Here is a 115,343-nt window from a genome sequence, read left to right on the forward strand (position 1 = left end):
AATTCTACTATATATTAAGCATCTTACTACAGGCAGTTCCATTTGTGTCAAACATAACCGGAACATACGGTGCCTATTTAAAACATTGGGATAAACGATCCTTTAAAAAAATTGAGTTAATTCCTACGCCAATAATTAATAATCACCACAAAAATAAAGCACTTAATATGGACGCAGTCATATTGAGTAAACAAATAAGTGGCGATATTTTATATATTGACACGCCATATAATAATCGTCAATATGCACCAAATTACCATATTTTAGAAACAATCGCACTAAACGACCATCCTACTGTACACGGTGTAACCGGACAACGTGACAATCGGGAAAAGCGTTCTGATTTTGCAATGAAATCACGTGCAAAACAAGCAATGATAAAATTACTAACCAATTTAAATTTTTCTCACGTTGTGGTCAGTTATTCAACTGATGGTATCATCCCTGAAGATGAGTTAAAACAACTTATTACAGACATTGCATTAGATGGACATGTGATTGAAAAGCGAATTCCTTATCGGAAATATAAATCTAAAATAATCAACCCTGATGATGAACTGTATGAACTACTTTTTTATTTTCAACCAGCACATGCCCTACTAAAGAAAAAAAGGGCTATTGTAAAATCAACCAATATACAAACCAGCCTATTTAAAGATACCGCAACCATTAGTACAGTACCTAGTAGTGGATTCATTAAAAGTCCGTTAAACTATATTGGTGGAAAATACAAACTACTGCCACAACTATTTCAATATCTACCTAAACACGCGGATAAGTTTATTGATCTTTTTAGCGGTGGTGGGAATGTCGGCATTAACGTCAATGCCGACACAGTTTTTTTCAATGATTTAAATAGTAAAATTAATGAGCTTTTTCGGTATTTTCAAGGTCAAGACCCAAATACTTTAATCACAAAAATACAAAAACGTATAACTGATTATGATCTATCTAAAACGAATGAAAAAAATTTTTTGAAATTTCGTGCTGATTATAATGCACATCAAAATCCATTAGACCTATATGTACTTGCGGCTTATAGCTTTAACTATCAATTCCGCTTTAATAACAGCATGGAATATAATAATCCATTTGGTCGAAATCGTAGTCATTTTTCAGAAAGCATGGCAAATCACTTGATCCGATTCGTATCCAAACTAAATATTCTTGATGCACATTTCACGGATTATTACTTTACGGACTTTGACATGAGTACTCTTACAAAGAAGTCGTTTGTTTATGCTGATCCGCCATATTTAATTACTACAGGTTCATACAATGATGGCAATCGTGGATTTAAAAATTGGACATCCACGCAAGAAAAAGAACTATATCAATTATTAGACGACATTAATGATCGCGGTATACATTTTGCATTAAGCAACGTTACTGATCATAAAGGTAAATCAAATGATATTTTGAAAGAATGGATTAAAAAATATCACGTACACGTTCTAAATTATAATTACAAAAATTCATCACACAATACCACAGCACTTGATAGTCGTGAAATACTAGTTACAAATTATTAAGAATAAAAAAGTTAACAATACTTCAGTCTGATATAATTAGTTTATTAACTCATAGGATTGAAGGCCTTTTAATGACTATTACTATAAATTATTATCCTAAAAAAACAAAACGTTTTTCCATCGGTTTAGGGCAAGATGTCGGTAGTTTACGCAGTATGGTAAATATGTTACAAGTATTTGTAATTAATTCCCCTATCCAGAAGAAATTAATTAAGCGTCTTTCTTGGCGTATGAGCGATCAAACTCTGCATAAAAAATATTTAAAAATATTATCATCTAGCCCTGTTCGAGCGACAGTAAAAGATTTAAGCATAGAATATAAAAAACTAAAGCATACTAATGCATCACCAAATATACGTGGAATTCTACAAGGTATTATGGATGGCCAGAAATATGCCAGAGATCGTAACAACAACTTATTATTAGATCCGGAAGGAAAACCTTATAAACTCTCTATGCGTAGTTGGGCAATTCGTAATTTCATATCATTGGCCATTTCACTTGGCTTTTTAAACTGGAATCGAGTTAACGGTGATATTACATTAACAGCTTTTGGCTACCAACTAGCAACAGCAAAACATTTTTCAACAGAAGAATTAACAAACGACGAAACTAAGTTATTTACGCGAGCATTTATTTCGCTTCCTTATGCTGTTGGATTTATGCGTACACTTAAAAATACACCAAATGGATTGAATAAATTCGAACTAGGTGAGAAATTTGGCTTTGCTGGTGAAGAAGGATTCGTCAGTTTTGGCTCAAAAATATTTATAGACGCACTGAAAGAAGCTTATCGTAAAAATGATGAAAAATTGGCTAAGACAATAAATTCTAATTGGGAAAGTACTAGTGATAAATATATTCGGAGTCTTGCCTCTTTATTGGGCAAACTTAACTTTGTCCATACCTCTAAACAAAAAATTAAATATAAAGATGAAGAACAAAAAGACAGATCTTTTAAAATCAGTATATATTCTCTAACCGGGCTTGGAAGACAAGCTCTTGGATACGCTCTAGGACTGTCTAGTCATCCACGTTCAAAAAAAAACATTATATGGGATATGTTAGCTACCAAAGGTAGTCAACAAACGTACATCCGTACAGTCAGGGCCTTAATTCTAAAAGAGTTAAGTGAATCAAGATATCTAACTGCAGAATTATTAGCAACTCGTATTAATAATAATCGTATTAATAGCAAGAGAGTTTTAAACGGTGAGTTAGTAACTGCTGATGAAATTATTGATCACATTACTGGTCTCAATGGCATTGGTTTAGAAATCACAAGTAGCCATCGTGGTTTTATACTTAAAGATAAAATCAGTGATTTTGAAATTCCAGTTTTGGCAACTGACTTGCCACATAAGGACAATGTAATAAAGCAACAAGACGAGTTACGGCCAATGCTCAAACATGTAAATCATAAATATTTACAACTTGTTGAGCTTGCATTCGAATCATCTCGAAATAGTGAATATTCACAGTTTGAAACACTTACTATGGAATTAGTATTAAAATACCTTGACTTTTCAGGTAAGTCATTAGGTGGTGCAAATAAACCGGATGGCATTGCTTGGGATCCTCTCGGTAACTTTTTAATCTTTGATACTAAGGCCTATAAACATGGATATACCTTATCTAACAATACTGATAGGGTTGCACGTTATATTAACGATGTGCGCGATAAAGATATACAAAGAATATCTCGTTGGTGGCAAAGTATTCCAACATATATTGATGTAAAAAATAAATTACAATTCGTATATATTTCTGGCAGCTTTACAGGTCACTATTTACGACTTCTAAATGACTTACGATCTCGTACTAGAGCAAAAGGTGGTTTGGTGACTGTCGAAAAATTACTATTAACGACTGAGCGCTACTTAGCCGAAGCTGATTACACTCATAAAGAACTATTTGACGATTGGATGGATGATAATATTGAACATGAAGAGTATTTTTATTCCCTACAGGATGCACTAAAATAGCACTGGAATTAATAAAAAAGATCATTAATCAAATGCTGAACTTACTTAATATAATCGAGGTCCCCCACATGACTAATTTCACCGTCAACCTAACACCTGGCAACACCTATACCAACAAAGAACTGTCTGCCGCTTTCAACGTCAGTAATATGGGCGGTATGCGTTACTCAAAAAAAAATAACGCGCTAGTTCTGATCTCCGACCACACCAAAGGTTACGACGACCACCGCGAGCACGATATTCTCTACTATACTGGTATGGGTAAATATGGCGATCAATCGCTGGACTTCGGTCAAAACAAACGACTGCAAAGTGTTTCAATTGCTACTGCCACCAATATTTATCTGTTTGAAGTGTTGAAGAAGACGGAATACATTTATCGCGGGCCAGTCACTCTTTGTCAGGAACCCTTTCAAGAACAACAGCTTGATTTTGACGAAAAACCGCGCAAAGTTTGGATTTTCCCGTTAAAAGTTAATCAGTAAGAGCAGCAAAAGACACGTAGAAGCTAAATTCCACGCGTCTTTTTAACTGCATTTCTTTCCACCAACTCACGCCACACCCTAATTCAGAATCGTCTGCTTAAAAATTGCCTCATTTTGCGTCATGGCCATTTTAAATTCACCATAATCTTCAATATCATAGGGAATTTTTAGCCCACATTTAATCAGCAGAATATCAGAACGCGCCACGACATTATCATCATAAGTCGAACCACTATTCAAGAACAGCTTCAAATCGTTAGTCTCGCTACTTTCTGGATACAGATAGAACCCCTTCTTAGCATCAAATCTGAACATATAAGCTAGAACTTGCAAGTAGTCTTTATTACCAATATTATTCTGGGGTTTATATTTCGTATCAGCGATAACCCGTGACGTCGAATTTTGGCTAATAAAATCGGGATAGATCAAACCAATTTGCCCACCATCATCCTTATTAAATAGTTCTTGGGCACCCTCGCCACCTTTATTTCGTGGATGGTGGAACGAATCGCCGATTAACAAATTAACGTATTCTTCCCATAACCAGGCACCATCAAACAAAATACCTTGAACCTGATGAACGCCCAAACCGATTTGGTATTTATCATGCTGTAAAATCATAAGACAGAGTTTTTGCAGCATACCATATTCGTGATAATAAGCATGACGCACCGGATTTTTTTTATTTATAGCAATCACTTTAGTACGCGCATAGAATTCATACTTATTCGTTGCAGCAATAATTGCCCCAACTTCCATTTTAACCGATCGTAACAGCCGTTGACCATAGGGCTTAGCTTTTATAAATTCAATGGTGTGCCGAATCAATTCAGTTAACTGATTATCATACGCAAATTCCCTTTGATTATAGGCAACTTTACCTATAAATGGTGTATTCGTTCTAACATGGCGAGCAACGTCGATAACGCCTTTAACATGATTATCATTATATTGGTGTCGTACATAAGTTTTAAAAACACCTTTACGCATCGCCTTTTTCAAAAAATACGGCAACAAAAGTGCTGACCAATCAAATAAGTGGTACTCCTGACTGGCATTCGTATTTAGATTGACCACATTAGGCAGAGCAAGCACCTTTTCAAGTAGATACTGAAAAAAATTATCTCGTCTACCAGTTGAAAAGCGTGATTCGATTATTAAATGTTCCTGACCATAACCAAGGAACCCCATTACATTACAGGTGCAGTAACAATTATTCTTACTTCTTAGCACCATCTGTTCATTAGTGATATCGGCAGCGGATGTAATTGTTTCTGGAAATACGAAGATACCTTCTCGTTCTAGTTGTCCTAATGTTTGATCAGCAATTTTCTTTGTCACTGACTGCACAGTCGTAAAAGTGTCTTTTGCATAGGTCGTATTATCTTTAATTCTCAATACCATGATCAGTACTACCTACCTTAGAATGGTCATATGCTTGCGCAAGTCGCACCATGATTTTAGTTTCATCTTGCATTCCATGAATATAGTCTTGTAACAGCGGTTCTAAATAGTCAGTCCATAATTGATCAAAGGTCAATGTTTTTAATTTCAAAAAATAAGCGGCCCCAATTTGATAATTTTCATTAAGTTCCTCAACCATAGCAATCGCATTGTTCAATGCATTCATGCGCTGTTTTGCTTCAGCTGCATTTTCGAGTGAATCCAACATCTCGATTCGTTCACCTGCTTTGATTTCAATGAAGCGGAAACGACGGCGCATGGCAAAGTCAAACGTATCAACTGAACGGTCAATATCATTCATTGTACCAACAATATAGACATTTTCCGGGATAAAGAATTTTTCTTCGTGGTCGTCGTGCAAACTGGCATATTGAGTAGTAACTTCACCAGCAGGACCACGATAACCTGGGTCAATTGAAAAGAAAAGTTCACCGAAGATTTTAGCAATCTCGCCACGATTGATTTCATCGATGATAAAGATATAGGGTTTTAATTTTTCCGGTTGTACTGTCGGTTTAGCCAACGATGTTTGGGTTGCTTTAATTGCCTTAAAAATAGCCAGATCATAAGAATAGCTTTGCGTACCATTTAATTTTCCAAAGAATCCGGTAACGTCTGTAACCTGTTTAAATTTTCGCCCAGATGTCAGCATTTGCTTGATAGTATCGACACTTAAACTAAGCTTATCAGCTATTGCATTTTCTGGTATGGAAACATTGATATGATTTTCATCAACATCAGTAATGTAAAATTTCGTACCGCGAGTCGTGGTTAATTCATCGACGCCTAATTCAATATTGGCAAAATAATCGGTTATCATTTCTTGCACGGAGACTTCTTTTTCGATCGCTGACTTCGATTTTTTTGAATTAATAAGGTTCTTTTGCGCGCGGCCAACAAATTTTTTAAAAATACCATCTTGCAATTCAAAACCCATTGAGCCATCCGCATTGGTTCTTGGACGTAAGCCTTCGACAAAATCGGTGTAATCATAACTCGGGTGGAACTGAACGAATTCAATTTGCTGTTTTTGTTCTGCAGTTAATTGTGTGTAATCAGTAAACTGACCTGCACTGATGATATCCGTTGCAATTTCTTTAGCCAGATAAGATTTACCCGTTCCTGGGGCACCGTGAAAGATAATGTTCTTGCTTGTTAATAAAGCTGATGTGTACTTATTTTTAAAATCGGTTTTAGCCTTCAAATTCACGACCTCCTTTTCTTGCGCATTAACATCTAGACTCGCATTCCGATACCACCATAGTAATGAGCTAAGCAAGGCGCCATCAAGTTGCGGATACTTTTCCGAAATTAAGCGCGTCAGCTCATAATTTTGTTTATAAACGCCGCCTTGCGCTTCAAGCGAGAGCATGGGTCCCCAAACCGTTTTCTGATCTTTATTCAGGTTAATACCCGAAAAAACCGGCGTCGCTGAATAAGCACACAATAGCTTAGTTACCATTGCCGAACGGCCAAAGAAAGAATTAGTTGATTGCCTGCTCTGGAAAACCGGATCAGAAAACTCAGCATTAATTCCCTTAGTGACGATTGCAACTAGATCTGCCTTTAATCGAGAAAACTGCTGGTTGAGCTCATTTTCAGCAATTACTTGGTTGTTCTGATCACAATAGGCGTGATACTTTTTACTCCAGTAAATTCCAAATTTGCCGGCCGTACCACCGCGAATTCCTAGATACAGATCACGATATTTGCCACTCTCAATTTCATAACAAAAGGACTTATTTTGTGGGCCTTTACCAGTAACATACTCATCCAATGCCAATGATTTTAAGCGTTCCAGCGGCCAATCGATTAAGAATTTTGCGCCAAGCCGCTTATTTTTCTCCTTATCCTGCTCTGCTTGAGCGAGTAGCTCCTTTTGATTTTGTTCATACCATTGTGTAAATTGTGTTAAGTTGGCACCCATTAGTTCACCCCTACTTACTCTATCCTATAAGATTTTACAATTATCTCATAAGAATTGTAGCATAGACAAATCACTAAATATTAATTAATCATAAATTAAAGTCATTGTTACGTCATTTGATTGAATCACAAAAAGCCGCGCAGAAAATCAATTTCCGCGCGGCTTTTCCTATATCCTAGCATCTACCCGACCCTACTTTGACCGCACTACCGATTTAACCTCATAGGCGCAAAAATCAACAGCCAAACAATAAAACACCGTGTTGACCACGTTCAGCCGGGCACCGCCGTAGAAAAATAGCGAGCAAAAGCCAATTGTGATCACAACCACACCGAACGCCAGCATTCCATTATGATAGTAATGGACCCATTTGGCTTCCTGGCCATGGCCACTGATTCGCTGATTGCGCCGATATAACAGCCAAAAAATCACCGCTTGCCCCAGTAGGAAAAGCGTCATAATAATTGTCACTAATAAATTCATTTATTTGTTCACTCACTTTGTTAGTTTTTAAGCTGATTTTTCCATTATAAAAATCCTGTCTAACAAAAGCAAGCAATCATAATCATAACTTATCGATTGATTTACAGACACTTTCATGAAAGTAGATAACCGATTACTTAAAATGCAGGTAGCAATTAAAAATCCTGCTCACTGGCACAAACAGGAGATCGCAGATAACTAAACATCATCATTGGCTTTGATCGCCTTCCTCATATTTAAATGACATAAAATTCCAATCTATTTTTCGTCCCAATAAAAAAACGAGCCACACCCCGATCAGATGTGGCTCGTCCTACAAATTATAGTTCTGCGCCATTACTGCGAATCACCCGCTGATACCAGCCAAATGATTTCTTTGGATAACGATTGAGTGTCCCTTGACCATTATCGTCTAGATCAACGTAAATGAAGCCGTAACGCTTGGACATTTGGCCGGTGGAAGCACTGACTAAGTCGATGCAGCCCCACGGTGTGTAGCCCATTAAGTCAACGCCGTCAGCCACTGCACCAGCCATTGCTTCGATATGTTGGCGTAGGTAGTCGATGCGGTAATCGTCATCAACGTGGTGTTGGGCGTCGATCTCGTCTTTGGCGCCGAGGCCATTTTCAACGACGAAAAGTGGTTTTTGGTAACGTTGGTACATTTCATTTAGCGCGATCCGTAGACCAGTGGGATCGATCTGCCAGCCCCAATCACTGGCTTTAAGATAAGGATTTTTCACACCGCCGATCAAGTTGCCGCTGGCGGTGTCTTTCGTTTCACCGGTGACGTCCACGGTGGCCGACATGTAATAACTGAAGCCGATGTAATCAACTGGGTTGGCTTTAAGCAATGCCAGCTCGGCCGCGGTGGTATCTAAGTCGCTAAAGCTAAAGCCGTATTCTTGCAGCAAACTGTCGGTGTAGCTCGGATAAGCGCCCCGAACTTGAACATCGCCACAGAATTGATTGAACGCCTGATTTTGTTTCAACGTCGCTAATTGGTTGACTGGGTTGGCATTGTAGCTATACGTCGTCGCGTACAGCAACATGCAACCGACTTTTAAGTCCGGGTCCAACTGATGGCCGATTGCAACAGCCTTAGCACCAGCCACAAACTGATTATGCCACGCTTGATAAATATTTTGCATATCGTTGGCGCCATTGCTAGCCACCAAACCTTGGCCCATCACTGGAAAATGTAGCGCACTGTTGATCTCGTTAAACGTCATCCAATACTTGACCTGCTTGTAGTAGCGTGTCAACACTGTGCGGGCGAAGCGTTCATAAAAAGCGATCAGCTGCTTATTCTTCCAGCCACCATAAGTCGTCACCAAATTCAATGGCATTTCATAATGAGAAATGGTGATCACCGGTTGGATGTTGTGTTTCAGGCATTCAGCGATGATTTGATCATAGAAGGCTAAGCCAGCTTCATTAGGTTCAGTTTCGTCGCCTTGCGGGAAGATCCGTGACCAGGCGATCGAGAAGCGATAACATTTAAAGCCCATTTCGGCGAACAACGCGATATCCTCACGGAAACGGTGGTAATGATCAATACCTTCATGGTTGGGATAAGTGTACTGCGTTGGCTTGATCTGCCAGTCAAAATCTGGCTGGTTAGCGATCGTAAATCGTTCAGGACCCCCAGGCAATGCATCGGCGATCGATAACCCTTTGCCGCCTTCACGATAGCCGCCTTCTAATTGATTAGCGGCGGTAGCGCCGCCCCATAAGAAATTATCGGGAAATTTTTGCATGTTTAGTCTTCCTTTCTTGATGCTGTGTTTTTGTTTAAATAACTGAACTGGCGTAAACGTGATTAAAAAAGCAGATTTCTGCGCCTAGCTACGTAAGTCAAACGTATCACTGCGTGCTACTTATTGCCTTACTAGGCTAGTGCTCAAAATCTAACCGCTTTTTCAATCACTCTCTAGATCACATACAGTGCAACGTCATCTTTGGTCACCACCGTTTTATCGGTAGCTTCGACCGCGACAAAGTCTTTGGTATTGGTGACAACAAGTGGTGTGGTGGTGTCGTAACCAGCCTGTTTGATCTGTTCTAGATCAGCTTCCATTAATAGCTCACCTTGGGCCACACGTTGGTCCGTTTGTACGTGCTGGGTGAATGGTGCCCCTTTTAAGTTTACCGTATCCAAGCCGCAATGAATCAACAATTCGACGCCGGAATCGCTTTTCAGGCCGATCGCGTGTTTTGTTGGGAAAACAGTCATCACAGTGCCAGCAAATGGCGCGTAGATTTTGCCGTCTTGAGGGATGATTGCCACGCCATCACCGAGCATTTTTTGGGCAAACGTAGCATCAGCCACGCTGTCCAAGTTGATCACTTCACCGGCCATGGGGCTGTAAATTTTTGTCGTTGTTTGGCTACCAGAAGCCACGTTATCGTCTGGTGTCTCAGCAACAGGTGCGGCTGTAGCAGCAACGGGTTCAGGTTCTTCATCGATGCCGAAAAGCCAAGTTAAGACAAAGGTGATGACAAATGATACCACTAAGACAATCAGCGCGTTGATAAAGTTAGCACTAGCGGCTTTATTGATAAATTGTGGAATCGAGATCAACGATGGTACGGCAAAGGCAAATGATTTCAAATTGACGATGCCCATGAACAAACCAGTGACGCCACCGGCGATCATTGCAGCATATAATGGTTTTTTGTATTTCAAAGTCACACCGTACAATGCAGGTTCAGTTACACCGGCTAATAATGCGGAAATACTTGCAGCACCGGCAATTTGTTTAGTATTTTTATTTTTAGCTTTGAACATCACCGCCAAACTAGCAGCACCTTGGGCAACGTTAGCGGCTAACATAGCAGGCAAGATCAAGGAATCGGGATGGGCGATCGATGCCGCCAAGAAAATTGGTGAAAAGGCCCAGTGCATCCCAGTCATGACGATCAATGGCATGAAGGCCGCCATTAACGGCATCGCCAACCAACTAGCTTTGCCTTGAATGAATAAAATGATTGCGGACAATAAATCGCCGGCGTAAGTGCCTAAAGGTCCCACGACAACTAACGCCAAAGTGCCGGAAATGAAGATCACCAATAATGGTTTCAGAATACTTTTAAGCGAGGTTGGGCAAACTTTTTCCACACCTTTTTCAATATATTTCATCAACCAAACCATGATCAGGATCGGAATAACCGATGACGAATAGTTGGCTAAAGTTACCGGCAAGCCCATAAACGAAACACTTTTGCCGGCGGTGACCATTGCAGTGAAGTTCGGATGGATCATGATCGCCCCGATCGTAACTGCTAACATTGGCGTAACTTTAAAGTATTGCGCCGCTGTGTACGCTAACATGATCGGTAAGAAATAAAATGGTGCATCACCGAAAATGCTTAAGATCGCGTAGGTCTGGCCTTTGGTACTCAACCAACCTAATAAAGGCAGTAAGATCAGGATAACTTTGATCATCCCACCACCGATCAAGGCGGGAATCAAGGGTGACATACAAGAAGAAATAAAGCTGGCGAAACGGCTGAACCAATTAACTTTTTCACCTGTTTTTTCTGGTTCGGCATCGTCATTATCATCAGTAAAGTTACCTAACTTAGCCAGTTCATTATAATAATTAGCCACGTCATTACCGATGATCACTTGATATTGCCCTGATTGATGATTAACGCCAACGACGCCAGGAATTTGTTTGACCGCCGCATCATCAACGCTACTTTCATCGCGTAATTTAAAGCGCAAGCGCGTCATACAGTGGATCAACGATACGATATTTTTTTCTGTGCCCACCGCGTCATAGATTGCCTGGGCAGATTCTTTGTAATTCATATAAATAGCCTCCAATAATAAAAATGAGCATGGCCTTAAACTGCCGTTATTTCACGGTAGCTTTAGGTCATGCTCAATTAAGATCACATTCCTATAGATTTTTAATTAAACGATTGATATGAACCGTTAGATACAATAATTCAGTCCCACTGATCGCATAGTTATAATTAGTTTTGACAAAGGCTTGCACTTGCTGGGCACAGGCAAAGGCGCGGGTGTAACGCTGCTTGATTACCACTAGTAAGTCATCATCATCGTCTTCATAGTGCTTGCCCGCCAATAATCGTTGCGCGAAAAACTTCAAATGCGTGATGAACCGGTAATAATTCAATGACGTTTCGTCAAATTCAGTGTGAAAATAGTTTTTGACCGTATCTTCAACTTCCTTGACGATCCGCGTCACGTCATAAGCCAAATTCTGACCGTTACCGTTTTCAACTTCAGCGTTTACAAAATGTAAAGCGATAAAAGCCGCTTCGTCATCTTCTAATTCAGTTCCCAGATCATTTTTGACCACGGCCAACGCTTTTTGCCCCACCGCGTACTCATCAGGATAAAAGCGCGCGATATCCCATTTCAACGGATTCCGTAACGTGATACCCTCATGCGCCTGTGCAATCGCATTATGCATATGATCGGTCAAATTAACGTAGATAATTTCGTTGAACTGCTTACCGAGTTTTAGCTTAGCAAAATTGATCACCTTTTCCGCCACTAAAATTTCGGTCATCGGCACATCGATCACTAAATCAGTAAACTTATTCAAAGTCGCCTTATCCTTAATAATAAACGTTTTTTCGACTTTGTCTAAGCGCACATCCTGACCTTGCTTTTTGCCAAAAGCGATCCCCGGACCCATCAGCAAAACATCTAAGCCATTTTGATTAACTGAGATCGCAGTATTATTATTTAGTACTCGTTTTATTTTCACGCTTAGCTCCGCTCCAAAAAAAGACCTACCTGCCATTAGGCGCTCAAAAACGCCTAGCAACAAATAAGTCATGCTCAAAAATTTGATAACACCTTATAATATGCAATTAAGATCTAACTATGAATTTCGCTCGTGCTTACCATGACGTAATCACACTGCGACTATAAATAATATGCTATCAATTAATGTATGCGTTGTCAACCCTATTTATCGCTTTTTGATCTACACCAATAAAAAAAGCCCCCAGCCAACGCCAGAAACTCACCTAAAACACTCTTCAATTATGACTCGACTCTCGGCGTTGAACAATGATCATCGTCAGATTGTTGGCACTGTGTCTGCTTCAAATAAGCGAAATAACGTTCACGAACTAAGCGACGCCCACTAGCCGGGAGATCAGCGTAACAAACGGAAGCCCGATACAGATCACGATCACCCACAAATCTTTCAACCCGATACTCGGCCACCGCGGTGATCAATTTAGCGATCGCCGCCAGTGGATCTGTGTTATGCTGCGCGCATAAATAGTCGACCACGGTGTTGATTGCCAAGTAATCCAGTAATTCGTCATTTTCGTGCATATTATTTTCCACCCCTTCCCACAAATTGCCGTAATTAATATAGCACATTAATTGGGTGGGTCAATAGAAAATTTGAAATAACGGTTCCAAAATTACTGATTAGCCGCGAGTTTCATGAAAAAAGCGCTTATTTACTCTAAAACCAAACCGGCAGCAAAAAGGCCGCCGCAGCTGTCGCATCATATTTGACGGCTTCACCTTTTAATTGTTGATGTAAGCGACCGACTGCCGGCGGGAAGTCTTGTTGGTGCGTCCAATAATATAAGGCGATCGTTTTGCATAGTTTAGTTGCGGTCAATGCGTAGTCACCAGTTTTGTCCAATTCAGTCGCTGCTTTTAACAGCAACTGCCGCAATTCTGGCCGTGCTTTCACCGCCGCATCGCCGTAGGCCGCACTGATCTGATCCAGCATCTGTTCCACCTTTTCCTGCCGCTTTTTCATTAAACTCCCTCCTCACTGACCAAGGTACTGTCAAACGTACCCGATTTTGTCTAGTTTTAATTATTGTTTCTAATGGTTTTGTATTATCTAAGTGAAATTAAAAAACACCCGGACCAATTCTTCTGTTATCCTTGGTGTGCAACCAACAAGAATTCCAAGAAAGAAGGAGATCCGAGTGCTTACACCATTATTAACTTATTTAGTCCAAATAATCAAGTTCCAACGTGCATTGATCATCTTTTTGTTGGCCCAGCTGATTGATATTTTTGACCATTCGCGCTTGCCCAGCACCGATAAACCAACCTATAAACGCTTTAATCAATTTCAAGTTGACGATAAATTACCAATTTTAGCAGCCGATATTGGTCCAGAATCACTTAATTATGAGCAACTGATCATTGACTACATGACCAAAACCGGCAAAGATCTAAAACCAATTCGGCGCCGACAAGGCACCGTGATCACGTTCCAGAACCAACGTTGCCCACGCTGTAATGCCCCAAGCGACTATCTATACGCTAATAACGGTAAAGGTAATCAGCTTAAGTGTAAGATCTGCGCTTTTAGCTTCCAAAATGGTGATGCGCAGAAGAAGAAAGCGGTGGTACTTCGTTGCCCATACTGCCAACATCGATTGGAAGCTCATCACCACCGTAGTAACTTCGATGTGTTACGTTGTCCTAATGACCAATGTTCATTTCGTTTAAAACAAATCAAGCAGTTATCCGTAGCTGAAGCCAAACAATTCAAGGAACAGCCATCTAGCTTCAAAGTACGCTACACTTTCCGTAACTTTAAATTCGATCTCAAAGGCTTAGCGGCTAGTTCGCCAGTTCAAGCCAAGGTCGATTTGAGTAAGATCCAAGCCAGCCCTGAGGTTTTAGGGCTTGCCCTGACCTATCACATTAACTATGGCCTGTCGGCCCGTCGTACCGCAGCCATCATGTACGACGTTCACGGCGTTAAGATCTCCCACCAAACCATTCACAACTACGAAGAGGCGGTAGCGACCGTTATTCGACCATTCTGGGCTAACTATCCTTACGAACTTTCCAACCAATTAGTTGGTGATGAGACTTACGTCAAGGTCAAAGGTAAGTGGAACTATATCTTTTACTTTTACGACGCGGTTAAAAAGCTAATTCTAGCCGACTATATAACGCCCAACCGCACAACTGAATCAGCGGTCGTTGCCATCAATCAAGTCCTACAGAAGATGTCCGAACGTCCAGCCGACCTACAGTTCGTAGTCGACGCCAATCCCATTTATCAAGTAGCACAACTTTATTTTGCTCAACAAGGGATCAATTTTAAAATCAAGCAAGTAGTAGGGTTGACCAACAAAGATCCAATCAGTAAAGAGTATCGTTTCTTGAAACAAACAATTGAGCGTTTAAACCGTAGTTTTAAGGGCAATTATCGGTCGGCCACTGGTTTTAACTCACCAACCGGTTCAGCCAGTTATACCGCCTTATATTCAGCGGCTTATAACTTTTTACGCCCGCACGAAGCGCTAGATTATAAGGTGCCGGTACACCTACCAGAGCTGGACAATAAACCGCGCATGTACGATAAATGGTTGGCCTTGATTGATCTAGCACAAAGCCAATTACCAACTGCATAAGCAAGCATTAGTTTAGGACTAGAATCAAACTTGTCTAAGCTGACTTTGTGTTGCCTCGAAACGGGCGATTGGCCGGATTAATACTGTGCGCGTACAGAACTAACCAACTAGACCACTCAATCCTTAAGTCGATTTCTACAGTTGCATCTACACCACCTTCTGAACCACGGTTTTCATAGAACTTTTGACGTTACCCTGACCAAAGTATAACACACCCCGCTAGGTAGCTGCCATAGCGGGGTGCACAAGTCTACAACATTTTAGTCAAATAATTTTGCTGGCCGATCAATGTGATCAGATCAAGTTGTTGTTGCGTCCAATTCAAATCTTCCACTTCGTCTTCAATGTAAGCTTTGACCAAGTCATAACTGGTGATATCCAACAGTTGATGATCCAATAGCGGCGTCAATGCGGCGATGCCTTTTTGTGAAATGTCCGCTTCGGCTTGCATATAAGCCTTGATGTCGGTGAATACCTGCTGTGCGGGTTGGGCTTCGTGTTGCAACTGCCCATCCAGATCCAGGATCCGCGCCATAAATTGGCCGGCAAAATCACGTTCTTCGGTGGCGTGACCTGTGTATTTATCGCTTAACTTAGTAAAACCTTGACTGGCAAAAATCTGCGCCGCAATACCACGGTGCGTGGCTTGTCCCGTTGCACCTGTTGCTAATGTTTGTAGCGTTGCGACCACTTTTTCTGTTTGGCTCATTTTACCGCTCCTATCTTTTTAGTCTTCCCAAAAATTCTAGCAGTTGCGCCAAGAAAGCGCAGCCAAAGTTGCCCAGCAAAATAACTTGCCAAATTCATCAGTTTGTATTATAGTGTAATAGAAAGCTAATACACTATTAACGTATTAAACTAGATCAGGTTTAGTAAATTGTTCGGTTAGTTTTTAACGTGATTGAAAAAGCAGCTACTTCCGCGCCACTAGGCTGATACGCAGAAGCTAACCGCTTGTCCAAATACACACGACTAAGGAGGGTCAACATGCAATTCGATGATAAAGTGCCAATCTATTATCAAATCAAGCAATATATTTACCGTGAGCTGATCGTGGAACACCTACGCGCCGGCGATAAATTACCAGCGATCCGCGAATTAGCGGTCACACTGACCGTCAACGTCAACACGATCCAGCGCGCCCTCAGCGAACTGATCAGTGAAGGGGTGATCATCTCCCAGCGTGGCAAAGGTAATTTTGTCACCACGGACCTCAAAATCTTGGTGGCATTAAAGCAACGGGTCCTGACCGCCGAATTCAGTGAGCTTTACGATCATCTCACGGCGCTGAACATTAGCCCGACTGAGATGGTCCAGTACCTGGAAGACTACATTGCCCAACGAAAGGATGACGCAAAATGACTGACGTTTTAAATATCCAAAATGTAACTTATAAACTAAATCTCGCTAGTATTCTTGATGGCGTGACCTGCGTAGTACCTGAAGGCAAGATCGTCGGCCTGCTCGGCGCAAACGGTGCCGGTAAAACGACCCTGATGCGCTTGATCAGCGGCGTGGCCAAAGGTTATCACGGTGAGATCACCGTCAACGGCGCCACCGCCGCCGCCCAACGGAAACAATTTGTCAGCTTTAGCCACCAACTAGATGGCGTCAGCGACCGTGCCCGTTTGGACAAAATCGTCCGCGACTACCGCGTCTTGTACCCTGATTTTGCCAATGATGAATTCGAACAACTGGCCGCTTTTCTTGAATTGGACCTAACCAAGCGCCTCAACCAGTTATCCAAAGGTAACCGCAAGAAAATGATCGTTGCTCTGACCTTGTCCCGCCAAGTGCCACTATACCTACTAGACGAACCGTTTGACGGTATCGATGGCATGAGCCGCAAAAAGATCATCGCCAGTATTTTAAAGTGGAAGCCAGACGCAGCCACGATCCTGATCAGCGACCACCATGTCGACGACATCGCCAACCTGCTGGACAGCGTGATCGTGCTCAAAGACCAACGCGTGGCTGCCAGTGAACAAGCCGATACCATCCGCGAAAAATACGGCCAAAGCATCGAAGACTATTACGAAACTATTTATACCGGAGGCGAGCAACATGACTAAATTCTGGCCACTTGGCAGCACCTTATTCAAAAAGAAAAGCAACAGCGTTCACCTGATCGTCGGCCTACAACTGATCGCTGTGGTGATCACGGTCATCATGGCACTATGGAAACAACAATATGACAGTACGATCTTGTTAGGCAGCCTTTTAGGCTACGGCTTTTTCGGCGGCATGATCCTATTTATCTTATTGGCACGCCACACCGAACAAGTTTGGACCAACAATTTTTATCGTCTACTACCGACCACCGACCTGCAGTTGTACGTGGCTAATCTAGTGTCTACGTTATTAGGCTACGTTTACTTTATCGTGATCGAAGCAATTCTTAGTGGCCTCGCGCTATTGACCGTACCTAACGTCAGCATCCCCAGTGACAGTTACCGCTACGCTGGGTCCGGCATGCTCGCCTTTTTTGCCCTAGTATTGTACGGCTGGGTCTTCATCAGCTTAGTTCATCTGATTGGCCGCACCATCAGCAGTTGGCTACCAGAAATGCGTTCAAAATTCGTTTACTTCCTATTTTATGTGATCGTTGGTGTGATCTTGATCCGCATTTTAAACACCGTCGGCGACTTGTTGGGTAAACTGATCGCGCCACTAGTTACCGGTCAACTCGATCCCGATGTCCTCCCTGGGACCTTAGCCTTTAGCGGTGCGCTAGCCGTGATCATTCTGATTTTTTCAGCGATCAATATCTACCTCTTAAAATACCGCGTTGAAACCAAGCAAACAGCGTAAACCACAAGGAGTTGTGACAGCAATTATGTCCAGCTCCTTCTTTGTATGGTCCAACTTGCCACAAAAAAAAGATGCGCCCCTAACTGGCACATCCCCTTACTTTTCTAGCCCGCTAACGCTAAAGAATGAAATTGGTGTAACAACTGATAAGTTGCTTGGTAAGCCTCGCAACCATCGGCGGGAACCTCATAATTATTGGTGACGGCTGCTAATTGCGTTAATTCAGGTGTGAGATCAGCATTGGCAGTCGTCGCCACTTTTTCTTGCATCGTGACAAATAAATCACGCACGACCGCTAGTTCCGGATGATGAGCGCCATGGACTTTTAAGATCTGGCTCGTATAGAAATTTAACTTAGCAAATTCAGCGTCGATAAAAGTTTGTGTGGTCATAATGGCTTCCTTCTTTCATTTGATAGCCTTAGCATACCGGAAACCACCCTAACAAAACTTAACCGCGGTCAAGTTTTAGCTAAAAAAAGCGGCGTGACATAATGGATTTATGCCGCACCGCTTTTTTTGTACTTGCGAACGATCGATTCAAACCGTACGTCACCAGTCACCCGCTATTAAATTAGCAAATCTTGCCACCTAAAGCTTGCATTTCAGCCTTCAGTGCTTGTTCGTCTGCAGTTGGCGCCACATAATCAGCCACGCTAACGGCACCATCCAAAACACCACTGTCATCAGTTAATTTCAACAAGCCGTTGTTATAGTCCAAAGCCAAACCGCTGCCTAGGAAAGCCATTTCTGGTGTTGCACTGGTCAAATTCAACCCTGCTTTATTGTCCAAGACAACATCGTATTCTGCATCCGCCTGATCAGCGATAACTAATTGGAACTTATTGCCGATCGCACATGAACCACCTAATTTGGAAAACTTATTAGAACCGTCGTCTAGCGCTAAAAAAACGTGCTTGCCGGCGGGAATTTTATTTGCTAAATAAGTTGCTGCCGCTGCTTTAATATTAATGTTCATTATAATCGCTCCTTATCGAGATGCTTCAAGTTGTAAAACCGACTGCCGTAAATAATTAACGGCCTGTTCCAATGGCGCAATATCTTGGTGTACTTTGATCAACAAGATCGCCCCTTGTAATGTGGCGATGATCGTTTGTGCTTTGACCTGTGCTTCCTTGGCGGCAATCACTGGCGTTAATTGTTGTAATTTAACCGCCAATGCCGTTGTCCATGCCGTCATCAATTGATCTAGCAAAACACGAAAATCTTCATCCTTAGTCGACATTTCGCTGATCACCTTCCCGATCGGACAGCCATAATGCTCATCCTGCTGGCGATGAAAATCCAACACCCAAGCCAACATCGCTGTCAACGCCGGTGCCGTCGGCTGATCAGCCGCCAAAATACCGTGGACCAATTGCTGATCCCATTCGGCGACGATCTGCTGCAAAACGGCTAAGCCAATGTCTTTTTTCGACTTAAAATAATAATATAATTGGCCTTTACCGACCGCGGCCGCCGCCATAATGTCACTGATCGAGGTCGCTTCATAACCATTTTGGTAAATCAATTGCCGCGCTGCTGTAATAATTTTTGCCTTACTGTCCATTTACATCAGCCTCAAAATTTATTTAAAATAAAAACCTACCAGTTGGTACAATTAATAGTTTAGCACTTCGCTGAATTTAAGCAAGTGTTTAGCTCACAATTAAGTTGTATGCAATTAAAAGCATTTTTTTAAGAAACTACCCGCCACTCTAGGTCACCACCAACTGCTTGCAATAAGCGCCGTAACCGCGGCAAACTAACTTCAACTAACTGCAATTTTCATAAACGCCACACCTTCCCGTACTTTATGCGACCAAGCACAATTCCAGTATAAACTAAAAAGCCGCCCATTTCTGGACGACTTTTGTAAATAAAGCCTAGCGACGGATTTCTTTGATCCGAGCTGCTTTACCATGCAATGCACGTAAGTAGTACAATTTAGCACGACGTACCTTACCAAAGCGAATAACTTCGATTTTGGCAACACGTGGTGTGTGGATTGGGAATGTCCGTTCAACGCCGACACCGTTACTTACTTTGCGAACCGTGTAAGTTTCGCTGATGCCTTCGCCGCGACGTTTGATAACAACGCCTTCGAACAACTGGATACGTTCGCGAGTGCCTTCAACGACACGAGCGTGAACACGTACTGTATCACCAGGACGAAATGCTGGGATATCAGAACGTAATTGTTCTTTAGTGATTTCTGCAATTAATGGATTCATGAAAATTTCTCCTTTTCTACAGACACTCTTGCCGCAACCGCAGCAGCGGAATATCGTGATCAGTGACTCTTCATCACAAAGTTAAATTTTAGCACACTCAATTCAGCCTGTAAAGGGGAAATCCTTTACTTAGCGTCTTCCTCGGTTTTAACTTCGGCTAATAGTTTTTGTTGCTGCTCAGTTAAAGTAACTTTTTGCAACAGATCAGGCCGGCGTAAATAAGTCCGCCGTAGTGATTCTTTCTCCTGCCATTGGGCAATGAGCTGGTGGTTCCCGTTGGTCAGTACTGGTGGCACTTGCATACCGTTAAAATCAGCTGGCCGTGTGTACTGCGGGTGCTCGAGCAACCCATCAGAAAACGAGTCATTGTCGGCAGAACTTTCATTCCCCAGCACGCCTGGCAATAAACGAACCGTGGTATCGATCACCACCATCGCCCCCAGCTCACCGCCGGTCAACACGTAATCGCCGAGTGAAATTTCGTCGGTCACTAAATGACGGATCCGTTCATCGTAACCTTCATAATGACCGCAAATAAAGACCAAGTGATCACTAGCTGATAAATCTGCCGCGACACTTTGATCAAATTTTTTACCAGCGGGATCCAGTAAAATAACGCGCTTGGGCCCAGGCTGTTTCTGCTCTAAGTCAGCCATGGCTGCGAAAATCGGCTGAGGCTTCAGCAACATCCCCTCGCCACCGCCATAGGGATAATCATCAACGGTATGGTGCTTAACATCATCAGAGTAAGCACGAAAATCCGTCACTTCAATATCTAATAAATGCCGTTCCTGCGCCTTACCGATGATCGATTGTTCAAACACACCGGTAAACATACTAGGAAACAAACTGAGGACATCAATCCGCATCATCGATCAATCCTTCCGGTAAATCAACTATCGCCTTTTTAGCCGCTAAATTAACGTCTAAAACAACTTGTTTGATGTAAGGCAGCAGCCAATCTTTTTTGCCTGGCCGCGCCACGACCCAAACATCATTGGCACCAGGACTGAGAATCTCCTTAACCGTCCCTAAATCAGCGCCAGTGGTCTGATCAACGATTTTAAGACCAATGATATCACGATAGTAGAAACCTTCGTCAGCGGCCAATTGATGCTGATCTTCACCAGCAACATAAAGCATTTGCCCCTTCAAAGGTTCAACCGCCGTCAAATCAGGTAGCTCGGTAAATGATAGCAAATTGAAATTTTTATGCCGCCGATGTGTTTTCACCGTTAAAGCTTGCGTTTTACCTGCTGGTTTGACGTACAATTTCGCCCCAGGCTGAAAACGTTCCTCTGGAAAATCAGTTGTCGCCATTACTCGGACTTCCCCGCGGATACCGTGCGTATTGACGATTTTACCGACCGTATAATATTTTTCGCTCATGCTTGATCCTTTCTAAGACAATTATAAAAGGCAATCGTGCGTTTTATAACCCATTTTAGTCAAGTTGCTGGTGACCTCATTACATATTATTCAAACGGAAAGGTGCTCGAAAAAGCTTTTTCAACACACGCTTTCCAAAGAAAAACACCTCATAAAACATCACTGTCTTATTGAGGCGTTTAGCTGTTTTATTCAATAATGTTGAGACGCACCCGTTTGTTACCCGGTACTTTCACACTATAAACGATTGTTCGAATCGCCTGTGCCACACGACCTTGTTTACCAATGATGCGACCAATATCTTCATGGTTGACATGGAGATCATATTCGTGAAACCGTTCTGTTTCGTGAACAGTAACCTTAATGTCATCAGGATAGGTGACGAGTGGTTGAACAATCGTAATAATCAGTTCTTTCACATCTGTCATCATTTAATCCCTATTTCTTAGCAAATTTTGCTTCGTGCAATTTTTGCATAATGCCATGATTGGATAAAATGTTCCGTACTGTATCAGAAGGTTGCGCACCTTTTTGTAACCAATCAAGGATTGTTTCTTCTTCTAATTTAACTTCGGCGGGATTAACTAATGGGTTATATGTGCCGACTGTTTCGATGAAACGGCCATCACGAGGTGAACGTGAATCTGCCACAACGATACGGTAGAATGGGCGCTTCTTAGAACCCATCCGCTTTAAACGAATTTTAACTGCCATTTCTGCACCTCCTTAACTTATTCAACGCTAATAAATATACCAGTTATTTGCAGCGTTGTAAAGTGTTTTTTCTTTACACGATAAAATGCCTATCTTATCGCGTTTATGATCATAATCAACAGTTAAACCACTGTATTTCGTGTCAAACTAAGTAAATCTTTTTAAACTAAACCGTGAAAGTTCAAAACCCAGCTAAACCCTGATTGCACTAAGTTATTTTAGCCCAAAATTAAACACAAGCAGCTCCTTGAAGTATACTTGAGTCGTCTAAACCACGATACAAAGGAGTGCTTGTGCTATGGCTAGTATACCGCAAAATAAAATTGAAAAATCAAGTTTTAAAATAATTACCCAATTTTGTGCCTTGGCGCACCTACCAGCTTTGGTCCGCTTGCTCAATGATCACCGCCATTCTAACGTTTCACTAACTGCAATCTTGATTTGGTTACTCAAGGTTATTTTCCAGCGGCGGACACTTTACCGAGCAGAAGCACCAGGCATGTGTACCAAACGCACGGTCTACAATATCTTGAATGACGGTCGGATCAATTGGCAACGGCTTAGTTGTTTATTGGCACAACGGGTGATTACTGGCCTAGCACAGTGGCTCGACGCTCGCAAAAGTGGTGCGCTGATCATTGATGACACCCTGATCTCACGACTGAATGCGAAACAAACCGAGCTTTTAGCCAACACCTTCGATCATGATCGGCAACGCTACTTAAAAGGTTACCGTGGTTTGACCTTGGCTTGGAGTAACGGCCAGCTCGTGTTGCCAGTCACGACGGCAGTTTTGTCGTCACAGAAAGCACGTAATCGGGTGGGCACACCAGCTAAAACTTTAGATCAACGCACCTTAGCCGGACAACGGCGGGCCCAAGCGATGCGGCCAATGCCAGCGGTCGCACTAGAACTGATCAAGCAAGCGCGGGCAAATGGGCTCAAAGCTAAATATGTGCTATTCGATAGTTGGTTTACCTCGCCTAAAATGTTTGCGGCGTTAAACGACCAAAAGTTGATCGGTATTGGCATGCTTAAACGGACCAAGAAGATCTATTACCGCTATCGTGGCCGCCAATACACCGTCAAAACGCTCTATCAGTACTTACGTCAGTCGCATCGTCAACCACGAGCCGACTATTTATATAGTTGCGTGGTTCAGACCGCTACCGCAAAGTTACCGTTACGCTTAGTTTTTGTCGCTAAACGCCATTGCGCCAACGACTACCTGGTGTTAGCGACCACAAAAACCAATCTGACCCCGGCAGCGATCATTCAACTTTATAGTCGCCGTTGGCAGATTGAGAACTATTTTAAGGCCGCCAAACAATATTTACGCCTTGATCAGACTCAGATCCAGGATTATGACGGGCTTTGTGCGCATATGGCTGTGACCATGATGACCTATGATCTGTTGGCTTGGCAACAGCGGCGCCAACCAGGCGACCCAACGATTGGCGATATTTTCTATCAATTGGATACCTTACTGCCGATCATTGATCTGGCGACTGCAATCGGCCAGTTACTAGGTGAGTTGACTAACCTAAAGGTGACTAAATCACCTGCAAAAATGACTGCGCAGATCAAGACACTGATTGACCAATTTTTAAATGGCTTATCGATTCAAACTTCGGCGCTGATCACGCTGAGCATGAGCAATAGTTGAAGGTTAATTTTCAGGCTGTAAAGCTTGGTGGACTAAGGGATTACTCGAATTGGAACTTTCACGACTTAGTTTTTAAATTTGTCGTCAAATTAATTTGCTCACTTTAAAATATTCCGTACCTACCCCAAAACTTTCATCAGCCGCTTTTTCACTAGCATATTTCTCGCACTATTACCACTTTCTTGCGATAATTAAATTAGGAAAAGATCAGTCAGAACCACCGGTAAAGGAGGTTTGTCCATGAATAGTAAATTCGATAAGTTAAAAGGTAAAATCAAAGAGGCAACGGGCAAATTGGTCGACAATGACGAATTAGAAGCCAAAGGCCAACAGGAACAGGATCAGGCTAAAGCTAAGGAAGATGCTAAACACCATGCCGAAGGTAAAACCCAAGAAAAGCGTGAAGAAATTCAGCGTGATGCAATCGATGAAGACGAAACGAAGGAGTTGTGACATAATTTATGTCCAACTCCTTCGTTTTACTTCTGAACAATATAGCTAAAACGTATGCCATAAGGCAACCTTTTTCACTTGCTAGCGGTTTTCGCCTTGCTATGTCTCCTGCGGTATGATTTTTACCACAGAAATAGTCAGCGTCCGGAAAATCGACTGCTACTGTGAAGTAGTAGCTGGACACCTTATGTTACACTTGACTTTTATTTACGCCGTTTCCGTGCTTGCTTTAACCGTTTTTGTTTTTGCTTCTTTTGTTTACGGACCATGGAGCCCATAGCCATCTTGCCTAAACGACCCGAGATACCTTGGCCAAACATCTGATCCATCCCCGCAAAGTTCCCATTGGACATTTTGCTCATCATTTTCCGCGATTCTTTAAATTGCTTGATCATACGGTTGACTTCTTGGATCGGCCGGCCAGCACCAGCGGCGATCCGCCGCCGCCGACTTGGATTCAATAAATCCGGGTTGGTGCGTTCACTTGGCGTCATTGAATAAACGACTGCCTTCATGTGCCCCATTTCTTTCGGTCCCATTTGGATCTTATCTAGGCCGGGTACGTTGTTCATCCCTGGCATCATTTTCAAAATGTCTTGGATACCACCCATTTTTTGAACTTGATCAAGTTGATCGATGAAGTCATTAAAATCAAAGGTGTTCTCCTGCATTTTTTCGGCCAACTCGTTGGCCTTTTTCTCGTCATAATCAGTTTGTGCTTTTTCGATCAAGGTCAGCATATCACCCATGCCGAGAATCCGATCAGCCATACGATCTGGATGGAAAACATCCAAATCAGTTAGCTTTTCGCCCTGGCCGGTGAACTTAATTGGCTTACCGGTGACGGCACGAATCGATAATGCCGCCCCACCACGCGTATCGCCGTCTAATTTAGTTAAGACGACCCCGGTGATATCTAATTGCTGATTAAAACTTTCGGCAACGTTAACGGCATTTTGCCCGGTCATGGCATCGACCGTCAGCAAAATTTCGTTAGGCTGCGCGAGTTCCTTGATATCAGCAAGTTCTTGCATCAACTTTTCATCGATCTGTAACCGACCGGCGGTATCAATGATCACATAGTCATTTTTATTTTCGGCGGCCTGAGCTAACCCTTGACGCACGATCTCGCGCGGATCAACGTCAGTCCCTAATTGGAAAACGGGGGCGCCGACTTGTTGCGCAACGACTTGTAACTGATCGATTGCGGCGGGCCGATAAACGTCGGCGGCGATGAATAACGGCCGGCCGTGTTCATTTTCCTTTAACCGGTAAGCTAATTTACCCGCTGTCGTCGTTTTACCAGCCCCTTGCAGCCCGACCATCATGATGATCGTCGGAATGTGTGGTGCTTTATTTAACGGAACGGCCTCTTCACCCATGACCTTCGTCAATTCTTCATCAACGATCTTGACGATCTGTTGCGCTGGAGTCAAGCTTTCTAAAACTTCAGACCCAATTGCCCGCTCGCGCACCGTTTTAACGAAATCCTTGACCACGCCAAAGTTAACGTCGGCTTCTAATAATGCTAGCCGGATCTCGCGCATTGCATCACGGACATCAGATTCCGTGATCTTACCTTTACGCCGTAATTTACTCATTGCATTTTGTAAACGCTCAGTTAAGCCCTCAAATGCCATTTATTTCACCCTCTACTCCACAATAGTGGATAATTTTTGTATCAAAAGTTTCTAATGTTACGGACGACGTCCATTCTTGTGGCAAAGGTTAAAGGGCGTAGTTGCACAGTCCGCAACTGCGTTTCCTCAACTCAAACCGTTTCGGTCACCGCAAGAAACATGGCTCTAATTGTTTTTTGTTTAATTAATCTGCTTCGTCTTGCTCTAATTCACTGATCAATTGCATCAATTGCTGATCCTGGGCATAATGCTGCTGTACATAGGCTTGCAAGCGATCAGTGGCGTTGTTACGTACCTGAAAATTCCGATACAGTTGTAACTTCTGTTCATAGTCTTCCAGGATTTTTTCTGTCCGTTTTATATTATCATAAACTGCCTGCCGACTGACACTGAATTCTTCAGCAATTTCACCTAAGGAATAGTCGTCCGCGTAATACAACTGCAGGTAATGATATTGTTTTTTAGTCAATAACGGCGCATAAAATTCAAACAGCGAATTGACGCGATTATTTTTTTCAATTTCCATGTTAAAGTCCACCGTTTCATTTTCTGCATACTTGTTAAGCGTAACCTAACCGCACTATAAAATCAATTATCTTACGGGCGTTTTTTGTTCATGTGTAAACATTAACAATTTTAACTGCTTTTTCAGTCAAAATCTGCTAGAATAAAATTAATCAGGCTGTGTGATGCAGTCCACCTTTAGGGAGGTAATGATGATGGTACCTGTTATTATTTATTGGGGCGCCGTTCTAGTTTTAGCCGTTTGGTTGATCTGGAACGTCGGTTTTTCACTCAAGTATTTAGCCAACGGCGAACGCGGTAACTTATGGGCATTTATGTTGCTCAATGTTTTTGCATTGATTGCTGGCTTATTAGTCGTTTGGGCTTATGGCGACAACGGCTTTATTCAATGGGCTTTGGGTTCCGCATCTAGCAAAGTTCCCCAGACTGGTTGGTTAATGATCAACAACTGGATCAACGTTGTTTTGATCGTGGCACAATTCTTTCTTGGCCGCGTTCGTTCCCCACAAGCAGCTAAATAAATAGCTAACAAGAAAGTCTCAGTAAAATGGCACAGACCACTTTACTAAGACTTTTTTGTTACCCTAATTATTCTGTTTTATCTGTATCTTGGATCAAATCTTTAAACAGACCGTAGACAAAGGCGTTGGCATCAAATGGTTGTAGATCATTGATCTGTTCGCCTAAGCCAACTAATTTAACCGGCACCTTTAATTCACTGCGAATCGCCAGCACAATGCCGCCTTTAGCGGTGCCATCCAATTTAGTCAACACGATACCGCTAACCGCAGTCGTTTCTTTAAATTGTTTAGCCTGAATCAGCGCATTTTGGCCGGTCGTTGAGTCAAGCACCAACAACACTTCATGCGGTGCATCAGGAATTTCCCGAGCAATCACCCGCTTGATTTTTTCCAACTCGTTCATCAAGTTTACTTTATTTTGCAGGCGGCCGGCAGTATCAACCAATAAAACATCGTCATGATCACGTTTAGCCTTCTGCACGGCATCATAAACCACTGCCGCCGGATCACTTTGCGCCTTACCAGCAACCACTGGCACACCCGCACGTTCGCCCCAGACTTGCAACTGTTCGATCGCTCCAGCACGGAAAGTATCGGCAGCGGCCAAGACCACTTTTTTACCTTCTTCTTTATACTGATGGGCTAATTTACCAACGGTGGTCGTTTTACCAACACCGTTGACCCCGACGAACAAGATCACGGTTGGTCCTTCCGGCGCAAAATTGATCTCATTATTTTCGTCAGCACCTTCGGCTTCGTAAATATTGACTAACTTTTCAACAATCGTTTGCGCCACTTCTTGCTGGCTTTTGGCGTTACGTAGCTTCACTTCATCGCGTAACTCATCGCTAAGCTTGACCGCCATTTCATAGCCCACATCGGCGCCGATCAAGGTTTCCTCCAGATCATCAAAGAAATCTTCATCAACGGTCCGAAAATTAGCAAATAACGCATTTAAGCGATCGCCAAATGTTTTCCGACTTTTCTCTAAGCCTTTATCGTATTTTTCTTCCGCTGCCGTTTCTTCCGGCTTAGCCCCGCCGGTGAACGCCTGCTTGATTTTATCAAATAATCCCATTTGTACACCTCTCGTTTTATAACTTAAAATAGTCCTGCAAAAAGCGTGCGACCCCGTCATGCTCATTATCGACGCTAGTAATCTGATCAGCGGCTGCCTTGATTGCCGGTACGCCGTTTTGCATCGCTACGCCGACCCCCGCCGCTTGCAACATTGATAGATCGTTTAGCTGATCGCCAAACGCCATCAAATTGGCCCGCTGCCAACCAAATCGTTGTAACAATACATCCAACGCTGTCGCTTTCGTGACTGTTTTCGGACTAAATTCCAATAAATTATCCCGTGATGAAGCGATATTAAACGCGGTACTGAACGTAGCTGGTAATTGTTGTTGGCCTAAAACCAATAATTCATGATCAGCGGCAACGACCGCCTTACTATATTGTAGATCAACTGCCAAGTCGGCAAAAGTCTGCGGCACAAATTTTAATTTAGGATTCATTTGCTGATATAGTGAAGTGGGCAGTTCCGTCAGTGGATACACTTGTTCAAAGTCCAAAATATCCAGTGGCCATGCGACCGTGTGGGCAAAATCAACTAGTGGCGCCAAAGCAGCTTTAGTCAAGCTTTGCTGCGCCAAAATTTGCCGGCTCGCGACTTGTTGGACTAAGGCGCCATTAAAGGTCACCACATAATTATTTGCCCCAGTCAATTCTAGTTGGGCTAAATAAGGCCAGATCGCGTTGATCGGCCGCCCTGTACATAAGACTAATTGAATATCTTGATGCGCCAATTGTTGCAATGTTGCCACCGTCAGTGGCGTCAACGTTTTCTGATCATTCAACAAGGTGCCATCAAGATCAAAAGCAATCATTTGAATACTCATGCATGTGCCTCCGTTTTTACATCTTCCAGCGCAACCGAAACCATATGCGATACGCCTGATTCCTGCATGGCAACGCCGAACAATACATCCATCGCCATCATTGTACCTTTACGGTGGGTGATGACAACAAACTGGGTTTGCTGATCATAACGCTGTAGGAAGCGACCAAAGCGCTCAACGTTAGCTTCGTCTAACGCCGCTTCGACCTCATCCAAAATACATAATGGTACTGGACGTACATGAATGATGGCAAATAACAGCGTAATGGCTGTCAATGCGCGTTCACCGCCAGATAACAAGCTCAGTTGTTGCAGCTTCTTACCCGGTGGCTGCGCGGTAATTTCAATGCCGGTGGTTAAAAGGTTGGCTGGGTCAGTTAAACTCAAGCTAGCCTGACCACCACCAAACATTTGTGGAAAAATCGTTGCAAACGCTTTGGCAGTTGCTTCAAAAGTGGCCTTGAACCGTTGACTAACTTCCTGGTCCATTTCAGTCATTGTCGTTGTCAATTGTTCGCGGGCACTTAATAGATCTTCCCGCTGGGCCAATAAGAATTCATAGCGTTGACTGACCCGTTCGTATTCAGCAATCGCACCAATATTGACCTCACCCAGATCGGCTAGACCTAATTTAAGTAACTTTTGTTGCTGCTGTAATTCAGCTACGTCCGTTGGTAAAGCAGCTTGTTTTGCGGCTTCGAAGCTCAGGTTATAATCACTTTCTAACTGAGTCAAAGCGTGATTCAAACTATCATTAAGACTGGCTAAGGTTGCTTCGATTCGCTGTTGAGCTGCCGTTTGTTGCTGATAAACCGCTTGTGCATGTGCCAACTGCTGTTCCTGTTGTTGTAGCGTAGCGGCTAGCACTTCACGTTGTTCTTTGACCGTTTTGATCTGAACATCGATCTGTGCCAACTGTTCGGCCGCACGTTTTAAATCAGCTGCGTTACTGGCATGATCCTTAGTCTGCGTGTTAAGCCGTTGCGTCAATTGATCACATTGCTGCTGGTTTCTGACCATTGCTGCTTGCAAAATACTTTGTTGCTCAACATGCTCGCGGTTAGTCTGTTGTCGCTGTTTTTGTTGTTCTTGGGCTACAGCCAAGTCGGTTTGCGCCTGTTGTCGCTGACTGGCAGTTGCCGCCTGATTTTCTTGCCAACTGGCTAAGGCCGCTTGTTGCGCCGCTAGATCAGCCTGAATTTGCTCAATCGTAGCGGCAACTTTTTTAGCCTGTTGCTGATTTGCCAGATATTTTTGCTGCTGATCAGCCGTGGCATCATTTTGCTGTTGACTTGTATAAGCGACCGCTTGCTGCTGCCGGACTAACTGGGCTTGTTGCCGCGTTAGATCCTTCAAAATGGCTTGATTTTCCAGCTCTTGCCGTGCCAGCTGTTGCAGCTGTTCATCAGTGGTGGACAACTGTTGATTAGCAGCTTCGATCTGCGCCTTTAAGGCTTGCAGTGCTTGCTCTTTAGTTGCCAATTGTTGTTTCATTTTGGCTAATTGTGCCGTTAAGTCACGTTGCTCTTGTTCGCGCGCTAATAGGCCATTTTGTTTGGTGCGGCCGCCACCAGTCATGGCACCACCAGGGTTGAGAATGTCACCTTCTAGCGTAACGATGCGCACACGATGCTGTAGTAGCGCCGCTAACTTGATTGCCGCCGTTAAATCAGTAGCAATCACGATGCGGCCTAATAAATGGCGCATTACGTTAGCGTGCTCTGGCGCGAATTTAACCAAATCAGCTGCTACGCCAATAAAGCCAGGCTGCTGCGCAATTTGCTGCATTTGAGTACTATTCAATTGCTGCGGCTGCATCACCGATAACGGTAAAAAGGTGGCCCGACCTAAGTGCTGTTGTTTCAAATAATTGATACTGCGCTTACCCGCTGCCTCATCACTAACCACGACTGCCTGTAGTTGGCCACCTAAAATAGCTTCCAACGCTTGATTGTATTTCGCTGGCACCGTCAATAATTCAGCCACCGCACCGATCACACCGGTTAGCTGTGTCTTGTGCTGTAAAATACTGCGCACGCCTGCATAAAAGCCACTATAATCCTCTTTCATTTCAGCTAAACTGGCTTGTTTGGCTTCAACCTTTTGCATGATAGCTAAAGCCTGATACCACTGTTGCTGCTGTTGATCATATTGCTGCTGATCATGCTGAACCTGTGTCGTTAACTGCTGTTGCTGTTGCTGCTGTTGGGTCCGCTGTTTTTTCAGTTGAGTTGCGGTTTTTTCAGCCGTTTTGACTTGTGCCGCTAACTCAGCTGTTTGCTGCGCTAAGGCCGCTTGTTCTGCTTGTTGCTTCTCATCGCGCACTTTAGTCTGCTGCTGTTCCCGCGCCAAATAGGCAGCTTCATTGTGCAAAGTTGTTTGCTGCTGTAGTTGATCAATATACTGCTGCCGTAGTGCTTCCACCTTACGCTTGATCGTGGCTTCATCGACCTGCTGCGCCTGCGTATAGTTTTGCACCAATTGTTGTTTTTGTTTTAAGTCAGCGTCAGCTTGTTGTAACGCTGTTTTTTCAGTGGTTAAAACCTGCTGCAATTCAGCTAATTGCTGTTGCTGCGTTTTCAGTTCAGCCGTTAAATCAGCTAATTTATCTTGAGCAACCCGCCGCCGTTCGCCAGCTAACTCGGCCTGACCCGATAATTCTGCTTGTTGTTTGGTGATTCGCAGTTGATCCTGCTGCAAAATATCCAGTCGTTGCGTGTTCTTTTGCTGTTGCTCTTTTTGGGCAGTCACTTTAGTCTGAAAGTCAGTTTGGTTCCGTCGAGCCAAGATCACATTTTCTTGAGCAGTTTTTAGTGCCTGCTGCTGTTCTTTCTTGGCCGCAGCTCGTGACTCGATCTGACGGACTAATAAGGTTTTAGTGATCTGATCAAGTTGCTTTTTTTGCTGTAGATAATCTTTGGCCAAGCTACTTTGTTCTTTTAATGGCTCGACCTGCTGAGCTAATTCGGCGATAATGTCGGAAACCCGATGTAAATTATCGGCCGTGGCGCTTAGTTGACTATCCGCTTCTTTTTTACGTTGCTTATATTTGACCACGCCAGCGGCTTCTTCAATAATGCCGCGGCGGTCCTCTGGTTTACTATTAAAAATTGCCGCAATTTTTCCCTGTGAAATAATGGAAAAGGATTCTCGCCCCAGGCCAGAATCCATGAATAAATTAACGATATCCTTTAAGCGACAACTTTTTTGATTTAAATAAAAGGCAGAAGTGCCATCCCGATATAGAATCCGAGTCACGCTGACCTCATCATAATCTGACTTTAATTGATGATCAGAATTATCGAAAGTCAACGTGACTTCAGCACGGTTTAATGGTTTACGTTCACTGGAACCAGCAAAAATAATATCAGGCATTTTACCACCGCGAAGGCTCTTGGCTGATTGTTCACCCAGTGCCCAGCGAATCGCTTCTGTAATATTACTTTTACCACTACCATTAGGACCAACGATCCCCGTGATACCATGATCAAATTGGATCACGGTTTTATCGGCGAAGGACTTGAAGCCATTAATTTCTAACGTTTTAAGTTGCACACCGGTAAGCTCCTATTCCACAATTAAGGTGTTTTATCAGCAAAAAGCACTGATAAATATTGATGTTTCAGACAGTGCGACTTGGACTTAGCCGAGTTGCGGCTTTAGTCCAATCGACATCGACAAGTCAGCTCTGTTTCACGAATATGCTCAATACCAAATGCTGGCCAATTTGGTGTTGGCAAAAACGAGCGACAGTGTCCATTCAACTAAGGCAAATATCGCCAAGTTGAAACATGGCCCTATTCCACAATTAAGGTGTTTTATCCTGCTGAATGATGCTATTTCATTCGCATCAGCCTTATCTATACCAGCCTTAATCTTGTAATTTACGTAACGCCACTTCAGCTGCTGCTTGTTCAGCGGCTTTTTTCGTGTGGCCAGTGCCTTGACCTAAGACTTCGCCACGAGCGACGACTTGGACGGTAAATTGCGCATCGTTAGCCGGGCCAGCTTCAGCAACCAATGGATAGCTGATCTCAACTTCACCATCTTTTTGCAAAAATTCTTGTAAATTGGTTTTGTGATCCATGACGTAGGAAAAAGCACCTTGTTCAACTTTAGGAAAGACGACCTGCGCCACAAAACGTTGTACCGCTTCCTTACCTTGATCTAAGTACAAGGAACCGACAAAACTTTCAAAAATATCGCAAAGTAATGAATTACGATCACGCGCCCCATTTTTTTCTTCACCTTTACCGAGCTTAATGTATCGGTCAAAATGGCATTCACGCGCAAAAGCACTAAAACTATCCTCACAGACAATTGCCGCCCGTAATCGGGTCAATTTACCTTCAGGATAATTTGGGTACTTGGCATATAAATATTCAGATACGGTCAACTCCATCACCGCATCACCAAGAAATTCAATGCGCTGATAATCTTGCAACTTTAAGTTTGGGTGTTCATTAACGTATGAGGACTGCGTGAACGCTTCAGATAATAAATCGACATTCTGATACTCAATGCCAAAACGGTCACGTAACTCATTTAAAAATACTTGCTCCACAACTGAGCCCCTTTCTACTACAAAACAATTAAGGTCGATTACTAGCAGCATTCACTAGTAATTTTTAATGTCACTTACAAATGATACTGCCTAAAATTTACCACACGACACGTCAATATTAGGCAGCACTTCTAATAAAACTTGCTTTAATCACACCAGCGTATTATACAGGTTTTCCTAGGAAAAGACTAGCGCTTAGTCAGTTACTATATATTGTGTCAAAAATAGGCGCCAACAACAAAAAATGAGTTAACATTATTCGTCTGAATAACGCCAACTCACTCGCTTATTTATTGATGGTTTTTGATGTAAGTGACTGCGTCGCCCACTGTCGCTAATTTTTCTGCATCTTCATCCGAAATCTCAGCACCGAATGTATCTTCCAATTCCAAGATAAATTCGACAATGTCGATCGAATCAGCGTTTAAATCTTTCTTAAAATCAAGTGACTGACTAACTTTGTCAGCTGATAATTCAAACCGTTCTTCAATCAATTGTGCGATCTTATCGTAGATCTCTTGCTCAGACATCTAATCCCCCCTTGCTTGGTCAACACGCTGACCAATAGTTTTGCGCCGGACAAATCAAATTCGTCGCTGCTTATTTTTACTAACAACGCTTCAAATGTAGATCACTGGTAAAAATTAGCCTGTTGTATCGATTCACAAATACACATTCAGTGAATCTGACCGCACACTTTTCTTCACTAGTAGTCGATTTCAAGGTTCAAATAGTAGTGTAATGGTTTTAACCGCCATTGTCTAGCCCAATTTAATCGTTTTTTTCTGGGCGCCGTGCGAGTTCATTTCGGCTAAAATAATCAACTACATCTGCGACTACTTGCTTAGAAACCATGTCGTGAATTTGGCTGATCGTATAATAAACGGCGTCTGGACTAGCTGTACCATGCGTTTTGACTACTGGTGCCTTCAAGCCAAGTAAAACAGCGCCACCGTAACGTGAATAGTCAAAGTTATCACGTAATGTCCCTAAACTACCCTTTAGCAAAGCGCCACCGAGCTTGGCTTTAACGCCGCCATTCATGATGCTATCTTTCAATAAATGTAAGATGGAAATAGCCGTACCTTCAATTGATTTCAATGCAGCATTACCAGTAAAGCCATCCGTGACGACTACATCGGCGCGACCATTTAAAAGTTCACGCGCTTCGATATTACCAATAAAATTAAAATCTTTTTCTGCCGCGATCAGTTGGTAAGCCGCTTTATGTGTCAAGTCACCCTTATCCGGTTCAGTCCCATTATTTAGCAAGGCGATCCGCGGCCGTTCAATGCCCCGCATATTTTTGGCATAATAATTTCCTAGGACCGCAAATTGATACAAGTTTTCTGGTTTGCTATCGGCATTGGCACCAATATCTAAAATATTAAATTGGCTACCTGTCCGAAAATCAGGTAATGTCGGCATTAAGCCTGGGCGATCAATACCTTTGATTCGACCAATGATAAATAAACCTGCAGCTAACAACGCCCCAGTACTACCAGCAGAGAAAATTGCATCCGCTTCACCGTCTTTAACCGCATGGGCAGCAACGACCATCGAAGCATCTTTTTTGCGTCGAACTGCTTTAACTGGCTCTTCGTCAGCTAAAATCTCTTCACTAGTGGCAACGATCGTTAAGCGCTGATCATTTTTGATCTCAGCGCGAATTTTAGCTTCGTCTCCATAAAGTAAAAATTCAATATCGGGGAACTGATCACGGGCGCGCTCAACACCAGGAATGATCGTTGTTGGGCCATTATCGCCGCCCATTGCGTCTACTGCAATTTTCATGGCTGATTCCTCTTTCCTCACTCAATCTAAATTCTGATAATTTTGCTCTTGCTGAGCTAAATAATTGGCTAAAGGCCGATTTTCTGGTTGTTGCCAGGCACCAGTCGTCACTAATTCTTGTGCTTCGATCTGCGCCGTTTCCAATGCGCGGTAATCGGCTACTGGATCAGCGACTTTGAATTCAGGCATCCCTGACTGTTTTTCACCGAGCACATCCCCTGGGCCACGCAACTCCAGATCTTTTTGCGATACCTGAAAACCATCAGTAGTCGCCACCATTGTTTCCATTCGCTCAATACCATTTTGATTTTTAGGATCGGCCACTAGGATACAAAAGGATGCTTCTTGTCCCCGACCAATCCGTCCGCGCAGCTGGTGCAACTGGGATAAACCAAAACGATCGGCATCAAAAATCAGCATTGCGGTGGCATTAGGTACATCCACACCGACTTCGATCACTGTGGTTGCCACCAAGACTTGAAACTCGTTGGCTTTAAACGCCTGCATAATTTGATCTTTATCTTCATTTTTCAGCTGACCATGAAGCAAGCCAACCTGATAAGTCGGCGCAAAAGCTGCCTGCATTTTCGCAAAGACGGCTTGAGCATTTTTCAAGTCCATACTCTCTGATTCCTCAATCAACGGCGTGACCACGTAAGCTTGGCGGCCTTTAGCTAATTCTTTTTGAATAAAGCTTAACGCATTGGCCACTTGGTTACCCCGGATCCAACTTGTTTTGATTGGGATTCGGCCAGCCGGTAATTCATCGATGGTTGAGACATCCATTTCGCCAAATGCGGTGATTGCTAGCGTCCGTGGAATTGGTGTTGCCGTCATTGCTAAAATATCCGGCCGATAGCCTTTTTCACGCAAAACACGGCGCTGATTGACCCCAAAACGATGTTGTTCATCAGTAATCGCCAAACCTAATTTGGCAAAGTCAACGCCATCCTGGATCAACGCGTGTGTACCGATGATCAAGTCGATCTTACCAGCAGCCAAATCGCTGAGGATTGCTTGTCGCGCTTTGCCTTTGATTGAACCCGTTAATAAAGCTACTTGGACATCAAAATCAGCAAACAGCCGCTGTAAGTTCTTATAGTGCTGTTCCGCCAGAATTTCGGTTGGCGCCATCAGCGCTGCTTGATAACCAGCTGTAACTGCAGCATACATGACTAAGGCCGCAACGATCGTTTTACCACTACCAACATCACCTTGCAGCAATCGATTCATGTGCCGCGGGCTTTTTAAATCACGACAAATTTCATTGACAACTCTTTTTTGCGCTTTGGTCAACTCAAACGGCAAGGTTTGAATAAAGGCGCGTAATTTTTGATTATCGTAGTGTAACGCTAACCCTTGTTCTGGCGCTTGTTCACGCTTTTTCAGTAACTGGATCGCCATTTGAAATAAGAAAAATTCCTCAAAAATAGCTGTACGACGAGCCGCATTAGCTTCAGTTTGCGTCTTAGGGAAATGCATGCCATGGATTACTTGCCGCTCCGTCACCAATCGGTATTTGTCGATCAAGGCTTGCGGTAAAATATTGACGATCAGATCCGCATAGGCATCATAAGCAGTTCGAATCAGCTTGACCAATGTCGTTTGGCGAATACTTTTCGATGCGCTATAAATTGATGCAAATTCTGGGCTAGTATCATTCTTGATGGCAAGAACTTTCATTCCGGTCATGCTTTTACGCTTAGCATCCCATTTACCATAAACTGCAACTTCTGCACCGGTTTCAAACTTATCTTTCAACCATGGTTGGTTAAAAAAGGTCACCATGATCACAGCTTGATCAATCAAGAGCCGAACATTGAGCCGATTTTTGCCGCGGCCAAAGCGACTGACAACTGGCGGCCCGACAACGACCCCCTTCAAGGTTACTTTTTCTTGATCGATCACTTCATCCAATGACTTAACCTTTAGATCTTCATAGCGAAAGGGAAAATAATGCAGCAAGTCGTTGATCGTATTAATTTTTAATTCATGTAGCGCTTGGACTTTTTTAGGACCAACCCCTGGTAACACCGCCACCGGATCAAGTAAACTTTTACTGGTCATGTCAGACCACCACCTTTATTCTGACCAAATTCACCATACTAAACAAGCTGAGGCACCTACCTCAGCTTGCCTGGGTCACACTATTCACACTATTCAACGGAAACCAGATATGGATAAACTGGCTGACCGCCATCATGTAATTCAACTTCTAATTCATCATCAATTGCCATGACTGCATCGGCAATCGCTTGGGCTTCTTGGCGAGTTCCACCTTCGCCGATCAAAATCGTCACGATCTCACTATCATCATCAAGCATCGCTTTGATCATATCGACTGTCGCTGTTTGCCGCTCAGATGCCGTCACCTTGATCTTACCATCGATGATCCCCATGTAATCGTCCTTCTTGATTGCTAAACCATCAATGGTTGTATCACGGATTGATTGTGTCACTTGACCGCTAATAACATCCTTCAAGCCAGCCGTCATCTGCGCCTCATTATCAGCCAATGAGTTATCTGGATTAAATGAAAGTAATGACGTCATCCCTTGGGAGATCGTTTTACTTGGCACGATTGCTACTGGGATATCAGCCACTTTTGCTGCTTCTTGTGCGGCCAAAATAATGTTACCGTTGTTCGGTAAAATTAAGGCTTGCTTGGCATTAGCTGACTTGATCGCATCCAAAATATCTTGTGTACTTGGATTCATTGTTTGCCCACCATTTAAGATCGTTGTAGCGCCTAAACTCTTGAACAATGTCCCGACACCTTTACCAGAAGCAATCGCGATAATGCCAAAATCAATCGGTTCTTGAGCTTCAGCTTCGTTAGCTTGATCTTGTTCTAGAATGGTTTCATGTTGTAACCGCATATTATCGATCTTGATCTTCAACATCGAACCATATTCATGGCCATAGGCTAAAACCGTGCCCGGATGTTCCGTATGCACATGGACTTTGACCACTTCATCATCATTGACCACTAGTAATGAATCACCTAAACCATCTAAATGATTACGGAATTCTTCATAGTCAAATTTAGCCGTTGCACCATCTTGGCCTAACCCGACCATCATTTCTGTACAATAACCGAAAGTAATGTCTTCCGTGGCAATTTGGCTTTGGACACTTTGATGATGCATGGCATTAACCATCTCGTCCATTTCAGAACCATCTGGCTGATAAGTATCATCGTCAACCACTTCACCAGAAAGACCTTCTAAAAAGCCTTCATAAATGAAAACTAGTCCTTGACCACCAGAATCAACGACACCCACTTCTTTTAAAACGGGTAACAAATCAGGCGTTTTTGCCAACGCTTTTTTAGCAGCCGCAACAACGGCTTGTAAAATAACGACGGCGTCAGTTGTTTCTTTACTTTGCTTATTAGCAGCACGCGCCGCCTCACGGGCAACCGTTAAGATCGTACCTTCAACGGGTTTCATCACTGCCTTATAGGCCGTTTCTACACCGCTCATCAACGCTGCAGTTAGATCTTGAGCCGTCAGTGCTTCTTTACCAGCTACACTACTAGCAAAACCACGGAATAATTGTGAAGTGATCACCCCGGAATTACCGCGGGCACCCATCAATAATCCTTTAGCCAGTGACTGTGCTAATTCACCAACATTAGTGGCATTAGATTCGTTGACCGCTTTAGCACCACTACCAAAAGATAGCCCCATATTCGTTCCGGTATCACCGTCAGGGACAGGGAAAACATTTAATGAATTGACAAATTCAGCATTTTTGGTCAGCCGATGCGCGCCGATGCGCACCATATCTTGAAATTTTGCTGCCGTTATTTCTGTTACTTCCAAAATTATCCTCCTTGCTGTTTTGCCTGCTTTTAGCGCAAAACAAAACCAGCGGGACACATTCGTATCCGCATTATACGACTTTATTTTAGTTTAATTAGTCAGCTAATACTCGTACACCTTGTACGAAAACATTAACCGAATTGGCGGTAACGCCAAGCATTGTTTCTAAATTGTACTTTACTTTTGATTGTACATTCCGGCAAACTTCGGAAATTTTTGTTCCGTAGCCGACAATAATATAAACATCAATTGCCACGCCATTTTCTTCTTGGCGCACAACAACACCGCGCGCATAATTTTCTTTACGTAAAATATCATTTAAGTTATCACGAATTTGATTTTTACTTGCCATTCCGATGATGCCATAAACGTCAGTCGCCGCACCACCGACAACTGTGGCGATCACTGCGTTAGCAATATCGATTGTACCGTATTGGGTTTTAATGTGTACAGCCATTAAAAGAACCTCCTCTATTCCACAATAGTAGCTAATTTTTGTTCCAAAAACTTTTGCAGTTGCTGTTTGGACCATTAGACGGCCGCACACAGCCAGCAAAAATCTGGCTCATTTTCACTCTGCGTATCAAAATTGGTACGTTTTAAAAAAACTTCTACACGCCATTCTATCATAGCCTGAAAATATTGAAAAGTTATCTTCCATTAGATAACGCTAATTAAGCAGTAGATTTGCGTATTTATTGCGCATAATCAACCTATCCCCGTACACTAGAAGTAAACGGAGGTGCCCGCTATGACTACTATAACCATAATCGTTGGCGATAAAAAATACAAACCTACTGCTGATTATACCGCAAGCGACCAAATTGCTTACTATCCATTTAATACAGCCGCCTTTATTCCGACACCCCTGACTCCACAAACAAAATCATATCGCCGACTGATGGCCTTCTTACTTGGTCGTCCGCAAATCGAAGCTAAGTTACGCCATATTGAACGTAATTTCACCACAGGTCAATTACTACGGCATTTTAAACGCCAAAATATTTACTTTGCTCTGGCTAGTGACCGCGAACAAATCCACAACTTTTTAGCCCAGCATCCAGAAGATACGATCACCTTATTATTACTGGGTAAAAAAACTTGGTCCTGCGCCACTGAGTTTACGCATCCCCAATTAGAAACCTTATTATTTACCGCACCACACAAAAAAGATAGCTTTTGGTGCAGCCTAGATTATCAGGATCAATCCGGCATTGCCTCAACCAGCACGATGCAAAAATTGATTCAACCAAAAATTCGGTTATAGATGCACACCTATTTTTGATATTGCACTAGGCAAATAACTAATTAGGTTATAAACTAGATGATACCTAAGTGTTATTGAAGCGTTCGTTTTAGTCATTAAGTTAGTTCATATTTTGGGTGGACTGATTACGACCATGCGCGCAATGCAATTCAAATATAGTGAGGCGACTTTGATGGACCAATTACCTTTTTTAGATTACGATCGCACGCCAAAAGCGCTTTTAAATCCTGATCATGATCTACCCGCACTTAAAAACTTCCCGCAATTAGTTTTATTGGCTTTTTTAACCCGAGAAACGATCGATAAATTTGTGACCACACACAATGGTCAACAAATCGCGGTGATTGAAACCGTTGCGGCGACAACGCCAATTTTTCAAATTTCATGGGCAGGTACAACCAATTAGCACAGGTGATTCAAGCCCAACAATTAACGCCACAATTTGTTAAGACTTGGACGACTGACGGCTATTTTCGTGAGACACAACAATTGGTCCAGCAGCGCACGCAAGCTGGTTACACCGTTGTTGAAATGGAGTGCGCTGCACTAGCAGCTTGCGCGCAATTCAGGCAAGTTGCTTTCGGTCAGTTATTGTTCACCGCTGACACAATGACCGACTTAAACAATTGGCAACCACGCGATTTTGGCCGTTCTGCACACGCAAAAGTAGCTAAACACTTAAGTATTCAGTGTTTAGCTACTTTTGCTGAATCGATTTAAATACTGCTTTTTAAGCTAAATTTTTGGCGTTCACCTACCTCAATTTTACCCTGTCAAGCAAATTTACTTGAAAGAAAAGTATTGCAATCAAGGGGCTATTATGATAAATTAAATCAGGTAAGTGTTAACGAGCAGCATGTAAAAATGCTTAAGGGAGGACTAGACATGGCTAAAGATTTCATTACCGGCAAGGGTACAACCTTCGGTAACAAGCGTTCACACGCGTTAAACCATAGCCGTCGCAGCTGGAAAGCTAACTTGCAAAAAGTACGCATCCTAGTTGATGGCAAGCCAAAACGTGTATGGGTATCTGCACGGACATTAAAATCCGGTAAGGTTACTCGCGTTTAATTAAATTAGACGATTAAAAAAGAGCTTGGGGCAACCCAAGCTCTTTTTGTATCTAATCATGACTTTGGATCACCGCAACCACCCCAGTACGAAAGCTAAAGGTCGCACTTTTTTTAGTGAATTGATTGCTGGCAAACATGATTGGTTGTGCGTAATCTGCGTTAGTCAATTTATATTTAGTATCATACAACGTTAAGCCCGTCACCGCCGTCAACGGTGCAAAAGCTAAATACTGCTGCCTTGCCTCCTGCGTGATCGTATGCACGCCCGGTAAAAACAGACGCAAACTATTTTGACGATCTAATAACCGTACGCGTTGACAGTAAGGTAAAAAACGCGGCTGTAATAGCATGAATAAATTATCTAACAAATGATCTAAACGCCCACCAGTAGCACCATAAATAGTTACTCGTGTCGCTTGACCTTCCGTTAACGCAATATTTAAGGCCAATTCAGTATCCGTTTCATCCTTATCTGCTACCGCATAGCGAATATCCGCCACCTGCGTCTGCACCCGTTTCAGTTCAGCCGTGCTCAACGAATCAAAATCACCGACGGCAACCTGCGGCGTGATCCCTAACTCAAGTAAACGCAAGGCCCCACGATCAGCGGCAATCCACGGAACCGCCGTTTGCTGCGCAAGTTCGGCCGGCCACATCGCCGGAGGCCCCCCCACTAATAAATTAAACTCAGTCATTGGTTGCAGCAATATTACGCAAAGTCTGAATCTGTTGTGCTGGATCAGCCGTACCATAAACGTACGAACCAGCAACAAAGACGTCGGTCCCAGCATCAGCGCACGCTTTGACCGTTTGATCACTGACCCCGCCATCGACTTCAATATCAAAATGATAGTCATTGGTTTGCCGCAATTGATCTAGCCGTTTAACCTTGCTTAACATCGCCGGAATAAATTTCTGACCACCAAAGCCAGGATTGACCGTCATCACTAACACTTGATCGACTAATGGTAAAACATTTTTGATTTGTTCCAGTGGTGTGCCAGGATTTAATACAACCCCCGCTTTAACACCTGCATCTTTGACCATTTGTAGTGCCCGATAGATATGTGGCGTACTTTCGACGTGTAACGTCAAAATATCGGCCCCAGCCTTAGCAAAATCAGCAACAAAGCGTTCTGGCGCTTCGATCATCAAATGACAATCTAAGACTAACTTAGTCACTGGCCGCAACGCCGCCACCATACTCGGACCAAAAGTAATATTAGGAACAAACTGACCATCCATCACGTCCACGTGTAAGTAATCAGCGCCACCTAATTCAACTGTTTGAACATCTTGTGCCAAATTTGCAAAATCAGCACTTAAAATTGAAGGTGCAATTTTCATCATTTTTTGCCTCGCTTTCCATTATACTTCGGCTTTTCTGCCTTTTTCTCAGTTCGAAATTGTAAATAATTCGCGTAGCGGCTGGCGAGTATCTGCCCCGTTTCCACCTGTTGCTTAACGGCACAACCAGGCTCCTGATCATGTTGGCACGCCCGAAAACGGCATTCAGCAGACGCAGCGACAAATTCAGGAAAAAGTAATGGCAATTCAGTTAACTCAAATTCACTTAAATTTAATGAAGAAAAACCTGGCGTATCCGCCACTAAGCCACCAAACAATGGCAACAACTCCACATGTCGCGTGGTGTGTTTACCTCGACTTAAGCTTTCCGATACCGCGGCGGTTTTCAACTGTAATTCAGGGTCAATATGATTCAGCAAAGTTGATTTGCCAGCACCCGATTGCCCCATAAATACCGTCAACTGATCAGCAAAGTACGTCGTCAATTGCTTGACTTGCGCCGGTGCAAATGGTTCCGCATCAAAAAATGTCGGATAGCCCAACTGCTGATAGTACGCCACGATTGGTGCTAGCTTAGCCCGTGCTGCCTCATCCAAGAGATCACCCTTAGTAAAGTAGATCAAAGGCCGAATCTTTTTCTTTTCCAGGGTCATCAAAAAACGATCCAATAAATTACTAGAAAAGTCTGGCTTAACGCAAGACGTAACGACCACCGCTTGATCAACGTTGACCACTTGAGGACGGACTAAAGCATTTTTACGTGGTAGTAGCTTCAACACGTAGCCTTCTGTTTGATTAGTACTCTCAAATTCAACATAATCACCGACCAACGGCGTTAACTGACGTTTGCGGAAATTACCTCGCCCACGTGTTTGAAACGTTTGTTGATCTGAATAAACGTAATAAAACCCACTTAATGCTTTCCGAATCTGTCCTTGTGCCAAACTGTCGCCTCCACTTTCTACTTCACCATTAAGGTCATTTTATTCTGGTACTTCGCTACCGCGCGAGATAACCACCGTTATTTTTGCACTGTGCGGTACTGCAGTTCCTGCTTTAGGCGATTGTGACATCACCGAACCAGCTTGGACCGCAGCCGAATAATCATATTTTAGATTAAGGGTAAAACCCATACTATTTGCATACTGACGTACACTTGCTTGCGACCAATTAGTCATATCCAATAAGCTGAAACCATTAGCACCTACACTAACTGTTAGCGTGATTGTTTTACCCTTGGGAACTAGGCGTGTGCCAGCATCGCGACTTTGTTGGACAATTTGACCATTAGTATAACTGCGTGAAACAATGGTTGTTCGTTTCACCTTAAAGCCGGCCTTACGCAATTCAGCTGCGACTGAGGAATAGGATCGTGCCGTATAATCCTTCAATGTATATTCCTTTTTCCCAGTACTGATGCGCATTTTGACCACTGACTGACGCTTAGCCTTTTCTCCTTTTACCGGCGTTGTACTGATCACGCGACCTGCTTTAACGTGGTCATCATGTACCTTGGTAGCTGAACCAACCTTAAACTGAGCGGCCATCAAAGTTGACTGTGCTTTACTTTGAGTCATTCCCGCCACATTAGGTACCGCTACCGGCTGCAATTGATTAGCAACGAAAAAGCCTACAACCACCAAAACGACTAAAACAAGCAACGTTGTGATCACGACCCAAGGCCGAGCGAGCCGTTTCTTGGGGGTCGGTGCTGGCTCATTAGTCGCTGCCGCCGATACGGTTTTCGTTGTTACCGTCGTAGTATTAGCGCTTGCCGGTGCCGCTTCAGACGTTGCCGAACTAGTTGCAAACTGTTCAGCGTCGATCCGCGGTAAGATCTTAGTTTCTTCATTATTGATTTGTGACACAAATTTAGGCTCACCGACACGCAACGGTGACAGCGTCGTTTTTAAATCAGCCGTCATAGCGGCAACAGACTCATAACGTTCAGCTGGTTCCTTAGCTGTTGCGCGTAAGATCACATTTTCTAACGCTTGGGGAATATTCGGGTCGATTTTCCGTACTGAAGGAATCTCGCTTTGAAAGTGTTTCAAAGCAATACTCACCGCTGTTTCGCCTTCAAACGGTACCTTGCCGGTCAACATCTCGTATAAAATGATCCCCAACGAGTAAATATCGGATTGTTTAGTCGCAATACTGCCTCGTGCTTGTTCTGGTGATAAATAATGCACGGAACCTAACATTGAATTGGTTTGGGTGATCGAATTTTCCGATAAAGCCACGGCGATACCAAAATCGGTGATTTTTAAATGACCCGACGGCGCCACTAAAATATTTTGCGGTTTCAGATCACGATGAATAATACCGTGTGCATGGGCTTGCTGTACTGCCGCTAAAATTTCCGTCATCATCCGCACCACTTCAGCATACGGAATTGGGTAATGGTCAGCAATATATTGCTTCAAATCATTGCCCGAAACATATTCCATTACAATGTATTGTAACCCGCTATCTTCACCAACATCATAAACGGAAACGATATTAGGATGAACCAATTCAGTCGCAGCTAACTCTTCACGCTGAAAACGGCGAATCGTATCTGGATCATTTTGTAGGTCTAGCCGTAATACTTTGATTGCGACTTCACGATTTAAAATTAGATCCTGAGCCAAATAAACATTGGCCATGCCACCTTCGCCAACCGGACGGATCACGCGATAGCGACCGCCTAACTTATATCCTGCTTCCATCATTGTGCGGTCACCCCACGATCCTCATATAATAGTAACGCCGTAATATTATCTAGCCCGCCAGCTGCATTCGCCGCGTCGATCAAGGCCTGACACTTTAACTCTAATGACCGAGGGCTGGCTAAGATCGTACTGATCTCATCGTCAGACACCATATTAGTCAAACCATCGGAACATAATAAAATATAATCACCGTGCTGCGCACGCCGCACGACCACATCAGCATCGGCTTGCTCGGATACGCCCAGCGTGCGGGTAATAATATTCTTTTGGGGATGGTGTTTAGCCGCTTCCGCACTTAACTGGCCATGCTTAACTAACTCATTGACCAACGAATGATCCTCGGTCATTTGACTTAGTTTCTGTTCTCGAAATAAATAAGCACGACTATCGCCAATATTGGCAATGATGAACTCATTTTGATAATAAATAGCCGCCACAAAAGTCGTGCCCATCCCTGACAAGTCAGGATACTGCTGTGACTTATTCAAAATATGCTCATTTTCCTTTTGTAGCTCCGCCACCAGCCAAGAGATGATCGGTTCTACTTTATCAAACTCTGTCTGCTCAAAATCATAGCCAATATGTAAAACGGCCATGGCCGAAGCCACATCACCGCCTAAATGACCGCCCATGCCATCCGCAACGATTGCGAATTGAACCCCAGCTATATTTTGATAGACGCTTACATAATCCTCGTTGTTGGCCCGGCGTTGACCAACATCCGTCCGGTAAGCGAATTTCATCCTTTTTACCTCGTTTTCCGTTTCAGATTACAAATGAAGAAGCCGTCCGTCCCGTAATCATCTGGATAAAGGCGCAAATACGGTGTTGTAGCCACTTTGAGCGCTTTATCTGTGTGCACGGGAATCGGTTCGAACTCTGCGTGTTTTGCGAGAAACTGCTTGATCACGTCCTGATTTTCTTCATTAACAATTGTACACGTACTGTAGGTCAAAATGCCACCAGGTTTTACCTTAATTGCGACACTATCCAAAATTTCTAATTGAATTTTCTGTAAATTCAATAGATCCTCTGGCTGACGGGTATACTTGATCTCTGGTTTGCGCCGCATTAGACCTAAGCCAGAACATGGTGCATCGACTAATACACGATCAAATGACTTATTTGCCACCACATCACGCAGTTTACGCGCATCAAATGCACGTGCATTGACCACATCAGCAACGTGCAATCGCTTAGCATTATCTTTGATCAATTTTACCTTATGTGGATGTAAATCAAAAGCCTCAACGTGACCACCAGCCTCAGCAGACAAGTAACTAGCAATATGCGTGGTCTTACCACCGGGCGCAGCACAGGCATCCAGTACTTGATGTTGTGGTTCAATCTGCATACTAGCTGCAACTAACATTGAACTTTCATCCTGCACCGTATATTGACCATAAGCAAAGGCAGTCGTCCCCGCTAAAAAGCCACCCTGGCGAACTAACCCAACTGGTGATAATTCACTAGGGGTTGTTTCCAATCCTAATTCAGCTAATTCTGCTTGCACCTCGTCAACCGTAGCAATAGCCGTATTAACGCGGATCGATGCCGCAGCAGGCTGATTGATTGTTTGTAAAATCGCTTCCGTCTTCTTTTCACCAAGCTGATCGATCAGTTTGGCAACTAACCATTCCGGCACGCTAGCGCTGATGCTTAATCGTTTTAACGGCTCACTAATTGTTGTCAATTGCGGTACGCCTTGACGTTCGATCTGACGTAAAATTGCCGTCATTAAACCGGCGACCCCGCGATTACCCATCTTTTTAGCTATCTCCGTAGCTTCATAAAAAATTGCTCGATTAGGGATCTTGTCCAAATAAACCATTTGATAGACAGCGACCCGCAAGTTTTGCCGCGCCCAACGTTCTAAGCGTTGCGGTTTTTTAATGAATGGCTTTAAATAAAAATCTAACGTCAATTGGCGCTGGATCACACCATAAACCAAGTTAGTCAGCAAGCTAGCATCAGCCGGTTGCAATTGTTCTTTTTCAATGGTTTGGTCCAACGTAATATTGGCGTAACTGCCTGAATCAGCGACCCGATCCAGTAATTTGACCGCTAAATAACGCGGTGAATGCTTTATGTTAGTCTTCAATGAGTTGTTGCCCTTCCTTAAGGCCATGTCCTTGGCCGTTTAAATACGCAGTGATGTTCATTTTAGCTTTACCAGCAGGCTGAATCTCTTCAATATAAAACACTTTATGATCAGCTGCGGCGATACCCAATTGGTGCTTACTAATGACAGCAACTTGCCCAGCTGCCAACATTGTTGTTTCAGCGGTTGGCCGAACTTGCCATAATTTCGTCCGTTGACCGCCAATTTTAACAAACGCTCCAGGTTGTGGCCGTAACGCCCGTACCTTGTAGTCAATTGCTGCCGCTGACATATCTAAAGTGATTTGTTCTTCCCCCGGCTTGATCGTTGGTGAAAAAGTAACTTGGCTTTCGTCCTGCGGTTGTGGGGTAATTTTACCCGCTAATAGATCCGGTAATGTCGCTAACAGCAACTTTTCGCCAACCTGACTTAATTTAGCAAACAACGTCCCATTATCATCGTCGGCTGTAATCGGAATTGCCTGTTGCCGTAAAATATCTCCGGCATCCATTTTCATGACCATTTTCATGATCGTCACCCCAGTTTCAGCCTCACCATTTAAAATGGCATACTGAATTGGCGCACCACCACGATATTTTGGTAACAATGAAGCATGCACATTGATTGCAGCGATCTTAGCTGCAGCCAAAACTTTCTTGGGTAAAAATTGACCAAAAGCAGCCGTTACGATCAGATCTGGCGCTAATGTCACCACTTTTTCTGCTTCGGGACTGCCGCTTAATTTTTCTGGTTGTAACACCGGAATATCATGTGCTAACGCTACTTCTTTAACTGGCGATGGCGTTAACACGTGTTTGCGTCCGACTGGCCGATCTGGCTGCGTCACCGCCGCCAAAACTTCGTAGCCATTAGTGATCAAGCTTTCTAAAATTGGTGCCGAAAATGCCGGCGTGCCCATAAATACAATTGAAGTCACGTACTTCTCCTCTTTCTATTGTTAATTAACTTTGATTCAAAAAAGCTATATAAAGCTAAGCGGTTCGCGGTCGATCGAAATCTGAATACCATTACGCGCTTGATTTTCTTGCATGATCTGGGTTAGTAATTTTTGTAACTGCGTTTCATGCTTGTACTTGATCACCATCTGATAATAATAGCGTTTATTAACCCGAGCGATGGCGCGCGGTGTCGGCCCCAGTAAGACCGCCTGTGGTGATAAAACCGGCTTCACTTGATTCATTAATTGAAAAATCTTCTTCGCCGCTTCATTTTCTTCTTCATGGCTAGCCGTCACCAAAATCGTATAGTAATACGGTGGATAGCCGCCTTGATGACGTAAAGTCATTTCACGCTGATAGAAACCTTCATAATCATGGTGCCGCGCCAAGCGAATCGCATAGTGTTCTGGATTGTAAGTCTGCACGATCACTTCGCCTTTTTTTTCAGCACGACCGGCGCGACCGCTGACCTGCGTCAGTAATTGGAAGGTTCGTTCACTCGCTCGAAAATCCGGTAGGCCTAAGGCAGTGTCCGCATTGAGCACCCCAACCAAAGTCACATCAGGAAAATCCAAACCTTTAGCAATCATTTGTGTGCCTAACAAAATATCAGCCTCGTGCCGACCAAACTGCCGTAAAATCTTCGCGTGAGCACCTTTACGCCGAGTTGTATCTACGTCCATTCGTAATATACGGGCTTCTGGTAGCAAGCCTTGCAACTCACTTTCCACCTTTTGCGTTCCAGTACCGTAATAGCGGATCTTACGACTTTGACAGTTCGGGCAAACCTGGGGAATTGCTTCTTCATGACCACAATAATGACACTTCATCGAGTGAGTGTCCATATGCAAGGTCAATGAAATATCGCAATTGGGACATTTCAAGACAAAGCCACAATCACGACACATCACAAACGATGAAAAACCACGCCGATTAAGCATCAACACACTTTGCTCTTTATGCAACACACGTTTCCGCAATTCCCGCATCAATAAACTAGAAAAATTGTCCTCTTTAGTTTTTTTCAATTCATTTTTCATATCAACCACCGTCACTTCTGGCAATGGCTGATGATTGGCCCGTTCCTTGAGCCGAATCAATTGATAGACCCCTTTTTGAGCACGGGCCCGTGATTCCAGCGATGGCGTGGCACTACCTAAAACCACTGGGCAGTGATGATATTTGGCCCGCCAAAGCGCCACATCACGAGCATGGTAACGCGGCATTTCATCCTGTTTATAACTACCTTCATGTTCCTCATCCATAATGATCAAACCGATATTCGTCAACGGCGCAAAAATGGCTGAACGGGCACCGACAACAACTTGGGCTTCTCCACGTTCAATGCGGCGCCATTCGTCATAGCGCTCACCGTTAGATAAGCCACTGTGTAATACCGCTACGTGAGCACCAAAACGTCCACGAACCCGGGCCACCATTTGCGGTGTTAAGCCAATTTCTGGCACCAACATTAATGCGGTTCGACCACTATTGAGCGCGGCTTGGATCGATTGCAAGTAAATTTCCGTTTTACCGCTGCCGGTTACGCCTTCCACTAGAAAAACTTGATCACGTTGCTGCTGACCAGCAGTCGTGATCTGATGCACTGCATTAGCTTGCTCTTTCGTCAAAGTCAGCGGTTGGGTCCGTGGCGCACTAGCTAATTCAGCGTAAGGATCACGATAAGTTTCGAGTTCAATTAAACGTAGCCACCCTTTGGCAGCACCAGTTTGTACATGCGTTAACGTCAACTGCGTCTCTGCCGTCACTTGCTGCATCGTAATTGGTTCTTGTGCAGTTGTATGGGCCGCTAAATAAGTCAACAATTCATGTTGACGCTTCGCATTAGCCGGAACTTGCGCTGCAATAGTCGTATAGTCGGCTGCCGCCAATAACGGCTTGATTGCTTTGATTGTTTTAACTTTTGCTCGATCATGCACCTGGTAAACAACCTCAACAAGCTGTTCTTGTTGTAATTTTAGTAATTGTTTGATCGTCTCTGGTGCTAAATCAGCAAAATCCAATTCAGTTTGGTCATGAAAAATTGCAGTGGTCGCTGGTGTAGGCGCACCAAGTAAACGAACTTTTTTACTATAGCTAGCTTTCATCACACTAGGCAACATCGTCTGCATACAACTAATTTGAAAAGCAAAAGTCCATTGCGCCAGCCACTTTGCTAACGCCAGCAACTCCGGATTCAAAACTGGCTGTAGATCCAATACTTGTGTGATTGCTTTCAGTTCACCCGTATAATCCGGAGCCGTATCAGTGATCCCGACTACAAACCCTTGAATTTGCCGCTGCCCCTTACCAAAAGGCACAACGACGCGCATACCAGCACGTAATTGTGCCTGCCAAATTGCTGGAATAACGTAGTCATAGGGTCGATTTGTTTGTAAAGTGGGCACATCAACGATCACTTGCGCAAATTGCACCATGACTAACCACCTTTCTACTACATGAGCTTGCTTGACTGGCTACGTTACAAAAACACGCACAACAGTAGCCATCTATATGCCTGTAAGCAACAGATGGCTACTTTTGCAGTTTATCTTGCCGCGTAGCCAAAGCAATTTGTAAAATTTGCTGTGCGATGACTTGCTTACTGGCTAACGGTAATGTTTGTGGTTCTACATTCGGCTGTAGAATCGTCACTTCATTAGTATCGTGATTAAACCCAGCATGAGCGCTAGCAACATCATTAGCAACGATCATGTCAACCCGTTTACTAGCCAGCTTCTTTTGCGCATAAGTTAATAAATGCTGTGTTTCCGCCGCAAAGCCGATCAAAAATTGTTGTTGTTTTTGTTGACCTAATTCCGCTAAAATATCTGGATTTTTCGTTAAGGTCAACGTATAGTCTGCAGTTGTCTTTTTGATTTTATTATCCGCCACTGTTACAGGCCGGAAATCCGCCACTGCTGCTGCCATGATCACCATTTGGGCCGTCTGATAACGCGCTAATAACGCAGACCGCATTGCTTCGGCTGAATCAACACCAACATAGGCAACACCAGCAGGTACAGTGAGCATCGTTGGTGCACTGATCAAGGTCACTTGCGCCCCTAAGTCGCGCGCAGCAGTAGCCAAAGCGTAACCCATTTTCCCTGATGAATCATTGGTCAAATAACGCACCGGATCCAAGCGTTCACGCGTTCCGCCAGCAGTGACCAAAACTGATTGTCCATGTAATGGTAGATCGGTAGCCTGAGCCAATAATTTAGCCGTAACCGCGGCAACAATTGCAGTTGGTTCTGGGAAACGGCCTTTACCACTATAACCTTCTGCTAAAAAGCCAGTTGCGGGCTCAATAATTTCGACGCCATCGGCCTTTAAAGTGGCCACATTGCGTTGCGTCGCGGGATTTTCCCACATATGCACATTCATGGCCGGTGCAACAAATTTTGGTGCGGTGGTCGCCAATAAAGCCGTACTAGCAAAATCATCCGCTAGACCCTGTGCCATTTTAGCGATTAAGTCAGCGGTAGCCGGTGCAACCAAGGCAATTTCGGTCCAATCAGCTAACTCAATATGCGCGACTTCGTCTGGTGCGAGTTGGGCGAAACGGTCCGTATAAACCGCATGCTTACTCAAAGTTTGGAAAGTCAGTGGAGTCACAAATGCTTGTGCCCCTGCTGTTTCCACAACGCGTACCTCAGCACCTTGGCGAATCAATTCACGCACTAAATAAGCCGCCTTATATGCTGCAATGCCGCCACTGACGTACAGCGCAACGTGTTTTCCAGCCAACAAAATAGTTTCCCCCTCAGCAATGATCTTAATATAGCTATTGTAGCAGAAAATACAGGCTAAATCAGCGTCCTAGCTGACAATAATTATCACGTTAAGTATAAAAAAAGAGTTCGCGGTCATCACCAGCCGAACCCATAATCTGACAACAATTTATTTTTCGTGTTTGTCTGCTTGATCTTGTGCTTCAGCTTCACGTTCAGTCATCAATGAAGCAGGATCAACAACTACATCACCATCGGCAATTTCTTCCAATGCTTGACCCACGGTTTGTGGTGAATGATAATCGCCATCTGGTAACATCTTAATGCTGCCAGCTTCGATCTCATGCGCACGTTTTGCTGATAAAACCGCTAATGAGTAACGTGAATCTACTTTGTCTAATAATTTATCGATCGATGGATATAAAATCATTTTTCGACAACTCCTATCATTTTTTCATACTGCGAGATCACCCGTGGGACACGAAGATGTTCACTTTCAATAATGTTTTCGATCCGTTGAACGGCATTTGCCACCGTATCGTTAACCACTGCATAATCATATTGCTGCATCATTTTAATTTCGTCAACCGCTTTAAGCATCCGCTTATCGATTGTCTGCATATCTTCCGAACCACGACCCTTGATTCGTTGCTTCAATGAAGATAAGTCTGGCGGCGTCAGGAAAATGAAGACCCCATCAGGACATTTTTTACGAACTTGCATCGCACCATTAACTTCGATCTCTAAGAAAACATCCTTACCCGAATCTAAGGTTTGATTGACGTATTTAAGCGGTGTGCCATAAAAGTTGTCGACGTACTGCGCGTACTCCAACATCCCGTCATTAGCGATCTCCTGCTTAAATTCTTCTTTACTGACAAAATAGTAATCTACCCCATTAACTTCTCCTGGGCGTGGTTGCCGTGTTGTCATTGAAATCGAGTATACGAAATCTCGTTGTTGATCCTGAAACATTGCCTTACGAACTGTTCCCTTACCTACACCGGAAGGGCCAGATAAAACGATTAACATCCCGCGTGTCGCCATCGGTCAATTCTCCTTCTGCTCTGATAATTTTAATCTCTATTCTGCACTTTTTCTTAGTGTTTTTCAAGTCTAGCGTACGTTGGGGAAAACTTTCTGATTATGAAATTACGCTTAGCTAGAATTTTTCAACCTGCTTAGACTAGATTAGTGCCGCAAATAGTAATCGCCAAATATAATTTAGTCACTGACCATGCTATCAAGTAGTTGCCGCAACTGCTCGATTTCTTCATTGGTCAACGTTAACCCTTTTCCCATCTTACTATGGTCTGGTGACCAATCACGCAGATCGAACTTCGCTGGTCGACCATTCCAACTAACTAAATTTAATTCGCGCGTCCAACCACTTTTACTGGTGCTTAACACGCCAATGGTCTCTTCAATCGTAAATTCCAACGGTGCTGCCATTACTATTACCTCCCGCTATCATAAACTAATCTAAGAATTAACAAGCAATTATTTCAGACAAAAGTGCTACAAAGTAGTAACATAGAATGCTGCAGCAATTGCTCGTTTTGCATATTCTATCTATTTTAGCATAACTCCGCTAAGAGCTCGATGAATTTCCATCTAAATGAAAAAAGCATTGCAATTTAGAACGGTTGTTCGTATAATGAAGACACAAACAAATGTTCGGAGGCAAACATTATGGAATTTAACCAAGCAACGTTAAAACAATTTGGCACTCATTTACAGGCATCTTACCAAAAAATGGTTGATTTCGAGGTTCCTGCAGCGGACCCAGTCTCAACTGCTGCGCTACCGCAAATGCCTCACTTTCAAATCAAAAACTTTCTCGAACAAGCCTTAACAAAAGACTTAAACGTCACTGTCCAATTTAACGATTTTGATCATGGCGGTCAAACGACGATCAAAGGCCATTTTAAACAACGCCACAATGATCGGATTATCTTCACTGCTGATGATCACAAACTAATTCATCTTGTGACTGCGAATGCAATTCGTTACATTGCTATCACACCCCAAAAACAATCGTAAGCAAACAACAAAATACGGTAATGATCAATTTACATAACTTGATCATTACCGTATTTTTATAGTCTTTTAAGCTGGGGTGACCGCTTCCCGTAAGCGCTTCTTTTCAGCCGCAGCTAATTTAAGTAATTCACTAGCGTGCTCGCGTGTCAGTTTAGTTACCGCTGTCCCAGAAAGCATCCGGGCTAGCTCATCCACCCGCTGGGCAGGTTCAAGCCGTGTTAAGGTTGTTTTAGTCCGCTGGCCGCTGATTTGTTTACGAATAAAGAAATGCTGATCACTCATTGCAGCAACTTGCGGTAAATGAGTAATACATAAAACCTGTGAGAACCGCGCAATTGCCGAGATCTTATCCGCAATTGCTTGCGCCACCCGGCCACTAACACCAGTGTCAACTTCATCGAAAATAATACTAGTAATGCCCTGACTACGGGTAAAAATTGTTTTTAAAGCCAACATCATCCGTGAAAGCTCACCACCAGAAGCAATTTTAGCTAATGGTCCAGCCGCTTCGCCTGGATTCGTTTGAATATAAAATTCGACGTCATCTAACCCTGTTGGATAAAAATGCACCGTTGAAGTCGCTTTAAAATGCACTGAGAAAACGGTTTTTTCCATGTACAAAGCCGCTAATTGTTGATGAATCGCTTGGCTTAGCTTTTTAGCGCCTTGTTGGCGAGTCTTGGACAATTGCTGCCCAAGATCTAGCAAAGTTTGTTTAGCCTGATCAACTTGTTCTGCCAGTTGATCTTCATTATCCTCGGTAGCCACCATTTGTTCTAATTCAGCTTTGATTTTGGCGTAATAATTAAGAATTTGGGCGATGCTATCACCATATTTACGCTTTAACTGTTGTATCAATTCTAAGCGCTTTTCGATCTCATCTAACCGACCTTCATCCCATTCCATTAAATCAGCCTGGCGTAATAACTCCGATGCCGCATCCTGCAGTGTATAATACGCCGTCTGCACATTATCCGCTAATTCTTGGTAAGCATGATCCAGTGGCGTGATCTGCTGTAATTCATTCATAGCACCACCGATATGATCCATTGTCCCCGCTGCATCACCGGCCAAAGCTTCATAACTATTTTGTAAGGCCGTGGTGATCCGCTGAAAATTACTGAGCCGTGCCCGTTCACTGTCTAATTCGCTTTCTTCATTGGGTTTTAATTGCGCCGCTTCAATTTCATCGACTTGAAACCGTAGCATATCCAAACGCTGGGCCCATTCCTTAGCGTGGGCCATACGCTCCTGATAAGCTTTGTTTAAGCGCATATACTCATCATAAGCTTGTGCATACTTGGCACGTTGCGGATTGACCTTAGCTTTATAGAATTCATCCAATAAAGCTAAATGTTTTTCTGGATGCATCAATTCCTGATGTTCATTTTGACCATGAATATCAACGATCGTTTCACCGATCTCTTTTAAAGTTGTCGTGTTGACTAACTGGCCATTGACGCGACAGACATTACGACCAGTCCGGTACAGATCTCGCTGTAATAAAATATCATCATCGGCGTGTTCGATTCCATAATGATCTAAAACAGCAAAGGTTGCTGCATTATCTGGTAAATGAAATAAGCCCTGCAGGCGCATTTTGCTCGCGCCTTTACGAATGAACTCCTGTGACCCTCGGCCACCAGCTAACACGCCGACCGCATCGATGATAATTGACTTACCGGCACCTGTTTCCCCAGTCAGAACAGTCATTCCAGATTGAAAAGCAATATTCAATTTTTCAATGATCGCAAAATCACGAATATCCAACTCTTGTAACACAACCATCCTCCATTCAGTAAAACAAAGAACCTGCTTAACGCTCAAGCAAGTTCGTTAATGTTTGATATAGATCCTGCGCTGCCGCCGGTGTTTTGGCAATGATCAACACCGTATCATCGCCACCGATCGTGCCAAAAGTATCCGAAAAATCCATTTGGTCGATCAAAGTTGCGATTGCAGTGCCATTACCAGGTAAAGCTTTTAAAACAATAAAATAGTCTTGGACGTCCATTGAAACATAGGCATCAAATAACACCCGTTTCAACTTCTTCTCCGTATCAACAGTCTGCTGTGCCGGCAAACTATAGCGATAACCGCCACTTGGTGACGGTACCTTAATCAATTGCATATCCTTAATATCTCGCGAAATCGTCGCTTGGGTCACATTGACACCTGCACCCTCAAGCAATGCAACAAAATCTTCTTGCTTCTGGATATCATGCTCATTCATCAATTTTTTGATTAAACGTTGTCGTTCAGATTTTCGCATACCGTCACCTTGCTTTCCACATTCTAACTTCATAATAGCTTATTCGCTACTAAAATTAAAGCGTTATCTGTTAGATTATGCATAAACGTTGCATAGGTGTGCCATCACAGGTGGTTACTCTTTAGCCGCATTCAGCGATTGATAGGCCGCTTTTAATGTGGCGGCAATCGATACATTAGCAGCCATTTGCCCATCTGCATCTAAATTCAAACGTAAATGAGTGATAAACTCGATATTACCTTCGCCACCTTTGATCGGTGAAAAATCTAGATTCAATACATCATAATGATGGGCAACAGCAAAGTCTAAAATTGTTTGCAAAACCATTTCGTGTACTTTAGGATCACGTACGATGCCGCCTTTGCCCACATTTTCTGGGCCGGCCTCAAATTGGGGCTTGATCAAAGCAACCACATCGCCACCAGGTTGTAAAATTGTCGCCAAGTTAGGCAAGATCAGCCGCAGCGAAATAAAAGAAACATCAATTGAGGCAAAACTAGGTTGGCCTTCCGTAAAATCAGCCAACTTGCTGTAACGAAAATTCGTTTGCTCCATTACAGTGACGCGCGGGTCCTCGCGCAATTTCCAGACTAATTGATTAGTCCCAACATCCAAGGCATAGCTACGTGCCGCACCATTTTGTAGCATAACATCAGTAAAACCACCCGTTGAGGAACCGATATCTAATACTGTTTTACCAGTGACATCCAGCTTAAATACCGCCAACGCTTTCGCTAACTTCAAGCCACCACGACTGACGTAAGGCATATGTTTACCTTTTAAATGTAAAATAGTATCATTGGGAATTTTGCTACCTGGCTTATCATAACGCTGGTTATTTTCGTCATAAACTTCACCGGCCATTACCGCACGTTTAGCTTGCTCCCGCGAATCAAAATAACCTTGTTGTTGTAATAAGACATCAATTCGTTCTTTCTTCATTCAATTTGCCTCCGTTAATTTGCCAACTCAGTTAAAAATGCCGCCAATAAACTGATATCGGTTGACGCAACCAACGGATCAAGCGCACGCCGCGCCGCCGTAAGTTCAGTCGTCAGCGCTGTTTGGGCACCGTCTAAGCCTAATAAACCAGGATAAGTATTTTTGTTAGCCGCCTGATCTTGATGAACAGGTTTACCTAACTCTGCAGCAGTGCTAGTCACATCAAGAATATCGTCTTTGATCTGAAAGGCTAGGCCTAAATGGTCAGCAAAGTCACTTAAAGCAGCTGTCCGTTTGCTATCAAGCTCACTGATCACTGCACCCATCAATAGACTAGCTTTCAACAAAGCCCCAGTTTTACGCCGATGCAACGCTTTTAATTCAGTTAAACTCAATGCTTTGTGCTCACCTTGCATATCAGCCACTTGCCCAGCAACCATATTCAGTGGGCCAGCACCTAAAGCTAATTCACGGATCAATTTAATTTTGACAGCATCAGTAAAGCGTAGATCACTTAGCCATTGAAAAGCTAAAGGCTGTAGACCATCACCAGCAAGAATTGCCAGCGCTTCACCAAATTTTTTATGGTTAGTCGCCTGGCCGCGCCGTAGATCGTCGTTATCCATTGCCGGTAGATCATCATGGATCAGCGAGTACGTATGGATCAATTCGATTGCAGCCGCCGCCGGTAAACTTTGTGGAATCAAACTAGCCTGAAAAGTTTGGACCACCGCTAATAGTAGCAGCGGCCGTACCCGCTTACCACCAGCCATAACTGAATAAGTCATCGCTGCTTGCAACGCTGGTTCCTTAATATCTTGGTGTAACTTCATTGACAATAGACTATCCAGTGCGGGGACAAGTTCAGTCCGAAAATCTGTCAATTTAATCATCCGCGTCAGTTCCTTTTTCTTCAAACGGCACTTCGGTTCCATTTTCCGCCATCATTTTAGTTAATGTTTTTTCTGCATGTGTTAACGTATCTTGCAATGTTTTGCTCAGCGTCACACCTTTTTGAAATTCGGTTAATGCTTGTTCCAAAGGAATATCCCCTTGCTCCAAGTTAGTGACGATCGTATTCAATGCTTCCAAATTTTGTTCAAAAGTTGGTTCTGCCATTAAAACGGCCTCCGTTCTTATTTATCTTGCTTTTGCGGTGTGACCGCAATGACTTTCGTTGTGACCACCGCATCGGTGACGTGCAACGCAACTTCCGCATTTGGCTGAAAATCAGTTGCTTGCTTCAATACATTACCTTGTTCATCCGTCACATAACTGTAGCCACGACCCATAATTTTTAGTGGGCTCAAATAGTCCAATGATTGAATGCGTTGCTGCACTATTTGTTGCTTGTTTGACATATAGTGTTGCATCACGACGGTTAACTGCTGCTGTAAACGAGCTAAATCGCGCTGTCCCTGCTGAACCCGCGGTTGTAGTTGGTGTTGCTGCAAGTGACTTTCGGCCAACAAAGCTTGCTGACGTTTGACCTGCAATACTTGCTTAAAACTAGTTTGTAAACGCCGATTCAATTGATCAACGTTCTGTAAGTAACCGTCATATAATCGCTGTGGTTGCCGAAAAACGTAAGATTGCCGCAAGCGTTCCACTTGTTTTTTAGCCAAACTAATCCGATTTTGCATTGCTTGCAGTAGCCGCACCTGTTGTTGCTGCAATTTAACAACCTCATCACTTAATACGGGCACAGCTAATTCAGCAGCGGCCGTTGGCGTGGCAGCACGCACATCTGCTACTAAATCAGCGATCGTTGTATCGGTTTCGTGGCCGACTGAAGAAATCACCGGCACCTGACTTGCCGCGATCGCACGCGCCACAATCTCTTCATTAAACGGCCATAAATCTTCGATCGAACCACCACCACGACCAACGATCAACGTGTCAAAATCGCCCTGCTGGTTCACCTGCTCAATTTTAGCCACAATATCTGCAGCGGCTTCATTACCTTGAACTAAGGTTGGAAACAAGACCAGCTGCGCAATGGGGAACCGGCGGCGGGTTGTCGTAATAATATCACGGATCACCGCCCCACTAGGACTAGTGACTACCGCAATTCGCTTAGGAAAACGAACCAGTGGCCGTTTAGGTGCACTAAATAACCCTTCTTGCGCTAACTTCTTTTTCAGCTGTTCATAAGCTTGATAGAAGGCACCAACACCATCTGGTTCCATGCGCTCAACATAAATCTGATAGCTGCCACTAGGCTCATATAATGAGATTCGACCGACAACTAAAACTTTCATTCCTTCTTCTGGAGTGAACTTTACCTTATTGAACGCCGAGCGAAACATGATCGCATTGATCTTAGCGTGATCATCTTTTAAGCTAAAATATTGATGTGCATTAGGCCGTAAACGAAAATTGGAAATTTCGCCAGTTAAATAAACCCGCTCCAAATACGGATCGCGTTCAAACTTGGCCCGTAAATATTTGGTCAACGTTGTGACCGTTAAATAATCTCTTTGTTCAGCCATGTTTTGTCTGACTCCTTGCAAATTGCACTGTTTGGTACAGTAACATTAGGCTCGTCATTGGACCAACACCACCTGGTACCGGTGTGATCGCACCAGCTTTAGTTACCACACTGGCATAATCAACATCACCGACCAATTTGCCGTCTGCTAAACGATTCATCCCAACATCGATCACGATTGCCCCAGGTTTAACCGCATCCGCGGCAATAAAATTAGCTCGACCAACAGCCACGACCAAAATATCGGCTTGTCGTGTCAGTTCCGCTAAATTTTCAGTATAGCTATGCGCAATCGTAATCGTCGCATCTCGATTTAAAAGCAAAGCCGCTAGTGGTCGACCAACGACGACGCTACGACCAACAACGACCACATTTTTATGCTTAACGGACAATTGATAATGATCTAGTAATTTTAGGATACCGTATGGGGTATTCGGAATCGCATGTGGTTGACCGCCAAATAAATAACCTAAATTTAGTGGGTGAACCCCGTCCACATCTTTCGCTGGATCCAACGCTAAAATTGCTTGTTGACTGTCAATCTGCGCAGGTAAAGGCATTTCTAGCATGATTGCGTGTACCCGCGGATCTTGATTTAATTGTTGTAGCACCACGATCAATTCTGCCGTTGTCGTTGTAGCTGGTAACGTAGTGGTCAACATACGTAAGCCAAATTTTGCCGCCCGTTTTTGCTTACTATGCAAATAAACCTGACTAGCCGGATCATCTCCGACTAACACCGCCGCTAATGTGGGCGTTACACCATCCGCTTTTAATTCAGCGATTTGTGTTTGTAACTCCGCACTTAACGCCTGCGACGCCACTTTTCCATCTAATATTGTCACCCCAACTCGCTCACTTTCTAAAAAAGCTGGACCCACAACCTAAGTCATGTTGCCCAGCCTGATTTTTTACTGATTCTCCTAAACCAACTCATGCTGGCGGACAATCGCTGATAAAACCCCATTAATGAATTTGCGTGAACGCTCATCACTATATTTCTTAGCTAACTCTAATGCCTCGTTGACCGCAACTTTTGCGGGTACATCAGGGACTTCTAGTAATTCATAAACTGCCACTCGTAAAATAACTAGATCAGTTTTAGCTAACCGATTCAGTGACCAATTAGCACTTAAATGCGCACTGATTGCTTCATCTAATTGTGGCGTATGTTCACGCACGCCAGCCACTAAACTCAATAAATAAGCCGGTAGTTCAACTTCTTCACCCGGTGTCGCCGCTAACGATTCCATTAAAGCCTCAGTATCGACTTCTGGATTGGCGTTGATTGCAAACAAAGTTTGAAAAGCAAACTCACGGATCTCATGTCGGTTAATCACTCGTCTTCACCATCTTCAGCAAATAAATTATTTGGATCTACTGCATTAACTAATTTTTCTGGGATCACACCCACTACGTGAATATTGACCTCAGTTAAATCTAAATCAGTCATAAATAATAATTGTTCCTTGATCGTATCTTGCATTTTTAAAGCGACTTGCGGTACTGAAACACCATAATTTAAATAAGCGTAAATATCTGCTTGGATCTGACCAGCGTCTACAGTCAACTTAACGCCCTTGCCGCGATCTTCACGCCCAAGTAATTGACTGATACTTGAAGACAAAGTGCCACGCATTTTATAAACACCGTCAACCTGGCTAGCGGCAATGCCTAAAATAATTTCGATCACTTCAGGGGCAATTTCAATTTGTCCAAGCGATGTTTCTGTTTTACTGTCTAAAACAATATTTGTATCTTCAGCCATCTCATAAACCTCCTACTTCACAATTAACGTCTAATTCTCAACACACTCCGCTGATTAGCGCTGTTAAATGCACAAACCAGCGCGATCAGTTGACTAATAGGTTACTTTAATCAACAATACTTAAGCCCGTGAAATATACGAGCCATCTTGAGTATTGATAATCAATTTATCACCATTATTAATAAAGAACGGTACTTGGACGACTAAGCCAGTTTCCATTGTTGCTGGTTTAGGGCTGCTTGACTGCGTTGCACCGCGAATTCCCGGTTCTGTCTCCGCAACCGTCAATTCAACGGTATTCGGTAACTCTAAACCAAGCGTTTCGCTGCCATACATAATCACGCTGACCGTCATATTTTCTTTTAAATAATTCAGCTCGTCTTTGATTTGTTCAGCAGGTAAGGACAATTGTTCATAGGTATTATTATCCATGAATACATAATTGTCGCCATCTTGATACAAATATTGCATTTTTTTATTGTCGATCTGGGCCTTACCAACTTTTTTACCGGCCGCGAACGTTTTCTCTTGTACTGCACCAGTCCGCAAATTTTTTAATTTTGAACGAACAAAGGCGCTGCCTTTGCCTGGCTTAACATGTTGAAATTCAACAACACGCCACAATTCACCTTCAACTTCGATTGTTAAACCATTTTTAAAATCATTTACTGAAATCACTACTTATATTTCCTCCTCTACGTCATCGATCAAGTTCATTTTTACAGCATAAGCCGCCGTAAATCAGATCATCATACAATGACGGTTAAAAAGTACCACGCCACACTTAAATAGCATCAACTAACTATAGCAAGCTATATCGCTAGTTGGCAAGCTTTTACACGATAATCAATTCTTTTTTTGGTGCATTATTTAGGACTTGACTGCCGGATGACATGATCAATAAATCATCTTCGATCCGCACACCACCTAAACCAAGTAAATAAATACCCGGCTCATCGGTGATAATATTACCATCCACTAAGGTCACATCTTCTGAATTAGGTGTCGCCATAGGGCCTTCATGAATTTCTAAACCGATACCATGACCAGTGCCGTGACCAAAATAGTCACCATAACCAGCAGCAGTGATCACTTGGCGAGCCACATGATCAAATTGGTGACCCGTTAAACCAGCTCGCGCATTCTTAATCACTTGCTCCTGAGCTGCTAGAACGACCTGGTAGATATGTTTTAATTCCGTATCGGGCTCACCAACTGCAAAAGTCCGCGTCAGATCAGAAACATAGCCTTGATAGTAACAGCCGAAATCTAATGTCACTAGTTCATGCGGTGCAATGGCTTTATCCGTTGCGACCCCATGGGGCATCGCTGACCGTGCACCACTAGCCACAATAGTTTCGAAAGAAACCCCACTAGCCCCTAATTTCCGCATGTAAAAATCAAGTTCATTAGCAACTTGCCGTTCAGTCATACCAGGATGAACCATATTTAAAATATGTTGGTAAGCTTGATCGGCAATAGCTGCGGCCTCGCGAATCAAGCCAATTTCATCTGCATCTTTCACTTCGCGTAATTTTTCCACGATTCCTGATGTAGGGACTAAACCAACATCAAAAATATCCGCTAAATCATCATAAGTATTAAATGAGATATGATCGGCTTCAAAACCTAAAGTGGTTAATTGTAATTTTTCTAATAAGTGGCTGATTTCCGTGAACAACGGACCTTTATTTTCTACAATTGCAAAGCCCTGCGGTGCAACTTGCTGGTAGGCTTGTTGTGTATAGCGTGAATCGGTCACGAAAAAAGCGCTAGTTCGCGTGATCAAAGCTGCACCTGTTGTTCCCGTAAAACCAGTTAGGTAGCGCAAATTAGCCATATTAGTAATCATCATACCGTCTAATTCGATTGCGGCTAATTTGTCCCGTAAAGCTGCCAATCTTTGTGCCATCGTTTGCCTCTTTTCTTGTTGCTTCAACTACTAGGCGCAAACTAAATTAATTTCTATTATAACAAAAAACCACCGTAAACAAAATGGCACCGCACTTTACTTGCTTAAAAAACCTGATCAAGTCATGATGCACGGCACAAAAAAAGCCCGGAACCCAACAAGTGTGTTCCGAACTTCTTTAAAGGACTTATTTAGCAGCTGCTTCTGCAGGGTAAACAGAGACCTTTTTCTTGTTTTTACCGAAGCGTTCAAATTTAACAACGCCATCAGTTAAAGCGTACAAAGTATCATCGCCGCCGATACCAACGTTAGCACCGGGATGAATCTTTGTGCCACGTTGCCGATAAAGGATTGAACCGCCTGTAACAGTTTGACCGTCAGCGCGTTTGCTACCCAAACGACGACCAGCAGAGTCACGACCGTTAGAAGTCGAGCCGCCCCCCTTATGATGAGAGAAGAATTGTAGATCCATTTTCAACATATCCGTGCACCTCCTATGCGTTTGAATTACTTATTTTTTAATCATGACATAATCAGAATAATTTTCGGCAATACTTTCCAGGCTTAACAATAAGTTAGCTAAAATAACTTGCGCTGTCTTAGCTTGCGCTGTGTTCATTTGACGAGGTAGACGACATTCTAAATGCCCCCCATTAACTGAATCAGCCTTGACCTTTGGCTTGACCGCCGCGATCTGCTCAATTCCATTCACCGCACCAATAGCAACTGCCGAAACCGCAGCACAAACGATATCACTACCGTAAGGCCCCGAATCCGCGTGCCCAGTTAGGCGAAAATAATGGATCACACCTGCCTGATCCCGTTCAAACTGCGCTTGGATCATATAACCACCTATTCTTTAATTATGCGTTAACTGCGTTGATCAATACACGTGTGTATGGTTGACGATGGCCAACTTTGTTGTGGCTATGCTTCTTAGGCTTGTACTTGTAAGTAACAACTTTCTTTTCCTTGCCTTGTTTTTCAACCGTACCAATAACGGTAGCACCTGCTACTGTTGGTGTGCCGATTTTTGTTTCACCTTCACCACCAACTAAAACAACGTCGTCAAATGTAACTTCGTCGCCTTCTTTAGCATCCAACTTTTCGATCCAGATCTTTTGACCTGCTTCAACCTTAAGTTGTTTACCACCAGTTTTGATAATTGCGTACATATGCTGCACCTCCTCGTCTTAGACTCGCCGAAACCAAGTGCGGTTACCCGACTTAAACTCGTTCCGAGCGGTTGTAGCTGTGGCAGCCACAATTACAACGCTAATATCATACCAATAATTGCCGCAAGTTGCAAACTATTTATCACATCTTATTAATTTATCCGATAACATAGCGAAAAACACGCATCACATTTGTTATTGACAGCAGTATTAAGTTTACTTTATAATCAATACTGTTGTTGTCTCGATAGCTCAGCTGGATAGAGCAACGGTCTTCTAAACCGTAGGCCGTGGGTTCGAATCCCACTCGGGGCATAATTTTAATTCTGCGTGTACCTAGATTCTAGGTACACGTTTTTTTGCATTTAATTATATTTCAATTAGTATTAATATATGTTATTTTTAGTGACGGTATTGTTTTTTACCATCACAAGGAGGAGTTATTCATGCGCGCTAATTTAACAAATCCACGAACCAACCAATTGAAACAAGTTAAGGTCGGCTTTTCGTGGACAACATTTTTCTTTGGTTTTTGGCCAGCGTTATTTCGTGGCGATTGGTTATGGGCAGTAATCGGCTTAATTATCCAGCTCTTTATCGGTCTACCCTCATACGGTATCGGCGCTAGTATTTATTCAATCATTTTCGCCTTTATTTATAATCGAATCTACATTAATAAGCTTTTAAGCCAAGGCTATCAAGCCGCTGACAGCGCATCAAAACAAATATTACTTAATCGTAATTTTACTTTACGCGATTAATTCTAATAAAAAAGCAGACTACGTGTCTGCTTTTTTAGTCCTCCGGTGTCACCTTAAGTAATTTAAATACCTGCTCGACACTGCCAAATCGCGCTGCCAATAATGCATCGGTGATGCCGTATTGCTGCAGTGAAGTTAAGCTCACTGGATCATCAGCGAAAATCTCGCTGGCCATATTCAGTAGCTCGCCCGCTGATAACGATTGTGGTGCAAATGCCAAACCCGCCCCACGTTTAAGATTGTACCAACTTTTATTATAGTGCTGCATAATTTCTTGGCGCGTGGGAAAATCTTGCGCATAACGGTCAAAGTCATCAACAACCGTGGGATCAACTTCCCGATAAGTTGCCGCAAATTCTGGTAAAAACGCAGAGTACTCTGGCCAGTCCCACTGTCCATTTGCTAATTTTTGAATAAGTCATCATTCCTTTACTAAAACTTCCGGTTTAATTATAACAGAATTCTCCTGAGATCCTTTATTTCATGTTTGTATTTTAGTGACACTTAATCAATAATAAAGGCAAACCTAATTTTGGGGGTCCTATTATTGAAGATCAATCAATTTGCACAAATTCATGTTGACGCCGAACAAGCGTTAGCTGAATTACAGACTATCGGCTTATTTACAGTCGGTGCAACAAAAAAACCGCTAGCCACCAATTTAGCGCACTTCCTACATTCGTGCTTTCCTGAAGCCACTACTAAAAGTGGTCAAGACGAAGCCATCGCTAAACTCTTACTTGATGGACAAACCACTGTTAGTGACTTTTTAGCAGCACCAACTGCCCTTTCAGCAGCACAATTTTATAATCTAGCTTTACAATTACTTGGCTTTGAAGCTGGCACCGATTTTGACCTAGCTGACCCGCTTAAATTCATGCGCACCAGTCAGCTGGCCTTTGATGCCACTGATCCAGTGGATAATACGACCTTGTTGACCAACATCTACCTATTATTAACGACTCATACCAAGTTAGGACTAACATTCTTGGATGATCTCGCTAACCGCGGCTTCTTTGCCAATTATACAGGCCCGCGGCCACTTTTCTTCAACGGTAAAGCTCAGGCAGTTTTTGATACGCAAAATTTGATCAAAGAAGTCGTTTACGTTGAAGCGCCATTAGACACTGATCAAGATGATCAACGCGATCTACTGGCCACCACGATTTTCCGGCCCCGAGTCACTGACGACTTAAAAATTCCGGCATTGTACACCGCTAATCCTTATTTTAAGGGTATCAACGACGTCGATGCGATGTTGCACGATGTCGATCAAGAATTAGCAGTCAAAACAGCGCCGGTTAAACCGCCGGTAACGCTGCAAAAACCGCTCCCCGCACCACGACAAGTTGCTGGTCAAGCCAATCAAACCGAAAAAACGGCCACTGATCTCAGTAGCTACGCTTTAAACGACTACATGCTCGCTCGTGGTTTTGCTAGTGTTTACGCTGGCGGAATCGGTACACGGGATTCCGATGGCATTCGTACTTGCGGTACCGTTGAAGAAACAATCTCCACGATTGCGATCATCGAATGGCTCAACGGTAAACGCCGTGCTTTCACTAACCGCACCGATAATATCGAAATCAAGGCTAGCTGGTGCAATGGTAACGTGGCCATGACCGGCAAGTCCTATCTTGGCACGCTGGCCACTGCCGCAGCCACTACAGGCGTTCCTGGGTTAAAAACGATCATTGCTGAAGCGGCGATTTCCAGTTGGTACGATTATTATCGCGATAACGGTCTAGTGGTCGCCCCAGTTGATTGCCAAGGTGAAGATACAGACGTTTTAGCCAAGCTATGTTTTTCCCGCCAAAAAGACGCTGCCGACTACGCCAAAGTCAAACAAGTCTTCGCTAACGAACTTAACCAACTACAGATCAGCCAAGATCGTACTACCGGTAATTACAATGACTTTTGGGATGAACGTAACTATCGTAATCAAGCAGCTAACGTTAAGGCTGACGTGGTGCTCGTTCACGGCCTCAACGATTGGAACGTTAAACCGCGTAACGCCGAAAAAATGTGGCAAGCCTTAAAGCAAACTAAGGTCCAACGGAAACTTATTTTACATCAAGGGCAACATATCTACATCAACAATATGCCCTCATTAGATTTCACTGATATGATGAATTTATGGCTAAGTTACGAGTTGTACGGCGTGGCAAATAACGCACCTGCGATATTGCCGAATGTGACGATCCAAGATAATTTACAGCCAGAAACTTGGCGCGGTCATCATGATTGGGCCCCCGCCGACCGAAAACGGCAGTTATACCATTTCACACCAGCTAGTTTGACTTTGGATGAACCAACTGATGCTGCTTTTGTGACTTTTAAAGACGATAACCGCCGTTTATTTGACCAACATGAGCGGAATGAAACCCGTTGGCTGCACGACTTCATTGCTGAACCAACCGCTTACCAGGCACAACAGTTCCGCTTAAAAACGGGCCCATTAACGCAACCATTAGTGATTGACGGTAATATTGTAGTGACCTTGCAAGCTGCCGTGGATCAACCGACTGGGATGCTCAGTGTATTGGTCGTTGATTATGGTAAAGCACAGCATTTAGGTGAGGTACCAGCAATCATCGAACGTAACGGTTATCAACTTGATCCAGCTGGTAAAACGGATAATCTAGTTGAATTCAAATTACAAGCAGCCACCGATTTTAAATTGATCACCCGCGGCCACATCAACTTACAAAATCGTGTCAGCCGCAGCACTAGCTTGCCAGTTGAACCTGGTAGCTTCTATACAGTGAATTTTGAACTGCAACCAACTCATTTTCAGCTAGCTGCTGGTCACCAATTAGGCGTGATCGTCTATGCCAGTGATATGGGTATGACTGTTCGGCCACAAACCGTTGCTAATTATCGGCTTGATCTCAACGCTTGTCAGTTGAGTGTACCATTTACCAAACGTTACTAAAGGTTGAAAGTTAATATTCCCAATTGAGTCCCAATCTGTTGGGGCTTTTTTGTTATAAAAATAGACACGAAACACTCCGTATCTGTATAATTGAGTCGTCTAAAAAACAAACATACAGAGGAGTTTTCGTGCCATGTCTACTATACAACATTCTACCCCTAATATTCACCTAGCAATGCAACATTTTTCTAAATTGGTCCAGTTACCTGACGTTTTACGTCGCGCTAATATCCATAAAACTCGTGGTATTCAGGTGCCAGTCCTGTTTGAATGGCTGATCACCACTATTTTTACGCGCTATTCCATCTTTCGTGCCGAATCTGATCCACATTTTACTAAGAAAACCGCCCGCAACTGTCTCAATAATCGCCATACAAATTGGCAACGTCTAGTTATTTTACTCGCAGTGCGGCTAATTCAATATGTTAAACACTTTACGGATACCCGCCGTGCACAAGCGCTCATCCTAGATGATTCCTTATTCAAGCGTGAGTTCTCGCGTAAAACTGAGTTATTAGCTCGGGTTTTTGATCATAATCACCAGCGCTATTATCATGGCTTTCGTACGTTAACTTTAGGTTGGAGTGATGGGAATACTTTCTTGCCCGTTGATTTTGCGCTGATGTCATCTGGCAAAGCCAAAAATCAATTAGGTCCGATCAACCAATTTGATCCGCGTACATTAGCCGCACAGCGACGAGCACAAGCCAAACGAAAAATGAATGAGGTTGCCTTAGAGCTAGTTGATTCGGCTTTAAGTGCTGGCATTAAAACTAAATACGTTCTGTTTGATAGCTGGTTTGCTTCACCAAGACTATTTTTTGAGTTACTGCAACGCGGTCAGTTTGGTGTAGGTATGCTCAAACGCAGTGAGAAAGTTTATTTTCGTTATCGTGGTCGCCAAATGGATGTTAAATCGTTGTACGAGCGCCTTCGGCGGAGTAAATGGCCTCAGCATCAGAATTATCATTATAGTCCCATTGTCACTTTCGAAGTTGGAGGTCAGCCCATGAAAGTTAAATTAGTTTTCGTTCCTAACCGAACAGATCACAGTCAGTATCTGGTTTTAGGTACAACAAAAACGACCCTAGAACCTGACCAAATCATTCAACTTTATGGTCGTCGCTGGCAGATCGAGGGCTACTTCAAAGTAGCCAAACAATACCTGCGTTTTGATCAAACCCAAGTCCAAAGTTACGATGGACTGTGCGGCCATATGGCCATGGTCATGATGAGTTACGATATTTTAGCGCTGCATCAACGCGAACAAGTTGATGAACGAACGCTTGGCGATTTATTTTATAATTTTGGCCGCCCGTTGCCGGATATTGAGATCGCAGTCGCTTTAGCTTGGTTGATGCGCCAATTAACTGGTCTAGGTGAAAAGTTAGGGCTCACAACAACCATCATTGATGAACTCTTCGATCAATTTATCCGAACACTGCCCAATAATCTGGCCCAATTATTGGGCAATGGCGTGTAATAACTGAATTAACTAATTTTTAGTCTTCAAACTCAGGACTAGCAGGAGTTTGAAGTTATTTGGGTACTTTCAACCTTTAGAACGTTAATCAAAAATGCGTCAAGCAGCTAAATTCAGCTGTTTGGCGCATTTTTGATTACTTATATTTAGTATAATTCTAAGTATTGATCGCGTTCCCATTGTGAAACAACTTGACGATATGAAGCCCATTCTAATCGTTTAGATTCCATAAAGCTTTGGTATAAATGACCGCCTAAAGCCGTCCGCAATACTTCGTCTTTTTGAAGGTCCTTCAAGGCATTATGCAAAGTAGAAGGCAAATCGGTAATGTGATTGGCTTTAAGCTCATCCTCATCCATCCGATAAATATTGCGATCAACCGCTGGCCGTGGTTCAACTTTGTTACGAATACCATCTAAGCCAGCCTCTAACATTGCAGCAACCACCAAATATGGATTAGCCGTTGGATCAACACTACGTAATTCCAACCGGGTCGATAAACCACGTGCTGCCGGAACACGAACTAACGGTGAACGATTTTTACCAGACCAAGCTACATAAACTGGTGCTTCAAAACCAGGTACTAAACGCTTATACGAATTGACCGTTGGGTTGGCAATCGCTGTCAAACCGCGCGCATGGTTCAATAAACCAGCTAAGAAATAATAAGCTTCAGTAGATAATTGCATTTCACCTTTGGCGTCATAGAACGCATTACCTTTGTCATGGAACAAAGACATGTTCATATGCATCCCAGAACCGTTAATACCATCAAGTGGTTTCGGCATGAACGTTGCGTGCAGACCATGCTTACGGGCAACGGTTTTGACAACTAACTTGAAGGTTTGGATATCATCAGCCGCTTCCAACGCATCCGCATATTTAAAGTCAATCTCGTGCTGGCCAGGAGCAACTTCATGGTGACTAGCTTCGACTTCAAAGCCCATGTTTTCCAATTCTAACACGATATCACGACGGCAATTTTCACCAAGATCGACTGGCGCAAAGTCAAAATAGCTACCTTTATCGTTAAGCTGTAAGGTTGGTTCGCCTTTATCATCTAACTTGAATAAGAAGAATTCTGGTTCTGGCCCAATGTTAAAGTCCGTATAGCCAGCGGCCCGCATCTCATCGAGTACACGAATCAAATTATTCCGTGGATCGCCGCTAAATGGTGTACCGTCTGTATTATAGATCCGGCAGATCAAGCGGGCAACCTTACCGTGCTCAGAACCCCAAGGGAAGATCATCCAAGTATTGAGGTCTGGGTATAAATACATATCACTTTCTTCAATGCGGACAAAACCGTCAATTGAAGAACCGTCGAACATCACTTTGTTATCCAGCACTTTGTCCAGTTGATCAACGGGTACTTCCACGTTTTTGATCACACCACTGATATCAGTAAACATCAAACGGAGAAACTGAACGTTTTCATCTTGTGCAATTTTGCGGATCTCATCTTTAGTGTAGTTCTTTCTAGCCATGGTCATCGCTCCTTCAATTTAGTAACCAAATCAATTCACCTGTGTAGTGTCCTTAAAGCAGCTTATGCGTATGAAAAAGTGTTGATGGCCCTTGTTCATCAGTATTGTTTAGCCGCCCCTGTTGCAGTAATTCGTCATGGAAAATCCGGCGAACATCTTCATCAGTTACTGGACGCTTCATGTCAGCTTGTTTCTTTTGCTTTGCCTGCTCTTGCATTTCATAGATATGTTTGATTCCAGCCATATTGATGCCTTCAGCTAAGTAATCTTTGATCTCCAGCAGTACATCAATATCATTTAATGAGTACATTCGGCGATTACCGTCATTGCGTTGTGGCTGAATCAATTCTTGCTCTTCGTAATAACGAATTTGCCGAGCGGTCAGGTCAGTTAATTTCATTACTGTCCCGATTGGAAAAACCGATAATGAACGCCGTAATTCTTTCTCTTTCATAGCGACCCTCCTTTAAAAGACAAATTTATCATAGCAAGCTAGAAAGCGTTTGTCAACAGGATATGTTATGTTTTATAACATATATTTCGCTAATTAACTGACATTTTCTATTTTTCGGCGAAAAAGACGGAATTGGCTGCTGCAGTGATCGCCAATTTAACGTGTTCAAACGTCAACCCACCTTGAATGTACAATGTATACGGTGGCCGCAGTGGCCCATCAGCGGAAAGCTCCACACTGGCGCCCTGTACAAAGGTGCCCGCAGCCATAATGATCGGATCCTCATACCCAGCCATTTCACTTGGAATTGGTGCGACAAAGGCATCGATCGGCGAAAACTGTTGAATCGCTTTCGCAAAAGTAACCATCGCATCCGCATTACCAAAGTTAACGGTTTGGATCAGATCCGTTCGCGGTGCTTGCCAAGTTGGTTGGACGTCTAAATTCAGTTGTGCTAATAAGGCCGCCGTAAAGATTGCACCTTTGATGGCTTCACCAACTACATGGGGTGCTAAAAAGAAGCCTTGAAACATATCGCTTAAATTATTTAACGTGGCTGCTTCTTCAGCGCCAATACCAGGCACGGTCAGGGCATAACCCACTTTTTCAACTAGGTCACGCCGACCAGCAATATAGCCACCCGTTTTAGCCAAACCGCCGCCAGGATTTTTAATCAGTGAGCCGGCCATTAAATCAGCACCAACTGACAACGGTTCTTGTGTTTCCGAAAATTCACCGTAACAGTTGTCGACAAAAATCGTCACTTCTGGTGCTAGTTGCCGCACCGCTTTGATCATTGCCGCAATTTCCGCCACCGTAAAGCTATCACGGCTGGCATAGCCGCGTGAACGCTGGATCGCAACGACTTTGGTTTGTGGCTTCAAATGCGCCGCAATTTGATCAGTAGCCACTTTACCCGCAGCTGTCAACGGTACATAATCAAAACCGATTCCAAATTCTTTTAACGAGCCCACGCCGTCACCGGCAACGCCAATGACCTCTTGTAACGTATCATAAGGCATCCCCGTCAAATATAATAGTTCATCACCAGGCCGTAACAAGCCAAAGAAGGCCGTTCCGATCGCATGGGTACCAGAAACAAACTGCGGCCGTACAATTGCAGCCTCGCCACCAAAAGCTTGCGCATAGACCGCATCGAGCTGATCACGGCCTTCATCGTCATAACCATAACCAGTTGTACCCGCAAAACTTGCAGTCGCTACCCGCTGATCACGAAATGCACGCAAAACTTTGTGTTGATTATATAGTACTCGTGCACTGATTTTAGCCAATTCTGGTTGAATTTGTTGATCAACTTGCGTGACCAATGCTGCTAATTTAGGATCAATTTGTTGCCAATTTTCTTCCATGATGATCTTCCTCTACTCCACAATAAGTGGTTAATTTTTCGTACCAAAAATTTCTGGTGCTATCGACGATACTATTTTGATCACTACAATCTTACCTATCAAAAACACGGCTTTGTCTATGGCGCCAAAAAATCAGCGACATCTGTTTTAATTTGCTCAAACTGTTCCGGCTGTGCAACTAAATCGTACCAGTGCGTGGCCATCTGATTACGGAAAAAGGTCAACTGTCGTTTGGCAAAATGACGTGAATTCTGTTGTACCTTGGCGACAGCGGTTGCTAAGTCGATCTCCCCAGCAAAATATGGGAAAAATTCCTTATAGCCGATTGCTTTACTCGCTTGTGGTGCTTGTTGGCGTTGACTGTAAACTAACTTAGCCTCTGTCAATAACCCTTCAGCCATCATTTGCGTTACCCGCTGATCGATTCGCCGATAAAGTTGTTGCCGTTGCGTCGTTAAGCCAATAATAAACGGCTCATAGCGTTCATTTTGCTGATCGGTTTGCGCTGAGATCGGCTTACCCGTCAGCTCAAATACTTCCAACGCGCGGATCAAACGGCGACTATCACCGGCTGGAATTTTGCGTGCACTAATGGGATCTACTTGCATTAACGCTGCTTGTACGGCTGCAACCCCTTTGTCAGCCACAACTTGTTGCCATTTATCACGAATTGCTTGGCTAGCCGCACTAGCTGCACCCCCAAGTTGATAACCGCGTAACAGCGACTGCAAATAAAAGCCAGTCCCGCCAACGACAAATGGCTGATGGCCGCGTTGGGTAATCTCGGTAATGGCTTGATCGGCCAAGTTTTGAAAATCAGCCACCGTAAATGGCATGGTCATTGACTGAATATCCAATAAATGATGGGGCACGCCCTGCATTTCAGTTGGTCGAATCTTAGCCGTACCAATATCCAACTGGCGATAAACCTGCATTGAATCACCAGATATAACTTCGCCCTTAAATTGATGCGCTAGTTCAATGCTCAAAGCAGTCTTGCCCACTGCAGTCGGTCCTACGATCAAAATAATTTTTTGCTTTTTCATCTATCAAACCGCCCTTCAACTACTTAACGTCAATTCATAGAAAAAAGGTTGACCACAATCTTTTGATTGAGCCAACCTTTTAGCTTGCTATTTGCGCTTCGTCTTGCCGTTCCATTCCTGAAAGCCGCGTTTCAACCAGAAAATCTTTTGATAGCCTTTGCGGTGTAATTGAATGGCAGCCCGCGTACTTAGCGTGCGGCCCTGATCATACAAATAAACAGGTAGGTCAGGCCGGATCTCGCTGTAACGTTGTTTTAACTGTGAATAAGGTAAATTACGCGCCCCTAAAATGTGGCCAGAATCAAAATACTTACTTTCACGTAAATCAATGATCTGCGCTTTACGCATTCCGGCGTTAAATTCTTCTTCGCTCAGTTCCGTTCCTACTCTTTTGCGTTGCACCATAAAATAGACTTGTTGCCCCACTATATAGAGTAATACAACGATAACAAAGATTTCTAAAATCAGATTCAACATGACCAACTAACCTCCCAATAAACGAACCGACTAGACAAACTCTAAGGCTAACGAAGCTGCACCAATGACGCCAGCAACATTACCCAATTCAGCTAATTTAAGCTTAGTTGTCTCACGAACTTGTGGGAAGGTATATTCATCAAAGTAAGCCTGTACTTGGTCTAACAAGAACGTACCAGCGGCTGAAACACCACCACCGATAACGATAAATGCTGGATTCAAAGTATTGCCGACATTACCTAAAGCGATACCTAAATACTTAGCTACTTTGTCAACGACCATTTTAGCCAACGGATCGCCTTGCTTAGCTAAATCAAACGTGATTTTAGAAGAAATTTCGTTACCATCATCTAAGATCTGTTTCAATTGTGAAGTACCAGCATACTCTTCCGCCATATCGCGGGCTACGCGGACAACACCAGTTGCTGAAGCAACGGTTTCTAAGCAGCCATGCTTGCCACAAGTACAAAGGTAACCCTTTGGATCAACTGTAATATGACCAATTTCACCAGCAGAACCGGCTGTTCCGTGTAGCAAGTGACCATCAGCGATGATCCCGCCACCGACACCAGTACCTAGTGTTACGAAAGCCACGTTATCATCGTTTTCGCCAGCACCCTTCCAACGTTCACCTAAAGCCGCAACGTTGGCATCATTATCGATAGCAAACTCGATACCTGTACCGGCTTCGATTTCTTTCTTAGCTTGCTGTAAAGTCTTCCAGTTCAAGTTATAAGCCCCGATAACTGTGCCTAACTTACGATCAACCGTACCAGGTGAACCCATACCGATACCAGCAAATTGGTCTGCCGTCATATCATATAACTTCATATGATGATTGATTGATTCGATGATATCAGGGATGATATGTGCCCCTTCATCCAAAACATTCGTATCAATACTCCAACGTTGCTGAATGTCGCCTTCTACAGTTAGAATGGCAAATTTAGTGGTCGTGCCGCCTAAATCGACACCGATCAATTTTTTATCCATGACTCACATGCCTCCAGTTTGTTTTTCATGACGTTCTTCAATTCGATGCTCGTGCTCGAGTACCATTTTCGCACGCAGGTACGTGTCATGATCGACGACGGCTGCTTCGTACAAATGATCTAATTCGATTGCCATCAATTCAATATCCCATAGCCGTTTTCCGACGTACACGTAAATATTGTATTTCTTCAGCAATTGTTGAACATCATATAATGTTTTCATTTCGCAATAACCTCACAATTATACCGTGAAAGTTCAGTTAGTAAAACCCATATAGAGAAAAATTCCGCTAGCTAACACTAAAATTATTAAAGTAATGATTCGCCGCAAGACAGAAACACTACGTATTCGCGGAACACCGACAATATTAGCTACTAAAAAACCGCCTAATAGACCACCAACGTGTCCAGCTAAGTCAATTCCCGGATTAAATAGATCAAAAGCTAAATTTAATACAATGAACAGCGCAAACTGCTGGCCCATTGCCCGAATCGCGGTATTTTGGCGAAAGGCCTCTACTAGCATGAAGAAAGCCCCAAATAAGCCAAACAGCGCCGTACTGGCACCAACTGAGATCCCCATATTAAACACAAAACTAGCAATATTGCCAACGATTCCGCTTAATAAATAAATCAGCGTAAAGCGCCAATGACCGAATAGCGATTCAATCTGCATACCGATAAAATACAAGGTTACTGAATTAACCGCGATATGCATCAAACCACTGTGCAAAAAGATCGGCATAATCAAGCGCCACCACTGACCTTGCTGAATCAAAATGTTGACCTTAGCGCCAAAGAAAACCAATACGTTACTATTTTGACTACCACCAAACAAGGTCATTACTAAGAATAACAGAATCTGTAAACCTAGAAAAAAGTACATCATATAGGGTTCGTCGCGCCATTGTCTTAATTTTCGTTGCATCTTATCACCTACTTACCGTAATGACTTGATCAATTCTGATATCAAACGGTTCTACCGGCCAGTCTGCCACTGGGTAAAATTGCGGACTTAACGCCAAACCAAGCGTGGTTTGTGGATGCTGTGCTAAGAAACGATCATAGTAGCCACCACCAAAGCCTAAGCGTTGCCCTTTACCGGTAAACGCTAAGCCCGGAACAATCAATAGATCAAATTTCGTTTGCACTAAATCAGCTTGATAAGCAGGTTCACACAAGCCAAACTTGCTTTTTATTAAACGAGTCGTTTTTGTATAAGGTAAAAAAGCAAGTTGCCGTTGAGGCATTACCTTAGGCACATACACGTTCTTACCAGCCGTCCAAGCCGCAGCAATCAACGGTTGTGAGTTGACCTCAATGGCCTGACTGATCGTCAACGCCACTGATTTTGCCTGTTGCCACTGCGGTAGCGCAAACAATTGTTGGTATAATTGCTGCTCCTCCACAGTTTTAGTTGGCAATGTTGCAAGTTGTTTGATCAGTGCCTGTCGTAGGGCCGCTTTATCCATTGAATCACTCCCCTATATAGAATGATCGTTTATCAGTTAAAATACTAACAAATGTTGCTATCACAGACACTAATTACTATTCCTAAAAAAATAAGCTCGGGGATTAGCCCGAACTTACTTACACGTTGATCACTACTCGGTGAGTAATGGTGGCCGTGCACACATTTACCCAGATACGCTAAGTAAACGCGCAATCGGTATTACTTAGTTTCGCGATGTAACGTAACTTTCCGTTCGTTTGGGCAATATTTATTTAATTCCAACCGATCAGGATTGTTACGACGATTCTTGCTAGTTAAGTAGTTGCGATGATGACAATCTGTGCATTCCATCGTAATGTTGACACGCATATTGAAATCCTCCCTGATATTTATATTTTTTTCGACCTTCGTCTCAAACGAGTATTAGTTTATCATTTTTTACTAACGCTGGCTAGTCCTTTTGACAAATAATGTAAAGTTAATTTACTTTACAGCCAAAATAGCCGTGATTTGAGCTGGTAAGATCCAATTTTACCAGAAATTGCCTCTTTCAGCCACTAGATTGTTTGGTTAGCCGAATATTTAGCGCTAATTGGTTGTACCAAAATTCAAAGTGATTTAGTATCATAAGTAGAGCGTTGGTTCTAGCAAAAATTGTTGGCACCAAAATCATCCACTACTGTGGCGTAATGCCATACCTTTGTTGTGCCTGGTTGCGGTCATTAAAATGGCGGCGCTCGGAACATCAAAATTATCCACTATATGGAGTAGAGAAGGCATATTTATGACAGGCTATATTTATTTAGGCATCGCAATCGTTGGTGAATTGATTGGAACAAACTTATTGAAAGTGTCGGCAGGTTTTAGCCACCTTTTGCCAACCATCGGAACCTTATTCGCCTATGGCTTATGTTTTTTCTTTCTATCTCTGTCGATCAAAACAGTGCCCCTTAATTTAGCCTACGCAAGTTGGGCTGGCCTAGGATTGATCTTAACTACATTGATCTCAATCTATCTGTGGCATGAACCATTAAATATGATCGGTGTTGTCGGTTTAATTTTGATCGTACTAGGCGTTATTTTATTGGACGGTTTTGGTACCGCCTAATTGTTATTTTTGCAATCAAATTGAAATATTAAGTTTATGCCGCATCTTTGCGTTCGCTATTGTAGTCAGGTATGATAGTTCTAAAGTTAAGAATTAGTTTATTGGAGCGATTAATTCATGAAGCGATTCATAAAAATGCAACAATTAGCGATCATTGTCGTGTTAGCCGTTATTTTACTGGGGTTAAGTTACCACCATATTGTTAGTGCCAAGCAAACCATGGCACCGCAAGTGACTTCGACCACTAAGTCTAAGCCGAAATCCACTCAAAAAGCGACCACCCAAAAGGCAACAGTACAGAAAAAAACGATTGATTGGCGCGCCCCATCAGAAAAGAAAGCTTATCCCGATTTAAAGCAGCATCCCCACGTTTGGTTGGACGTTTCTCAGGGCAAACAACGGGTTTACGTTAAAGACGGTAATACTGTACTTTACACCATGTATGCTTCAACTGGGATGAACAACACAACACCAAACGGTACTTTTACCATTGAAGCAGAGCGGGGCAAAAGTTTTTTTAATAAAAGCTTAAATGAAGGGGCTAATTATTGGACCTCTTGGTCGGGTCACGGGGTTTATCTTTTCCATAGTGTCCCCACTGATGCCGCTGGTAATTACAATGTGACTGAAGCTGAAAAGTTGGGGCACAAGGCCTCCCACGGCTGTGTCCGTTTAACGATTGCTGACGCGCAGTGGATCAATACCTATATCCCCTATGGCACTAAAGTTGTCGTTCATAATTAAAACAAAATAAAGACACCGGCAGTGATTGTCGGTGTCTTTATTTCACTTAAAATTTATTCTGGATCGTATTAATATTTTTCAATAAAACTGAGATCGTCCCATCAGGATTATTAACAAATTCAATTAAGTCCCGGTTTTGATAAATATCAACCGGCACGATCAATTCAATACCGTTATCTAACTTGAACTTTTGTTTGCTGACTTTGGCCTCAAATTTATGGGTCAAATCAGCCTTTTGACGCGGTACTTGCGCTTGCGTCACCTGCTGATCAAATTCTTGTTTAGCCGCTGGATTTTCTTTAAAAACTTGGTCACTGACGTAATCAACGTCCAGTGTGTTAGTTTCGTTCAAACTTTCATAAACGGCTTGCTTTAAATTAGCCGTGGTTTCAACCGGATCCTGATTATACTTTTCTGCCACCGTATTAACCGCTTGTCTAACCTGCTTGACGCTAGAAGTCAAAGTTGGTTCCGCCGTTACCATTAAAAAGTCGCTAGCCACATAAGGCCGCTTCTCACCATCAATTTGGTAAGCCTTATCAGCCAAAAAGTATTGGCCACTGGCTTGATCGATAATAACCCCTTCAGTAATTGCCTGACCCACTGCCGGCAAGACTGCCTGATTAAGTACAATCTGATTAGCCACCGCTTGCTCAGTATAATTTAAATAGTGAATGAAATCTTGCCGCTGATTTAGTTTTAAAACAGCAACATAGTCACGCTCGTTTTCCGTCAATTGTGCGATCAATAAGTCCCCACTTACAATATCACTTTGTGGTAGAACAAAGTTAAAGAAGCGTTGCGCTAATTGCTGACTAACTGGAACAAAATCACTGAGCTGCTGACATAACTGCAGAATTGGGTTGTCTGCTGGCAATGTTCCATTTTGGTTATCCCGCCGTAAAAAACGGGTACAGAGTTGTTCAATATACTGATTGATGCCCGCTTCACTTAAATCTAGTACCTGCTCAGAGTAATAAGCGGTTGCGGTTGCTGGATCAACAATGTGTAAAATAGCTTGATTAATTTGCATTTAATTATACCTCAATTTCTTACAAAGTGAATAAAGTCGCAGCCAACTTCGATCGCTGGCTGCGACTTTATTTTAGTTAGTCGTACTTGTGGTTGTTGTCGTACTCGTTCCACTTGATGTTTTTTGCCCAGTGTTCTTAAAGTAATTACTAAACATTTCCTGAGCTACTTGCGTATTATAGTGCGAGCTATCCGCATTGGTAGAGATGTTAGGGAAGACCACCGCAACCGCAATTTGTGGATCGTCCGCCGGTGCATAGCCCACGAAACTAGACGTTAATGTTGATGGTGGATTGGCATTATTCGGGTTATCTGAATCATAATAGAAGGTTTCAGCGGTCCCAGTTTTACCAGCAATCGCTGGTGTAAAGCCCTTCAACGTATGTGCAGTCCCCCAAGCCATACTACCATGTGTAACGTTATAGAAGCCCTCTTTGACTACATTGATCTCGTCTTGTGTTGCACCAATCTTATTCAATACAGTTGGTGTGGTCGTTGATTCAACATTACCTAAAGTGCCATCACTATTGGTACTACGAATAGCTTGAACCAAGTACGGCTTCATTCGATACCCATTATTGGCAATCGTGGAAACATATTGGCCTAACTGCATGACTGTATATTGATCATAGTTCCCGTAAGACAGATCCAAAGATTTAACAATATCCGTAGTTGGACCAGCATACCCACTGACTTCACCAGGAAGATCGACCCCAGTTTTAATGCCTAAACCAAATTGATTAAAGTAGCCGCGCTCCTTAGCAAAAATTGATTTGTTCATGCTGAAGTATTGGTTGGCTTCGTATTTAGCGTTGCCTTCCTTCATTGCCAGTCGCATCATGTAAATATTAGAGGATACTTCCAACGCTTGAGCGGCATTTAGCGAACTATACGTACCAGCAGAATAAACCGCCTTTTTCACTAAACCACCAGAGAAATATAGCGGTGTATCCGAAAGTGTATTATCAGCCGGTGTGATCGCACCATCCATCATCCCACCAAGAACTGTGGCCCCTTTGACCACTGATCCCATGGTAAAGGTCTGATTAACAACACCAAGTGCATCATCAGTCGTTTCTCCAGTTTTCGGATCATAGCCCAAGCCGGCCATCGCCAAAATCGCGCCCGTCTTAGGATTCATCGCCACCGCATACGCGCCATCAGAATATTGGGTCATTCCGGCCGATTTGGCCGAACTGAATACACTTTTCAAGGTGGCCTCAACTTGTTTCTGATAATTCGAATCGATGGTTAAGACTAAATTACCACCCTTTTTACCAGCATAAAGTTTTTTACTGCTGACCACTTTATTATTGGCATCCATGGTGACCTGAGTTTGCGCTTTGGTCCCTTTAAGAATATTTTCGTATTGTTCTTCCAAATAACTAGTGCCGACACGATCATTACGCGAATAACCTTGGGCTAGATACTCATTGATCATATCGCTAGGCAAACCGGATTTCTCGGACGAAACGCCACCAAAAATACTCCGCATTGAATCGCCATTGGGGTAGGAACGTTCCCAATCCGAAGCAATGTTGACCCCAGGCAACTCAGTTAAATGCTCACTGACCTTGGCTACCTCAGCTTCAGTTACATCCGAGTTTTTAATGTAAACCGTTGATAACTGATAAGCACCACTCATTGTTTTAAAGATTTGCGCTGCCTGACGTTGCTTATCAGTAAATTTCAGGTCTTTTGCCGGGACAGCAGCCATTTCACGCTTATACAACACCTTTTGATCAACTTCATTGCCGTTAGCATCATACTTTTGACTACGGGGCAAATTATTGTAGATTCGTTTTAAATTCTGCGCATTAGCTAAATAATAATCCGCCTTATCCCGATGGGTTAGTCGATCAACATCAACACTGATAAAGCCACTTAAACGATTGGCAATTTTATAAATATCTGTTGATAAAACATTCGCATCCTTGGTGTAACTAATCGCATTATTTGCTTTATTACCGACCATGACCCGCCCATTGGCATCGTAGATCATCCCCCGCGGTACCGTATTGGTTACCGTCGTTTTATCAGTTCGCTCGACCTCGGCTTCAAATTTAGAACCATAAAGGATCTGCAAATAACCTAATTGGGCGATCAATGCCGCAAATAAAATAAAAACAATGAATAACAAAAAATTCAGTCGAAACGGAATGCTCGACTGATTTTTAGCTGGTCGATTAGATTTTTTTCGCAAAAATTTCACTGCCGATTTCTCCTCTATCTTAACTATTAAGGCTTACTTTTGTTGGCACAAAAGTTGTACTATTACGGTCGCTGTGACTTTGGCTTACCGATCACAAAAAACTAGGCACGACTTCATTAGTATGAATCACTTCCATAATATCAAAAACCATTATTTATGTATTGCTTTATAATCAGACTGTGGCATAACTCTTATTAATACTAGCATATCGCCTACCGATTTTAAAGCGAGCAAAAACTAAGATTCATTTAATTATCACCGCTTAATTTTATAAACTCCGCTTAAAAATAGCGAAAAAACTTGCAGCCGGCAACGGGTTCACTTATGCTTTTAACCATAGAAGAAATTGTTGAGGTGGAAAGATTGACACGAATGATTCGCTTTATTAAACGGCATTATCCACTATTACTTAGTTTCTGGATTCCCTTTCTATTAATGGGTGGCTATTTTGCCGCCCGCCAGATGTTTCCTTTTGGTCATAGTAGCCTGCTAACGGTTGACTTAGGCCAACAATATATTGATTTTTTTGCGTTCTATCGTGATACGTTGCTACATCATCCCAGTCAGATCTTGTATTCTTTTAGCAAGGCGATCGGTGGTGATATGCTTGGCGTTTGGGCTTACTATCTGTTCAGCCCCTTTAATTTATTACTACTGCTGACCCCAGGCAAATGGTTGACCGCTGGTATCATGTTAATGACTTTAATGAAGTATGGCTGCGCTGGGTTGAGTTTTGCTTGGTTGCTGAAGAAAACTAAAACCGCCAGTGGCTTATATATTCCAGCTTTAGCAACTAGCTATGCCTTAATGGGTTGGATGATCGCTAACCAACTAAACTTGATTTGGCTGGACGCAGTCGTGATCTTGCCATTGATCATTTTAGCAGTCGAACGTTTATTTACCGGCGCTAGCTATATAGGTTATAGTCTGATCTTGGCGGCGGCACTGATCATTAACTATTACATGAGCTATATGATCTGTCTATTCTTAGCCACTTATATTTTATGGGCACTGACCCGCCACTTTAAAAATTGGCGCCAGACTGGGCAGGTTTTGGGAAAATTTGTACTCGGTTCGCTGCTGGGAGCCGCTGCGGCCGCCGTTGTATTGTTACCGACATTTTATTCGTTGACGCAAAGTAAGGCACAGTACACGGTAACTAAGATCAATTGGAAGCTAGAGTACGCTCCGGTTAAAATGTTGTCTAAACTCGTCGTCGGCGCCTTTAATTTCGATCAAATGCCCACTGGTTTTCCCAATTTATTTGTCGGTTCGCTAGTACTGTGCGGGTTCCTACTTTATTTTGGTTTAAAAACAATTCCGTGGCGCGAACGGATCGTTGCCGGACTTGTCACTTTATTTCTAGGACTTTCGCTGTGCTTTGAACCACTTGACTTACTTTGGCACGCGATGCAATTCCCAATTTGGTATCCATACCGGTTTTCATTTGTAGTTTGTTTTTGGCTAGTTTGGCTGGCGGCAATTAGTTTAAATCACCTAACACAACTACGGTTACCAGCAGGCATTGTTCTAACCCTCCTATTTGGTGCCGGCTTGTATTACGTTTGGACAAATTTAAAGCATTTCAATTACTTAAACCAAACGGCTGTCCGCTTAAGTCTATTATTCAGTATCATTGCTTTAGCTTTACTGGTTTTCAAAGCCGCCCCTTCGCCATTAGTTCCATTTACGTTTCTGGCTTTGGTGGTCGTCGAAATGGGTGCTAACGCAATCTTAAGCTTAAATCAAATCAGTTACGTTACACAGTCCGATTACGCTGACTACACGGCTGCTTTAGTCAAAGCAGTCGATAAAGTAAAGCAACGTACTTCGGCCACCGATTTTTACCGGCTAGAAAAGACCTTTATGCGCACCAAAAATGATTCGATGGAAGCTAACTATAATAGTGCGTCGCATTTTAGTTCGACCTTTGAATCGCGGATTCCTAATTTCATGGGTGAACTGGGCCAGCCAGCTGGTGACGGCTTCATCGCCTATTCTAACGGAACTTTGTTTAGCGATGCTTTCTTAGGAATCAAATACTATCTCGCGCGCAACGCTAACTGGATCGAGCCTGCCGAACGGAACAATAATCCGTTACTACCACCACTTACTGACAAGCCTGATCTTAGTTACTACAATCAAGTGGCCCACACTAAACAAGTGACGATCTATAAAAATCCGTACGCATTGAATCTGGGATTTGCCGCTTCAAATAAAATTTTGAAACCACAGACCAATACCAGTTATCCGACGATCTATCAAGCCAATGTATTAAGTGCACTAACTGGCTCAGATCAATATGCAGCACTTTTTACACCACAGCTATTCGCAACGGTCACTTACGCTAACGTGAAGCAACGCAAGGCACCACTGACCCAGACTTACCGGAAGATCAATAAAAAGAAAGCAGCGACGATTACTTATACCTTTACGCCGCAAACGAATGATCCGTATTATCTGACTATCGGCTCTAATCTTAACAGTAAAGCCGTCAGCTTTAGCGTTAACGGTAAAGCTCTGCAACAATATGACACTTTCCGGGATACGGTCATCGTTAATTTAGCCGCCGCCCAAAAAGGCCAGCCCATTAAATTAACGATCACATTGAATCAAAATGAAGTCTGGCTCAAAGATTTCCAACTTTATCACTTTGACACAACTAGCTTTAGTCAAGCCATCCGCCAACTACAAGCCGAGCCGTGGCAATTAACTAAGAATCAAAATATTAACTTAAGTGGACAGATCAACATCACGAAAAGGCATCAAGTAATGATGACGACGATTCCTGCTGCGGCTGGTTGGCGAGCAACGATTGATCAAAAACCAGTTAAAATTAAACGTGCATTGGATACCTTTATTGCCATTCCGTTGACTAAGGGTAGTCATACCGTCAGTCTTAGCTACTGGCCACCTTACTTAACGCTAGGCCTCGTGATCACTGGTGTAACCTTAAGTATTGATGGTTTGTATTATTATTACCGTAAACGCTGTGCCCAACATCGACTGTTCTAAAATTAAAAATGACCGCCAAGACGTGATTGTCTTTGCGATAATCCCTTTATGGTTGTCAGATGAAATACAATAATTCATCTAACAACTATGGAGGGATTTTTGTATGCCCAGATCTAAACATACGGTACTCGAAAAATTAGCAATCTTAAAGGAACTTACCCAATCAAAAACTGGACTACGGCCGGTGGCCAATCGTCATGGCATTGATCACAAGACGCTAGAACGTTGGCGAGATCGATACTCCCGTGATGGAATTAATTGTCTAAAGGAGGCTAAGAAAAACAAACACTATTCGAAAGAACTCAAACTTAAAGTAGTCCACGCATATCTTATAGGTGAAGGCACCTTTGATGAACTTGCAAATAAGTTTGGACTTCGTGGATCGCAGCAAGTCGTAGACTGGGTGAACAAGTATAATGGGGATAAACCTTTGACGGCGTCGCCGTCCAGAAAGCAGGTTCCCACTATGAGTCGTAAAACAACCTTGGAAGAACGCATTGAAATTGTCGAGTATGTCACCAAGCTGAAGCATTCATACACAGAGGCCGCTGAACACTTCCAAGTCTCTTATCAACAAGCACGTTCATGGGTGATCAAGGCCGAACACGGCGGCTATGAGGCACTCGTGGACAACCGTGGCCATCACAAAGAACAAGCTGAACTGACTGAACTCGATAAAGCCAATCTTGAAATCAGGCAGCTCAAAGCACAGCTCGCAGACAAAGAGCTTGTGGAGGCATTCGCAAAAAAATTGCTGGAACTCCAGCGCAGGGGGTGAGTAAACAACATCGACTGTCTTACTTCGCAATTAATGAGGTCAGTCAAGGCAAGCGCGGTGCAGTATCTACGCTGTTGGCCGTTGTCGGTGTAAGCCGGCAGGCTTACTACAAAGGGTTAAATCGAGAAGAAACTGCTTGGGAAACCCGTAATTGTCAGCTCAAGGAACGGACACAATACTGGTTTGATTTTCATCATCAAGGTATCGGTGCTGGGAATCTTTTAGTGAATCTTCAACATGATGAACTAATTGACTTCCCCGTTACTTTCAAGATGGTACGTCGTGTGATGCGGGAGCTTGGCTTGACATGTCAAATTCGGGTCAAGAAGCACAGTCGACATAAGGAGAACGAACAGCACATTCAAGACAATGTGCTCAATCAGAACTTCGACGTCGACAGTCCTAATCAGGTCTGGTTATCCGATTCGACGGAACTGACTTACGGCGTAAATAATAAGTATAAGGTGCGCTTGAGTGGCGTCCTTGATCTCTACGGCCGACGTTTGTTGTCCTACAATTTGAGCGCTACTGAAACATCAGCAGCAGAAATCGAGGTTTTCCAACGAGCCTTTGAGGCTTCTGGTGACGTCCACCCATTGGTTCACACTGATCGAGGATCAGCCTACACCTCTGGTGCCTTCAACAACTTTCTTGGTCGTTACAACGTCACACGTAGCATGTCTCGACCAGGAACACCATACGACAATGCACCAATGGAGCGCTGGTGGAACGAATTCAAGTTACGGTGGATGGCTCGCCATCCACTAGCAAAGACTTGCGAAGAGCTTGTGAGACTGGTTGAGGAAGGAATCGAATATTTCAATCACCACAATCGCTCAGCACAAAGAAACGGCCTCACCCCAGATGAATACTGGAGTGAAGCCGCTTAGAAACAGATTCAACTTTATATTATTTCATTTGTCAACTTGACAGGGCCTAGTGCACTTGGCGGTCATTTTTAATTACTTTATTCAGCTATTTTATGTTTCAATGCATAAATTGCAGCTTGAGTACGATCCTCCACCTGTAACTTCGAAAGAATGTTCGAAACGTGGGTTTTGACGGTTTTCAAGGTAATAAACAGTTCATCAGCAATTTCTTGATTACTTTTACCTTGGGCAATTAACTTAAGTACTTCGGTTTCCCGTTTCGTCAGATCTTCATATAAATTAGGCTCTGGTCGCTGCGTCAAACGATGCATCATTTTGGTCGTCACTTCTGGTTCCAGCACAGACTCGCCTTTGTTTGTTGCCCGAATGGCATCAGCAATTTCGGCAGCCGTTGACGTTTTAAGAATATAGCTTTTAGCACCTGCTTCGATTGCCGGATAAACCTTCTCGTCATCAATAAAGCTGGTTACGATCAAAATTCGCGCTTCCGGCCAAGCGGCCATTATTTTTTTAGTCGATTCAATGCCATCCATCACATCCATGACTAAGTCCATCATGATCACATCTGGCCGCAATTCTAATGCTTTTTCAAAACCGACTTTGCCATTTTCTGCTTCGCCAATAACTTCAATGTCATCTTGAACAGCTAAATAACTGGCAACACCGATCCGCACCATTTCATGATCATCTACCAACAATACTTTTATCAACAAAATCCACTTCCTATTTCAGATTGAAGGTCAACCGCTATTTTGCAATACATTTACACTTGGGGAGCCGTTATTTCTTCGGCACGAATTAACGGAACACGAATTTCTACACTAGTACCTTGATCAGGAAAACTGATGATCTTCGCGGTGCCACCAATACTAGCAGTCCGTTCGCGAATATTATTTAAACCGTAACTGCCGGCGTTATTACTTTTTTGCATATCAAAACCAACGCCATCATCGACTACCTTTAAGACCACCATCTGTTCAACTTGCTTTAAGTATACTTCAAGTGACTTGGCTTGGGAATGACGTAATGTGTTCGATAGCAATTCTTGAACGATCCGAAACAAATTATCTTCCACGCCACTGGAAAGCTGGACGTCACTAATATCCCATTGCATGTTCAATTGGATCTTCGTTTTTAATTCCTTAAGCAGTTGCACGATACCTTGGCGCAACGACTTGCCTTCCAAGCTGATCGGCCGCAAATGTAACAATAATGCCCGCATTTCAGATTGAGCTTCGTTGATAATTTTTTCAACTAATTTAAGTTGTTTATTCAACTGAGCCGCTTTTTCTGGTTTACCCGCAATTTCGTTTAATGCTGAAAGCATCATCATGGCTGCAAATAACTGCTGACTGACTGAATCATGTAATTCACGCGCTAAACGATGCCGCTCTTGAGTCAAGATTTCTTCCTTATTAACACCATCCACTAACTGTGGCCGATCACTATAGGTTTGAATTTCTTGTTGTAAACTGATCATTTTTTGCCGTAGTCGCTCAACACTAGCATCCAAATCAAACGCATTTGCCGTTGGGACGACCGTTTGAAAAACATCCGCCTCATACTGTCCGTTACCCAATAAAGCCAACTTGGATTCGATTCGCCGTAATTGTTGGTGCATCAGCAAATAAAAGATCATCGTGATCGCTGCACCGACCAGCAACGAACCTACGATCAAATAAACGTACAGGGGGATGTACATTAATTGCGCCGTAAATAATGTGATCAACCAATCCGATTGATCAACAGCATAGAAATAAGAGAAAAATAGTGCATTCAGCAAAATAAACGATAACAAACTTGTTATCGCAAATAAAAAGCTCTGTGACCACCTACTCATACAAAGATCACCTCTAAATCACCAATTAATACATTGGTCAGCAGTTTGATCCGCCGTGGATTTTCGTCATAATCTTTGCTATAAAGTTTCAGTGCAGTATTACCCATTTTATATTGTTTATTATTAAACGTCACACTACCAACCAAGGCGGTGTGATCTAACATCACCGCCGTACCGATCGGCACTAAGATACGCGTGCGCCCGATACCCTTACGAATTACGATTGTATTATCAGCTTTCGGTAACAAAGTATTCCCTAGATCAACGATCGTATCACCAGCCGCTAACACAAGATTAATATCATTCCATTCAAAAACATCATTACCGATCGTTTGATTACCGAACCAACTAGTTTGAGCCACATCACCGGCATGCATTTCAGGTTCGCAAGTCTTGACGGCATGGAATGCTTTTTTATGCCACGGTAACCAGCGTAAATGTTTTTCCTGCGCGTGCCAATCATAACCTTGCGTCAGGGCAAAAAAGATTGCAACGATCACCATCAGCCAGATCGTTGGGTTAGTCAACAACGTGATTGCAATCGATAAAATACCGAACAACCCAAAAAAACTAGTTAAAAAGCGCCGCTGCTTGCTTTTAATCGCAATATGCAAGCTTAAACCGCCGAGAACTAAAAAAACCAGCGATGGCACATGGGAGAAAAGTTGCCAGCCCAAAGTGATCAATAAAATAGCTTCAACGATCAAGAAAATACGCCAAGGTCCAAGTCGTCGCAAATTGCACCCTCCTACGCCACATATAGTGGATTATTTTTTGTTTCAAAAAATTTCTGATGTTCCGGACGGTGACCATTCTTGTGGCAAAATTCTGTCGCAAGAAACATGGCCCTACGCCACATATGGTGGATTATTTTTCTCTGCTTATCCGGGCGCATACTACCTACTAGAACAACGGTACTAAAAAGCCCGCCACCTTGGCACCAGAATTTTTTATTTTTATTGTCATTTATGTCGATCTGTTGGAATAAACTTAGTATACACGGAAATGATTATTTTAGCGCTTCGCTTTAGTCGCAAATCCAATCAGTCTTTAGACTGAATTTCAGCTTTTCTCAAAATAAGCAAACAAAAAAACGCGATGTGTGATAGTTGATACCACCGCATCGCGCCCTATTCAAACATCTACTACTTAGTCACTTTAGTGATCTTAACCTGCATGTCGCCACCTGGTGTTGAGATCGTCACTTGATCACCGGTATGTTTGCCGATCAACGCTTTGGCAATTGGGGAATCGTTACTGATTTTGCCAGCAAATGGATCTGATTCGGCTGCACCAACGATCGTATAGCTTTCTTCTTCATCATCGCCAACTTCGACGAACGAAACCGTCTTACCAACAGCGACTTCATCATCAGCGATTGCATTACTGTCAACCACAACTGCATAATGTAATTGATTTTCGATCGACGCAATTTGGCCTTCAAGTAAACTTTGTTCATCCTTAGCTGATTCATACTCAGAATTTTCTGATAAGTCACCAAAACCGCGGGCAATTTTGATACGCTCAACGATTTCAGGCCGTTTATTAACTTTTAGGTCTTCTAATTCTGCTTCAAGTTTTGCTTTACCTTCTGCAGTCATTTGAAATTCTTGTTCTGCCATGCTTTATTCCTCCTAATTATCAGGTACCGGTAACGCAACGGTCCTGAATATTTGTCTGGTGCACTTCCCACAGACAAATTTTTTTACGCCAACAAGCGTACCACGCTACTTTCAACTTGTAAATAACCTAACAGGAAATTATTTACCGCGCTGCATCAAGATTGAACGTACTTTTGTCACTAACAGATCGATCGCCACTTGGTTTTCGCCGCCTTCAGGTACGATCAGATCGGCATACCGCTTAGTTGGCTCCACAAACTGATGATACATTGGTTTGACCGTCGTCAAATACTGTGTGATCACACTTTCTAAAGTACGACCGCGCTCTTTGATATCTCGTTCGATCCGGCGGATAACCCGTACATCATCGTCAGTATCCACGAAGACCTTAATATCCATTAAATCACGCAACCGCGGATCATCTAAAATCAAAACTCCTTCAAGAATGATCACGTCTTTAGGTTCTTGTAGAATAGTTTCGCTGCTACGATTAAATAATTTATAGTCATAAACTGGCTTTTCAATCGATTGATACTGCAATAATTTCTTTAGATCACTGATCAAACGTGGTGTATCAAAAGCCAACGGATGGTCATAGTTGACCGCCTTACGCTGTGCCATAGTCATTTCCGACTGATCATTATAATAAGCATCCTGTTCTAATAATAAAACCGAATTATCCGCAAAATGATCAAAGATCGCATGAGAAACAGTGGTTTTGCCCGAGGCAGTTCCGCCGGTAACCCCAATAACGATCGGCTTAGCTGGTTGTGCTTCCGTCATTATTCATCCTCCAAAAAAGATTAATCTTAAAATTTGCTCTAACTACGTTGCAAAAAACAGCCAAGAATATTCCTGACTGTTTTAAGCCTAATTATTATCGCCGTTTTTAGTCTGAATCCCACTATTGGTAGAAGTATGCTCTTCAAATGTTTGTGAGTAGTAAACTTTACCCGTCTTCAGATCCGCAACAAAGTAGAGATAATCTTGGGCCCGATCCGTCGGGTTCAAGACTGCTTGAATCGAATCCTTACTTGGATTATTAAACGGTCCAGGGCCATAACCTTTATTCTTATACAAGTTATACGGCGATTTAACCGCTAGATCCTTGTTATACAAATGTTTCTTATGCGTATTTAAAGCGTACATCACAGAAATATCTGATTGCAATGGCATCCCAGCATCGATCCGGTTGAAGAAGACCCCGGCGATTTTAGCCCGATCAGTTGAGTTATTACCTTCACGTTCAACCAATGAAGCCAGTGTCAAAACTTTTTGCACGGTGAGATCTTTGGCGTTGATCTGCTTATAGTACGACTGCATGACCAAATCAGTCTTCTCGACCATCGCATTCACTAATTCCTTTAAGCTCATCCCTTGATAATAATCATAGGTTGCGGGATATAAGTAACCTTCTAAGTGGTACCGAACGTCCTTTTGCGCCATTGATGAGCTTAACAACTTCGGATATTTCTTTGCCAATTGCTTCATGTAAGTTTGATCTTTCATTAACTTAAGAAAATCCTGCTTAGAAAAATGTGTGGCTTTAGCCACTGCGGTCCCAACTTGCTCCACCGTTGCCCCTTCTTTGATCAGGACACGATATTGACTTGTTTGGCTCCCGCCGTCAGCCAACTTCTTAGTAACCTCGGCTAACGACATTGACGGTTTCAAATTATAAAAACCGGTTTGAAATTCGGAAAAATTGTGCGATTTAACATAATAGTTAAAGACCATGGCACTTTTGATCACTTTTTCATTGGCCAGAATTGCACCAATCTGCTTATTAGTCGCACCGATCGGAATTTTAACAACTACCGTTTTATTATTATCTTTATCGTAAGGCTGTAGTGATGAATGGACGTAGTTAAAGCCCAATAAACCAATAATCACCACTAATAATACCAAAATACCAACGATCCAATAAACGATTTTATCGACAACTTTTTTTTCAGCCACGCGTTCCTCCGCTAATTGTTCAGCGTCAGATTCGAGTTGCTGTTTATCTTTGCTTTGATGGTCAGGCTGATTCCCGCTACGTTTAGCCAAAGCAAAACCTCCCTTATTTACTAATACAAGCCTGATAAGTTGCTGGCTGTGCTTTCCGCGCAAACAAACTTGCCCGACATTTTTGTACAATGCCTTAAACATTATACAAAAAAATCTAGTTAAATGCACCTGTCCATCGTGAAATTAATAAAATCGTTAAATTTAGCGTGTGCTGGAAACTACCACCACATTAGCAATTACTACTAAGCTCCGCTTAACGAATTGTTGCATCATGTTCGTCTTGCAAGGCACTGACGACTTTGGCAAAAGCATCATTAACTTGATCATCGGTCAGTGTATCAGCCGGATTCTGATAAGTCAATGTGTAGGCCAATGACTTCTTGCCGGCTTCAATATGATGTCCAGCGTAAACATCAAATAGCTGAACCTTAGTCAAATAAGCCCCACCATGTGCTTGGATTGTCGCTTCTAGTGCTGCATTAGTCGTCGTTTCATTAACAACTAGCGCAACGTCACGGGTAATTGCTGGATAACGTGGGACTGGCTGGTAAACAACGGCTTGGCTATCTAAACCTAGTAATTGTTCTAAATCTAATTGGAAGACGTACGTGGCCGGTAAACGATATTGTTTAGCCACTCGTGGATGAATTTGACCTAAGAAACCAACGATTTGACTGCCAACCAAAATATCAGCCGTCCGTCCTGGATGCATATCTGAATGGCGTGCCGTGGCCACAAATTCTGGCCCTTCATTTAAATTAAATTCTGCTAATTCAGCTTCAACGATCCCTTTTAATTGATAAAAATCAATTGGTTGCGCGGTTTGATTCCACGCTGCCGTTTGCCAATCACCGGTGATCGCTCCAGCCAAATACTCCAACTCGTGTGGGCGTACAGTGGTAGCATGTTGCTTCAAGAACACACGACCTTGTTCGTATAACGCGACATTTTGTTGTTTGCGTGCAGCATTATAAGCTAAATTGTCCAACAAACCACTGACCAAGTTCATTCGCAATGTCGCGTGGTCAACCGTCATCGGCCAATCCACACTAGTCGGTTCACTATTAGTCAACCGGAACGCAGCCGCTTTATCGGCGGTGGTTAACGCATAACTTAAGGCCTGACTTAACCCATTAGCTTCCAATTTACTTTCCAACCGGCGGATCAATTGCTGCCGTGGCGTTAATAAACCAGGAGTTGACGCACTAGCCGTCAAAGTTTCTGGCAAACGATCATAGCCATAAAGACGGGCAACTTCCTCGATCAAATCTGCTTCGATAGCAATATCCCAACGCCGAGCTGGAACACTAACCGTAAATTTACCGTCAGCTTCAGTGACCCCAAAACCGAGACGTACAAAAATTGCTTGCACTTCAGCAGTGCTGATTGTTGTTCCTAACACTTGATTGATTCGCTGGGTCGATACATTAACCACTGTCTCCTTTGGTTCTAAAACCGTCGGCGATACGCGGCCGGCTAAAACAGTCGCATCAGCTAATTCAGCCATCAAGTTTGCAGCTTCATCTAGCGCTGCTAACACAGCCCCAGTGTTGACACCTTTTTCAAAACGCGAAGAAGCTTCACTACGTAAATTAAAACGCTGCGCCGTTTTACGGATGTGCGTTGGTTCAAAAACAGCGGCTTCTAAGATCACGGTTTTAGTTTCAGTGGTAATCTCAGACTCTAAGCCACCCATGACCCCAGCTAAGTTCAATACATCAGCGCCATTGGTGATCACGATGTCATCCGTGGTCAAATCATGGTCATTACCATCTAGTGTTGTCAATGATTCGTCAGCTTGCGCCCGCCGCACTTCGATCGTTTGCCCACCAATTTTGGCGTAATCAAAAGCGTGTAGTGGCTGCCCATAATCGATCATGATCAAATTGGTAATATCAACTACGTTATTGATTGGCCGAATACCAGCATTCCATAATCGTCGTTGTAACCACAATGGGCTAGGTTTGATCGTCACATTTTCGATCACCCGTAGATTGTAACTAGGTGCATCAGTTGGATCAGCAACCTTCGCTTGTAAAACTGAACTAGCTTGCTTTTCACTTTCCTTTAAGTCAACCGCAGGAAAATGGACTGGTTCATCATAAATAGCCGCAACTTCATAGGCAACCCCGCGCATGCTTAAAGCATCAGCCCGATTAGGCGTGATCTCCAAGTCTAAAATAGCGTCGTCCATACCCAAGTAAGCATAAACTGGCTGACCAACTTCAGCATCAGCGGGTAAAACGTAGATACCATCCGCGTACGCCTGTGGTGTCACATCATCGCTGAAACCAATTTCCTGTAAGGCACAGATCATACCGTTAGAAATTTCACCACGTAATTTACCTTTTTTAATTTTTTCATTGTTGGCGATTCGTGAACCAGGTAAGGCAACGATCACTTTTTGACCAGCAGCCACGTTAGGCGCACCACAAACGATCTGTACCGTTTCTTCTGGACTGATCTGAACTTGACACAACTGTAAATGATCAGAATCTGGATGTGGCTTAGTTGATTCAACATAACCAACCACAATTTTTTTCAAACCAGCATCAGGATGAATCACACCATCAACTTCGATCCCAGTTAAGGTGACTTTATTAGCCAGCTCTTCCGCCGACATATTTAGATCAACATATTCTTTTAACCAATTATATGAAATTTTCATGAGGAGCAAATTCCTTTCTACTTCACAATTAAGGATGGTTTCTAATAACTCGTGTACTATTTTTAATAGCCGTTATGCTTCAGTAAATTGACTGAGGAAGCGAATATCATTTTGATAGAATTGCCGAATATCGTCGATGCCGTATTTCAACATTGCAAAACGATCGATCCCCAGACCAAAAGCAAAACCGCCGTACTTAACTGGATCAACGCCCGCTGCCTTCAATACGTTCGGATGAGTCATACCCGCACCTAATACTTCGATCCAACCAGAATGTTTGCAGACATCACAGCCCACGCCGTTACATTTGAAGCAGGAAATATCAACTTCTACTGATGGTTCCGTGAATGGGAAATAACTTGGTCGGAAACGAATTTTTCGTTCGGCACCAAAGAATTGGCGAATGGCAAAGGACAAAGTACCCTTCAAATCAGCCATTGTCACATGTTCGCCAATATATTGGCCTTCCATTTGGAAGAATTGATGTGAATGGGTAGCATCATCAGTGTCGCGGCGGTAAACGCGCCCAGGGCCGATCATTTTCATTGGGCCTGTACTGAAGTCATGTTGTTCCAACGTCCGCGCTTCATCTGGTGACATATGCGTCCGCATTAAAATATCTTTATTGATGTAGAATGTATCTTGCATATCGCGAGCGGGATGATCTTTCGGCATATTCAGCTTTTCAAAATTATATTTTTCTTCTTCGACTTCATAACCTAAGACGACTTTAAAGCCCATCCCTAAGAAAACTGATTCCAAAGTTTCCACCGTTTGCATGATCACATGGTGCGTGCCTTGTTTAACTGGGGTACCTGGTAAAGTAACATCCAATTTTTCTTGAGCTAATTGATGTTCAATCTTGGCTGTTTCTAATGCTTGTTTGCGTGTTTCAATCGATTCAGTCAACGCATCGCGCACTTTATTAGCAAAACTACCAACAGCAGGACGTTCTTCCTTAGCTAAATCACGCATACCGCGTAAAACTTCGGTGATTGGTCCTTTTTTACCAAGCAAATTAACCCGAATATCATTTAATTGCTTTAAGTCGTCACTTTTTTCGATTTCTTTGATACCCTGCTTTTGCAAGGCAACTAACTTATCTTGTAAACTACTCATAAATTAAACTCCTCTACTCCACAAATAGTGGATAATTTATATATTGGGGTATAAAAAAAGCCCCATCCCTAAATTCAAGGGACGAGGCATCGCGTTACCACCCTAGTTCATAAGCAATCGAAATCACTTATACACTCAGTCAGGGTAACGGTCTGTGCCGGAACTTTTTTTGTATTTACGCCCAAAGTCGACTCCGGAAGTGAATTCAACGTTTAGCCGTGATCGTTTTTCCAACATTTAAACGATTTTCTGTACTGAGCCGGAACGTTTACTATTTTCCATCAACGTCTTTCTTGGTATATTCTAACATACCCGACTTTTTCGTCAATAGTTTAGGCTAATTCCTTAACGCATTCTTCTGCGTCCAACCAAGTATCCGCCCAGCCATGAACGGCATCCATCACTTGTTTAAGATCTTGACCTTGTTCGGTCAAAGCATATTCGATCAAAGCTGAATCAGCATAAGTTTGCCGCTCAACAATGCCTTCCAGTTCTAATTCTTTCAAGCGCTCAACTAGGACACGATCGGAACACTTTGGTACCTTTTGTGCCAAGTCCTTAAAGCGTTGCGTTCCCTCTTCTAACAAGACATCAACGATCAAACCATTCCATTTTTTGCCTAAAATTGTGAACGTCTTTTGAAATTTTGGACATAATTGAAATTGCTTGGTCTGACAGTCAGTTACCGCTTTTTCTGTCATAGTTCTCACCTCGCAGATAGTTTAGCACACTTACTTGATGTAAGTAAAGTGAAAGAACAAGTCATGACAAAATTTTCGCTACTTTTCTGAAAAATGTTATACTTAAAACAAAATCAGCGACTATCTAATCAGTCAGGCTGCTTTATAAACTCATTTTATATTCTATTGCTTGCTAGGAGGGATATGTGAATGTTACAAAATTATCATGATATTTTAGTTGCCGTCGATGGCTCTGCACAAGCACAACAGGCTTTTGCAAAGGCACTGCGAATCGCTAAACTTAACCACGGGCACCTACTACTGCTAAACGTGTTGGATATTTGGAATAAAAATTATGATTTCCGGCCAATACCAGATGACGATGACTTTACCCAAAAAATTTTCGCTCAAACAGAAAATTATCTTAAAGTTTTACAGCAAGAGGCTAAACAACTTGGTGTCACCGACTGTGACATTCACATTCGTTTTGGCAATCCGCGCAAAATCATCGCTTACGAGTTTCAACGTGATCACCAAGTTGATTTGATTATTTTAGCCGCAACTGGTAAAAATGCACTGACGCGGACTTTGACTGGATCCGTTACCGACTACGTCACCCGTAATGCTAAAACCGATGTACTTACGATCCGAACTGATTTGGGCAATCGACCACTTTAATAATAACCAAAATAAAAAAGTTATGACAATTATGCCATAACTTTTTTATTCGCCAATTTTTGCGGTTAATTTCATGATTCGTTGCTTTAAACCATGGCTAGATTTTTGCAATTCTGGTAAAGCATATTCATCAATGGCGCAATAATCATCGACCAACGACACGATCATGCTTTCCATGTAGCGTGGTGGCGCAATAGTTGCTCCCCACATGTGCTTAATAATAATGTCTTTTTCTTTTTTAGATAATTCGGTTAATTTTTCAGCATTACGTAATGCAATCCGCGGATGAACATAGGCGTGCGTGCCCATATCGAACTTAGTCGTCCGCCAATCATAATAAAATAGATCATGCAGTAGCCCACCACGTGCAGTCGCTCGCGTATCTAAATGCATTTTTTTTGCAATCAAATAGCTACGATAAGAAACATTCAACGAATGCTCCAAGCGATTGGAAAAATGGTGCTGCGTATAATCGGCTAAACGCTGAACCGCATCAGTTGCTAATAAATCCGCAATTTCATCAACGTAGGCTTGATCATCTTGCCAGTTAAGTTTTTTGGTCATTCAATGGCTGCCTTTCTTATATAAAATCAGCTAAGTTAAGACTTAGCGTAACGACAGACTGACTAAACATTAAAATGTGATCTCAACTTCTAACACCGCTAGCATAACCCATTTATTCCGTATTGGCTAGAAATTTACCTACAACGTAACCTATTCTTAATTTTTGAGTTGAAACAGTAATATACCGGCAGCAATCGCCACGTTTAGCGACTCAGCACGACCTTGGATCGGGATATACAAATTCTGATCGGTTTGCGCTAATAACTCAGCTTGCATCCCGTTGCCCTCATTGCCCATGATCAAAGCAAAATTAGGCTGTGCGGGAATTTGATGAAAATCGACGGCCGCTGGATTGAGTTCACTGCCATAAACTGGCACTTGTGCTGCCTTTAATTCCGTGACCCAATCCGCTAAATCGCCTTGATAAATTGGAATATGGAAGTGGCTACCCTGCATTGAACGTAACACTTTGGCACTAAAAAGATCAGCGCTACCTTCGCCTAACACAACACCCGTTAAACCGGCAGCATCAGCCGTTCGTACCATCGTCCCGATATTGCCAGGATCTTGTACACCATCTAATAATAGCCAACTACCAGTGAAGGTCTGAGGCAATTTAGCCTCAGGCAATGGCAGTACCGCAAAGATACCCTGAGTGGTCACAGTTGCGCTCAGTGTGTGGGCCACCTCTGGTTTTAACCAATAGGTCGGGACATCATTAGGTAGCCACGCTGCTGCTTGAAAATCCTCTGTGGCTAAAATCATAGTGATCTGCTGCTGAGCATTCAATGCTTCCCGCACTAAATGAACGCCCTCCAATAAATAGCGTTGCTGCTCTTCGCGATTTTTCTTACGGGTCAACTTACGTAATGTTTTGATCAAATCATTTTTTGAACTGGTGATTAAGGTCATGCTAGATCTCCTTTTACATCTAATTCTATTTTAATTAAGTATAGCACGCTTAACGTAGCGACACTGCGATAGACTGGTACTAGCCGCCAAAATTTCATATAATAAGTATGCGTCAGTACTTAACCATAACAAAATCAACATTAAAATAAAACACAAAAAACTATCATTTTGAGCTAGGAGGAATCAATATGCGTCGAGTAAGTTTAACGGTCTTTGGTCGCGTACAAGGCGTCGGCTTTCGTTATGCCACCAAAATGGTCGCCGATAAAGTTGGGGTTACTGGTTTAGTACGTAATTTATTAGATGGCACAGTCTACATCGAAGCTCGTGGCACTGACCGCGAAGTGAGTGATTTCATTCAAGTCGTCAAAAAAGGCCCCTCACCATACGCCAAAGTGACCCGCGTTGACTTAGTTGAACTAAGTGACGACAAAGTTTACCGCGATTTTGCGGTGACGAATTAAATAATCTAGTGATAACGCTCAAATCATTTGCTACACCAGTCCAAAGACTGATTGAAAAATACCGTCGCTTCAAGTATAGTAGTAAGAGGCTTTATTTGGTTTCGTCACGAATAAGGTCAGAAATCTTAATATCAAGGCTTTTGTGTACCACAAAGGTAACTTTAGCCATGTTTCATCTTGGCGGGCTACGCCTTAGTTGAATGGTCAGCGCCCGTAACATCAGCATTTATTAGCATCTTTTGCTAATAAATCAACCTTAATTGTGAAGTAGAAAGGAACTAAACCACGAACATGAAGCGAATTAAACGTCTGCTCAGTTATGGTGGACTTTTCACGGTATTAACGCTATTATTGTCTGCTTGTACGAACACACAAACCCATCGAACACCACCAACTGGCTTTCTTTATGGGCCAATCTATCATTGGTTAGGCTTACCAATGCAACACTTGATCACTTGGATTGCTAAATTATTTGGTAATCCACCTAACTACGGTTGGGCGATTCTATTGATCACCTTGATCGTGCGTTTAGTCTTATTACCACTGATGCTCAGCCAATCAAAGAGTACGTTAAGGCAGCAGCACCGGCGCGAAGCCATTAAGCCGCAATTAGATGATATTCAAAAACGGCAAGCGGCGGCAACAACGCCCGAAGAAAAAGCTGCTTTAAGTCAAGAAATGATGACGACTATGAAAGAAAATGGCGTCAGCATGACTGGTGGTATTGGCTGTTTACCATTACTTATCCAGTTGCCTGTATTCTCGGCCTTGTATATGGCGATCCAATACAGTCCAGCCATTTTCAAAAGTACGTTCTTAGGAATTAGTTTGGGACATACCAACCTGATCATTGCCATTCTAGCTGGATTAACCTACGTCTTGCAGGGTTATCTCTCCTTAGTTGGCTTACCGGCTAGCCAGAAGAAGCAGATGCAAACAATGATGATGATGAGTCCCGTGATGACCTTCTTCATCGCATTAGTTTCCCCAGCTGGCTTAGGCCTCTACTTCTTTGCCGGTGGGATCTTGGCGATTTTCCAAACCCTGATCACCAACTTCTACTATATGCCACGGATCAAAGCTGAGGTGGCGGCAGATCTTAAGAAAAATCCGCCTAAGCCAGTAGCTAAGACCGTGATCACGCCGAAACCGAAACCTATTCAGGCAACTGAAAGCAAACCTAAACGCAATCGGAATGCCGGCAAGCAACAACATCATAAATAATAAAATAAAAGCATTGCCAGTTGAGCGCTAAACTCAATTGACAATGCTTTTTAATTTACTCAGTTGGCGTAGTGGTCGCACCAGTTTTATTTTCTAGATCGAGCAATGACTCACCTGGCGCCAATGTTCTAACAATTGGGAACGTTACTCGAAAAATCGTCCCACTGCCAAGCACACTTTCGACACGAATGTCACCGTGATAGCTTTCAACTAAATGTTGAGCAATCGATAGGCCTAACCCGTTGCCGCCCTTGTCGCGACTACGAGCTTTGTCCACCCGGTAAAAGCGATTAAAGACACGATCGATATTTTCCGGCGCGATTCCCTCACCAAAGTCCTGCACCGCAATTTCAACATTACGTTCATTGCGCGAGATCGATAAATGCACTTCCTGACGCTTTTGTGAGTATTTCACCGCGTTATCCATCAAAATAATTAAGATCTGTTCAAAATGATCCCGATAAATTTTAATCACGGTGGGAGCCTTTAAATCATCATCCAACGTAAAAGTAAACTCCGGATGGATCAGTTTAAAATTACCAAAAACCTGATTGGCGACTTCTTTAGCGTCCGTCAATGCGTTAGGATAATGAACATCAACCTGTTCTGCCCGCGATAGATCCAGCATTTCCTGCACTAAACTCTTCATCCGCGTAATTTCCTGCAACGAGGCGCTGATCGACTCACTCAAAATTTCTGGGTCATCTTTCCCCCAGCGATTAAGCATTTGCATATGACCTTCAATAATCGCCACCGGTGTCCGCAATTCGTGAGAAACATCTTCAACGAATTCTTCTTGCTGCTCAATGTAGCGCTGCATGCGATCCAGCATATCATTGAATAGATCCGTTAAATCAGCTAGTTCATCGTTACGCTGCGTTTTCGCGATCCGTTCAACCGATTGTGGTTCGCGATTGATAATATCAATCGTTTCTGTCATCGCCTTCAGTGGCTTCAAGAAATAAACCGCCAATAAATAGCCGATCAATCCACTAACGAAAAAGGCAAACGCCCCTAAAATGTAAAAAGCGACTAATAACTGATGTTGATCTTTACGCAAAGTGCCAAGTTGGCTAGTTACTTGGACATAGCCGATCACCCGACCACTAGTCCGGGAATGGATCGGCCGCCGCCCAATAAACCCATCCTGTGTGCCGACCTTTTCCCGTGAGATTTTGATTGCCGCTGTCCGTTTGAACTTAGTATTGATATTCCGGGAAGCATAAACTTCCTTGCCTTGCGGGTTATAAATACTAACGGTAACGTCTTCACGCGCTAATTTAACGATGATCGAATCTGTATAGATATTATCTTTAGCGTTAGCATCGCGGTTCGGTACCGGATCCGAGGTCGTGGCTAGATCAGGCCGTAAATACGGTAAAACCGTTTTGCGTGTCAGTGTATTAGACTGATTATTCAGCCGTTCAACCACCAAAGTCATCGTATCTTTTAGATTAGTTTCCTCTTGATTCATCATGATCGCAGTAAAGCGACTAAATAATAGAATCGCAAACACCGCAAAGACAATGAATATACCAAAAGCGGCACCCAACGCCCACTTCAACTTTAAGGAGAAGCGTCGAGCCCGCTTTACTTGATTCGGATCACTTTCTTGGTTTGTCATCACGAGCGCATCACATACCCAGTGCCACGAACCGTCTGAATGTAACTTTCTTCACCTTTACGGTCGATCTTATTACGCAAATAACGAATATAAACATCGACAACGTTGGTTTCAACTTCGCTTTCGTAGCCCCAAACTTTGTTAAGTAAAACGTCACGACCTAAGACCACGTTGACATTTTCCATCAAAGTCAAAAGTAATTCATATTCCCGCTTAGTCAAATCAATCGTTTCGTTACCCCGCTTAACCACACGATTTTCTTTTTCAATCGTTAAGTCACGGTAAGAAACAGTAGTTTGCTTTGCGTTATTTTGTTCGCCTTCGATATCGATGCGGCGTAATAAGGCCCGTAAACGTGCCAATAATTCTTCAATTGCAAATGGTTTAACGATGTAATCATCAGCCCCATGATCAAGCCCAGAAACACGATCAATCACTGAATCACGGGCGGTCATCATGATGATCGGTGTGTTTTTGACTTGACGTACACGACGGCAGACTTCCAACCCATTTAATTCAGGCAACATTAAATCAAGTAAAATAGCATCCCAGTCACTACTTAAAGCAGCATCTAAACCAGTCCGACCATTATAGTGGACCGTTGTTTCGTAGCCCTCGTGTTTCAATTCAAGTTCAACGAAGCGGGCTAGATTTTTTTCATCTTCAATAATTAGAACTTTACTCATTCAGTTTGACAACTCCTCAAAGAACATTTAGTTAATTCGCATTTAATTATATTTACACTTAAAATCGCCTAATAACAATACTCATACAGCTAAGTATTTTACCATTCTTTTGTAAAAAAAGCTACTAATGCTTTCATCCCGCGCATTTAGCAAATTCTCATTAATAAAAAAACACAAAGCCAAATCGACTTTGTGTTCGTAAAAACCAATTATTGTTCTTCATACCATGGGTAATGGAAACTACCTTCACGGTCAGTCCGTTCGTAAGTGTGGGCACCGAAGTAGTCACGCTCAGCTTGGATGATATTAGCAGGCAAGCGTTCGGAACGATAAGAATCGAAGTAAGAGATTGCAGCAGCAAAACCAGGGACAGGAACGCCGGCTTTAACCGCTAAACCAACTAAATCACGTACTGATTCTTGATATTGCTTAGTGATGTTCAAGAAATAATCATCTAACATCAAGTTTTGCAATTGGGGATCCTTTTCGTAAGCATCAGTGATGTTCTGCAAGAATTGCGCCCGAATGATACAACCCGCACGCCAGATCCGCGCAATATTAGCGTAGTCTAAATTCCAATCATAATGATCAGAAGCGATCCGCATTTGTTCGAAACCTTGGGCGTAACTCATGATCTTACTGAAGTATAATGCCTTACGGATCATTTCAACAACTTCAGTTTTATCAAAGTCAACCTTGCCAACTGGTTTAGGTAATACTTTGCTAGCCTTGACCCGTTCGTCTTTCATCATAGAAATATAACGAGCATAAACGGATTCTGTGATCAAGGATTGCGGAATTTCTAATTCAAGGGCATTAGCAGAACTCCATTTACCAGTACCTTTGTTAGCTGTCCGATCTAAGATGACATCAACGATCGGCTTACCAGTACCTAGATCGTCTTTACGCGTCAAAATATCCGCTGTAATGTCGATCAAGTAACTATCAAGTTCGCCTTTATTCCAGTCATCAAAAATGGCTGCAATTTCATCAACGGACAGACCAACCAATTCATGCAAGACGTGGTAACTTTCAGCAATCAATTCTTCATCGCCGTATTCGATACCGTTATGAATCATCTTCACGTAATGGCCAGCACCGTTTGGCCCAATGTAAGTGACACAAGGTGCACCATCAGTAGCTTTAGCAGCCATTTGTTCGAAGATTGGTGCAACGAGATCATAAGCTTCTTTTTGACCACCAGGCATCATTGAAGGGCCTTGTAGCGCACCAAGTTCGCCACCAGAAACGCCCATACCAATGAAGTTGATGCCAGATTTATCTAATTCAGCATTGCGCCGCATTGTATCTTTGAAGAAAGTATTCCCGCCGTCGATCAAGACATCACCTTTATCCAATAATGGCAATAATTCTTGAATGACTGCGTCAGTCCCAGCACCTGCTTTGACCATCAAAATGATCCGCCGTGGCTTTTCTAATGAAGCCACGAAATCTTGAATGCTGTAACTTGGCACTAATTTTTTATCGGCGTGTTCCTTAGCCACCGTTTCGGTTTTAGAACTTGTCCGGTTGTAGATGGCGACGGTGTAACCACGGCTTTCAATGTTCAAAGCCAAGTTTTTGCCCATGACCGCCATACCAACGACACCAATTTGTGGTGTTTGCTTTTCCATATTTCTTTGTGCCCCCTTGTATCTATTTAACAACTTCTATCCTATCAAAAAAACTTACTAAATAAAAGGCAAACTGCTCTTGAATTATCCGCTATAAATAATTTTGAGTAAGCAAAAAGCATTAGCGCCATGGCCGCTAATGCTTTTTAAACAGGTCTGTCTTAGTTTGCAGTGTTACCTGTATTGACAACTTGTTTGCCATCGTAGAAGCCACAGCTTGGGCAAACGTGATGAGATACGCGTAATTCACCACAGTTTGGGCATGGGCTTAAGTTAGGCGTTGCTAATTTAATGTGTCCCCGACGCATACGTTTCTTCGTCTTTGAGGTTCTTCTTGCTGGTACAGCCATTAAATTCCACCTCCTTAAAATATTTTCGTTTTACATTACTTATCGGTTGATTCGTCGAATAAACCTTTTAGTTGAGCAAAACGTGGATCAACTTGTTGTTTACGCGCTTCCAGTAACTGATCGTAGGCATCTTCAGAGATAACCTGCCAATCATTACCTTTAGGCATATCCGCTTCATCCTCACGTTCATGAGGAGTCAACACCTGCATTGGGATATTCAGCAAGATATTATCAACAATTGCCTGATCGAGATCTAAGGTCGCGTTCTCTAAAACGATCACGGTGTCCTCTTGATCAAGCTCTGCTCGCTTGCGCTGATCAGCTGGTACATAAAATTCCGTAAAGTCAAAATCTAATGGTAACGCAACTGGCTTAAGCGAACGTGTCGATGGCAATGTTAATGTTCCCTTCATCTTGACGTAGGTCGTGATTGTTTCCTGATCCAATGAGATCAAACCAGAAACCTGAATCGGACTCACGTCGATGATCTGCGGATCACGTTCGATCAAAGTTGCCTTTAAATCAAGCGTGTCTGCAAGTGGTAAAGGCTCTTGCCGATACTTTTCTAATTCAAGTAAAGACCATTTCATTGAAGTTTCCTCCTAATGCAACGAGAATAATTATAACTTTCCCGAAAATCTTTGTCAACCTAATTTACTTTACAGAAGTCAGCGCCGGTACGACGCGCTTTAACGAACTTATGCTCACCTTTAAAATCACAAAACACTGCAATTAGGCGCAGAATTGATTATAGTCGATACCCGGCCAACTTACTAGCGATTTGTTAATTTTTTCTGAAAAAGTTTGCAATCAGAAAACTGGCGTCTAGCATAGCTGTTTTTATATAATAATTATAGTAACTAAATAAAGGAGTTGATCATCATGTTCACTAGGGTCCGTCTGAAAACTACTTAAGTAAGATGCAAATTGAGGCAATGTAGACCGTAGCCAGATAAACATGAGCGAGCTTATCATAACGCGTTGCAATCCTACGAAAGTTCTTCAACTGATTGAAGAAGTTCTCAATCAAATGGCGCTCACAATAAACGTGGTAATCACAGGTCCACTTGTCTTTGGTATTTTCCTTTGGCGGAATGGTATAGACGCCTGCTTTATCTTCAATATACTGGCGAAGTTTCGCGGTGCCATAGGCTTTATCCGCGATAATATTTGATTGAGAAATATCGAAGCCTTCCAGCAACTCACTGGCAACTTGGCTATCATGTACTTGACCACCTGTTAGGCGAAAACCCAAGGGATTCCCTAATCCGTCAACGAGTGCGTGAATCTTGGTCGTTCGGCCACCTCGACTTAGTCCAATAGCTTGATTTTCGACCATACATTCGGCGTTTTTTTTGCCCCAGTGGCCTTTTGATGCGCTCGAACGATCGTTGAATCTAAGCTCAAGTTTTCCATGTCGGGATCGTCAATCAATTCGAGAAAAACCTGTTCGAACAAGCCTGAACTTACCCAGGCTCGGAAGCGACTATACACCGTTTTCCAAGAGCCATAGCGTTCAGGTAGATCACGCCAAGGAGCCCCGCTGCGCATGAGCCAGAGGATAGCGTTGAGGGCGGTACGGTTGTCTAGGCTTGATGGACGGCCAGTCCGGTATGGCGGGAAGTATCCTTTGATTCGGTCCCACTGAGCATCTTCCAGTTCGTATCGTTTAGGTGTTGTCATCGGAATGCCTCGATTCGTTTTTCCTCAGATTATACCTGAATTTTTAGTTTTCAGACAGTCCCTAGTTATCGTGAATTCTGGCAAAATATTCTGACTTGGAACAAAACAGCAACACGCCGGCAATATTGGTGGCCAGTCATCATAAATTATTTTCTAGGTATTATTTTAACGGCACTTTTACAAGTAATTCTTGGCCATCCGTGGTCGGAAATTTACACTTGGACTGATTTAGGCGCTAACACTGCTGGCAACGTGATCCTGCTACTAGTCTGGATCGCAACTTTCACTTTAAAAGCACGGCGGTTACATGATACCGACCGTAGTGCTGGCTGGATCTTGATCGAACTGATTCCAATCATTGGAACAATTTGGTTCTTTATCCTCACCTTACTGCCGTCACGTCCAAGTACACGGTGGCCTCAAAACCAAGCGGAATAACGACTGTTTCTTGCAGTGGTACTTGATTTCTAGCAAGCATGCGATATTGAACTTACTCAACAAAACGCCGGTAAGGCTAAGTTCCATCGCCTGTAGCAGCTGAGATTCTGGTTACAAATATTATCCACTATTATGGAGTAGAGGAGCTAAACCATGACAACCGAAATTTTCACCGATCATCTGGCTAAAACCGCGCCGGAACAACGTGAACGCACACAAGAAGTCCTCACTTGGGTCAGCACGACTTTCCCTCAATTGGCTCCGCGGATCGCTTGGAATCAGCCAATGTTCACCGACCATGACACGTTTATTATCGGCTTCAGTAATTCTAAAAAGCATCTAGCCGTTGCCCCTGAAGCCGCCGGTATCAACCAATTTTCTGCGGCAATCAAAGCTGCCGGCTACCAGCACACCAAGCAACTGATCCAGCTGCCGTGGACGAGCCCAGTCAACTACACCCTTTTGGAACAGATCATCCGCTTTAACTTACAGGATAAAGCTAACACCACGAGTTTTTGGCGCAAATAAATGCCAGCAAACAAAATAAGGTCACGACAAGCTTACTTTTGTCGCGGCCTTTTATTTTACCCGTAATGGCGGGCGATTAAAATTCTGCTCGTGCCCATTTAATTGGGCATAAATATCGTCCACTCGTACTTCCAAGCCTAATAAGCCCTGCTCGTGCCCAATTTTTTGACTGACCCGGGCGATTAGTGGCAAATCTAATTGTTCCTTGATCTGATGCAAATAAGCCTGCCCGCGCTGGCTAAAACCGAGTAAATGAACGTACGGTTGCTGCTCAACTTGCCGAATAGCTGGTTCACGAATATTTAATAAAACATACAAGCATAAACGCTGCAGCCGCGTATACGTATAGCGTTTCGTCTTCAATGCCCGCAATAAGCTGGGAAAATCATTAACTTGCTTGATCACACTGTGAAAACGATGCTCTAAGCCTTCAGTCATTTGGTAGATCTGGCCCAGCTCAGCAAGTGGCGTACTTAAAATACGATAACGGAGATACGGAAAAAAATCTGCCCACGTCAACAATTTTTGCTGCTGCAGTGCCTGAAGAATATCCGCCGGTACTACGGTAGCCAAACTTTGCTCCGCCGTGGTTTGCCCCAAAGCTAAGCGCCGGATCGCAGTGGCACTGGCAATCGTTGAGCCATTCAGTTCTTGATCCTGATACTGAGCATTCTTACGCGCCAGCGGTAATAACCGCAGTGGTCGCTTTAATCGTGCATTAGCTGTTGCGTAGCTTAGCCCTAATAGTTGATTGGGTGCATCAATATTTAAGTGCAGAGTTTCTTGGTAAAAGTGATTTAGTTGGGTGGCGTAGGTTTGCTGATAATCGCGAAAATACTCATGCAGATCAGGTAATATCGCCAATTGACGGCCAACACTTTGATAATCGATCGTTGTATTTTCAGTACCAAAAACCAGACTATCACACTGCAAGGTCGCTAGTAAATTTAGGGCACCACTGGCAAAACGATCCGCCGGGGCGACCGCATTAGCAAACGGCAATTCGACGATCAAATCGACACCATGGGCTAATGCCGCCTGTGCCCGCGTCCATTTATCGAGGATCGCCGGTTCACCGCGCTGCAAAAAATTACCACTCATCACCGCGACGACGACTTCAGCGCCTGAAAGCTGCCGTGCAGCCTGTAAATGGTATAAATGTCCATTGTGCAACGGATTATATTCAACCACTAATCCAACCGCGCGCATTTACCTTACCTCCCACTTAATCGTTGCAACACCGCTTAATTGCTTAAGCTTTTTCTGCGGTAAAGAACCAGCGAACGCTGTCGGCCGCAACCGCACTTTTACCAAAATCAGCACTGACCTGTACGTTTTTAAAGCCGCTATCCTGCAGTGCCTGCTTGATATCAACCAATGGATAAGTCCGCTCGCGATGTAATTCGCTTAATGCTTGATAGCCTTGAATCGACTCATCCCAAACAAAGAACGTTAGATCATGTTCGATCGAATGCGGCTGTTCGCCTAAATAACTGGTCCACATAAACGCAGTCGTTTCATTTTTGTAATTGTACATATAGCCCGGGAATAGTTCATCCATTTGGTACAGTGAATGCATATCAAATAAAAAGCGGCCGCCGCTAACTAAATGTTGTGCGACTTGCTGAAAAACAGTTGTGACATCTGCCAAATTAGGCATATAGCACAATGAATCGTCTAAGCAAGTCACCAATTCGTAATCGTCCAAGCCATCGAGTTCACGCATATCGCCTTGTACCAGAGCCATTGAGACATCCGCCTCAGTTGCATTTTGTTGCGCCACCGTTAACATATCCATTGATAAATCAAAACCGGTAACGTCATAACCGGCTTGGGCCAATTTAGTGGCTAAAATCCCCGTACCGCAGGCTAACTCTAAGGTTCGCGGCTGCGGCCGGCCAGCATTCTGCGCAACAAAAGAAAGCCACTGATCATAAAGATCAGTGTCCATCATTTCATCATATAAAGTGGCAAATGTTTGATAGATCATGCTTCGATCCACGCCGTTAAATCAACATTCTCAGCGTTGGCCCATAATTTTTCCAAATTATAATAAGCCCGTTCTTCAGGATTGAAGATATTAACGACCACATCACCGAGGTCAAGCAGAACCCATTTATCGGAATTCTTACCTTCAACTCGTTTGACCGTGATGCCCGCGTCCTCTTCTTTTTCCATAATTTCTTCTAAAATGGCGTCCATTTGGCGTTTGGACCCACCTTGCATGACAACAAAATAGTCAGCCAATAAACTGACCTCACGGACGTCTAAGGCAATAATATCTTCTGCGCGTTTACTATCTGCCGCACGGACAGCAATCTCTAAAATTTCTTTACTGTTCAAAATAGTGCTCCTATTCTACGATTAAGGTTATTTATTAGCATCAACCGCTAATAAATCCAGATGTTCCAGACGGTGACCATTCAACTATGGCTTAATTCGCCAAGTTGAAACATGGCCCTATTCTACGATTAAGGTTATTTATTAGCATCAACCGCTAATAAATCCGGATGTTCCAGACGGTGCGACTTGGACTTGCCGGGTTATGGCTTAGTCCAATCAACATCGGTAGGGTAAGTTCTAGTTAGCAAATATTCTTAATATTAAATACTAACCTAATTAAGGTTGTCAAAAAATGAGTGACAGTGACTATTCAACTATGGCCTAGTTCGCCAAGTTGAAACATGGCCCTTTATCTTATGCTCGACCAGCGACCCAAGCGTTATAGGTATCGATAGTCTTGGGGTAAATATTAACTTGTTTTGCAATTAAGAACTTCAGGGTATTAATGATCTCAAAACGTACACCGACGTCTAAACTTTCATTGGCAGCTGCACGCGCTTGTTCCACATTCGGAAAATCACGTCCTGGTTCAATAAAATCCGCTACAAAAATAATTTTATCTAAGGCAGTCATTTCAACGGCGCCAATCGTGTGACGGCGAACCGCATTGAGGACTTGCTGGTCATGAATACCGAGTTCGTGCTCGATTAGGTAAGCACCGACAACGCCGTGCCAGATACCGTTATTCGCCGTCAATAGTTCAGGATCAAATTGCTGCTGGCGAATAATTTGCTTAAATTCGGCGTCTGAGCGTTGCTTGGCGTAATCGTGCACTAAACCAGCTAATCCTGCTCGCTGAACGTCAGCACCATACTGCTGGGCTAATCTGATCGCCGTTTGTTCGACCCGCTGCACATGGGCAAAACGTCCGGCACTTAATTGTGCCTCCAGCCGTGCCAATAATTCATCCCGTGACAGCGCAACAAACGCTGAGTAATCTTGGTTAGTGTTTTTCACGGTACAGACCTTCTTCTTCAATATAATCTAAAACAGCGTCCGGCACCAGATAGCGCACGGAACAATTCTGGCTGATCCGCTGCCGAATCAACGATGAGCTGATATCTAGTAAGGGGGCGTCGACCCACAAAACAGGATAACGACTTTCTGCCGGAAATTCAGGCCGTTTCACGCCGACAAATTGAACTAACTTCAATAAATCGTCGATACGGTGCCAATTAGGCAAGTCCTTCACCATATCGGCGCCAATGATAAAATAAAAATCAGTATCGGGATGCTGCTGTTTAAGCGTGACCATCGTATCATAGGTGTAACTGACACCACCACGATCGATCTCAGCACGTTCCAATTCAAAACGCGAATTGCCATCGATCGCGCGTTCCACCATGGCTAGCCGATGTTTAGCTGCAATAGTGGTTTTAGTTGCTTGATGTGGTGGTTGTGCATCCGGCATAAATAAGACTTTTTCCAGACCTAACTGGGAACCGACTGATTCAGCCATCACTAAATGGCCTAAATGTGGCGGATTAAAGGTACCACCCATAATGCCAACTTGCTTTTTATGCTGACTCCCGAGAATTTCTTCCTTCATTTCTACTGTGATCACTGGTTGCGTTAACGTTCTCACCGTTTCAATGTCACCTCTTTATTTTACAACGCTGCCACTTGTAGCGATAACCGCCGGTATTTTTCTTTAAGTGCTGGCCGGTACAACAAGACTACACGGCCAATAATTTGCGGCACTTCTAATCCTGGAATTTGGCTGGTTAGTTCAGCTGCTACTTCAGCAGGTGTTAAATCTGTATTTTGTAATAAATTAATTTTCAATAACTCATGACGCGCAATACTATCATCGATCTGCGTTAAAAAGGCAGTATTAATGCCGTTTTTACCAACATGGAACTCCGGACGAAGCCGATTAGCCCGCGCCCGTAAAAATCTTTTTTGTTTCCCAGTTAAAGTCATAAAGTATCCTTTCAAATGTGCAACGTCCGTTGAAAAAGCTGCTTTTACAACGACGTCTAGGCTAAATTAACGCTAAAAGTTTATAATCTACCCTTTTTAGCACGTTTCCCTAATTTTAAGTTCTAGATCAAAGCGGGCCGCATCGTAACGGCAACGCCTTCTGGTGCCCAGCCACTAACTGTGATACCTGCTGGTACAGTGATCCAGCCTAAGCCAGCGAATACTAAGTCGCTTTTGACCTTAGGCGTAAATTGGATCCGTGCTAGTGGTGGGAAATCAGCCAATTCATTAGGCCGCGGCGGCTGTAATAATTTACCAGCTTGGCGGTCATAAAAATCATCGGCGTTGCTTAACTTAGTACGGTGAACCAATAAATTATTATCCAAATACAAAGTAAAGCCAGTGTGCGGACCGCGTTCATAATCAAAGCGGGCCAAACCACCTAAAAATAGTGTTTGTTCACTATTTAATTGGAACGTTTTCGGTTTGATCGGCTTTTGTGGTGCGACTAAGCGCAGATCTTTCGGGCCTAAATAATAAGCCATTTGTTCCCGGTGAATGATCCCTGGTGTGTCGATCAGCTGATGGCCATCATCTAATGGAATCTCGATCTTATCTAAGGTCGTGCCTGGAAAACGTGAAGTCGTGATCAAATCTTGAGTACCGGTAGTACGCTTGATGATCTGATTGATCAACGTTGATTTCCCAACGTTAGTCACACCAACGACATAAACATCGCGACCAGCACGATATTTATCAATCGCCGCTAACAATTCATCCAGCTCGTAACCACTTTTAGCGCTGGTCAATAACACATCTAATGGCCGCAAACCAACGGCATGCGCCTGCTCTTGCAGCCAATGACGGACCTTACCACGTTTAACTGACTTAGGTAAGACGTCGACCTTGTTACCGACCAATAGCACTGGATTTTTACCGACAAAACGGTGTAAGCCAGGAATAATACTACCGGAAAAATCGAAGATATCGATCACGTTGACGATCAAAGCGTCAGTATCACCGATCTGGGTCAATAACTTCAAGAAATCATCGTCAGTTAAGCGGACGTCGGAGATCTCGTTATAATGCCGTAACCGGAAACACCGCTGACAATAAACCTCGCCAGCCGCTAAACCTTTTTCTAATGCTGACGCTGGTGTATAGCCAGCAGCATCGGGGTCCGTCGTCTGAATCTGGGCCCCACAACCAATACAATATAATGGCTCTGTCTCTGTTTCAGCCATCTAAACGCTCCTTCCACTGTAACTCAGGATGGCGCCGCCGTAAGCGACGCATTAAAAATTTTTCAAAAAAGCGATTGATCCGTGTATTCCACGCATCCGTCTCGATCAATGGCCGCACCAAAACAGTCCGGATATGACTGCTATTAGCCGCGATCATATCGGTGATCAGTTGATCGCCCACCATGACTAGTTCATCACTGGATAGATTTAATTGTACCTTAGCCCGGCGAATGCCGATCGATAATGGCTTCAACGCCCGCGCGATAAATGGTAGCTTCATACTAGCGACTGCCCGACTGATCCGCGCAGCACTATTATTGGAAACGACAACCACTGGCATACCGCTGTCCTGCATTGTCTTGATCCATGTACGCAGTTCTGGTGTCCCAGTAGGATTATCCCAAGCAATCAACGTATTATCCAAATCAGTTAGAATTGCCTTGATTCCCTGACGCCGTAAATCGGCTGCTGTCAGCTGGGTGATTTTGGCCACCATCCAAGTCGGTTTATAGTTTAAAAACATAATAACCTCTCAACATCTATATCGTTTTACATCTCAACATTCCATTATAAGGGAAAGCCCGACAAATTGCACCCGCCTAGATCGTGTTTGAAAAAGTAATCTTAGCTTTTGCCACCATTTAGCCTAAAAGCCAATTACTTTGCAGTTAGCTAAATTTGCCGTATGCTACAACTAAAGTCTACGTGGTAATCATCTTGAAACCATTGTTCATCCCTGATTATACTGACTATCGCTGCTCAATCGTCATCAAGATGAGACGTAACCCACCTACGCGCCTGGCCCATATAAAATTTAGGAGCAAGCCGCATAAAAATCATTTTTAACTGCTCGACGAAAGGACTGAGTTTATGCAAAGTTTTGGTTTTAATCATTTTGGCGATGCCACTGTTTTCGAAACGATCGAACAGCCTACACCGACATTGTCGCCGATTCGAGTTTTGCTCGATGTGGCCGGATTTGCCCTGAATCCTTATGATGCTGCACTACGTCGCGGCGAACATGCTGTAGATCGACCATTGGCCTTTCCAATCGTTCCCGGCACAGATGTCATTGGCACTATTCGTGCAGTTGGCGAACAAGTCACTGATTACGAAGTGGGTGATCTCGTCGTCGGTCACAGTAACTTAGGCGCTTATGCTGAGCAAGTGGCGCTCTCACATAATAAAATTGCCAAAGTGCCAAAGTGCCAGCTAACACACCGCTAAGTGCGCTCGTTGGTTTACCTTCAGTCGGTATTACGGCTTATAATTTATTACTGGTGAAATTGCAATTACAGACCGGCCAAAGTCTGCTAGTTGAGGGCGCAGCTGGTGGTGTTGGCAGTATGCTGGTACAAATTGCTAAAGCACAAGGCGCCTACGTTACCGGCGTTGCCAGTGCAACAAATGCTGAGTACGTACAACAATTAGGCGTTGATCAATTCATCAGTACGACCGATCTCGCTGCTAGTAACGTTCATGCTGATATCGTGATCAACGCCGTTAGTGGTGGTCGTGATCAGGCTCAGGGGCTAGCCCATGTTGCCGAAAATGGCCGTTACGTCAGTTTAAACGCGGTACCACCAACTAGCGACAACATCGAAGCCCTGGCTTTCCAACCAGAAAAAGGCTTCCGTGATCGCCCAGCACTAACCTATCTACTAGAACTTTATACCCACCAACAATTGCAGCTGCCAGTGGCAGCAAAATTTACCTTTGATGTGGCGGGCGTACGAGCCGCACATCAATTACTTGAACAACATCATCAACCTGGCAAAATTATCGTAATGAAATAAAAAAGT

Annotated in this window: 122 protein-coding genes, 1 tRNA gene and 2 other annotated features (1 of these 125 only partly in view); of the genes, 31 read left to right on the forward strand and 92 right to left on the reverse strand. The window is 43.2% G+C overall.

Features of this window, described 5'->3' with window-relative positions:
* From LC20001_RS08165 to LC20001_RS08175, 3 genes are all read left to right on the forward strand, one after another.
* Positions 1 to 1,532: the 3' portion of a Dam family site-specific DNA-(adenine-N6)-methyltransferase gene (locus LC20001_RS08165; RefSeq protein ID WP_010011119.1), read on the forward strand. The gene continues 433 nt to the left of window position 1, outside the view; 1,532 of the gene's 1,965 nt are visible here — the last part of the coding sequence; its start codon lies off the left edge, out of view; its stop codon occupies positions 1,530 to 1,532.
* Positions 1,533 to 1,603: 71 nt separating this feature from the next.
* On the forward strand, positions 1,604 to 3,517 hold the full coding sequence (locus LC20001_RS08170) for a restriction endonuclease FokI catalytic domain-containing protein (RefSeq protein ID WP_010011118.1): 1,914 nt from the start codon (positions 1,604 to 1,606) through the stop codon (positions 3,515 to 3,517).
* Positions 3,518 to 3,585: 68 nt separating this feature from the next.
* Entirely contained in the window at positions 3,586 to 4,002 is a 417-nt protein-coding gene (locus tag LC20001_RS08175; RefSeq protein WP_010011117.1) for an SRA domain-containing endonuclease, read from the forward strand.
* A gap of 78 nt (positions 4,003 to 4,080) precedes the next feature.
* Here the strand turns inward: LC20001_RS08175 and LC20001_RS08180 are convergent, their stop codons facing one another.
* The 8 genes from LC20001_RS08180 to LC20001_RS08215 all read right to left on the reverse strand — a co-directional run bounded on the left by LC20001_RS08180 (position 4,081) and on the right by LC20001_RS08215 (position 13,647).
* Positions 4,081 to 5,406: a 5-methylcytosine restriction system specificity protein McrC gene (locus LC20001_RS08180; protein ID WP_010011116.1), complete on the reverse strand. Its 1,326-nt coding sequence runs from the start codon at positions 5,404 to 5,406 to the stop codon at positions 4,081 to 4,083.
* Positions 5,390 to 7,393, reverse strand: a complete 2,004-nt coding sequence (locus LC20001_RS08185; protein ID WP_082602253.1) for an McrB family protein — start codon at positions 7,391 to 7,393, stop codon at positions 5,390 to 5,392. The genes LC20001_RS08180 and LC20001_RS08185 overlap by 17 nt, the downstream gene beginning before the upstream one ends.
* 192 nt (positions 7,394 to 7,585) lie before the next feature.
* Positions 7,586 to 7,876, reverse strand: a complete 291-nt coding sequence (locus tag LC20001_RS08190) for a hypothetical protein (protein ID WP_010011112.1) — start codon at positions 7,874 to 7,876, stop codon at positions 7,586 to 7,588.
* Between the two features lie 320 nt (positions 7,877 to 8,196).
* Positions 8,197 to 9,636 carry a glycoside hydrolase family 1 protein gene (locus LC20001_RS08195; RefSeq protein ID WP_010011111.1) on the reverse strand — a complete coding sequence of 480 codons (1,440 nt, stop codon included), beginning with the start codon at positions 9,634 to 9,636 and terminating at the stop codon, positions 8,197 to 8,199.
* A gap of 173 nt (positions 9,637 to 9,809) precedes the next feature.
* Positions 9,810 to 11,693, reverse strand: a complete 1,884-nt coding sequence (locus LC20001_RS08200; protein ID WP_010011110.1) for a beta-glucoside-specific PTS transporter subunit IIABC — start codon at positions 11,691 to 11,693, stop codon at positions 9,810 to 9,812.
* A gap of 91 nt (positions 11,694 to 11,784) precedes the next feature.
* Positions 11,785 to 12,624 carry a BglG family transcription antiterminator LicT gene (gene licT, locus LC20001_RS08205; protein WP_010011109.1) on the reverse strand — a complete coding sequence of 280 codons (840 nt, stop codon included), beginning with the start codon at positions 12,622 to 12,624 and terminating at the stop codon, positions 11,785 to 11,787.
* 281 nt (positions 12,625 to 12,905) lie between these two features.
* Positions 12,906 to 13,205: a hypothetical protein gene (locus tag LC20001_RS08210; RefSeq protein ID WP_010011107.1), complete on the reverse strand. Its 300-nt coding sequence runs from the start codon at positions 13,203 to 13,205 to the stop codon at positions 12,906 to 12,908.
* Positions 13,206 to 13,341: 136 nt separating this feature from the next.
* Positions 13,342 to 13,647: a bacteriocin immunity protein gene (locus LC20001_RS08215; protein WP_010011106.1), complete on the reverse strand. Its 306-nt coding sequence runs from the start codon at positions 13,645 to 13,647 to the stop codon at positions 13,342 to 13,344.
* A gap of 175 nt (positions 13,648 to 13,822) precedes the next feature.
* Between LC20001_RS08215 and LC20001_RS08220 the strand changes: the two genes are divergently transcribed.
* Entirely contained in the window at positions 13,823 to 15,271 is a 1,449-nt protein-coding gene (locus LC20001_RS08220) for a DDE-type integrase/transposase/recombinase (RefSeq protein WP_099267101.1), read from the forward strand.
* A gap of 250 nt (positions 15,272 to 15,521) precedes the next feature.
* Here LC20001_RS08220 and LC20001_RS08225 read toward each other — a convergent pair whose 3' ends face one another.
* Positions 15,522 to 15,980 (reverse strand): ferritin-like domain-containing protein, encoded by a 459-nt coding sequence (locus tag LC20001_RS08225; RefSeq protein ID WP_010011105.1) that lies wholly within the window; start codon positions 15,978 to 15,980, stop codon positions 15,522 to 15,524.
* A 278-nt stretch (positions 15,981 to 16,258) separates the two neighbouring features.
* Here LC20001_RS08225 and LC20001_RS08230 point away from each other — a divergent pair, with 278 nt between their 5' ends.
* Genes LC20001_RS08230 through LC20001_RS08240 form a run of 3 tightly spaced genes read left to right on the forward strand, consistent with a single transcriptional unit; the run spans position 16,259 to position 18,082 of the window.
* The gene (locus LC20001_RS08230; RefSeq protein WP_010011103.1) at positions 16,259 to 16,633 is read left to right on the forward strand and encodes a GntR family transcriptional regulator; all 375 of its coding nucleotides are present in this window, start codon (positions 16,259 to 16,261) and stop codon (positions 16,631 to 16,633) included.
* Positions 16,630 to 17,343: an ATP-binding cassette domain-containing protein gene (locus tag LC20001_RS08235; RefSeq protein WP_010011102.1), complete on the forward strand. Its 714-nt coding sequence runs from the start codon at positions 16,630 to 16,632 to the stop codon at positions 17,341 to 17,343. The genes LC20001_RS08230 and LC20001_RS08235 overlap by 4 nt, the downstream gene beginning before the upstream one ends.
* Positions 17,336 to 18,082, forward strand: a complete 747-nt coding sequence (locus tag LC20001_RS08240; protein WP_010011101.1) for a hypothetical protein — start codon at positions 17,336 to 17,338, stop codon at positions 18,080 to 18,082. Before LC20001_RS08235 ends, LC20001_RS08240 begins: the two co-directional genes overlap by 8 nt.
* A 104-nt stretch (positions 18,083 to 18,186) precedes the next feature.
* On the opposite strand, the gene LC20001_RS08245 is transcribed toward LC20001_RS08240, so the two are convergent.
* From LC20001_RS08245 to rpsP, 8 genes are all read right to left on the reverse strand, one after another.
* Entirely contained in the window at positions 18,187 to 18,474 is a 288-nt protein-coding gene (locus LC20001_RS08245; protein WP_010011100.1) for a hypothetical protein, read from the reverse strand.
* Between the two features lie 181 nt (positions 18,475 to 18,655).
* Complete coding sequence (locus LC20001_RS08250; RefSeq protein WP_003680476.1) at positions 18,656 to 19,060, reverse strand: iron-sulfur cluster biosynthesis family protein; 405 nt, start codon at positions 19,058 to 19,060, stop codon at positions 18,656 to 18,658.
* A 12-nt stretch (positions 19,061 to 19,072) separates the two neighbouring features.
* Positions 19,073 to 19,651 carry a TetR/AcrR family transcriptional regulator gene (locus tag LC20001_RS08255; RefSeq protein ID WP_010011098.1) on the reverse strand — a complete coding sequence of 193 codons (579 nt, stop codon included), beginning with the start codon at positions 19,649 to 19,651 and terminating at the stop codon, positions 19,073 to 19,075.
* Positions 19,652 to 19,967: 316 nt separating this feature from the next.
* Positions 19,968 to 20,315 (reverse strand): 50S ribosomal protein L19, encoded by a 348-nt coding sequence (gene rplS, locus LC20001_RS08260; protein WP_003680397.1) that lies wholly within the window; start codon positions 20,313 to 20,315, stop codon positions 19,968 to 19,970.
* 125 nt (positions 20,316 to 20,440) lie between these two features.
* Complete coding sequence (gene trmD / locus LC20001_RS08265; RefSeq protein WP_010011096.1) at positions 20,441 to 21,184, reverse strand: tRNA (guanosine(37)-N1)-methyltransferase TrmD; 744 nt, start codon at positions 21,182 to 21,184, stop codon at positions 20,441 to 20,443.
* Positions 21,174 to 21,704 carry a ribosome maturation factor RimM gene (gene rimM / locus LC20001_RS08270; protein WP_003680395.1) on the reverse strand — a complete coding sequence of 177 codons (531 nt, stop codon included), beginning with the start codon at positions 21,702 to 21,704 and terminating at the stop codon, positions 21,174 to 21,176. Before rimM ends, trmD begins: the two co-directional genes overlap by 11 nt.
* A 188-nt stretch (positions 21,705 to 21,892) precedes the next feature.
* Positions 21,893 to 22,132: an RNA-binding protein KhpA gene (gene khpA / locus LC20001_RS08275; RefSeq protein WP_003680394.1), complete on the reverse strand. Its 240-nt coding sequence runs from the start codon at positions 22,130 to 22,132 to the stop codon at positions 21,893 to 21,895.
* Positions 22,133 to 22,142: 10 nt separating this feature from the next.
* A complete protein-coding gene (gene rpsP, locus LC20001_RS08280; RefSeq protein ID WP_003680393.1) occupies positions 22,143 to 22,418 on the reverse strand; it encodes a 30S ribosomal protein S16 in 276 nt (91 codons plus the stop codon).
* A gap of 298 nt (positions 22,419 to 22,716) precedes the next feature.
* Here rpsP and LC20001_RS08285 point away from each other — a divergent pair, with 298 nt between their 5' ends.
* Together LC20001_RS08285 and LC20001_RS08290 are read left to right on the forward strand one after the other, a co-directional pair.
* Positions 22,717 to 24,084: an IS4 family transposase gene (locus LC20001_RS08285; RefSeq protein ID WP_099235908.1), complete on the forward strand. Its 1,368-nt coding sequence runs from the start codon at positions 22,717 to 22,719 to the stop codon at positions 24,082 to 24,084.
* Between the two features lie 240 nt (positions 24,085 to 24,324).
* Positions 24,325 to 24,537: a CsbD family protein gene (locus tag LC20001_RS08290; RefSeq protein ID WP_010011093.1), complete on the forward strand. Its 213-nt coding sequence runs from the start codon at positions 24,325 to 24,327 to the stop codon at positions 24,535 to 24,537.
* Positions 24,538 to 24,740: 203 nt separating this feature from the next.
* Here the strand turns inward: LC20001_RS08290 and ffh are convergent, their stop codons facing one another.
* The gene (gene ffh, locus LC20001_RS08295; RefSeq protein WP_003677247.1) at positions 24,741 to 26,177 is read right to left on the reverse strand and encodes a signal recognition particle protein; all 1,437 of its coding nucleotides are present in this window, start codon (positions 26,175 to 26,177) and stop codon (positions 24,741 to 24,743) included.
* Between the two features lie 184 nt (positions 26,178 to 26,361).
* Entirely contained in the window at positions 26,362 to 26,703 is a 342-nt protein-coding gene (locus LC20001_RS08300; protein ID WP_003677249.1) for a putative DNA-binding protein, read from the reverse strand.
* A 193-nt stretch (positions 26,704 to 26,896) separates the two neighbouring features.
* Here LC20001_RS08300 and LC20001_RS08305 point away from each other — a divergent pair, with 193 nt between their 5' ends.
* The gene (locus LC20001_RS08305; RefSeq protein WP_010011092.1) at positions 26,897 to 27,223 is read left to right on the forward strand and encodes a hypothetical protein; all 327 of its coding nucleotides are present in this window, start codon (positions 26,897 to 26,899) and stop codon (positions 27,221 to 27,223) included.
* A 67-nt stretch (positions 27,224 to 27,290) separates the two neighbouring features.
* Here the strand turns inward: LC20001_RS08305 and ftsY are convergent, their stop codons facing one another.
* The 9 genes from ftsY to LC20001_RS08350 all read right to left on the reverse strand — a co-directional run bounded on the left by ftsY (position 27,291) and on the right by LC20001_RS08350 (position 39,768).
* Positions 27,291 to 28,301, reverse strand: a complete 1,011-nt coding sequence (gene ftsY, locus LC20001_RS08310; protein WP_003677251.1) for a signal recognition particle-docking protein FtsY — start codon at positions 28,299 to 28,301, stop codon at positions 27,291 to 27,293.
* Between the two features lie 16 nt (positions 28,302 to 28,317).
* On the reverse strand, positions 28,318 to 29,127 hold the full coding sequence (locus LC20001_RS08315; RefSeq protein WP_010011091.1) for a Cof-type HAD-IIB family hydrolase: 810 nt from the start codon (positions 29,125 to 29,127) through the stop codon (positions 28,318 to 28,320).
* Positions 29,124 to 32,681 (reverse strand): chromosome segregation protein SMC, encoded by a 3,558-nt coding sequence (smc, locus tag LC20001_RS08320; RefSeq protein WP_010011090.1) that lies wholly within the window; start codon positions 32,679 to 32,681, stop codon positions 29,124 to 29,126. The genes LC20001_RS08315 and smc overlap by 4 nt, the downstream gene beginning before the upstream one ends.
* A gap of 316 nt (positions 32,682 to 32,997) precedes the next feature.
* Positions 32,998 to 33,690, reverse strand: a complete 693-nt coding sequence (gene rnc / locus LC20001_RS08325; protein WP_003677256.1) for a ribonuclease III — start codon at positions 33,688 to 33,690, stop codon at positions 32,998 to 33,000.
* A gap of 290 nt (positions 33,691 to 33,980) precedes the next feature.
* Positions 33,981 to 34,220 (reverse strand): acyl carrier protein, encoded by a 240-nt coding sequence (gene acpP, locus LC20001_RS08330; protein WP_010011089.1) that lies wholly within the window; start codon positions 34,218 to 34,220, stop codon positions 33,981 to 33,983.
* A gap of 241 nt (positions 34,221 to 34,461) precedes the next feature.
* On the reverse strand, positions 34,462 to 35,484 hold the full coding sequence (gene plsX / locus LC20001_RS08335; protein ID WP_003677258.1) for a phosphate acyltransferase PlsX: 1,023 nt from the start codon (positions 35,482 to 35,484) through the stop codon (positions 34,462 to 34,464).
* A 21-nt stretch (positions 35,485 to 35,505) separates the two neighbouring features.
* Positions 35,506 to 37,551: an ATP-dependent DNA helicase RecG gene (gene recG / locus LC20001_RS08340; protein ID WP_010011087.1), complete on the reverse strand. Its 2,046-nt coding sequence runs from the start codon at positions 37,549 to 37,551 to the stop codon at positions 35,506 to 35,508.
* 89 nt (positions 37,552 to 37,640) lie between these two features.
* Complete coding sequence (locus LC20001_RS08345) at positions 37,641 to 39,311, reverse strand: DAK2 domain-containing protein (RefSeq protein ID WP_003677262.1); 1,671 nt, start codon at positions 39,309 to 39,311, stop codon at positions 37,641 to 37,643.
* Between the two features lie 94 nt (positions 39,312 to 39,405).
* Entirely contained in the window at positions 39,406 to 39,768 is a 363-nt protein-coding gene (locus LC20001_RS08350) for an Asp23/Gls24 family envelope stress response protein (protein WP_003677264.1), read from the reverse strand.
* Positions 39,769 to 40,062: 294 nt separating this feature from the next.
* On the opposite strand from LC20001_RS08350, the gene LC20001_RS08355 reads away from it, so the two are divergent.
* The 4 genes from LC20001_RS08355 to rpmB all read left to right on the forward strand — a co-directional run bounded on the left by LC20001_RS08355 (position 40,063) and on the right by rpmB (position 41,649).
* Positions 40,063 to 40,578 (forward strand): hypothetical protein, encoded by a 516-nt coding sequence (locus LC20001_RS08355; RefSeq protein WP_010011086.1) that lies wholly within the window; start codon positions 40,063 to 40,065, stop codon positions 40,576 to 40,578.
* Positions 40,579 to 40,750: 172 nt separating this feature from the next.
* On the forward strand, positions 40,751 to 40,984 hold the full coding sequence (locus LC20001_RS08360) for a hypothetical protein (RefSeq protein WP_225351653.1): 234 nt from the start codon (positions 40,751 to 40,753) through the stop codon (positions 40,982 to 40,984).
* Positions 40,963 to 41,298, forward strand: a complete 336-nt coding sequence (locus LC20001_RS08365) for a phosphorylase family protein (protein ID WP_029507564.1) — start codon at positions 40,963 to 40,965, stop codon at positions 41,296 to 41,298. Before LC20001_RS08360 ends, LC20001_RS08365 begins: the two co-directional genes overlap by 22 nt.
* Positions 41,299 to 41,463: 165 nt before the next feature.
* The gene (rpmB, locus tag LC20001_RS08370) at positions 41,464 to 41,649 is read left to right on the forward strand and encodes a 50S ribosomal protein L28 (protein ID WP_010011081.1); all 186 of its coding nucleotides are present in this window, start codon (positions 41,464 to 41,466) and stop codon (positions 41,647 to 41,649) included.
* A gap of 52 nt (positions 41,650 to 41,701) precedes the next feature.
* Here the strand turns inward: rpmB and LC20001_RS08375 are convergent, their stop codons facing one another.
* From LC20001_RS08375 to LC20001_RS08430, 12 genes are all read right to left on the reverse strand, one after another.
* Entirely contained in the window at positions 41,702 to 42,346 is a 645-nt protein-coding gene (locus LC20001_RS08375) for a thiamine diphosphokinase (protein WP_003677265.1), read from the reverse strand.
* Entirely contained in the window at positions 42,339 to 43,001 is a 663-nt protein-coding gene (gene rpe, locus LC20001_RS08380) for a ribulose-phosphate 3-epimerase (RefSeq protein ID WP_010011079.1), read from the reverse strand. The genes LC20001_RS08375 and rpe overlap by 8 nt, the downstream gene beginning before the upstream one ends.
* Positions 42,998 to 43,903, reverse strand: coding sequence for a ribosome small subunit-dependent GTPase A (rsgA, locus tag LC20001_RS08385; RefSeq protein ID WP_003677270.1), 906 nt, complete (start codon positions 43,901 to 43,903; stop codon positions 42,998 to 43,000). The genes rpe and rsgA overlap by 4 nt, the downstream gene beginning before the upstream one ends.
* A gap of 39 nt (positions 43,904 to 43,942) precedes the next feature.
* Positions 43,943 to 45,673, reverse strand: coding sequence for a Stk1 family PASTA domain-containing Ser/Thr kinase (pknB, locus tag LC20001_RS08390; protein ID WP_010011076.1), 1,731 nt, complete (start codon positions 45,671 to 45,673; stop codon positions 43,943 to 43,945).
* On the reverse strand, positions 45,670 to 46,416 hold the full coding sequence (locus tag LC20001_RS08395) for a Stp1/IreP family PP2C-type Ser/Thr phosphatase (protein WP_003677274.1): 747 nt from the start codon (positions 46,414 to 46,416) through the stop codon (positions 45,670 to 45,672). The genes pknB and LC20001_RS08395 overlap by 4 nt, the downstream gene beginning before the upstream one ends.
* 5 nt (positions 46,417 to 46,421) lie before the next feature.
* Positions 46,422 to 47,774, reverse strand: coding sequence for a 16S rRNA (cytosine(967)-C(5))-methyltransferase RsmB (rsmB, locus tag LC20001_RS08400; protein ID WP_003677275.1), 1,353 nt, complete (start codon positions 47,772 to 47,774; stop codon positions 46,422 to 46,424).
* Positions 47,764 to 48,711 carry a methionyl-tRNA formyltransferase gene (fmt, locus tag LC20001_RS08405; protein WP_010011075.1) on the reverse strand — a complete coding sequence of 316 codons (948 nt, stop codon included), beginning with the start codon at positions 48,709 to 48,711 and terminating at the stop codon, positions 47,764 to 47,766. The genes rsmB and fmt overlap by 11 nt, the downstream gene beginning before the upstream one ends.
* Positions 48,712 to 48,756: 45 nt before the next feature.
* Entirely contained in the window at positions 48,757 to 51,171 is a 2,415-nt protein-coding gene (gene priA / locus LC20001_RS08410; RefSeq protein ID WP_010011074.1) for a primosomal protein N', read from the reverse strand.
* Positions 51,172 to 51,268: 97 nt separating this feature from the next.
* Entirely contained in the window at positions 51,269 to 52,486 is a 1,218-nt protein-coding gene (gene coaBC, locus LC20001_RS08415; RefSeq protein ID WP_010011073.1) for a bifunctional phosphopantothenoylcysteine decarboxylase/phosphopantothenate--cysteine ligase CoaBC, read from the reverse strand.
* A gap of 150 nt (positions 52,487 to 52,636) precedes the next feature.
* Complete coding sequence (gene rpoZ / locus LC20001_RS08420; protein ID WP_010011072.1) at positions 52,637 to 52,897, reverse strand: DNA-directed RNA polymerase subunit omega; 261 nt, start codon at positions 52,895 to 52,897, stop codon at positions 52,637 to 52,639.
* Entirely contained in the window at positions 52,894 to 53,514 is a 621-nt protein-coding gene (gene gmk / locus LC20001_RS08425) for a guanylate kinase (RefSeq protein ID WP_003677280.1), read from the reverse strand. Before gmk ends, rpoZ begins: the two co-directional genes overlap by 4 nt.
* Before the next feature lie 177 nt (positions 53,515 to 53,691).
* Positions 53,692 to 53,919, reverse strand: coding sequence for a YdbC family protein (locus tag LC20001_RS08430; RefSeq protein WP_010011070.1), 228 nt, complete (start codon positions 53,917 to 53,919; stop codon positions 53,692 to 53,694).
* Positions 53,920 to 54,159: 240 nt separating this feature from the next.
* Here LC20001_RS08430 and LC20001_RS08435 point away from each other — a divergent pair, with 240 nt between their 5' ends.
* The gene (locus LC20001_RS08435; protein ID WP_010011069.1) at positions 54,160 to 54,510 is read left to right on the forward strand and encodes a hypothetical protein; all 351 of its coding nucleotides are present in this window, start codon (positions 54,160 to 54,162) and stop codon (positions 54,508 to 54,510) included.
* A 66-nt stretch (positions 54,511 to 54,576) separates the two neighbouring features.
* Here the strand turns inward: LC20001_RS08435 and recN are convergent, their stop codons facing one another.
* The 14 genes from recN to rplU all read right to left on the reverse strand — a co-directional run bounded on the left by recN (position 54,577) and on the right by rplU (position 65,070).
* Positions 54,577 to 56,292 carry a DNA repair protein RecN gene (gene recN / locus LC20001_RS08440; RefSeq protein WP_003677282.1) on the reverse strand — a complete coding sequence of 572 codons (1,716 nt, stop codon included), beginning with the start codon at positions 56,290 to 56,292 and terminating at the stop codon, positions 54,577 to 54,579.
* 34 nt (positions 56,293 to 56,326) lie between these two features.
* The gene (argR, locus tag LC20001_RS08445) at positions 56,327 to 56,782 is read right to left on the reverse strand and encodes an arginine repressor (RefSeq protein ID WP_003677284.1); all 456 of its coding nucleotides are present in this window, start codon (positions 56,780 to 56,782) and stop codon (positions 56,327 to 56,329) included.
* A 114-nt stretch (positions 56,783 to 56,896) separates the two neighbouring features.
* Complete coding sequence (locus LC20001_RS08450) at positions 56,897 to 57,724, reverse strand: TlyA family RNA methyltransferase (protein ID WP_003677286.1); 828 nt, start codon at positions 57,722 to 57,724, stop codon at positions 56,897 to 56,899.
* Between the two features lie 14 nt (positions 57,725 to 57,738).
* On the reverse strand, positions 57,739 to 58,617 hold the full coding sequence (locus LC20001_RS08455) for a polyprenyl synthetase family protein (protein ID WP_010011067.1): 879 nt from the start codon (positions 58,615 to 58,617) through the stop codon (positions 57,739 to 57,741).
* Entirely contained in the window at positions 58,610 to 58,843 is a 234-nt protein-coding gene (locus tag LC20001_RS08460; RefSeq protein ID WP_010011066.1) for an exodeoxyribonuclease VII small subunit, read from the reverse strand. The genes LC20001_RS08455 and LC20001_RS08460 overlap by 8 nt, the downstream gene beginning before the upstream one ends.
* Before the next feature lie 17 nt (positions 58,844 to 58,860).
* The gene (gene xseA, locus LC20001_RS08465; protein WP_003677288.1) at positions 58,861 to 60,216 is read right to left on the reverse strand and encodes an exodeoxyribonuclease VII large subunit; all 1,356 of its coding nucleotides are present in this window, start codon (positions 60,214 to 60,216) and stop codon (positions 58,861 to 58,863) included.
* Entirely contained in the window at positions 60,209 to 61,060 is an 852-nt protein-coding gene (locus tag LC20001_RS08470) for a bifunctional 5,10-methylenetetrahydrofolate dehydrogenase/5,10-methenyltetrahydrofolate cyclohydrolase (RefSeq protein ID WP_056943255.1), read from the reverse strand. The genes xseA and LC20001_RS08470 overlap by 8 nt, the downstream gene beginning before the upstream one ends.
* A 78-nt stretch (positions 61,061 to 61,138) precedes the next feature.
* The gene (nusB, locus tag LC20001_RS08475) at positions 61,139 to 61,555 is read right to left on the reverse strand and encodes a transcription antitermination factor NusB (protein ID WP_003677292.1); all 417 of its coding nucleotides are present in this window, start codon (positions 61,553 to 61,555) and stop codon (positions 61,139 to 61,141) included.
* Positions 61,552 to 61,983 carry an Asp23/Gls24 family envelope stress response protein gene (locus LC20001_RS08480; RefSeq protein WP_003677294.1) on the reverse strand — a complete coding sequence of 144 codons (432 nt, stop codon included), beginning with the start codon at positions 61,981 to 61,983 and terminating at the stop codon, positions 61,552 to 61,554. Before LC20001_RS08480 ends, nusB begins: the two co-directional genes overlap by 4 nt.
* A 120-nt stretch (positions 61,984 to 62,103) precedes the next feature.
* On the reverse strand, positions 62,104 to 62,661 hold the full coding sequence (efp, locus tag LC20001_RS08485; RefSeq protein WP_003677296.1) for an elongation factor P: 558 nt from the start codon (positions 62,659 to 62,661) through the stop codon (positions 62,104 to 62,106).
* A 157-nt stretch (positions 62,662 to 62,818) separates the two neighbouring features.
* Entirely contained in the window at positions 62,819 to 63,895 is a 1,077-nt protein-coding gene (locus LC20001_RS08490; RefSeq protein WP_003677298.1) for a M24 family metallopeptidase, read from the reverse strand.
* Positions 63,896 to 64,082: 187 nt separating this feature from the next.
* A complete protein-coding gene (gene rpmA / locus LC20001_RS08495; RefSeq protein WP_003677300.1) occupies positions 64,083 to 64,376 on the reverse strand; it encodes a 50S ribosomal protein L27 in 294 nt (97 codons plus the stop codon).
* Positions 64,377 to 64,406: 30 nt separating this feature from the next.
* Positions 64,407 to 64,739, reverse strand: coding sequence for a ribosomal-processing cysteine protease Prp (locus LC20001_RS08500; RefSeq protein WP_010011060.1), 333 nt, complete (start codon positions 64,737 to 64,739; stop codon positions 64,407 to 64,409).
* Between the two features lie 19 nt (positions 64,740 to 64,758).
* Positions 64,759 to 65,070 (reverse strand): 50S ribosomal protein L21, encoded by a 312-nt coding sequence (rplU, locus tag LC20001_RS08505; protein ID WP_010011059.1) that lies wholly within the window; start codon positions 65,068 to 65,070, stop codon positions 64,759 to 64,761.
* A gap of 10 nt (positions 65,071 to 65,080) precedes the next feature.
* Positions 65,081 to 65,153 (reverse strand) — a sequence feature (ribosomal protein L21 leader region).
* Between the two features lie 158 nt (positions 65,154 to 65,311).
* On the opposite strand from rplU, the gene LC20001_RS08510 reads away from it, so the two are divergent.
* Positions 65,312 to 65,385 (forward strand) — tRNA-Arg (locus LC20001_RS08510).
* A gap of 131 nt (positions 65,386 to 65,516) precedes the next feature.
* On the forward strand, positions 65,517 to 65,831 hold the full coding sequence (locus LC20001_RS08515) for a hypothetical protein (protein WP_003677304.1): 315 nt from the start codon (positions 65,517 to 65,519) through the stop codon (positions 65,829 to 65,831).
* 34 nt (positions 65,832 to 65,865) lie between these two features.
* Here LC20001_RS08515 and LC20001_RS08520 read toward each other — a convergent pair whose 3' ends face one another.
* Positions 65,866 to 66,051, reverse strand: a complete 186-nt coding sequence (locus tag LC20001_RS08520) for a hypothetical protein (RefSeq protein ID WP_225351558.1) — start codon at positions 66,049 to 66,051, stop codon at positions 65,866 to 65,868.
* A gap of 327 nt (positions 66,052 to 66,378) precedes the next feature.
* On the opposite strand from LC20001_RS08520, the gene LC20001_RS08525 reads away from it, so the two are divergent.
* Complete coding sequence (locus LC20001_RS08525) at positions 66,379 to 68,766, forward strand: Xaa-Pro dipeptidyl-peptidase (protein ID WP_056943256.1); 2,388 nt, start codon at positions 66,379 to 66,381, stop codon at positions 68,764 to 68,766.
* A gap of 133 nt (positions 68,767 to 68,899) precedes the next feature.
* Positions 68,900 to 70,249: an IS4 family transposase gene (locus LC20001_RS08530; RefSeq protein ID WP_035457969.1), complete on the forward strand. Its 1,350-nt coding sequence runs from the start codon at positions 68,900 to 68,902 to the stop codon at positions 70,247 to 70,249.
* A gap of 146 nt (positions 70,250 to 70,395) precedes the next feature.
* On the opposite strand, the gene glnA is transcribed toward LC20001_RS08530, so the two are convergent.
* The 10 genes from glnA to rpmG all read right to left on the reverse strand — a co-directional run bounded on the left by glnA (position 70,396) and on the right by rpmG (position 77,897).
* Complete coding sequence (gene glnA, locus LC20001_RS08535; protein ID WP_003677307.1) at positions 70,396 to 71,736, reverse strand: type I glutamate--ammonia ligase; 1,341 nt, start codon at positions 71,734 to 71,736, stop codon at positions 70,396 to 70,398.
* Between the two features lie 52 nt (positions 71,737 to 71,788).
* Positions 71,789 to 72,190 carry a MerR family transcriptional regulator gene (locus tag LC20001_RS08540; RefSeq protein WP_010011055.1) on the reverse strand — a complete coding sequence of 134 codons (402 nt, stop codon included), beginning with the start codon at positions 72,188 to 72,190 and terminating at the stop codon, positions 71,789 to 71,791.
* A gap of 107 nt (positions 72,191 to 72,297) precedes the next feature.
* Positions 72,298 to 73,560 carry a methionine gamma-lyase family protein gene (locus LC20001_RS08545; protein ID WP_010011054.1) on the reverse strand — a complete coding sequence of 421 codons (1,263 nt, stop codon included), beginning with the start codon at positions 73,558 to 73,560 and terminating at the stop codon, positions 72,298 to 72,300.
* A 116-nt stretch (positions 73,561 to 73,676) separates the two neighbouring features.
* On the reverse strand, positions 73,677 to 74,606 hold the full coding sequence (gene miaA / locus LC20001_RS08550) for a tRNA (adenosine(37)-N6)-dimethylallyltransferase MiaA (RefSeq protein WP_010011053.1): 930 nt from the start codon (positions 74,604 to 74,606) through the stop codon (positions 73,677 to 73,679).
* 87 nt (positions 74,607 to 74,693) lie between these two features.
* Positions 74,694 to 75,083 (reverse strand): rhodanese-like domain-containing protein, encoded by a 390-nt coding sequence (locus tag LC20001_RS08555; RefSeq protein WP_010011052.1) that lies wholly within the window; start codon positions 75,081 to 75,083, stop codon positions 74,694 to 74,696.
* Positions 75,084 to 75,113: 30 nt separating this feature from the next.
* Entirely contained in the window at positions 75,114 to 76,076 is a 963-nt protein-coding gene (locus LC20001_RS08560) for an ROK family glucokinase (protein WP_003677314.1), read from the reverse strand.
* Between the two features lie 3 nt (positions 76,077 to 76,079).
* A complete protein-coding gene (locus LC20001_RS08565) occupies positions 76,080 to 76,298 on the reverse strand; it encodes a YqgQ family protein (protein ID WP_010011049.1) in 219 nt (72 codons plus the stop codon).
* 33 nt (positions 76,299 to 76,331) lie between these two features.
* Positions 76,332 to 77,003, reverse strand: coding sequence for a rhomboid family intramembrane serine protease (locus LC20001_RS08570; protein WP_003677316.1), 672 nt, complete (start codon positions 77,001 to 77,003; stop codon positions 76,332 to 76,334).
* Positions 77,004 to 77,007: 4 nt separating this feature from the next.
* Positions 77,008 to 77,547: a 5-formyltetrahydrofolate cyclo-ligase gene (locus tag LC20001_RS08575; RefSeq protein ID WP_056943307.1), complete on the reverse strand. Its 540-nt coding sequence runs from the start codon at positions 77,545 to 77,547 to the stop codon at positions 77,008 to 77,010.
* A 200-nt stretch (positions 77,548 to 77,747) separates the two neighbouring features.
* On the reverse strand, positions 77,748 to 77,897 hold the full coding sequence (rpmG, locus tag LC20001_RS08580; RefSeq protein WP_010011044.1) for a 50S ribosomal protein L33: 150 nt from the start codon (positions 77,895 to 77,897) through the stop codon (positions 77,748 to 77,750).
* A 415-nt stretch (positions 77,898 to 78,312) separates the two neighbouring features.
* Here rpmG and LC20001_RS08585 point away from each other — a divergent pair, with 415 nt between their 5' ends.
* Both LC20001_RS08585 and LC20001_RS08590 read left to right on the forward strand, forming a co-directional pair.
* On the forward strand, positions 78,313 to 78,636 hold the full coding sequence (locus tag LC20001_RS08585) for a DMT family transporter (protein WP_010011043.1): 324 nt from the start codon (positions 78,313 to 78,315) through the stop codon (positions 78,634 to 78,636).
* A gap of 117 nt (positions 78,637 to 78,753) precedes the next feature.
* Positions 78,754 to 79,380: a L,D-transpeptidase gene (locus LC20001_RS08590; RefSeq protein WP_010011042.1), complete on the forward strand. Its 627-nt coding sequence runs from the start codon at positions 78,754 to 78,756 to the stop codon at positions 79,378 to 79,380.
* A 46-nt stretch (positions 79,381 to 79,426) separates the two neighbouring features.
* On the opposite strand, the gene LC20001_RS08595 is transcribed toward LC20001_RS08590, so the two are convergent.
* Both LC20001_RS08595 and LC20001_RS08600 read right to left on the reverse strand, forming a co-directional pair.
* Positions 79,427 to 80,413, reverse strand: a complete 987-nt coding sequence (locus LC20001_RS08595) for a nucleoid-associated protein (protein ID WP_010011041.1) — start codon at positions 80,411 to 80,413, stop codon at positions 79,427 to 79,429.
* Between the two features lie 72 nt (positions 80,414 to 80,485).
* A complete protein-coding gene (locus LC20001_RS08600; protein WP_003677324.1) occupies positions 80,486 to 82,624 on the reverse strand; it encodes a peptidoglycan D,D-transpeptidase FtsI family protein in 2,139 nt (712 codons plus the stop codon).
* Positions 82,625 to 82,996: 372 nt separating this feature from the next.
* Between LC20001_RS08600 and LC20001_RS08605 the strand changes: the two genes are divergently transcribed.
* The 3 genes from LC20001_RS08605 to LC20001_RS08615 all read left to right on the forward strand — a co-directional run bounded on the left by LC20001_RS08605 (position 82,997) and on the right by LC20001_RS08615 (position 87,307).
* A complete protein-coding gene (locus tag LC20001_RS08605; RefSeq protein ID WP_010011040.1) occupies positions 82,997 to 85,639 on the forward strand; it encodes a YfhO family protein in 2,643 nt (880 codons plus the stop codon).
* A 103-nt stretch (positions 85,640 to 85,742) separates the two neighbouring features.
* Positions 85,743 to 86,417 carry a helix-turn-helix domain-containing protein gene (locus LC20001_RS08610; protein WP_099267143.1) on the forward strand — a complete coding sequence of 225 codons (675 nt, stop codon included), beginning with the start codon at positions 85,743 to 85,745 and terminating at the stop codon, positions 86,415 to 86,417.
* Positions 86,414 to 87,307 (forward strand): IS3 family transposase, encoded by an 894-nt coding sequence (locus LC20001_RS08615; RefSeq protein ID WP_099267144.1) that lies wholly within the window; start codon positions 86,414 to 86,416, stop codon positions 87,305 to 87,307. Before LC20001_RS08610 ends, LC20001_RS08615 begins: the two co-directional genes overlap by 4 nt.
* Positions 87,308 to 87,384: 77 nt before the next feature.
* Here the strand turns inward: LC20001_RS08615 and LC20001_RS08620 are convergent, their stop codons facing one another.
* The 9 genes from LC20001_RS08620 to LC20001_RS08660 all read right to left on the reverse strand — a co-directional run bounded on the left by LC20001_RS08620 (position 87,385) and on the right by LC20001_RS08660 (position 97,267).
* Positions 87,385 to 88,017, reverse strand: coding sequence for a LuxR C-terminal-related transcriptional regulator (locus LC20001_RS08620; RefSeq protein ID WP_010011039.1), 633 nt, complete (start codon positions 88,015 to 88,017; stop codon positions 87,385 to 87,387).
* Between the two features lie 53 nt (positions 88,018 to 88,070).
* Positions 88,071 to 89,147 carry a sensor histidine kinase gene (locus LC20001_RS08625; RefSeq protein ID WP_003680016.1) on the reverse strand — a complete coding sequence of 359 codons (1,077 nt, stop codon included), beginning with the start codon at positions 89,145 to 89,147 and terminating at the stop codon, positions 88,071 to 88,073.
* A complete protein-coding gene (gene liaF, locus LC20001_RS08630) occupies positions 89,144 to 89,884 on the reverse strand; it encodes a cell wall-active antibiotics response protein LiaF (RefSeq protein WP_010011037.1) in 741 nt (246 codons plus the stop codon). Before liaF ends, LC20001_RS08625 begins: the two co-directional genes overlap by 4 nt.
* Positions 89,885 to 90,292: 408 nt before the next feature.
* Positions 90,293 to 90,769: a transcription elongation factor GreA gene (greA, locus tag LC20001_RS08635; protein WP_003680012.1), complete on the reverse strand. Its 477-nt coding sequence runs from the start codon at positions 90,767 to 90,769 to the stop codon at positions 90,293 to 90,295.
* A gap of 138 nt (positions 90,770 to 90,907) precedes the next feature.
* Positions 90,908 to 91,552 (reverse strand): uridine kinase, encoded by a 645-nt coding sequence (udk, locus tag LC20001_RS08640; protein ID WP_003680010.1) that lies wholly within the window; start codon positions 91,550 to 91,552, stop codon positions 90,908 to 90,910.
* Positions 91,553 to 91,639: 87 nt separating this feature from the next.
* Complete coding sequence (gene mltG, locus LC20001_RS08645; RefSeq protein ID WP_003680008.1) at positions 91,640 to 92,818, reverse strand: endolytic transglycosylase MltG; 1,179 nt, start codon at positions 92,816 to 92,818, stop codon at positions 91,640 to 91,642.
* 214 nt (positions 92,819 to 93,032) lie between these two features.
* Positions 93,033 to 95,447, reverse strand: coding sequence for a phenylalanine--tRNA ligase subunit beta (gene pheT / locus LC20001_RS08650; RefSeq protein ID WP_010011034.1), 2,415 nt, complete (start codon positions 95,445 to 95,447; stop codon positions 93,033 to 93,035).
* 72 nt (positions 95,448 to 95,519) lie between these two features.
* Positions 95,520 to 96,566, reverse strand: coding sequence for a phenylalanine--tRNA ligase subunit alpha (gene pheS / locus LC20001_RS08655; protein ID WP_003680007.1), 1,047 nt, complete (start codon positions 96,564 to 96,566; stop codon positions 95,520 to 95,522).
* A 74-nt stretch (positions 96,567 to 96,640) separates the two neighbouring features.
* Positions 96,641 to 96,860, reverse strand: a binding site (T-box leader).
* Positions 96,861 to 96,898: 38 nt separating this feature from the next.
* The gene (locus LC20001_RS08660; protein ID WP_010011033.1) at positions 96,899 to 97,267 is read right to left on the reverse strand and encodes a winged helix-turn-helix transcriptional regulator; all 369 of its coding nucleotides are present in this window, start codon (positions 97,265 to 97,267) and stop codon (positions 96,899 to 96,901) included.
* A gap of 189 nt (positions 97,268 to 97,456) precedes the next feature.
* Between LC20001_RS08660 and LC20001_RS08665 the strand changes: the two genes are divergently transcribed.
* Positions 97,457 to 97,924 carry a universal stress protein gene (locus tag LC20001_RS08665; protein ID WP_010011032.1) on the forward strand — a complete coding sequence of 156 codons (468 nt, stop codon included), beginning with the start codon at positions 97,457 to 97,459 and terminating at the stop codon, positions 97,922 to 97,924.
* Between the two features lie 45 nt (positions 97,925 to 97,969).
* Here the strand turns inward: LC20001_RS08665 and LC20001_RS08670 are convergent, their stop codons facing one another.
* Positions 97,970 to 98,488, reverse strand: coding sequence for an HD domain-containing protein (locus tag LC20001_RS08670; protein ID WP_003680165.1), 519 nt, complete (start codon positions 98,486 to 98,488; stop codon positions 97,970 to 97,972).
* A 156-nt stretch (positions 98,489 to 98,644) separates the two neighbouring features.
* Positions 98,645 to 99,400: a TrmH family RNA methyltransferase gene (locus tag LC20001_RS08675; RefSeq protein ID WP_010011031.1), complete on the reverse strand. Its 756-nt coding sequence runs from the start codon at positions 99,398 to 99,400 to the stop codon at positions 98,645 to 98,647.
* A 188-nt stretch (positions 99,401 to 99,588) separates the two neighbouring features.
* On the opposite strand from LC20001_RS08675, the gene LC20001_RS08680 reads away from it, so the two are divergent.
* Complete coding sequence (locus LC20001_RS08680) at positions 99,589 to 99,864, forward strand: acylphosphatase (RefSeq protein WP_010011030.1); 276 nt, start codon at positions 99,589 to 99,591, stop codon at positions 99,862 to 99,864.
* A gap of 291 nt (positions 99,865 to 100,155) precedes the next feature.
* Positions 100,156 to 101,088, forward strand: a complete 933-nt coding sequence (gene yidC / locus LC20001_RS08685; RefSeq protein WP_010011028.1) for a membrane protein insertase YidC — start codon at positions 100,156 to 100,158, stop codon at positions 101,086 to 101,088.
* Positions 101,089 to 101,143: 55 nt separating this feature from the next.
* Here yidC and LC20001_RS08690 read toward each other — a convergent pair whose 3' ends face one another.
* From LC20001_RS08690 to LC20001_RS08715, 6 genes are all read right to left on the reverse strand, one after another.
* Complete coding sequence (locus LC20001_RS08690) at positions 101,144 to 102,712, reverse strand: HAMP domain-containing sensor histidine kinase (RefSeq protein ID WP_010011027.1); 1,569 nt, start codon at positions 102,710 to 102,712, stop codon at positions 101,144 to 101,146.
* The gene (locus tag LC20001_RS08695) at positions 102,712 to 103,398 is read right to left on the reverse strand and encodes a response regulator transcription factor (protein ID WP_010011025.1); all 687 of its coding nucleotides are present in this window, start codon (positions 103,396 to 103,398) and stop codon (positions 102,712 to 102,714) included. Before LC20001_RS08695 ends, LC20001_RS08690 begins: the two co-directional genes overlap by 1 nt.
* 209 nt (positions 103,399 to 103,607) lie before the next feature.
* A complete protein-coding gene (gene gndA / locus LC20001_RS08700; protein WP_010011024.1) occupies positions 103,608 to 105,032 on the reverse strand; it encodes an NADP-dependent phosphogluconate dehydrogenase in 1,425 nt (474 codons plus the stop codon).
* Between the two features lie 161 nt (positions 105,033 to 105,193).
* Positions 105,194 to 105,382 carry a 50S ribosomal protein L32 gene (rpmF, locus tag LC20001_RS08705; protein WP_010011023.1) on the reverse strand — a complete coding sequence of 63 codons (189 nt, stop codon included), beginning with the start codon at positions 105,380 to 105,382 and terminating at the stop codon, positions 105,194 to 105,196.
* Between the two features lie 35 nt (positions 105,383 to 105,417).
* A complete protein-coding gene (locus tag LC20001_RS08710) occupies positions 105,418 to 105,972 on the reverse strand; it encodes a YceD family protein (protein ID WP_003680172.1) in 555 nt (184 codons plus the stop codon).
* Between the two features lie 317 nt (positions 105,973 to 106,289).
* A protein-coding gene (locus LC20001_RS08715) for an IS5-like element ISLpl3 family transposase (RefSeq protein ID WP_086989537.1) occupies positions 106,290 to 107,065 on the reverse strand; the annotation gives its coding sequence in 2 pieces (ribosomal slippage) (positions 106,290 to 106,741 and positions 106,741 to 107,065; 777 coding nt in all).
* Positions 107,066 to 107,104: 39 nt separating this feature from the next.
* Between LC20001_RS08715 and LC20001_RS08720 the strand changes: the two genes are divergently transcribed.
* Positions 107,105 to 107,503 carry a DUF805 domain-containing protein gene (locus LC20001_RS08720; protein ID WP_035457443.1) on the forward strand — a complete coding sequence of 133 codons (399 nt, stop codon included), beginning with the start codon at positions 107,105 to 107,107 and terminating at the stop codon, positions 107,501 to 107,503.
* Positions 107,504 to 107,656: 153 nt separating this feature from the next.
* Positions 107,657 to 108,031: an iron chaperone gene (locus LC20001_RS08725; RefSeq protein WP_010011019.1), complete on the forward strand. Its 375-nt coding sequence runs from the start codon at positions 107,657 to 107,659 to the stop codon at positions 108,029 to 108,031.
* 51 nt (positions 108,032 to 108,082) lie between these two features.
* On the opposite strand, the gene LC20001_RS08730 is transcribed toward LC20001_RS08725, so the two are convergent.
* The 8 genes from LC20001_RS08730 to LC20001_RS08765 form a co-directional block, all read right to left on the reverse strand.
* Positions 108,083 to 109,240 (reverse strand): nucleotidyltransferase, encoded by a 1,158-nt coding sequence (locus LC20001_RS08730; protein ID WP_003679309.1) that lies wholly within the window; start codon positions 109,238 to 109,240, stop codon positions 108,083 to 108,085.
* Between the two features lie 43 nt (positions 109,241 to 109,283).
* The gene (locus tag LC20001_RS08735) at positions 109,284 to 110,021 is read right to left on the reverse strand and encodes a class I SAM-dependent DNA methyltransferase (protein ID WP_003679311.1); all 738 of its coding nucleotides are present in this window, start codon (positions 110,019 to 110,021) and stop codon (positions 109,284 to 109,286) included.
* A complete protein-coding gene (gene rsfS / locus LC20001_RS08740; protein ID WP_029507784.1) occupies positions 110,018 to 110,377 on the reverse strand; it encodes a ribosome silencing factor in 360 nt (119 codons plus the stop codon). Before rsfS ends, LC20001_RS08735 begins: the two co-directional genes overlap by 4 nt.
* Positions 110,378 to 110,728: 351 nt before the next feature.
* Entirely contained in the window at positions 110,729 to 111,331 is a 603-nt protein-coding gene (gene yqeK / locus LC20001_RS08745; protein WP_010011017.1) for a bis(5'-nucleosyl)-tetraphosphatase (symmetrical) YqeK, read from the reverse strand.
* The gene (locus LC20001_RS08750) at positions 111,318 to 111,923 is read right to left on the reverse strand and encodes a nicotinate-nucleotide adenylyltransferase (RefSeq protein ID WP_081455906.1); all 606 of its coding nucleotides are present in this window, start codon (positions 111,921 to 111,923) and stop codon (positions 111,318 to 111,320) included. Before LC20001_RS08750 ends, yqeK begins: the two co-directional genes overlap by 14 nt.
* A gap of 59 nt (positions 111,924 to 111,982) precedes the next feature.
* Positions 111,983 to 112,297: a YhbY family RNA-binding protein gene (locus LC20001_RS08755; protein WP_010011014.1), complete on the reverse strand. Its 315-nt coding sequence runs from the start codon at positions 112,295 to 112,297 to the stop codon at positions 111,983 to 111,985.
* 122 nt (positions 112,298 to 112,419) lie between these two features.
* The gene (yqeH, locus tag LC20001_RS08760; protein ID WP_003679313.1) at positions 112,420 to 113,541 is read right to left on the reverse strand and encodes a ribosome biogenesis GTPase YqeH; all 1,122 of its coding nucleotides are present in this window, start codon (positions 113,539 to 113,541) and stop codon (positions 112,420 to 112,422) included.
* Complete coding sequence (locus tag LC20001_RS08765; RefSeq protein WP_003679314.1) at positions 113,534 to 114,064, reverse strand: YqeG family HAD IIIA-type phosphatase; 531 nt, start codon at positions 114,062 to 114,064, stop codon at positions 113,534 to 113,536. The genes yqeH and LC20001_RS08765 overlap by 8 nt, the downstream gene beginning before the upstream one ends.
* Positions 114,065 to 114,411: 347 nt before the next feature.
* Here LC20001_RS08765 and LC20001_RS14595 point away from each other — a divergent pair, with 347 nt between their 5' ends.
* Both LC20001_RS14595 and LC20001_RS14600 read left to right on the forward strand, forming a co-directional pair.
* Positions 114,412 to 114,768, forward strand: a complete 357-nt coding sequence (locus LC20001_RS14595; protein WP_225358761.1) for an alcohol dehydrogenase catalytic domain-containing protein — start codon at positions 114,412 to 114,414, stop codon at positions 114,766 to 114,768.
* Entirely contained in the window at positions 114,747 to 115,337 is a 591-nt protein-coding gene (locus LC20001_RS14600; protein WP_225358768.1) for a zinc-binding dehydrogenase, read from the forward strand. The genes LC20001_RS14595 and LC20001_RS14600 overlap by 22 nt, the downstream gene beginning before the upstream one ends.
* The last annotated feature ends 6 nt before the right edge of the window (positions 115,338 to 115,343 follow it).

It is taken from the genome of Loigolactobacillus coryniformis subsp. coryniformis KCTC 3167 = DSM 20001 (assembly GCF_002706425.1).
Classification (GTDB): Bacteria; Bacillota; Bacilli; order Lactobacillales; family Lactobacillaceae; genus Loigolactobacillus; species Loigolactobacillus coryniformis.

What these genes read in the sequence shown, in the direction of transcription:
- LC20001_RS08355 (WP_010011086.1), top strand. Translation starts at nt 40,063, where the DNA reads ATGACTACTATAACCATAATCGTTGGCGATAAAAAATACAAACCTACT.
- LC20001_RS08765 (WP_003679314.1), bottom strand. Translation starts at nt 114,064, where the DNA reads ATGTTTTTAAACTATAAACCGACTTGGATGGTGGCCAAAATCACCCAG.
- LC20001_RS08660 (WP_010011033.1), bottom strand. Translation starts at nt 97,267, where the DNA reads ATGACAGAAAAAGCGGTAACTGACTGTCAGACCAAGCAATTTCAATTA.
- LC20001_RS08605 (WP_010011040.1), top strand. Translation starts at nt 82,997, where the DNA reads ATGATTCGCTTTATTAAACGGCATTATCCACTATTACTTAGTTTCTGG.
- LC20001_RS08555 (WP_010011052.1), bottom strand. Translation starts at nt 75,083, where the DNA reads ATGTTGAATCTGATTTTAGAAATCTTTGTTATCGTTGTATTACTCTAT.
- LC20001_RS08675 (WP_010011031.1), bottom strand. Translation starts at nt 99,400, where the DNA reads ATGACCTTAATCACCAGTTCAAAAAATGATTTGATCAAAACATTACGT.
- yqeH (WP_003679313.1), bottom strand. Translation starts at nt 113,541, where the DNA reads ATGGCTGAAACAGAGACAGAGCCATTATATTGTATTGGTTGTGGGGCC.
- pknB (WP_010011076.1), bottom strand. Translation starts at nt 45,673, where the DNA reads ATGATGGAAGCAGGATATAAGTTAGGCGGTCGCTATCGCGTGATCCGT.
- LC20001_RS08610 (WP_099267143.1), top strand. Translation starts at nt 85,743, where the DNA reads ATGCCCAGATCTAAACATACGGTACTCGAAAAATTAGCAATCTTAAAG.
- LC20001_RS08490 (WP_003677298.1), bottom strand. Translation starts at nt 63,895, where the DNA reads ATGGCACAAAGATTGGCAGCTTTACGGGACAAATTAGCCGCAATCGAA.
- ffh (WP_003677247.1), bottom strand. Translation starts at nt 26,177, where the DNA reads ATGGCATTTGAGGGCTTAACTGAGCGTTTACAAAATGCAATGAGTAAA.
- greA (WP_003680012.1), bottom strand. Translation starts at nt 90,769, where the DNA reads ATGGCAGAACAAGAATTTCAAATGACTGCAGAAGGTAAAGCAAAACTT.
- trmD (WP_010011096.1), bottom strand. Translation starts at nt 21,184, where the DNA reads ATGCGGATTGATGTCCTCAGTTTGTTTCCTAGTATGTTTACCGGTGTG.
- LC20001_RS08750 (WP_081455906.1), bottom strand. Translation starts at nt 111,923, where the DNA reads ATGAAGGAAGAAATTCTCGGGAGTCAGCATAAAAAGCAAGTTGGCATT.
- LC20001_RS08460 (WP_010011066.1), bottom strand. Translation starts at nt 58,843, where the DNA reads ATGGCAGAACCAACTTTTGAACAAAATTTGGAAGCATTGAATACGATC.
- LC20001_RS08245 (WP_010011100.1), bottom strand. Translation starts at nt 18,474, where the DNA reads ATGACCACACAAACTTTTATCGACGCTGAATTTGCTAAGTTAAATTTC.
- rpmB (WP_010011081.1), top strand. Translation starts at nt 41,464, where the DNA reads ATGGCTAAAGATTTCATTACCGGCAAGGGTACAACCTTCGGTAACAAG.
- LC20001_RS08530 (WP_035457969.1), top strand. Translation starts at nt 68,900, where the DNA reads ATGTCTACTATACAACATTCTACCCCTAATATTCACCTAGCAATGCAA.
- rpsP (WP_003680393.1), bottom strand. Translation starts at nt 22,418, where the DNA reads ATGGCAGTTAAAATTCGTTTAAAGCGGATGGGTTCTAAGAAGCGCCCA.
- LC20001_RS08235 (WP_010011102.1), top strand. Translation starts at nt 16,630, where the DNA reads ATGACTGACGTTTTAAATATCCAAAATGTAACTTATAAACTAAATCTC.
- LC20001_RS08250 (WP_003680476.1), bottom strand. Translation starts at nt 19,060, where the DNA reads ATGAACATTAATATTAAAGCAGCGGCAGCAACTTATTTAGCAAATAAA.
- rplS (WP_003680397.1), bottom strand. Translation starts at nt 20,315, where the DNA reads ATGAATCCATTAATTGCAGAAATCACTAAAGAACAATTACGTTCTGAT.
- LC20001_RS08680 (WP_010011030.1), top strand. Translation starts at nt 99,589, where the DNA reads ATGCGTCGAGTAAGTTTAACGGTCTTTGGTCGCGTACAAGGCGTCGGC.
- miaA (WP_010011053.1), bottom strand. Translation starts at nt 74,606, where the DNA reads ATGAAAAAGCAAAAAATTATTTTGATCGTAGGACCGACTGCAGTGGGC.
- LC20001_RS08545 (WP_010011054.1), bottom strand. Translation starts at nt 73,560, where the DNA reads ATGGAAGAAAATTGGCAACAAATTGATCCTAAATTAGCAGCATTGGTC.
- LC20001_RS08450 (WP_003677286.1), bottom strand. Translation starts at nt 57,724, where the DNA reads ATGAAGAAAGAACGAATTGATGTCTTATTACAACAACAAGGTTATTTT.
- ftsY (WP_003677251.1), bottom strand. Translation starts at nt 28,301, where the DNA reads ATGGGATTATTTGATAAAATCAAGCAGGCGTTCACCGGCGGGGCTAAG.
- LC20001_RS08730 (WP_003679309.1), bottom strand. Translation starts at nt 109,240, where the DNA reads ATGCGCGCGGTTGGATTAGTGGTTGAATATAATCCGTTGCACAATGGA.
- udk (WP_003680010.1), bottom strand. Translation starts at nt 91,552, where the DNA reads ATGACGGAAGCACAACCAGCTAAGCCGATCGTTATTGGGGTTACCGGC.
- LC20001_RS08300 (WP_003677249.1), bottom strand. Translation starts at nt 26,703, where the DNA reads ATGGAAATTGAAAAAAATAATCGCGTCAATTCGCTGTTTGAATTTTAT.
- LC20001_RS08435 (WP_010011069.1), top strand. Translation starts at nt 54,160, where the DNA reads ATGGAATTTAACCAAGCAACGTTAAAACAATTTGGCACTCATTTACAG.
- LC20001_RS08625 (WP_003680016.1), bottom strand. Translation starts at nt 89,147, where the DNA reads ATGAGTAGGTGGTCACAGAGCTTTTTATTTGCGATAACAAGTTTGTTA.
- LC20001_RS08560 (WP_003677314.1), bottom strand. Translation starts at nt 76,076, where the DNA reads ATGGATAAAAAATTGATCGGTGTCGATTTAGGCGGCACGACCACTAAA.
- LC20001_RS08670 (WP_003680165.1), bottom strand. Translation starts at nt 98,488, where the DNA reads ATGACCAAAAAACTTAACTGGCAAGATGATCAAGCCTACGTTGATGAA.
- gndA (WP_010011024.1), bottom strand. Translation starts at nt 105,032, where the DNA reads ATGGAAAAGCAAACACCACAAATTGGTGTCGTTGGTATGGCGGTCATG.
- LC20001_RS08735 (WP_003679311.1), bottom strand. Translation starts at nt 110,021, where the DNA reads ATGATCTATCAAACATTTGCCACTTTATATGATGAAATGATGGACACT.
- LC20001_RS08585 (WP_010011043.1), top strand. Translation starts at nt 78,313, where the DNA reads ATGACAGGCTATATTTATTTAGGCATCGCAATCGTTGGTGAATTGATT.
- LC20001_RS08210 (WP_010011107.1), bottom strand. Translation starts at nt 13,205, where the DNA reads ATGCACGAAAATGACGAATTACTGGATTACTTGGCAATCAACACCGTG.
- LC20001_RS08315 (WP_010011091.1), bottom strand. Translation starts at nt 29,127, where the DNA reads ATGAGTATTCAAATGATTGCTTTTGATCTTGATGGCACCTTGTTGAAT.
- LC20001_RS08540 (WP_010011055.1), bottom strand. Translation starts at nt 72,190, where the DNA reads ATGAAAGAGAAAGAATTACGGCGTTCATTATCGGTTTTTCCAATCGGG.
- LC20001_RS08170 (WP_010011118.1), top strand. Translation starts at nt 1,604, where the DNA reads ATGACTATTACTATAAATTATTATCCTAAAAAAACAAAACGTTTTTCC.
- LC20001_RS08480 (WP_003677294.1), bottom strand. Translation starts at nt 61,983, where the DNA reads ATGGCTGAAGATACAAATATTGTTTTAGACAGTAAAACAGAAACATCG.
- LC20001_RS08515 (WP_003677304.1), top strand. Translation starts at nt 65,517, where the DNA reads ATGCGCGCTAATTTAACAAATCCACGAACCAACCAATTGAAACAAGTT.
- LC20001_RS08665 (WP_010011032.1), top strand. Translation starts at nt 97,457, where the DNA reads ATGTTACAAAATTATCATGATATTTTAGTTGCCGTCGATGGCTCTGCA.
- LC20001_RS08575 (WP_056943307.1), bottom strand. Translation starts at nt 77,547, where the DNA reads ATGGATAAAGCGGCCCTACGACAGGCACTGATCAAACAACTTGCAACA.
- plsX (WP_003677258.1), bottom strand. Translation starts at nt 35,484, where the DNA reads ATGAAAATTGCAGTAGACGCAATGGGCGGCGATAATGGCCCAACAACG.
- recG (WP_010011087.1), bottom strand. Translation starts at nt 37,551, where the DNA reads ATGACCAGTAAAAGTTTACTTGATCCGGTGGCGGTGTTACCAGGGGTT.
- LC20001_RS08360 (WP_225351653.1), top strand. Translation starts at nt 40,751, where the DNA reads ATGGACCAATTACCTTTTTTAGATTACGATCGCACGCCAAAAGCGCTT.
- LC20001_RS08230 (WP_010011103.1), top strand. Translation starts at nt 16,259, where the DNA reads ATGCAATTCGATGATAAAGTGCCAATCTATTATCAAATCAAGCAATAT.
- LC20001_RS08185 (WP_082602253.1), bottom strand. Translation starts at nt 7,393, where the DNA reads ATGGGTGCCAACTTAACACAATTTACACAATGGTATGAACAAAATCAA.
- LC20001_RS08195 (WP_010011111.1), bottom strand. Translation starts at nt 9,636, where the DNA reads ATGCAAAAATTTCCCGATAATTTCTTATGGGGCGGCGCTACCGCCGCT.
- LC20001_RS08305 (WP_010011092.1), top strand. Translation starts at nt 26,897, where the DNA reads ATGGTACCTGTTATTATTTATTGGGGCGCCGTTCTAGTTTTAGCCGTT.
- rpe (WP_010011079.1), bottom strand. Translation starts at nt 43,001, where the DNA reads ATGATGAAAATTGCACCTTCAATTTTAAGTGCTGATTTTGCAAATTTG.
- yidC (WP_010011028.1), top strand. Translation starts at nt 100,156, where the DNA reads ATGAAGCGAATTAAACGTCTGCTCAGTTATGGTGGACTTTTCACGGTA.
- rpmF (WP_010011023.1), bottom strand. Translation starts at nt 105,382, where the DNA reads ATGGCTGTACCAGCAAGAAGAACCTCAAAGACGAAGAAACGTATGCGT.
- LC20001_RS08500 (WP_010011060.1), bottom strand. Translation starts at nt 64,739, where the DNA reads ATGATCCAAGCGCAGTTTGAACGGGATCAGGCAGGTGTGATCCATTAT.
- LC20001_RS14595 (WP_225358761.1), top strand. Translation starts at nt 114,412, where the DNA reads ATGCAAAGTTTTGGTTTTAATCATTTTGGCGATGCCACTGTTTTCGAA.
- khpA (WP_003680394.1), bottom strand. Translation starts at nt 22,132, where the DNA reads ATGACAGATGTGAAAGAACTGATTATTACGATTGTTCAACCACTCGTC.
- argR (WP_003677284.1), bottom strand. Translation starts at nt 56,782, where the DNA reads ATGCGAAAATCTGAACGACAACGTTTAATCAAAAAATTGATGAATGAG.
- LC20001_RS08290 (WP_010011093.1), top strand. Translation starts at nt 24,325, where the DNA reads ATGAATAGTAAATTCGATAAGTTAAAAGGTAAAATCAAAGAGGCAACG.
- pheS (WP_003680007.1), bottom strand. Translation starts at nt 96,566, where the DNA reads ATGAGTAGTTTACAAGATAAGTTAGTTGCCTTGCAAAAGCAGGGTATC.
- LC20001_RS08175 (WP_010011117.1), top strand. Translation starts at nt 3,586, where the DNA reads ATGACTAATTTCACCGTCAACCTAACACCTGGCAACACCTATACCAAC.
- LC20001_RS08365 (WP_029507564.1), top strand. Translation starts at nt 40,963, where the DNA reads ATGGGCAGGTACAACCAATTAGCACAGGTGATTCAAGCCCAACAATTA.
- LC20001_RS08285 (WP_099235908.1), top strand. Translation starts at nt 22,717, where the DNA reads ATGGCTAGTATACCGCAAAATAAAATTGAAAAATCAAGTTTTAAAATA.
- glnA (WP_003677307.1), bottom strand. Translation starts at nt 71,736, where the DNA reads ATGGCTAGAAAGAACTACACTAAAGATGAGATCCGCAAAATTGCACAA.
- LC20001_RS08590 (WP_010011042.1), top strand. Translation starts at nt 78,754, where the DNA reads ATGAAGCGATTCATAAAAATGCAACAATTAGCGATCATTGTCGTGTTA.
- rpmG (WP_010011044.1), bottom strand. Translation starts at nt 77,897, where the DNA reads ATGCGTGTCAACATTACGATGGAATGCACAGATTGTCATCATCGCAAC.
- LC20001_RS08215 (WP_010011106.1), bottom strand. Translation starts at nt 13,647, where the DNA reads ATGAAAAAGCGGCAGGAAAAGGTGGAACAGATGCTGGATCAGATCAGT.
- pheT (WP_010011034.1), bottom strand. Translation starts at nt 95,447, where the DNA reads ATGAAAATTTCATATAATTGGTTAAAAGAATATGTTGATCTAAATATG.
- LC20001_RS08570 (WP_003677316.1), bottom strand. Translation starts at nt 77,003, where the DNA reads ATGCAACGAAAATTAAGACAATGGCGCGACGAACCCTATATGATGTAC.
- LC20001_RS08190 (WP_010011112.1), bottom strand. Translation starts at nt 7,876, where the DNA reads ATGAATTTATTAGTGACAATTATTATGACGCTTTTCCTACTGGGGCAA.
- rpmA (WP_003677300.1), bottom strand. Translation starts at nt 64,376, where the DNA reads ATGTTGAAAATGGATCTACAATTCTTCTCTCATCATAAGGGGGGCGGC.
- acpP (WP_010011089.1), bottom strand. Translation starts at nt 34,220, where the DNA reads ATGTCTGAGCAAGAGATCTACGATAAGATCGCACAATTGATTGAAGAA.
- LC20001_RS08690 (WP_010011027.1), bottom strand. Translation starts at nt 102,712, where the DNA reads ATGACAAACCAAGAAAGTGATCCGAATCAAGTAAAGCGGGCTCGACGC.
- LC20001_RS08225 (WP_010011105.1), bottom strand. Translation starts at nt 15,980, where the DNA reads ATGAGCCAAACAGAAAAAGTGGTCGCAACGCTACAAACATTAGCAACA.
- rpoZ (WP_010011072.1), bottom strand. Translation starts at nt 52,897, where the DNA reads ATGATTTTATATCCATCGATCGATAAATTATTAGACAAAGTAGATTCA.
- LC20001_RS08455 (WP_010011067.1), bottom strand. Translation starts at nt 58,617, where the DNA reads ATGATTAAATTGACAGATTTTCGGACTGAACTTGTCCCCGCACTGGAT.
- LC20001_RS08255 (WP_010011098.1), bottom strand. Translation starts at nt 19,651, where the DNA reads ATGGACAGTAAGGCAAAAATTATTACAGCAGCGCGGCAATTGATTTAC.
- LC20001_RS08430 (WP_010011070.1), bottom strand. Translation starts at nt 53,919, where the DNA reads ATGGCAGCACCGTTGGAATTTACGATTGAAGAGACCATTGGCGTGTTA.
- rplU (WP_010011059.1), bottom strand. Translation starts at nt 65,070, where the DNA reads ATGTACGCAATTATCAAAACTGGTGGTAAACAACTTAAGGTTGAAGCA.
- gmk (WP_003677280.1), bottom strand. Translation starts at nt 53,514, where the DNA reads ATGGCGACACGCGGGATGTTAATCGTTTTATCTGGCCCTTCCGGTGTA.
- rimM (WP_003680395.1), bottom strand. Translation starts at nt 21,704, where the DNA reads ATGAGCGAAAAATATTATACGGTCGGTAAAATCGTCAATACGCACGGT.
- LC20001_RS08200 (WP_010011110.1), bottom strand. Translation starts at nt 11,693, where the DNA reads ATGAATTACAAAGAATCTGCCCAGGCAATCTATGACGCGGTGGGCACA.
- LC20001_RS08565 (WP_010011049.1), bottom strand. Translation starts at nt 76,298, where the DNA reads ATGAAAACATTATATGATGTTCAACAATTGCTGAAGAAATACAATATT.
- LC20001_RS08395 (WP_003677274.1), bottom strand. Translation starts at nt 46,416, where the DNA reads ATGAAATTCGCTTACCGGACGGATGTTGGTCAACGCCGGGCCAACAAC.
- LC20001_RS08725 (WP_010011019.1), top strand. Translation starts at nt 107,657, where the DNA reads ATGACAACCGAAATTTTCACCGATCATCTGGCTAAAACCGCGCCGGAA.
- priA (WP_010011074.1), bottom strand. Translation starts at nt 51,171, where the DNA reads ATGGTGCAATTTGCGCAAGTGATCGTTGATGTGCCCACTTTACAAACA.
- LC20001_RS08755 (WP_010011014.1), bottom strand. Translation starts at nt 112,297, where the DNA reads ATGACTTTAACTGGGAAACAAAAAAGATTTTTACGGGCGCGGGCTAAT.
- xseA (WP_003677288.1), bottom strand. Translation starts at nt 60,216, where the DNA reads ATGGCTGAACAAAGAGATTATTTAACGGTCACAACGTTGACCAAATAT.
- LC20001_RS08375 (WP_003677265.1), bottom strand. Translation starts at nt 42,346, where the DNA reads ATGACTGAGTTTAATTTATTAGTGGGGGGGCCTCCGGCGATGTGGCCG.
- LC20001_RS08695 (WP_010011025.1), bottom strand. Translation starts at nt 103,398, where the DNA reads ATGAGTAAAGTTCTAATTATTGAAGATGAAAAAAATCTAGCCCGCTTC.
- LC20001_RS08595 (WP_010011041.1), bottom strand. Translation starts at nt 80,413, where the DNA reads ATGCAAATTAATCAAGCTATTTTACACATTGTTGATCCAGCAACCGCA.
- LC20001_RS08350 (WP_003677264.1), bottom strand. Translation starts at nt 39,768, where the DNA reads ATGGCTGTACACATTAAAACCCAATACGGTACAATCGATATTGCTAAC.
- LC20001_RS08240 (WP_010011101.1), top strand. Translation starts at nt 17,336, where the DNA reads ATGACTAAATTCTGGCCACTTGGCAGCACCTTATTCAAAAAGAAAAGC.
- LC20001_RS08710 (WP_003680172.1), bottom strand. Translation starts at nt 105,972, where the DNA reads ATGAAATGGTCTTTACTTGAATTAGAAAAGTATCGGCAAGAGCCTTTA.
- LC20001_RS08180 (WP_010011116.1), bottom strand. Translation starts at nt 5,406, where the DNA reads ATGGTATTGAGAATTAAAGATAATACGACCTATGCAAAAGACACTTTT.